Origin of the sequence: Anaerococcus sp. HMSC068A02 (assembly GCF_001811125.1) — a bacterium.
Classification (GTDB): Bacteria; Bacillota; Clostridia; order Tissierellales; family Peptoniphilaceae; genus Anaerococcus; species Anaerococcus vaginalis_C.
Map to the genome: position 1 here is coordinate 4,663 of NZ_KV803757.1, position 115,343 is coordinate 120,005.

Annotated in this window: 107 protein-coding genes, 1 tRNA gene and 1 pseudogene (1 of these 109 running past the window's edge); 16 read left to right on the forward strand and 93 right to left on the reverse strand. The window is 28.0% G+C overall.

Annotated elements, in window-relative coordinates; translation table 11 throughout:
• The 9 genes from lysS to HMPREF2782_RS04740 form a co-directional block, all read right to left on the reverse strand.
• On the reverse strand, positions 1 to 1,480 hold a 1,480-nt coding region (gene lysS / locus HMPREF2782_RS04700), incomplete at its 3' end, for a lysine--tRNA ligase (RefSeq protein ID WP_070641242.1).
• 8 nt (positions 1,481 to 1,488) lie between these two features.
• Positions 1,489 to 1,962 carry a transcription elongation factor GreA gene (gene greA, locus HMPREF2782_RS04705; RefSeq protein ID WP_004838392.1) on the reverse strand — a complete coding sequence of 158 codons (474 nt, stop codon included), beginning with the start codon at positions 1,960 to 1,962 and terminating at the stop codon, positions 1,489 to 1,491.
• Between the two features lie 4 nt (positions 1,963 to 1,966).
• The gene (gene dusB, locus HMPREF2782_RS04710; protein WP_070641244.1) at positions 1,967 to 2,932 is read right to left on the reverse strand and encodes a tRNA dihydrouridine synthase DusB; all 966 of its coding nucleotides are present in this window, start codon (positions 2,930 to 2,932) and stop codon (positions 1,967 to 1,969) included.
• On the reverse strand, positions 2,910 to 3,701 hold the full coding sequence (locus HMPREF2782_RS04715; protein WP_070641246.1) for a type III pantothenate kinase: 792 nt from the start codon (positions 3,699 to 3,701) through the stop codon (positions 2,910 to 2,912). The genes dusB and HMPREF2782_RS04715 overlap by 23 nt, the downstream gene beginning before the upstream one ends.
• A 72-nt stretch (positions 3,702 to 3,773) precedes the next feature.
• A complete protein-coding gene (locus HMPREF2782_RS04720; protein WP_004838389.1) occupies positions 3,774 to 4,265 on the reverse strand; it encodes a DUF5673 domain-containing protein in 492 nt (163 codons plus the stop codon).
• A gap of 100 nt (positions 4,266 to 4,365) precedes the next feature.
• Positions 4,366 to 4,917 (reverse strand): hypoxanthine phosphoribosyltransferase, encoded by a 552-nt coding sequence (gene hpt, locus HMPREF2782_RS04725; RefSeq protein WP_019118025.1) that lies wholly within the window; start codon positions 4,915 to 4,917, stop codon positions 4,366 to 4,368.
• On the reverse strand, positions 4,914 to 6,302 hold the full coding sequence (gene tilS / locus HMPREF2782_RS04730) for a tRNA lysidine(34) synthetase TilS (protein ID WP_070641248.1): 1,389 nt from the start codon (positions 6,300 to 6,302) through the stop codon (positions 4,914 to 4,916). Before tilS ends, hpt begins: the two co-directional genes overlap by 4 nt.
• Complete coding sequence (locus tag HMPREF2782_RS04735; RefSeq protein ID WP_004838386.1) at positions 6,274 to 6,591, reverse strand: FtsB family cell division protein; 318 nt, start codon at positions 6,589 to 6,591, stop codon at positions 6,274 to 6,276. The genes tilS and HMPREF2782_RS04735 overlap by 29 nt, the downstream gene beginning before the upstream one ends.
• Entirely contained in the window at positions 6,584 to 6,829 is a 246-nt protein-coding gene (locus tag HMPREF2782_RS04740) for an RNA-binding S4 domain-containing protein (protein WP_004838385.1), read from the reverse strand. Before HMPREF2782_RS04740 ends, HMPREF2782_RS04735 begins: the two co-directional genes overlap by 8 nt.
• A gap of 101 nt (positions 6,830 to 6,930) precedes the next feature.
• Here HMPREF2782_RS04740 and HMPREF2782_RS04745 point away from each other — a divergent pair, with 101 nt between their 5' ends.
• Positions 6,931 to 7,974: a DNA polymerase IV gene (locus HMPREF2782_RS04745; protein ID WP_070641250.1), complete on the forward strand. Its 1,044-nt coding sequence runs from the start codon at positions 6,931 to 6,933 to the stop codon at positions 7,972 to 7,974.
• A 66-nt stretch (positions 7,975 to 8,040) separates the two neighbouring features.
• On the opposite strand, the gene recA is transcribed toward HMPREF2782_RS04745, so the two are convergent.
• The 20 genes from recA to HMPREF2782_RS04845 all read right to left on the reverse strand — a co-directional run bounded on the left by recA (position 8,041) and on the right by HMPREF2782_RS04845 (position 31,885).
• Positions 8,041 to 9,111, reverse strand: a complete 1,071-nt coding sequence (gene recA / locus HMPREF2782_RS04750) for a recombinase RecA (RefSeq protein ID WP_070641252.1) — start codon at positions 9,109 to 9,111, stop codon at positions 8,041 to 8,043.
• Positions 9,112 to 9,184: 73 nt separating this feature from the next.
• Positions 9,185 to 9,715, reverse strand: a complete 531-nt coding sequence (gene pgsA, locus HMPREF2782_RS04755) for a CDP-diacylglycerol--glycerol-3-phosphate 3-phosphatidyltransferase (protein WP_004838382.1) — start codon at positions 9,713 to 9,715, stop codon at positions 9,185 to 9,187.
• Between the two features lies 1 nt (position 9,716).
• Complete coding sequence (locus tag HMPREF2782_RS04760) at positions 9,717 to 11,978, reverse strand: DNA translocase FtsK (protein WP_070641254.1); 2,262 nt, start codon at positions 11,976 to 11,978, stop codon at positions 9,717 to 9,719.
• A 188-nt stretch (positions 11,979 to 12,166) separates the two neighbouring features.
• Positions 12,167 to 14,275, reverse strand: coding sequence for a polyribonucleotide nucleotidyltransferase (locus HMPREF2782_RS04765; protein ID WP_070641255.1), 2,109 nt, complete (start codon positions 14,273 to 14,275; stop codon positions 12,167 to 12,169).
• A gap of 48 nt (positions 14,276 to 14,323) precedes the next feature.
• Complete coding sequence (rpsO, locus tag HMPREF2782_RS04770) at positions 14,324 to 14,590, reverse strand: 30S ribosomal protein S15 (RefSeq protein WP_004838379.1); 267 nt, start codon at positions 14,588 to 14,590, stop codon at positions 14,324 to 14,326.
• 161 nt (positions 14,591 to 14,751) lie between these two features.
• Entirely contained in the window at positions 14,752 to 15,267 is a 516-nt protein-coding gene (locus HMPREF2782_RS04775; RefSeq protein WP_070641257.1) for a YbaK/EbsC family protein, read from the reverse strand.
• Positions 15,268 to 15,591: 324 nt separating this feature from the next.
• A complete protein-coding gene (locus HMPREF2782_RS04780) occupies positions 15,592 to 16,533 on the reverse strand; it encodes a bifunctional riboflavin kinase/FAD synthetase (protein ID WP_070641260.1) in 942 nt (313 codons plus the stop codon).
• Complete coding sequence (truB, locus tag HMPREF2782_RS04785; RefSeq protein WP_070641262.1) at positions 16,523 to 17,407, reverse strand: tRNA pseudouridine(55) synthase TruB; 885 nt, start codon at positions 17,405 to 17,407, stop codon at positions 16,523 to 16,525. Before truB ends, HMPREF2782_RS04780 begins: the two co-directional genes overlap by 11 nt.
• The gene (locus HMPREF2782_RS04790) at positions 17,400 to 18,380 is read right to left on the reverse strand and encodes a DHH family phosphoesterase (protein ID WP_070641264.1); all 981 of its coding nucleotides are present in this window, start codon (positions 18,378 to 18,380) and stop codon (positions 17,400 to 17,402) included. The genes truB and HMPREF2782_RS04790 overlap by 8 nt, the downstream gene beginning before the upstream one ends.
• A complete protein-coding gene (gene rbfA, locus HMPREF2782_RS04795) occupies positions 18,358 to 18,741 on the reverse strand; it encodes a 30S ribosome-binding factor RbfA (RefSeq protein WP_004838374.1) in 384 nt (127 codons plus the stop codon). Before rbfA ends, HMPREF2782_RS04790 begins: the two co-directional genes overlap by 23 nt.
• A 1-nt stretch (position 18,742) precedes the next feature.
• On the reverse strand, positions 18,743 to 20,863 hold the full coding sequence (gene infB / locus HMPREF2782_RS04800; protein ID WP_070641266.1) for a translation initiation factor IF-2: 2,121 nt from the start codon (positions 20,861 to 20,863) through the stop codon (positions 18,743 to 18,745).
• Between the two features lie 13 nt (positions 20,864 to 20,876).
• Entirely contained in the window at positions 20,877 to 21,134 is a 258-nt protein-coding gene (gene rnpM, locus HMPREF2782_RS04805; RefSeq protein WP_004838372.1) for an RNase P modulator RnpM, read from the reverse strand.
• A gap of 24 nt (positions 21,135 to 21,158) precedes the next feature.
• Positions 21,159 to 22,406, reverse strand: a complete 1,248-nt coding sequence (nusA, locus tag HMPREF2782_RS04810; RefSeq protein WP_070641268.1) for a transcription termination factor NusA — start codon at positions 22,404 to 22,406, stop codon at positions 21,159 to 21,161.
• Positions 22,407 to 22,414: 8 nt separating this feature from the next.
• A complete protein-coding gene (gene rimP, locus HMPREF2782_RS04815; RefSeq protein WP_019118039.1) occupies positions 22,415 to 22,855 on the reverse strand; it encodes a ribosome maturation factor RimP in 441 nt (146 codons plus the stop codon).
• 171 nt (positions 22,856 to 23,026) lie between these two features.
• A complete protein-coding gene (locus tag HMPREF2782_RS04820; RefSeq protein ID WP_070641270.1) occupies positions 23,027 to 23,929 on the reverse strand; it encodes a DMT family transporter in 903 nt (300 codons plus the stop codon).
• Between the two features lie 215 nt (positions 23,930 to 24,144).
• The gene (locus HMPREF2782_RS04825; protein ID WP_070641272.1) at positions 24,145 to 28,341 is read right to left on the reverse strand and encodes a PolC-type DNA polymerase III; all 4,197 of its coding nucleotides are present in this window, start codon (positions 28,339 to 28,341) and stop codon (positions 24,145 to 24,147) included.
• A complete protein-coding gene (gene ispG / locus HMPREF2782_RS04830; protein WP_070641274.1) occupies positions 28,322 to 29,380 on the reverse strand; it encodes a flavodoxin-dependent (E)-4-hydroxy-3-methylbut-2-enyl-diphosphate synthase in 1,059 nt (352 codons plus the stop codon). The genes HMPREF2782_RS04825 and ispG overlap by 20 nt, the downstream gene beginning before the upstream one ends.
• Positions 29,381 to 29,391: 11 nt before the next feature.
• Positions 29,392 to 30,405: a M50 family metallopeptidase gene (locus HMPREF2782_RS04835; RefSeq protein ID WP_070641276.1), complete on the reverse strand. Its 1,014-nt coding sequence runs from the start codon at positions 30,403 to 30,405 to the stop codon at positions 29,392 to 29,394.
• A 12-nt stretch (positions 30,406 to 30,417) separates the two neighbouring features.
• On the reverse strand, positions 30,418 to 31,194 hold the full coding sequence (locus tag HMPREF2782_RS04840) for a phosphatidate cytidylyltransferase (RefSeq protein WP_070641278.1): 777 nt from the start codon (positions 31,192 to 31,194) through the stop codon (positions 30,418 to 30,420).
• Positions 31,181 to 31,885, reverse strand: coding sequence for an isoprenyl transferase (locus HMPREF2782_RS04845; protein WP_004838360.1), 705 nt, complete (start codon positions 31,883 to 31,885; stop codon positions 31,181 to 31,183). The genes HMPREF2782_RS04840 and HMPREF2782_RS04845 overlap by 14 nt, the downstream gene beginning before the upstream one ends.
• 137 nt (positions 31,886 to 32,022) lie before the next feature.
• Here HMPREF2782_RS04845 and HMPREF2782_RS04850 point away from each other — a divergent pair, with 137 nt between their 5' ends.
• The 3 genes from HMPREF2782_RS04850 to HMPREF2782_RS04860 are packed head-to-tail and all read left to right on the forward strand — an operon-like array spanning position 32,023 to position 35,637.
• Positions 32,023 to 32,922, forward strand: coding sequence for an RluA family pseudouridine synthase (locus HMPREF2782_RS04850; protein ID WP_070641280.1), 900 nt, complete (start codon positions 32,023 to 32,025; stop codon positions 32,920 to 32,922).
• A 1-nt stretch (position 32,923) separates the two neighbouring features.
• Entirely contained in the window at positions 32,924 to 34,453 is a 1,530-nt protein-coding gene (locus tag HMPREF2782_RS04855) for a YifB family Mg chelatase-like AAA ATPase (RefSeq protein WP_070641282.1), read from the forward strand.
• Positions 34,453 to 35,637, forward strand: a complete 1,185-nt coding sequence (locus tag HMPREF2782_RS04860; RefSeq protein ID WP_070641284.1) for a GspE/PulE family protein — start codon at positions 34,453 to 34,455, stop codon at positions 35,635 to 35,637. Before HMPREF2782_RS04855 ends, HMPREF2782_RS04860 begins: the two co-directional genes overlap by 1 nt.
• A 235-nt stretch (positions 35,638 to 35,872) precedes the next feature.
• Here the strand turns inward: HMPREF2782_RS04860 and HMPREF2782_RS04865 are convergent, their stop codons facing one another.
• The 14 genes and pseudogenes from HMPREF2782_RS04865 to HMPREF2782_RS04930 form a co-directional block, all read right to left on the reverse strand.
• Positions 35,873 to 36,193 (reverse strand): TfoX/Sxy family protein, encoded by a 321-nt coding sequence (locus tag HMPREF2782_RS04865; RefSeq protein ID WP_070641287.1) that lies wholly within the window; start codon positions 36,191 to 36,193, stop codon positions 35,873 to 35,875.
• Between the two features lie 26 nt (positions 36,194 to 36,219).
• Positions 36,220 to 36,615, reverse strand: coding sequence for an SRPBCC family protein (locus HMPREF2782_RS04870; RefSeq protein WP_070641289.1), 396 nt, complete (start codon positions 36,613 to 36,615; stop codon positions 36,220 to 36,222).
• A gap of 242 nt (positions 36,616 to 36,857) precedes the next feature.
• On the reverse strand, positions 36,858 to 37,274 hold the full coding sequence (locus HMPREF2782_RS04875; protein ID WP_070641291.1) for a YjdF family protein: 417 nt from the start codon (positions 37,272 to 37,274) through the stop codon (positions 36,858 to 36,860).
• Positions 37,275 to 37,625: 351 nt separating this feature from the next.
• Positions 37,626 to 38,105: an MGMT family protein gene (locus tag HMPREF2782_RS04880; RefSeq protein WP_070641293.1), complete on the reverse strand. Its 480-nt coding sequence runs from the start codon at positions 38,103 to 38,105 to the stop codon at positions 37,626 to 37,628.
• Positions 38,106 to 38,415: 310 nt separating this feature from the next.
• Positions 38,416 to 38,673: pseudogene (locus HMPREF2782_RS09685) on the reverse strand (transcriptional regulator); the annotation flags it as partial.
• A gap of 194 nt (positions 38,674 to 38,867) precedes the next feature.
• Positions 38,868 to 39,977: a tRNA 2-thiouridine(34) synthase MnmA gene (gene mnmA, locus HMPREF2782_RS04890; protein WP_070641298.1), complete on the reverse strand. Its 1,110-nt coding sequence runs from the start codon at positions 39,975 to 39,977 to the stop codon at positions 38,868 to 38,870.
• Positions 39,961 to 41,046: a cysteine desulfurase family protein gene (locus HMPREF2782_RS04895; RefSeq protein WP_070641300.1), complete on the reverse strand. Its 1,086-nt coding sequence runs from the start codon at positions 41,044 to 41,046 to the stop codon at positions 39,961 to 39,963. Before HMPREF2782_RS04895 ends, mnmA begins: the two co-directional genes overlap by 17 nt.
• A gap of 43 nt (positions 41,047 to 41,089) precedes the next feature.
• Positions 41,090 to 41,311, reverse strand: a complete 222-nt coding sequence (locus tag HMPREF2782_RS04900; RefSeq protein ID WP_004838352.1) for a YdbC family protein — start codon at positions 41,309 to 41,311, stop codon at positions 41,090 to 41,092.
• Between the two features lie 8 nt (positions 41,312 to 41,319).
• Positions 41,320 to 41,751, reverse strand: a complete 432-nt coding sequence (locus tag HMPREF2782_RS04905) for a hypothetical protein (protein WP_070641301.1) — start codon at positions 41,749 to 41,751, stop codon at positions 41,320 to 41,322.
• 132 nt (positions 41,752 to 41,883) lie between these two features.
• The gene (msrA, locus tag HMPREF2782_RS04910) at positions 41,884 to 42,369 is read right to left on the reverse strand and encodes a peptide-methionine (S)-S-oxide reductase MsrA (RefSeq protein WP_070641304.1); all 486 of its coding nucleotides are present in this window, start codon (positions 42,367 to 42,369) and stop codon (positions 41,884 to 41,886) included.
• Positions 42,366 to 42,836 carry a threonine/serine exporter family protein gene (locus HMPREF2782_RS04915; RefSeq protein ID WP_019118054.1) on the reverse strand — a complete coding sequence of 157 codons (471 nt, stop codon included), beginning with the start codon at positions 42,834 to 42,836 and terminating at the stop codon, positions 42,366 to 42,368. The genes msrA and HMPREF2782_RS04915 overlap by 4 nt, the downstream gene beginning before the upstream one ends.
• Positions 42,837 to 42,845: 9 nt before the next feature.
• Positions 42,846 to 43,613, reverse strand: a complete 768-nt coding sequence (locus HMPREF2782_RS04920) for a threonine/serine exporter family protein (RefSeq protein WP_070641306.1) — start codon at positions 43,611 to 43,613, stop codon at positions 42,846 to 42,848.
• A gap of 64 nt (positions 43,614 to 43,677) precedes the next feature.
• Complete coding sequence (locus HMPREF2782_RS04925; RefSeq protein WP_070641307.1) at positions 43,678 to 44,442, reverse strand: J domain-containing protein; 765 nt, start codon at positions 44,440 to 44,442, stop codon at positions 43,678 to 43,680.
• 51 nt (positions 44,443 to 44,493) lie between these two features.
• The gene (locus HMPREF2782_RS04930; protein ID WP_070641309.1) at positions 44,494 to 46,263 is read right to left on the reverse strand and encodes an ABC transporter ATP-binding protein; all 1,770 of its coding nucleotides are present in this window, start codon (positions 46,261 to 46,263) and stop codon (positions 44,494 to 44,496) included.
• 116 nt (positions 46,264 to 46,379) lie between these two features.
• Here HMPREF2782_RS04930 and HMPREF2782_RS04935 point away from each other — a divergent pair, with 116 nt between their 5' ends.
• Together HMPREF2782_RS04935 and gltA are read left to right on the forward strand one after the other, a co-directional pair.
• Positions 46,380 to 47,222 carry a sulfide/dihydroorotate dehydrogenase-like FAD/NAD-binding protein gene (locus HMPREF2782_RS04935; protein WP_070641311.1) on the forward strand — a complete coding sequence of 281 codons (843 nt, stop codon included), beginning with the start codon at positions 46,380 to 46,382 and terminating at the stop codon, positions 47,220 to 47,222.
• Complete coding sequence (gene gltA, locus HMPREF2782_RS04940; RefSeq protein WP_070641313.1) at positions 47,209 to 48,600, forward strand: NADPH-dependent glutamate synthase; 1,392 nt, start codon at positions 47,209 to 47,211, stop codon at positions 48,598 to 48,600. The genes HMPREF2782_RS04935 and gltA overlap by 14 nt, the downstream gene beginning before the upstream one ends.
• A 162-nt stretch (positions 48,601 to 48,762) precedes the next feature.
• Here the strand turns inward: gltA and HMPREF2782_RS04945 are convergent, their stop codons facing one another.
• From HMPREF2782_RS04945 to HMPREF2782_RS04960, 4 genes are all read right to left on the reverse strand, one after another.
• The gene (locus tag HMPREF2782_RS04945; RefSeq protein WP_070641315.1) at positions 48,763 to 51,069 is read right to left on the reverse strand and encodes a YhgE/Pip domain-containing protein; all 2,307 of its coding nucleotides are present in this window, start codon (positions 51,067 to 51,069) and stop codon (positions 48,763 to 48,765) included.
• Positions 51,070 to 51,078: 9 nt separating this feature from the next.
• Positions 51,079 to 53,133 carry an efflux RND transporter permease subunit gene (locus HMPREF2782_RS04950; RefSeq protein WP_070641318.1) on the reverse strand — a complete coding sequence of 685 codons (2,055 nt, stop codon included), beginning with the start codon at positions 53,131 to 53,133 and terminating at the stop codon, positions 51,079 to 51,081.
• Positions 53,130 to 53,723 carry a TetR/AcrR family transcriptional regulator gene (locus HMPREF2782_RS04955; RefSeq protein ID WP_070641320.1) on the reverse strand — a complete coding sequence of 198 codons (594 nt, stop codon included), beginning with the start codon at positions 53,721 to 53,723 and terminating at the stop codon, positions 53,130 to 53,132. The genes HMPREF2782_RS04950 and HMPREF2782_RS04955 overlap by 4 nt, the downstream gene beginning before the upstream one ends.
• Before the next feature lie 156 nt (positions 53,724 to 53,879).
• Entirely contained in the window at positions 53,880 to 55,265 is a 1,386-nt protein-coding gene (locus tag HMPREF2782_RS04960) for a MocR-like pyridoxine biosynthesis transcription factor PdxR (RefSeq protein WP_070641322.1), read from the reverse strand.
• Between the two features lie 88 nt (positions 55,266 to 55,353).
• Here HMPREF2782_RS04960 and pdxS point away from each other — a divergent pair, with 88 nt between their 5' ends.
• A complete protein-coding gene (gene pdxS / locus HMPREF2782_RS04965; RefSeq protein ID WP_070641323.1) occupies positions 55,354 to 56,205 on the forward strand; it encodes a pyridoxal 5'-phosphate synthase lyase subunit PdxS in 852 nt (283 codons plus the stop codon).
• A 61-nt stretch (positions 56,206 to 56,266) separates the two neighbouring features.
• Here the strand turns inward: pdxS and HMPREF2782_RS04970 are convergent, their stop codons facing one another.
• Complete coding sequence (locus HMPREF2782_RS04970) at positions 56,267 to 57,106, reverse strand: aldo/keto reductase (protein ID WP_070641325.1); 840 nt, start codon at positions 57,104 to 57,106, stop codon at positions 56,267 to 56,269.
• Positions 57,107 to 57,157: 51 nt separating this feature from the next.
• On the opposite strand from HMPREF2782_RS04970, the gene ymfI reads away from it, so the two are divergent.
• Complete coding sequence (ymfI, locus tag HMPREF2782_RS04975) at positions 57,158 to 57,886, forward strand: elongation factor P 5-aminopentanone reductase (protein WP_070641326.1); 729 nt, start codon at positions 57,158 to 57,160, stop codon at positions 57,884 to 57,886.
• Here ymfI and addA read toward each other — a convergent pair.
• From addA to HMPREF2782_RS05015, 8 genes are all read right to left on the reverse strand, one after another.
• Positions 57,867 to 61,262: a helicase-exonuclease AddAB subunit AddA gene (gene addA / locus HMPREF2782_RS04980; protein WP_070641327.1), complete on the reverse strand. Its 3,396-nt coding sequence runs from the start codon at positions 61,260 to 61,262 to the stop codon at positions 57,867 to 57,869. The genes ymfI and addA overlap by 20 nt on opposite strands.
• Positions 61,255 to 64,614, reverse strand: coding sequence for a PD-(D/E)XK nuclease family protein (locus HMPREF2782_RS04985; RefSeq protein WP_070641328.1), 3,360 nt, complete (start codon positions 64,612 to 64,614; stop codon positions 61,255 to 61,257). Before HMPREF2782_RS04985 ends, addA begins: the two co-directional genes overlap by 8 nt.
• Entirely contained in the window at positions 64,611 to 67,673 is a 3,063-nt protein-coding gene (locus tag HMPREF2782_RS04990) for an AAA family ATPase (protein ID WP_070641329.1), read from the reverse strand. Before HMPREF2782_RS04990 ends, HMPREF2782_RS04985 begins: the two co-directional genes overlap by 4 nt.
• On the reverse strand, positions 67,670 to 68,764 hold the full coding sequence (locus tag HMPREF2782_RS04995) for an exonuclease SbcCD subunit D (protein ID WP_070641331.1): 1,095 nt from the start codon (positions 68,762 to 68,764) through the stop codon (positions 67,670 to 67,672). The genes HMPREF2782_RS04990 and HMPREF2782_RS04995 overlap by 4 nt, the downstream gene beginning before the upstream one ends.
• Complete coding sequence (locus HMPREF2782_RS05000; protein ID WP_004838317.1) at positions 68,761 to 69,483, reverse strand: YaaA family protein; 723 nt, start codon at positions 69,481 to 69,483, stop codon at positions 68,761 to 68,763. The genes HMPREF2782_RS04995 and HMPREF2782_RS05000 overlap by 4 nt, the downstream gene beginning before the upstream one ends.
• Before the next feature lie 90 nt (positions 69,484 to 69,573).
• Positions 69,574 to 70,368, reverse strand: coding sequence for a metal ABC transporter permease (locus tag HMPREF2782_RS05005; RefSeq protein ID WP_070641333.1), 795 nt, complete (start codon positions 70,366 to 70,368; stop codon positions 69,574 to 69,576).
• A complete protein-coding gene (locus HMPREF2782_RS05010) occupies positions 70,361 to 71,026 on the reverse strand; it encodes a metal ABC transporter ATP-binding protein (RefSeq protein ID WP_004838312.1) in 666 nt (221 codons plus the stop codon). Before HMPREF2782_RS05010 ends, HMPREF2782_RS05005 begins: the two co-directional genes overlap by 8 nt.
• Complete coding sequence (locus HMPREF2782_RS05015) at positions 71,027 to 72,139, reverse strand: metal ABC transporter substrate-binding protein (protein ID WP_070641335.1); 1,113 nt, start codon at positions 72,137 to 72,139, stop codon at positions 71,027 to 71,029.
• A 92-nt stretch (positions 72,140 to 72,231) separates the two neighbouring features.
• Here HMPREF2782_RS05015 and HMPREF2782_RS05020 point away from each other — a divergent pair, with 92 nt between their 5' ends.
• The gene (locus HMPREF2782_RS05020; RefSeq protein WP_070641337.1) at positions 72,232 to 72,648 is read left to right on the forward strand and encodes a Fur family transcriptional regulator; all 417 of its coding nucleotides are present in this window, start codon (positions 72,232 to 72,234) and stop codon (positions 72,646 to 72,648) included.
• Between the two features lie 47 nt (positions 72,649 to 72,695).
• Here the strand turns inward: HMPREF2782_RS05020 and HMPREF2782_RS05025 are convergent, their stop codons facing one another.
• The 8 genes from HMPREF2782_RS05025 to HMPREF2782_RS05060 form a co-directional block, all read right to left on the reverse strand.
• Positions 72,696 to 73,967 (reverse strand): dicarboxylate/amino acid:cation symporter, encoded by a 1,272-nt coding sequence (locus tag HMPREF2782_RS05025; protein ID WP_070641394.1) that lies wholly within the window; start codon positions 73,965 to 73,967, stop codon positions 72,696 to 72,698.
• A complete protein-coding gene (locus tag HMPREF2782_RS05030; RefSeq protein WP_070641339.1) occupies positions 73,957 to 74,808 on the reverse strand; it encodes an SDR family oxidoreductase in 852 nt (283 codons plus the stop codon). Before HMPREF2782_RS05030 ends, HMPREF2782_RS05025 begins: the two co-directional genes overlap by 11 nt.
• Before the next feature lie 146 nt (positions 74,809 to 74,954).
• On the reverse strand, positions 74,955 to 76,199 hold the full coding sequence (purD, locus tag HMPREF2782_RS05035) for a phosphoribosylamine--glycine ligase (protein ID WP_070641341.1): 1,245 nt from the start codon (positions 76,197 to 76,199) through the stop codon (positions 74,955 to 74,957).
• Positions 76,200 to 76,208: 9 nt separating this feature from the next.
• A complete protein-coding gene (gene purN / locus HMPREF2782_RS05040) occupies positions 76,209 to 76,826 on the reverse strand; it encodes a phosphoribosylglycinamide formyltransferase (protein ID WP_070641343.1) in 618 nt (205 codons plus the stop codon).
• The gene (gene purM / locus HMPREF2782_RS05045) at positions 76,798 to 77,823 is read right to left on the reverse strand and encodes a phosphoribosylformylglycinamidine cyclo-ligase (RefSeq protein WP_070641345.1); all 1,026 of its coding nucleotides are present in this window, start codon (positions 77,821 to 77,823) and stop codon (positions 76,798 to 76,800) included. Before purM ends, purN begins: the two co-directional genes overlap by 29 nt.
• 1 nt (position 77,824) lies before the next feature.
• Entirely contained in the window at positions 77,825 to 79,108 is a 1,284-nt protein-coding gene (locus HMPREF2782_RS05050; protein WP_070641346.1) for an amidophosphoribosyltransferase, read from the reverse strand.
• Complete coding sequence (purE, locus tag HMPREF2782_RS05055) at positions 79,105 to 79,587, reverse strand: 5-(carboxyamino)imidazole ribonucleotide mutase (protein WP_070641347.1); 483 nt, start codon at positions 79,585 to 79,587, stop codon at positions 79,105 to 79,107. Before purE ends, HMPREF2782_RS05050 begins: the two co-directional genes overlap by 4 nt.
• Positions 79,588 to 79,599: 12 nt before the next feature.
• Positions 79,600 to 80,280, reverse strand: a complete 681-nt coding sequence (locus HMPREF2782_RS05060; protein ID WP_070641348.1) for a phosphoribosylaminoimidazolesuccinocarboxamide synthase — start codon at positions 80,278 to 80,280, stop codon at positions 79,600 to 79,602.
• 309 nt (positions 80,281 to 80,589) lie between these two features.
• On the opposite strand from HMPREF2782_RS05060, the gene HMPREF2782_RS05065 reads away from it, so the two are divergent.
• Both HMPREF2782_RS05065 and HMPREF2782_RS05070 read left to right on the forward strand, forming a co-directional pair.
• Positions 80,590 to 81,171 carry a DUF4230 domain-containing protein gene (locus tag HMPREF2782_RS05065; protein ID WP_373880583.1) on the forward strand — a complete coding sequence of 194 codons (582 nt, stop codon included), beginning with the start codon at positions 80,590 to 80,592 and terminating at the stop codon, positions 81,169 to 81,171.
• A gap of 51 nt (positions 81,172 to 81,222) precedes the next feature.
• The gene (locus HMPREF2782_RS05070) at positions 81,223 to 81,732 is read left to right on the forward strand and encodes a nucleoside 2-deoxyribosyltransferase (protein ID WP_070641350.1); all 510 of its coding nucleotides are present in this window, start codon (positions 81,223 to 81,225) and stop codon (positions 81,730 to 81,732) included.
• Between the two features lie 37 nt (positions 81,733 to 81,769).
• Here HMPREF2782_RS05070 and HMPREF2782_RS05075 read toward each other — a convergent pair.
• From HMPREF2782_RS05075 to HMPREF2782_RS09335, 5 genes are all read right to left on the reverse strand, one after another.
• A tRNA-Arg gene (locus HMPREF2782_RS05075) sits at positions 81,770 to 81,843 on the reverse strand.
• The gene (locus tag HMPREF2782_RS05080) at positions 81,834 to 82,625 is read right to left on the reverse strand and encodes a metallophosphoesterase (protein ID WP_070641351.1); all 792 of its coding nucleotides are present in this window, start codon (positions 82,623 to 82,625) and stop codon (positions 81,834 to 81,836) included. Before HMPREF2782_RS05080 ends, HMPREF2782_RS05075 begins: the two co-directional genes overlap by 10 nt.
• Entirely contained in the window at positions 82,618 to 84,432 is a 1,815-nt protein-coding gene (nadE, locus tag HMPREF2782_RS05085; protein ID WP_070641352.1) for an NAD(+) synthase, read from the reverse strand. Before nadE ends, HMPREF2782_RS05080 begins: the two co-directional genes overlap by 8 nt.
• Before the next feature lie 93 nt (positions 84,433 to 84,525).
• A complete protein-coding gene (locus HMPREF2782_RS05090) occupies positions 84,526 to 85,764 on the reverse strand; it encodes an FprA family A-type flavoprotein (RefSeq protein ID WP_004838286.1) in 1,239 nt (412 codons plus the stop codon).
• Positions 85,765 to 85,776: 12 nt separating this feature from the next.
• Positions 85,777 to 87,708 (reverse strand): acyl-CoA dehydrogenase family protein, encoded by a 1,932-nt coding sequence (locus HMPREF2782_RS09335; protein WP_004838285.1) that lies wholly within the window; start codon positions 87,706 to 87,708, stop codon positions 85,777 to 85,779.
• A 366-nt stretch (positions 87,709 to 88,074) separates the two neighbouring features.
• On the opposite strand from HMPREF2782_RS09335, the gene HMPREF2782_RS05100 reads away from it, so the two are divergent.
• Positions 88,075 to 89,292: an FprA family A-type flavoprotein gene (locus HMPREF2782_RS05100; RefSeq protein ID WP_070641353.1), complete on the forward strand. Its 1,218-nt coding sequence runs from the start codon at positions 88,075 to 88,077 to the stop codon at positions 89,290 to 89,292.
• 84 nt (positions 89,293 to 89,376) lie between these two features.
• Here the strand turns inward: HMPREF2782_RS05100 and HMPREF2782_RS05105 are convergent, their stop codons facing one another.
• From HMPREF2782_RS05105 to HMPREF2782_RS05150, 10 genes are all read right to left on the reverse strand, one after another.
• Positions 89,377 to 90,885, reverse strand: a complete 1,509-nt coding sequence (locus HMPREF2782_RS05105) for a 4Fe-4S dicluster domain-containing protein (RefSeq protein WP_070641354.1) — start codon at positions 90,883 to 90,885, stop codon at positions 89,377 to 89,379.
• Positions 90,886 to 90,908: 23 nt separating this feature from the next.
• Positions 90,909 to 91,199, reverse strand: a complete 291-nt coding sequence (locus HMPREF2782_RS05110; RefSeq protein WP_070607851.1) for a (2Fe-2S) ferredoxin domain-containing protein — start codon at positions 91,197 to 91,199, stop codon at positions 90,909 to 90,911.
• 65 nt (positions 91,200 to 91,264) lie between these two features.
• A complete protein-coding gene (locus HMPREF2782_RS05115; protein ID WP_070641355.1) occupies positions 91,265 to 92,884 on the reverse strand; it encodes a sensor histidine kinase in 1,620 nt (539 codons plus the stop codon).
• The gene (locus HMPREF2782_RS05120) at positions 92,881 to 93,540 is read right to left on the reverse strand and encodes a response regulator transcription factor (RefSeq protein WP_070641356.1); all 660 of its coding nucleotides are present in this window, start codon (positions 93,538 to 93,540) and stop codon (positions 92,881 to 92,883) included. The genes HMPREF2782_RS05115 and HMPREF2782_RS05120 overlap by 4 nt, the downstream gene beginning before the upstream one ends.
• Complete coding sequence (locus HMPREF2782_RS05125) at positions 93,537 to 94,154, reverse strand: phosphate signaling complex PhoU family protein (RefSeq protein WP_070641357.1); 618 nt, start codon at positions 94,152 to 94,154, stop codon at positions 93,537 to 93,539. Before HMPREF2782_RS05125 ends, HMPREF2782_RS05120 begins: the two co-directional genes overlap by 4 nt.
• A 1-nt stretch (position 94,155) precedes the next feature.
• On the reverse strand, positions 94,156 to 95,013 hold the full coding sequence (gene pstB, locus HMPREF2782_RS05130) for a phosphate ABC transporter ATP-binding protein PstB (protein ID WP_070641358.1): 858 nt from the start codon (positions 95,011 to 95,013) through the stop codon (positions 94,156 to 94,158).
• Between the two features lie 10 nt (positions 95,014 to 95,023).
• The gene (gene pstA, locus HMPREF2782_RS05135) at positions 95,024 to 95,824 is read right to left on the reverse strand and encodes a phosphate ABC transporter permease PstA (RefSeq protein WP_070607858.1); all 801 of its coding nucleotides are present in this window, start codon (positions 95,822 to 95,824) and stop codon (positions 95,024 to 95,026) included.
• A gap of 9 nt (positions 95,825 to 95,833) precedes the next feature.
• Entirely contained in the window at positions 95,834 to 96,694 is an 861-nt protein-coding gene (pstC, locus tag HMPREF2782_RS05140; protein WP_070641359.1) for a phosphate ABC transporter permease subunit PstC, read from the reverse strand.
• Positions 96,695 to 97,555, reverse strand: coding sequence for a substrate-binding domain-containing protein (locus HMPREF2782_RS05145; RefSeq protein WP_070641360.1), 861 nt, complete (start codon positions 97,553 to 97,555; stop codon positions 96,695 to 96,697).
• A 144-nt stretch (positions 97,556 to 97,699) separates the two neighbouring features.
• Positions 97,700 to 98,653 (reverse strand): substrate-binding domain-containing protein, encoded by a 954-nt coding sequence (locus tag HMPREF2782_RS05150; protein ID WP_070641361.1) that lies wholly within the window; start codon positions 98,651 to 98,653, stop codon positions 97,700 to 97,702.
• Between the two features lie 166 nt (positions 98,654 to 98,819).
• Between HMPREF2782_RS05150 and asnA the strand changes: the two genes are divergently transcribed.
• Positions 98,820 to 99,833: an aspartate--ammonia ligase gene (asnA, locus tag HMPREF2782_RS05155; protein WP_019118093.1), complete on the forward strand. Its 1,014-nt coding sequence runs from the start codon at positions 98,820 to 98,822 to the stop codon at positions 99,831 to 99,833.
• A gap of 63 nt (positions 99,834 to 99,896) precedes the next feature.
• On the opposite strand, the gene recQ is transcribed toward asnA, so the two are convergent.
• The 8 genes from recQ to HMPREF2782_RS05195 form a co-directional block, all read right to left on the reverse strand.
• On the reverse strand, positions 99,897 to 101,684 hold the full coding sequence (recQ, locus tag HMPREF2782_RS05160) for a DNA helicase RecQ (RefSeq protein ID WP_070641362.1): 1,788 nt from the start codon (positions 101,682 to 101,684) through the stop codon (positions 99,897 to 99,899).
• A 40-nt stretch (positions 101,685 to 101,724) separates the two neighbouring features.
• The gene (locus tag HMPREF2782_RS05165; protein WP_070641363.1) at positions 101,725 to 102,714 is read right to left on the reverse strand and encodes a DUF4097 family beta strand repeat-containing protein; all 990 of its coding nucleotides are present in this window, start codon (positions 102,712 to 102,714) and stop codon (positions 101,725 to 101,727) included.
• Between the two features lie 21 nt (positions 102,715 to 102,735).
• On the reverse strand, positions 102,736 to 103,494 hold the full coding sequence (gene truA / locus HMPREF2782_RS05170) for a tRNA pseudouridine(38-40) synthase TruA (RefSeq protein WP_070641364.1): 759 nt from the start codon (positions 103,492 to 103,494) through the stop codon (positions 102,736 to 102,738).
• Positions 103,491 to 104,285 carry an energy-coupling factor transporter transmembrane component T family protein gene (locus HMPREF2782_RS05175; RefSeq protein WP_070641365.1) on the reverse strand — a complete coding sequence of 265 codons (795 nt, stop codon included), beginning with the start codon at positions 104,283 to 104,285 and terminating at the stop codon, positions 103,491 to 103,493. Before HMPREF2782_RS05175 ends, truA begins: the two co-directional genes overlap by 4 nt.
• Positions 104,278 to 105,135, reverse strand: a complete 858-nt coding sequence (locus HMPREF2782_RS05180) for an energy-coupling factor transporter ATPase (RefSeq protein WP_070641366.1) — start codon at positions 105,133 to 105,135, stop codon at positions 104,278 to 104,280. Before HMPREF2782_RS05180 ends, HMPREF2782_RS05175 begins: the two co-directional genes overlap by 8 nt.
• Positions 105,132 to 105,965 (reverse strand): energy-coupling factor transporter ATPase, encoded by an 834-nt coding sequence (locus HMPREF2782_RS05185; protein ID WP_070641367.1) that lies wholly within the window; start codon positions 105,963 to 105,965, stop codon positions 105,132 to 105,134. Before HMPREF2782_RS05185 ends, HMPREF2782_RS05180 begins: the two co-directional genes overlap by 4 nt.
• 72 nt (positions 105,966 to 106,037) lie before the next feature.
• Positions 106,038 to 107,456 (reverse strand): L,D-transpeptidase family protein, encoded by a 1,419-nt coding sequence (locus tag HMPREF2782_RS05190; RefSeq protein WP_070641368.1) that lies wholly within the window; start codon positions 107,454 to 107,456, stop codon positions 106,038 to 106,040.
• A gap of 41 nt (positions 107,457 to 107,497) precedes the next feature.
• Complete coding sequence (locus HMPREF2782_RS05195) at positions 107,498 to 108,628, reverse strand: THUMP domain-containing class I SAM-dependent RNA methyltransferase (protein ID WP_070641369.1); 1,131 nt, start codon at positions 108,626 to 108,628, stop codon at positions 107,498 to 107,500.
• Positions 108,629 to 108,738: 110 nt separating this feature from the next.
• Between HMPREF2782_RS05195 and HMPREF2782_RS05200 the strand changes: the two genes are divergently transcribed.
• A complete protein-coding gene (locus tag HMPREF2782_RS05200; RefSeq protein WP_004838249.1) occupies positions 108,739 to 109,098 on the forward strand; it encodes a desulfoferrodoxin family protein in 360 nt (119 codons plus the stop codon).
• Positions 109,099 to 109,169: 71 nt separating this feature from the next.
• Here the strand turns inward: HMPREF2782_RS05200 and HMPREF2782_RS05205 are convergent, their stop codons facing one another.
• Positions 109,170 to 110,024, reverse strand: a complete 855-nt coding sequence (locus HMPREF2782_RS05205; protein WP_070641370.1) for a DegV family protein — start codon at positions 110,022 to 110,024, stop codon at positions 109,170 to 109,172.
• Between the two features lie 4 nt (positions 110,025 to 110,028).
• On the reverse strand, positions 110,029 to 110,802 hold the full coding sequence (locus HMPREF2782_RS05210) for an MBL fold metallo-hydrolase (protein ID WP_019118107.1): 774 nt from the start codon (positions 110,800 to 110,802) through the stop codon (positions 110,029 to 110,031).
• Between the two features lie 102 nt (positions 110,803 to 110,904).
• Here HMPREF2782_RS05210 and HMPREF2782_RS05215 point away from each other — a divergent pair, with 102 nt between their 5' ends.
• Entirely contained in the window at positions 110,905 to 111,381 is a 477-nt protein-coding gene (locus HMPREF2782_RS05215) for a YbaK/EbsC family protein (RefSeq protein ID WP_070607887.1), read from the forward strand.
• A complete protein-coding gene (locus HMPREF2782_RS05220) occupies positions 111,378 to 112,076 on the forward strand; it encodes a hypothetical protein (RefSeq protein ID WP_070641371.1) in 699 nt (232 codons plus the stop codon). The genes HMPREF2782_RS05215 and HMPREF2782_RS05220 overlap by 4 nt, the downstream gene beginning before the upstream one ends.
• Positions 112,077 to 112,078: 2 nt before the next feature.
• On the opposite strand, the gene HMPREF2782_RS05225 is transcribed toward HMPREF2782_RS05220, so the two are convergent.
• The 4 genes in view from HMPREF2782_RS05225 to HMPREF2782_RS05240 are tightly spaced (at most 13 nt apart) and all read right to left on the reverse strand, a layout consistent with a single transcriptional unit that may run on beyond the window.
• Positions 112,079 to 112,996, reverse strand: coding sequence for a DMT family transporter (locus tag HMPREF2782_RS05225; RefSeq protein ID WP_070641372.1), 918 nt, complete (start codon positions 112,994 to 112,996; stop codon positions 112,079 to 112,081).
• Between the two features lie 7 nt (positions 112,997 to 113,003).
• A complete protein-coding gene (locus HMPREF2782_RS05230; protein WP_070641373.1) occupies positions 113,004 to 113,870 on the reverse strand; it encodes a DegV family protein in 867 nt (288 codons plus the stop codon).
• Between the two features lie 8 nt (positions 113,871 to 113,878).
• Positions 113,879 to 115,177 carry a histidine--tRNA ligase gene (hisS, locus tag HMPREF2782_RS05235; protein ID WP_070641374.1) on the reverse strand — a complete coding sequence of 433 codons (1,299 nt, stop codon included), beginning with the start codon at positions 115,175 to 115,177 and terminating at the stop codon, positions 113,879 to 113,881.
• A gap of 13 nt (positions 115,178 to 115,190) precedes the next feature.
• Positions 115,191 to 115,343, reverse strand: the 3' end of a protein-coding gene (locus tag HMPREF2782_RS05240; protein ID WP_070641375.1) for a DUF6873 family GME fold protein. It continues 525 nt past the right edge of the window; only the last 153 of its 678 coding nucleotides appear in the window; its start codon lies beyond the right edge, outside the window; it ends in the stop codon at positions 115,191 to 115,193.

A 115,343-nucleotide genomic window follows, 5' to 3' on the forward strand; every position in this document is an offset into this window, starting at 1 on the left:
TTTCTGCCTTTTCTAAGCCTATTGGCTTCATTGTTGGGAAAAGTAATACGTCTCTTATTGAACGTTGACCTGTTAATATCATTATTAATCTGTCAATTCCAATTCCAAGTCCACCTGTTGGAGGCATTCCTACTTCAAGAGCATTTACAAAATCGTAATCCATCATGTGAGCTTCATCATCGCCTGCTTCTCTTTTTGCAACTTGGTCTAAAAATCTTTGTTTTTGATCAACTGCATCGTTTAATTCTGAGAAGGCATTTGCAATTTCTGCTCCGTTTACAAAAGCTTCAAACCTATATGTTAGGCTTTCGTCATCATTTTTTCTTTTTGCAAGCGGAGATATTTCTACTGGATAATCAATTACAAATGTAGGTTGAATTAATTTATCTTCAACAAATTCATCAAAAAATTCTGCAATTATTTCTCCTCTTGTTGATTTTACTTCTACATTTTTCTCTTTAGCAATTTTTACTGCATCTTCATATTCTGTAATTTCGTTAAAATCCACTCCAGAATATTCTTTTACAGCATCAATCATAGAAATTCTTCTCCAAGGAGTTTTTAATTCGATTTCTTTTCCATCAAACTCTACAAGGGTAGTTCCTTTTACTTTGTTTGCTACTTCTTCTACCATTGTTTCTGTAATTTCCATCATATCTTCAAAATCGCCATAGGCTTGATATAATTCCATTGTTGTAAATTCTGGATTATGAGTTGCATCCATGCCTTCGTTTCTAAACATTCTGCCTATTTCATAAACCTTATCGAATCCACCAACAATTAATCTTTTTAAATAAAGCTCTGATGCAATTCTTAAATACATTCCAATATCCAAACTGTTGTGGTGGGTTATAAATGGTCTTGCACTTGCTCCACCTGCAATTGTATTTAATATTGGTGTTTCAACTTCCAAAAATCCTCTATTTTCTAAAAATTTTCTAATTTCAGAAATTATTTTACTTCTAAGTACAAAAACATCTTTTACTTCTGGATTTACAATTAAATCTACATATCTTTGTCTGTATCTAATATCTGTATCTTTTAGTCCGTGCCATTTTTCTGGTAAAATTTGCAAAGATTTTGTCAAAAGATCTGCGTGTTCTGTTTCTATAGAAATTTCGCCTTGATTTGTTTTGAAAACTTTTCCTTCTATTCCAATTATATCTCCAATATCATAGCCTTTTGTTTCTTTGAAATTATCTCCCATGATATTTTTACGATTTACAACTTGAATTTGTCCAAGAGAATCTTGAACATCCATAAAGCTCATATTGCCATGGCCACGTCTTGCCATAATTCTTCCAGCAACTCTTACGATTTTTCCTTCAAATTCTTCAAAATTATCTTTTATATCTTTGGATAGGCTTCTATTTCTAAAATTTACAATTTCATGTGGGTTTTTGCCGTCAGCTTTTAATTTTTCAAGCTTTTCCCTCCTAATTTGAAGCATTTCATTAAGGTCTTGATTTTTATTATCCATATTTACTCCTATCTTATTTCTTTAATAGTATAGTAGCATTTTCCATTTGGTGTAACAACTTCTACTTTATCGCCTTTTTTCTTTCCAAGTAAAGCTTCCCCAACAGGAGATTCATTTGAAATAAATCCTTCAAGTGGATTTGATTCAGCTGTTCCTACTATTTTATATTCCAAATCTTCATCAAATTCTTCATCGTGAATTAAAACTTTACTTCCTACGCTAACTTCATCTTTATTTGTAGAATCTTCAAAAGTTTTGGCATGTCTTATCATATCTTCAACTTTTGCAATTCTTGATTCGACTTCGCCTTGTTCGTTTTTAGCTTCATCGTAATCAGCATTTTCTGAAAGATCTCCAAAAGATCTTGCTTCTTTAATTTTTTCTGCTATTTCTGGTCTTCTTTTTGTCTTTAAATATTCTAGTTCGTCTTGTAATTTTTGTAGGTATTCTTTTGATAGAATTACTTCTTTTTGTTCTGTCATTTTATCATCCTTTCAGTGTGGATTTATATTTTTCTAAGGCATCCATCACTTCTTCAATTGTATTTAATTTATTAACCAAATCACGGATCTTGCTTGAGTTTTCAAGTCCTTTTATATACCATGATAGGTGTTTTCTCATCTGCGTTACTACCAATTTTTCTTTTTTATATTTTAATTCTAATTTGTATTGTTCTATAAGTTGGTCAATTATTTGTGTGGAAGATGGCTTTTCATAAAATCCCTTATTTATATAATCTTTTATTTCTTTAAATAAAAAAGGATTGCCCATTGCTCCTCTTGCAAGCATTACCCCATCGGCTTTTGTTTTATCAATTACTTTTACAAAATCTTCTACACAAAATATATCTCCATTTGCTATAACTGGAATTGAGAGATTTTCTTTTAATATTTTTATATGATTCCAATCAGCTTTTCCTGAATACATCTGTTCTTTTGTTCTTGCATGCAAAATCACATAATCTATTCCAGTATCTTGGGCAATTTTTCCTATTTCTAAATAATTTAAATTTTTTCCATCAATTCCTAATCTAAATTTGATATTTATTTTTTTGTCAGTAGATTTTCTCAAAGTCTTACAAATTTCTTCAACTAATTTTGGCTTTGCCATAAGGGCACTTCCTTCGCCGTTTTTTGTAATTTTTGCTACGGGACAGCCCATATTAAAAGAAATTTCTTTTGACTTTTCAATTGGATTTATTTTATCTTTTACTACTTTTTCAATTATGTCAGGTTTTGAACCAAAAATTTGTATGTTACAATTTTTTTCATTTTCAGAAATAAACAACAAATCGTCAGTTTTTTTATTGTCATAATAAAGAGCATTTACTGAAACCATTTCTGTAAAGGTTTTGTCTGCTCCGTATTTTTCTGCAATCAACCTAAAACCAACATCACTCACCCCAGCCAAGGGTGCCAACATTATTTGTTTATTTTTTAATTGTTCTCTCATAAATCAATCTTAAACCTTCTAAGGTTAGGTCATTTTCTACAATTTCGATGTATCTGGACTCTGATGCCAATAATTCAGAATATCCTCCAGTTGAAACTATATTTATTTCTTCTTTTGTTATTTTTTCTTTTTTTATAATTTCTTTTATCAACTGTTCTATTATTCCATCAATCAAACCAATATATCCAAAAACCATTCCAGCATTTATTGATTCTGATGTATTTTTTGCAATCGCTGATGATGGATCATGCAATTCGATTCTTGGAAGTTGAGCTGTTCTATCTATCAAAGCATCAAGACTTGTTTTGAGTCCTGGTGCAATAGATCCTCCCAAATATTGTCCATGTTTATTTACAACATCGAATGTTGATGCAGTTCCAAGATCAACTACTATAGTAGGTCCTCCATACATTTCGTAAGCTGCTACAGCATCTACTACCCTGTCAGCACCAACTTCTCTTGGATTATCATATTTTATATCAATTCCAGTTTTTGTGCCTATTCCTACAATCATAGCTTCTCTTCCAAAAAATTTTCTATTTGCAGATTGCCATGAATATAAAACATCGGGTGCTACTGATGATATTATTGTATCTTCTATATTATCTTTATCAATTTTATGAATTGCCAAAAAATTATATAGAATTTGAACTATTTCATCGCTTGTTACAATTTGATTTGTTGTAATTCTAAATTTTGTTTTTAATTTCTTTTTATTGTAAACGCCAATCACAGTGTTTGTATTGCCGACATCTACTACAAGTAGCATATATTCTCCTAAATTTTTATAATCTCAACATTAACTCTAATATGATACATCATCTTGTTTGATTTTTCAAGATTATTTACCTAATTTATATTTTCTTATTAGGGTATTTATTTGTTCAATATCTTCAAATTTAACTTGGACTGATTCTTGATTATCTTGATGGTCTTTTCTAGTAATTACTACCAAATTCCCACGTTCTTTATCAAAGCCCCATTTTTTTAATTCTTTGTAAGTATAAAATGAATCGTTTAATAAAATTCCATTTTCTCCAATATAAATTTTTGTTTTTGTATTTAGGAAAAATACTAAGCCCATAACTATCATTACAGATGCTGTCATAAGACCTGTTTGATTCTTCATTCTGATTCCTTGAAATAAATTTATAGCTCCTGTTACAATTAAAAGCCCAAACAAAATATATTCCATAGTTGATGATCTTTTTCCAAAACTTTTTACATCGCCTTGTAAATTTTTAACTGATTTTTTGCTTTTAAATAATTTAAATCCAAGCCATGCTATAAGTCCTACATAAATTAATATAATAAATTTGTCAAATTGTTTCATATTACCTCCTATTTTTATTTAAACTCAAAAAATAAGGCTTTTTTCAAAAAATGAAATAAAGCCAAATTTAATAAGATTTTAACATTTTTCTATCTTTATTTTACTCATAAACTTCTCTTTTTAAAACCCCAATAAAGGGTAGGTTTCTATACATTTGCATATAATCAAGTCCGTAGCCAACTACAAACTCATTTGGAATTTTAAAGCCAGACCAATCTGGTTTTATTTCTATTTCTCTTCTTTCTGGTTTATCAAGTAAGGTTATAATTTTTACAGAATTTGCTCCTCTTTTTATTAAAGACTCTTTCAAGGCATCTAATGTTCTTCCTGTATCAATTATATCTTCAACTAATAAAACTTCTTTTCCAGTAATATCTGTATCCAAATCTTTTATTATTTTTACATTTCCTGAAGATTGTGTGCCATTTTCGTAAGATGAAACATCCATAAATTCTAAAGTACAATCTAATTTAATATTTTTGGCAAGTTCAGCCATAAACATAATTGAACCTTTTAGAATTCCCACAAGTACAAGCTCATTTTTGTCTAAATAATATTCGTTTATTTGACCTGCAAGCTGTTTTATTCTTTTATTTAAACTTTCTTCATCAATTAGTACTTGGTCTATTACATCTTCTAAATCAATTTTCATAACTCCTCCACACTTACCATTAAAATATTCGTATCGTCATATTTTACTTTAAAATCCTCACTTCTTCTTTTTCCAACAATCCATGCTAGCTTGTTGTTTAAAAATAAAAGTGGAATTTTGTCCCTATCTTTTCTATCAATTTTTTCATCAATAAAGAAATCTTTGAGTTTTTTTCTTTTTCCATTTTTCATTGCTGTAAAATAATCGCCATTTACTCTATACCTGATTTTTATTGAAATATCATCTAAATTTTCCAAACTATAAAAAACTCTATTTTTTTTGCTAGAATTTTTATAAAAATCATAAGAAACAAGAGCTGTTTTAAATTTATAATTTCCAAAAATTTTCTTATCATTTAAATTCATATAGATTTCTTTTAAATTTTTTTCAATAGTTTTTCTTTTTATGTAAAAATCATAAGACCTATAATTTTTTTCAAAAATTAAATCATCTTTAATAATTTTTTTCCCATTTTCCAATGACCTTATTTTTATAAAATCGTCTATATTTGTTTTTGAAAAATCATTGATATTTCCATACAAAAATTCTACAGCCCTTCTTATAAGCCTTGCCTTCAACGCATCTGAAATTTCCTCAAATTCATTTTTATCAAAAGAAATATGGTTTTTATCTTTTTTTATAAGAATTTTTTCTAGCTTTTTGTCTTCAACTTTTCTTATAATTTTATAATCACTTTTTGCAATTTCTGATAAGGAAATTAAAGAATTTTTGAAATTCGGATTTATTTTTTCAATTTCTGGTATTATTTCTAGTCTAATTTTATTTCTGGTATAATCAGTTTCCAAATTTGTATAGTCTATGTGATAGGAAATTTTTTCTTCATCTAAAAATTCCAAAATTTCACTTTTAGTAAAGTCCATTATTGGTCTAATTATATCTTTGTTCTTATAATCCATTGCCCTAAGTCCATCAAGACCTGATCCTCTTATTATTCTCATAAGAACCGTTTCTGCCTGATCGTCTTTGTTGTGGGCAACTGCTATATTTGCATTTTTGTATTTATTTTTTATTGACCTAAAAAAATCATACCTTAAAATTCTTCCAGCATTTTCTGCTGAAATTTTTTCTTTTTTTGCGTAATCATCCATAGACTTATGGTCTATAAATGTTTTAAATCCCAATTTTTCTCCTGTTTTTTCAACTAATTTTTCATCCTCATTTGCATCAAGCCTATGCAGATGATTTAGGTGGGCAAGAACTATATTTATTTTGTAGTAATCTTTTACTTCATTTAACAAATAAATTAAAAATTGACTATCAGGGCCACCGCTTGCTCCAACAATTATGGTATCATTTTTTTCTATTAGATTATTTTTTTCTATTTTGGACTTAAACTTATTTATTATTTTCGTCTTTGTACACATATTCGTCTTTCTTAAGCATACCTAATTTTTCTCTAGCTATTTTTTCCTTGTACTCATCTGTATTTCTATTTTCATAGTCTTCTTTTATAGAGTCAATTTCTCCTCTTATGCTAGAAATTTTGCTGTTTGTTGTTTTAATATTAGCATTTAAATCCACAATTTGTGCATTTACTTTGCTATTAAATGATTTTGACAAAACAAATACTAATACAAAAACAAGGATACTTCCCATCAAAAATCTTTTATTCTTTTTTGACCTATTTTTAAGGTATTTTTCACATTTATTCATCTATAACCTCATACATTTCACTTGCATCATTTTTTTTAGCACCATCAATCAAGTCAAGAACTTTTACTTTTAAATTGCTTTTTCCAAAGCAAATTTCAACTATATCTCCACATTCTACATCACTTCCTGCCTTGGCAATATTACCATTTATTTTTACTCTTTCATTTAGGCAAGCGTCTTTTGCAACCTGCCTTCTTTTAATTATTCTTGAATTTTTTAAAAATTTATCTATTCTCATTAAATCACCTTAATTAATTATAACAAATAAAGACCCATTTAGTCCATAATAAAACAATTTCATTTATTTTTTATTATGAGTATAATTGTAATGGTGATATTATGAATAAAATTTTTCATATAGACTGCGACGCCTTTTACGCATCATGCGAAGAGCTTAGAAATCCAAATTTAAAAAAATTCCCAATGGCTGTCGGCGGTCTTTCAAATAAATCAATAATTACAACAGCAAATTATAAGGCAAGAGAATATGGAATCCATTCTGCCATGCCAGTTTTTATTGCCAAACAACTTTGTCCAGATTTAATTATGGTAAAAGTCGACAGAAAATATTACAAGAAAAAATCCATAGAGGTTTTTGATATTATAGAATCTTATTCTCATACAATAGAACAAGTTTCAATTGATGAGGCATATATTTTTATAGACAATAATGAAGATAAAAATATTTTAGCTCAAAAAATTCAAAATCAAGTTTTAAAAAAAACGGGAATTGGAGTATCAATTGGAATTTCTTACAATAAATTTTTGGCAAAACTTGCAAGCGACTGGAATAAACCAATGGGCATAAAAGAAATAAGCAAAGAAGAAGTGCCTGAAATTTTAAAAAATTTAGATATTAAAAAAGTTCATGGACTTGGAAATAAGTCTGTTCAAAAATTAAAAGATATTGGAGTTTATAAAATTGCAGATTTGTTAAAACTTGACCAAGAATTTTTACAATCACTTTTTGGCAAGCAAGGAAGATATGTTTATAAGGTTATTAGAGGCGAAGATAATAGGAAAGTTCAAACAAATACAAAAAGAAAATCAATAGGCAGAGAATTTACCTTTAGGAAAAATACAAAAGATTTAAAAATTTTATACGCTTATATAGACGAAATTTCCCAAAAAATCGAAGAAGATTTGAAAGCAAAAGACATAAAAGCCTACACTATAAATTTAAAAATAAAAACAGAATATTTCAAAACTCATACAAAATCCTACACCCTACTTTCTCCAATATCAAAAAAAGAAGATATTACAGAAATTGCCAAGGACTTGTTAGACCAAATTATTTCAAACGAAAATTTAAGGCTTATAGGAATTTCCCTATCAAATTTATCAAAAAAGAATCATACTCAATTAAGCTTATTCGATAAATAATTTTTTAAAATTTCATAAATAAAAAAACGCAAGATAATAGAATTTTCTACTAGCTTGCGATTTTTTTTATTCTTCTTCGTTTTCAGAATCTTCTTCAACATTTCCAGATTCTTTTGAATCTTTTTTGTCAGAATTTATATTCTCTCTTAATTTTTCTTCAATTTCGTGGAGAATGTCTTCGTTTTCTTCAAGATATGTTTTTACATTTTCCCTACCTTGGCCAAGTTTTTCTCCATTATAAGAATACCAGCTTCCTGCTTTTTCTACTATGTCTTCATCAACGGCAGAATCCAAAATTACTCCAGATTTTGAAATTCCTTGTCCATACATAATATCAAATTCTACAACTTTAAAAGGAGGAGCCACTTTATTTTTTACAACCTTTACCCTAGTTCTATTTCCTATATAATCATCGCCTTGTTGGATTCCTTTAATTCTTCTAATATCAAGTCTTACTGAAGAATAAAATTTAAGAGCCTTACCTCCAGTTGTTGTTTCAGGATTACCGAACATAACTCCAATTTTTTCTCTCAATTGATTTATAAAAATAACTGTGGTATTTGTTTTTGAAATAATTCCAGTTAACCTTCTCAAAGCTTGGCTCATAAGTCTTGCTTGAAGACCCATGTGGCTATCTCCCATTTGTCCTTCAATTTCTGCTTTTGGAACAAGAGCTGCAACTGAATCGACAACAATCAAATCGACTGCACCAGATCTTACCAAAGATTCTGCAATGTCTAGCGCTTGTTCTCCTGTATCTGGTTGAGATAAAATTAATTCGTCAATATTTACTCCCAATTTTTTTGCATATTCTGCATCCATAGCATGCTCAGCATCAATAAAGGCACAAGTATTTCCCAATTTTTGATCTTCAGCAATGCAGTGAAGAGTAAGAGTTGTTTTACCAGAAGATTCTGGTCCAAATATTTCTATAACTCTTCCTCTAGGAAGTCCACCAACTCCAAGAGCAATATCAAGATTTATTGCGCCAGTTGGAATTACAGTTACATCAACCTTTGGAGCTTCGCCCATTTTCATAATAGCACCCTTACCATATTTTTTTTCAATATTTTTAAAAGCTTGGCTTAGGGCTTTTTCTTTATCATTATCTGTGTTTTTTTCTTTTTCTTTAGCCATATATTTTCCTTCCTATTTTATAAATTTAAAAATAAAATTTGTCTTCAAAAATCTAAAAAATTTTCTTTAAAATTTATATATCGTCTAAATTTAAAACTTTTTTATTTTTAACTAAATAATCAATTCCTGAAAGCACTGTCAATACAACTGCTACATAAAATAAAACAAGACCTATTGAATTTAATGTAGGATTATTTAATAATAGCATTACAGTAGATACGCATTGGCTCATTGTTTTTGCTTTTCCGCCCTTGCTTGCTGCAATTGTTATATTATTGCTTGCTGCAAGTGTTCTAAGCCCTGTAATAATTAGCTCTCTTGAAATTATTAAAATAACTGCCCAGCTTGGGATTATATTTGTTGCTGTCAATAAAACAAATCCTGCCATAGTCAAAATTTTATCTACTAATGGATCCATAAATTTCCCAAAAGTTGTAACCAAATTTCTACTTCTTGCAAGATGTCCATCAAGAGCATCTGTCAAAGATGCAACTGCATATAAAATTGCAGCAACATTATACATTCTACCAAAAATTAAATATAATACCACAAATACTGGCACCAAAATCATTCTTACGGTTGTAACTTTATTTGCTATATTCATATTACTCTCCTTCTAAATAGCTATGATCTACCAAAACTTTTCTAGGCTTACTGCCCTCGTAACCACCGATTACGCCACGAGCTTCCAATTGGTCAATTATTCTCCCAGCTCTAGCATATCCTACTTTTAATTTTCTTTGCAAAAGAGAAACTGAAGCAGTGTTTTCATTTATAATAATTTCTATTGCCTCATCAATTAATTCATCTTCATCATCATTTTCAACAATTTTTGTTTTTTCCTCAACAGTTTCCATAGCTTTTTTATCGTATTCTTCTTCGCGAGTTTGTTTTATATAATTTACAACTCTCAAAACTTCAGAATCCGATACAAAAGCTCCCTGAATTCTCATAGGCTTCATTGCATCTGATGGAGAAAATAACATATCTCCTTTTCCAAGCAAAGTTTCTGCTCCGCTCATATCAAGAATTGTTCTTGAATCAATTTGACTTGTAACTGCAAAAGCAATTCTTGATGGAATATTTGCCTTGATTGTTCCAGTTATAACATCAACTGTTGGCCTTTGAGTTGCAATTATCAAATGAATTCCACAAGCTCTAGATTTTTGAGCAAGTCTTGTAATATAATCTTCAACTTCACTTGCTGCTGTCATCATTAAATCTGATAACTCATCTATTATTATAACAACATAAGGAAGTTTTTCTATATTTTCATCAATTTCTGATAAATCTCTGTATGATGAAATATCTCTTACGTGATTTTCTTCAAATAATTTATAACGTCTTTCCATTTCCCTAATTGCCCAAAATAATGAAGACGATGCTTTTTTTGGATCAGTTATAACTGGCATAATTAAATGAGGAATTCCATTATAAATTGAAAGCTCTACGATTTTCGGATCTATCAAAAGTAATTTAACTTCATCTGGCGAATGCTTATATAAAATTGACATTATAATCGTATTTATACAAACACTTTTTCCAGATCCTGTCGCACCAGATACAAGAAGATGGGGCATTTTTTCTATTGCAGAAACTTTTGGCAATCCTGATATAGATTTTCCCAAAACAAAAGGAAGTTCCTTAGTGCTTTTCATAAACTCTTCGCTTGCAATCATTTCTTTTAAGCCAACAACTTCTTTTTGTGAATTTGGAACTTCTATTCCAACGTGACTTTTGCCTGGAATTGGTGCTTCAATTCTTATATCGCTTGTCGCAAGTGCAAGGGATAAATCATCAGATAAATTTAAAATTTTTGAAACTTTTACACCTCTTTGAGGTTTTAATTCAAAACAGGTTACGCTTGGTCCGATATTAATTTGAACAACTTTTGATTTTATACCAAAAGAATCCAAGCACTCCTCAATCCTTCTCGCCTTATCTTTTATATCATTTTGGTCAAGCTCGCTATCATCATCTCTATCATCAAGAAGATCTAGTTTTGGAAATTTATAATTTAAAGTATATTCTTCCTTAAAAGTTTGGTCAAAATCTGATAAATCGACTTGTTTTGATTTGTAGGAATTTATTTTTGCCTTTTCAAATCTTTGGTCAAAATCATCCTTATTTTCTTTTTCTACTTCTTCTTCAATCTTTATAACTTTATTTTTGCTTAAATCTTCTTTTTTATCTATATCTTCTCTTTTTTTGTTTTCTCTATTATTTCTAATTTTTTTAAGCTTTTTTTCTCTAAAGTAGGTTTTTATTTTGTTGGAAATTTTCATATAGTTTTTTCCAATAAAATTTCCAAAAATTACAGTTTTTTCTTTGGTCTTTGTAATTAAGTCCTTATAAGATATGCCTAATAAATTTTTAATTAAAGAAATCCAAAAAATAATATATAAAATTATTATTCCTGCACTACCTATAAGCCTTTCTAGATAAAAACTAATATTTACTCCCAAAATGCCACCAGATTCTCTTATCATTCTTTCAGCATTTTTAATTGATAGGGACAAAGTTTTATCCAAAAATTTCATAGATAAAATTGCCATAGTTAATAAAATCAGGATAAATAAAATATTAAATATCCTAAAATTTTTTTTTAACTTATCCATAAATACAAATAAAAAACTTATAAAAACAAAAATAAAAACAAAGTAAGACATAAATCCAAAAATTCTAAAATTTGTATATGTAATAAAATCTCCCAATCTTCCAGTATTTGGAAGTATTAAAAATATTAATCCTATTAGAGAGATAAACATAAAAAATATAGAAAATGATTTCTTATTAAATTTTCTATTTGCAGATTTTTTTGAATATTTAGATTTTTTTCTTTTTCTATTTGAATTTGTATTTGCCATATTCACCTCACATAGATTATATAACAAAGGAGAAAATAAATAAACTGCCTAATAAATGGCAGCCTTCTTTTAACTTCTACAAAATTTTATTTATGGTGCAAAATGAATTAAAAATTTTCGCACAAGAAAAATAATTAATTCATTTTAACCATAATTTTTTGTAGTTAGTTTATAAAATCTTTTAAGACTTAGTCTTCTTTAGATTGTTTTTTTTCTTCTTCAATTAATAGGGCTTTTCTTGAAAGATTGATTCTTCCTTGCCTATCAATTTCTGTAACTTTTACTCTTACCTTATCTCCAATTTTTAAAACATCTTCAACTTTTTCAGTTCTTTTTGTATCAATTTGAGATATGTGTAAAAGTCCTTCTTTGCCAATTGCAATTTCTACAAAGGCACCAAAGTTCATTATTCTTTTTACTTCGCCTTCATAAATATCGCCAGCTTTTGGATCAGTTACAATTGATTTAATCATTTGGATAGCTTTTTTTCCGCTTTCTCCATCATTGCTTGCAACTGTTATGTGTCCATTGTCTTCAGTTTCAATTTTTACACCAGTTGCATCAATTATTTTGTTGATTGTTTTTCCGCCGGCACCAATTACATCTCTAACTTTTTCTGGATCAATATCTATTGAAAAAATTCTTGGGGCATATTTTGATAAGTCCTCTCTTGGCTTGTCAATTGCTGATGTTATTACATCAAGAATTTTAAGTCTTGCCTTATGAGCATCAGCCAAGGCTTCTTCTAAAACTCCTTTATTTATTCCAGAAATTTTCATATCCATTTGAAGAGCAGTAATTCCATCTTTTGTTCCAGCAACTTTAAAGTCCATATCTCCAAGATGATCTTCAAGTCCTTGAATGTCTGTAAGAATTGAAATTGAATTTTCTTCTTTGATTAAGCCCATAGCAATTCCTGCAACAGGTTTTTTAATTGGAACTCCTGCATCCATAAGTGATAAAGTCGAACCGCAAATTGATGCTTGTGATGATGAACCGTTTGATGATAAAACTTCACTTACTACTCTTATTGTGTAAGGAAAATCATTTGTATCAGGCAAAACTGGAATTAAAGCTCTCTCAGCCAAATGTCCATGTCCAACTTCACGTCTTCCAGGTCCTCTTAGTGGTCTAATATCTCCAACGCAAAATGGTGGGAAATTATATTGATGAATATATCTTTTTGTAATTTCTTCTCTGTTCATTGAATCAATTACTTGTTCTTCCCCAGGAGATCCTAATGTTAGAACTGATAAAACTTGAGTTTGACCTCTTTGGAATAATCCAGAACCGTGAGCTCTTGGCAAAAGCCCAGCTTCTGCAGATAAAGGACGAATTTCATCCATCTTACGTCCATCAGGTCTTATTTTATCAATTGAAATCATTCTTCTAACTTCTTTTTTCATAATAGAATCTACAGTTTTGTGAATTTCATCTTCACTTTCTGGAAATTCCTCTAAGAAATCTTCCCTACATTTTTCTTCTATTTCGTTAATATCATCTTCTCTTTGAACCTTATCAGTTGTTCTTATAGAATTTTTAATATCTTGTGTGTATTTATCTTTAATTTTTCTTTGAAGTTCAGTTTCAACTTCTTCACAAACTTCCATTTTTTCCTTGCCAATATCATCAATAATTGTTTGGATAAAAGCGCAAATTTCTTTAATTTCTGCATGAGCTACCATCATAGCTTCAAGCATTTCATCTTCTGATAATTCATTTGCACCAGCTTCAACCATGTTAATTGCATCAGCAGTACCTGCAACTGTTAAATCAAGAGATGATTTTTCTCTTTGGTCTTTATTTGGATTCACAATAAATTTTCCATCAACATATCCAACAGAAACAGCAGCAACTGGTCCATAAAAAGGAATATCAGAAATTCCAAGAGCAATAGATGCACCGATTGTTGTCATACAATCAGGTTCATTATCTTCATCTACTGAAAATGGGGTTGCAATTACTTGTACATCATTGTAAAAATTTTCTGGAAACAAAGGTCTTAAAGGTCTATCCATTTGACGAGAAATTAGAATAGCATTGTCTGATGCCTTACCTTCTCTTTTTATAAATCCACCAGGAATTTTCCCAACTGCATAAAGTTTTTCTTGATAATCACAAATAAGTGGGAAAAAATCAATTCCCTCTCTTGGCTTGTCACTTGCAACAGCAGTAACTAATAAAATTGTATCGCCTGTTCTAATTAAACATTCGCCATTAGTTTGCTCAGCAACTTTTCCGATTGTTATAGAAAGATCGGAACCATTTTGTGACTTATATTCATAAGTTTTTTCCATTTTTTCTCCTAACTACAAAAAAGACGGGATAAGTCCCGTCATATTTAACTATTTTCTTAATCCAAGTTTTTCAATAACTTCACGATATCTTTCAATATCATTTTCCATTAAGTAATTTAAAAGACCTTTTCTACGTCTAATCATTTTGAAAAGTCCTCTTCTTGATGAGTGGTCTTTTTTGTTTGCCTTTAAATGTTCAGTAAGTTCTTTGATTCTTTGAGTAAGAATAGCAATTTGAACTTCTGGTGAACCAGTATCTTTTTCGTCTTTTTGAAATTGTTTAATAATTTCTGTTTTTTGATCTTTATTTAACATAAAATCCTCCTAAAATTTATTCGCCATAACCATGAAATAGTCCGAGGAAACTTAGTCCATAGTTAAGGTATCTTTGATATTATACCAAATATCTTTATTTTTGCAAAGAAAAAATTGCATATTAATTTTATTTATTTAAAAATAAAATTAATCCCAATTTTTTAAAAATCTAATTCATTAATTCCTGCTTTAAAATCAAAAATTTCATAATCATATCCACAGTCTTTTACTAATTTGAAAATATCTTCGTTTTTTATAAAAAGAGTTTTAGTGTTGTCGTCTGGATGAAAGGTCATAAGATCATTTTCTTCTATCATATCTTTATCAAAGAACACTTTTATATTTTCATTTGTATTCATCAAACCAAAAACTGATATAATTCCTACTTCTTGCTCCATTATTTCATAAACTTTTTTCGGATCAAGAAAGTGCATTCCTTTTTCATTTAATAATTTATTATAATCTTTTAAGCTAATCATTTTTTTATCATCCATAACTATCAAATAATATTGTCTATTTTTTCTATTAGCCAAAAAAAGATTTTTTGTCCTTGCACCTTTTTTTCCTTCAATATATTTATCAGCTTCTTCTGTAGTTTCAGCTGGAGGATGTTCTACCATATCATATTTTATATTTAATTTATTAAGTCTATCAAATACTTTTTTTGAACTACTCATAATAATCTCCTTTTTTTAAAATTTTCCAAATAACAATTTTAAATTCTATATTATAAATACCCAATAGTATTAAAAATAAATTTGGGCACAAAAAAAAGAGCAGTTACCTCTCTTTAGATTGCTTTCAATGTATTCAAATCCTCACGCTAAGAATATCATACGGAAAAAATTGATTTGATTTCAAATTTGAAAATTCGTCAAAAATCGCACTGTTTGAGCGTTAGCGAGTTTGCGATTTTAGAATTTTAAAATTTAGAAATCAACAATTTTTGGAGTCAGATGTTCGTGCTTGAGGATTTGTTTACATTATTAAAGAGCAGTTTCCTACTCTTTTCTATATTTTTCTATTAATTTTCTTCCTATTTTTTTATCTTTTTCCATTTGTGCGATTAATTCTTCAGGAGAATTAAATTTATAATCAGGTCTTAGATATTCTAAAAATTCTATGCTTATATTTTTTCCATATATATCTTTTGAAAAATCCATTATATAAGTTTCAATTTTCATTTTTTTATTTTCAAAGGTTGGATTTGTTCCTATATCTGTTAGGGCATAATAAATATTTCTGTCTATATTTACTCTGGTAAAATAAACTCCAGATTTTGCTGTAACGTATTTGAATGATGGCTTTAGATTTGCTGTTGGGAAATTTAAAAGTCTTCCTCTTTGGGCACCTTTTATAACTTTTCCTTGCATTTTAAAAGGATGTCCCAAGTCTTTGTTGGCTTTTTCAATTTTTCCTTCTCTTACCATTTGTCTTATGTCTGTGGAATTTATAATTTTTCCTTCATCAAGCTCAAAATCTACTACTTTTGTTTTGTAGGCAAAATCTTCCTCATATTTTTTTAAAGTTTTTATATCTCCTTTTGCCATTTTTCCAAACCTATAATTATCTCCAACTATTACATATTTGGTATTTAATTTTTTATATAAAATTTCTTCAATAAATTCGTAAGGAGATAGATCTTTAAATTTGTCTGAAAATTCCAAAAGGCAAAAACATTCTATGCCCAAATTTTTCAAAATTTCTATTTTATCTTCAAGACTTGTAAGATATTCTCTTTCTCCATTTAGGATATTTTTGGTGTTTTCTTTAAATAATAATACAGATGGGGTAAGATTTTTTGCTTTTGAAATTTTTATATTTTCTTTCATAAGTTTTTGATGACCCTTGTGGACTCCGTCAAAATTTCCAAGGCTTACTGCCTTTGGCGATAAGTCAAATTCATTAAAATCTAGGTCAAATATTTTTATATTATCCTTCATAAAACACCTTCTTTAACTTCAAAGTCTTGTTTTTATTTTTATATTCTCCAAGCCCAATGAATAAATCTTCTACATAAACTCTAATAAGTCCATCAAAATTTTTTCCAAGATCAATTTTCATAGTCATCCCATTTGTAGCTTGTTTGTAATAAGACTTATCCAAAATTATTTTTTCATATTGATTTAGGGCATCATCAATTGGAATAAGCTTTTTTAAAAGCTTATCAAGATCTTTTTTTTCAAAATCTTCAATTTTTATGGCATCTTTTACATCAAAATTTCCAACTTTAAGCCTTCTAAGTTCTTTTACTGTGGCAAATGATTTTAAAACTTCTCCCAAATCATTTACAAGACTTCTTATATAGGTTCCTTTTGAACAAGTTATTTTAAATCTTGCATAAGGAAAATCAAAATCTAGGATTTCAAAATCATAAACTTTAATTCTTCTTTGTTTTCTTTCTACAATTTTTCCTTCTCTTGCAAGCTCATATAATTTTTTGCCATTTTGTTTTAAAGCTGAATACATAGGAGGAGTTTGGAAAATTTCTCCCAAAAAATTTTCTTTTATTGCCTTTTCCAAATCTTTTTTTTCAAAAGTTTTTGAAGATTTTTCTAAAATTTCCCCTGTAATATCTTGGGTATCTGTTTTTTGCCCAAAAAATGCAAGAGTTTCATAGATTTTAACCTCATCCATTAAAAAATCTGAAACTCTTGTTGCTTTGTTAATTAAAAGTGGCAAAAGACCAGTTGCAAGAGGATCAAGAGTTCCTGCATGGCCTATTTTTTTTATGCCTAGTTTTTTTCTTGCTTGATATACACATTTTCCTGATGACATTCCTGTACTTTTATCAATTAACAAAATTCCACTAGTCATTTATTGCCTCTTCTAAAATTTTTTTCATTATATTTAAAGCCTTATCCATTGAATCTGTATTTATTGTAAATCCAGAAGCTCTAATGTGGCCACCACCACCATTATCTCTTGCAATTTTAGAAACATCAAGATAATCTTTGCTCCTTAAAGAAATTTTAAATTCATTTTCTCCATATTCTTTTACAAGACAAGCTACTTCTATTCCCTTTAAATCTCTAAGCATATTTACAACCGATTCACTATCGCCCATTTGTACGCCAAAATCTTTACAAGTTTTTTGACTTACTCCAACAAGAGCATAAGGCTTTTTAAATTCTACTTTGTTTAAAAGATGATTTTCAAATTGTAATTTTGAAATTTCTTTATTTTGGTAGAGATTTTTATAAATCGTTTCAAAATCTGCCCCAATCTTATAAAGCTCTGCTGCAGTATAAAAAGTTAGTTCACTTATATTTGAATATAAAAATCTACCAGTATCCGTAACCAAGCCAGCATACAAAAGTGTAGCAATTTCTTTATCAATCGGAAGCTTTAATCTTTTTATAATTTCATAAACAAGCTCACAACTTGCAGGAGAATCTGAATGAATTATATTTAAATCTGTTTTGATAGAGCCACCTTCATGATGGTCAATTACAAGAACTTTTTTAGATTTTTTACAAATTTCTATTGCCTTATCAATCCTATCAAATTCTGAACAATCAACAATAATAAACAAATCATATTCTTTTTTGCTAGGATTTTTATAAAAATCAATTTGTGGTAAAAATTTTAAATAATCATCTACTTCGCTAATTTTTATAACATCAGATTTTTTTCCATAAAGCTCAAGAGATTTCCTAAGACCAAGAGCTGATCCTAGGGCATCTCCATCTGGATTTATATGAGCTGAAATCGCAATTGTGTCAGCCTCATCAATAAATTTTTTAAAATTTTCTAATTCTTTTTGGCTAATCTTCTCGATTTTTGGCATTTTTTTCATCCCTTTTTATGGTTTCAGCAATTAGCTTATCCATATACACGCCATGTTCGATAGAATTGTCATATTTAAACCTAAATTCTGGCATAGATCTTAATCTCATTCTCTCGCCAATTAATTTTTTCATATATCCTTTTGCTTGATCGAGAGCTTCTATTACAGATTCTTTTTTGTTTTCATCTCCCAAAACTGAAACAAAAATATCAGCATAGGATAAGTCATTTGTAACTTCTACTTCAGTTATAGAAACTATTACATTATCTGATAATCTTGGATCATTAATATCTTCTGCCAAAATTTTTGATAATTCTTTTTGCATTTGTGAAGATATTTTTAAGGTTCTTCTTTTATCCATTCTATTCTCTTTCTTTTTCTATCATTTCGTAGGCTTCAAGCTCGTCGCCTTCTTTGATGTCGTTGAATTTTTCAAGGCCAATTCCACCTTCGTAGCCATTATTTAATTCTTTGGCATCATCTTTAAATCTTTTCATAGATTCAATTTCTCCATCAAAGATAACAACATTGTCCCTTAATAATCTTATTTTTGCTCTTCTTGGAATTGAACCACTTGTTACAAGAACACCTGCAACCATTCCTGCATTTGGAATTTTGAAAGTTTCTTGAACTTTTGCACGACCTAAAACTTTTTCTTCAAATTCTGGATCAAGCATTCCTTTTAGAGCTTTTTCTACATCTTCTATCGCTTCATAAATTACAGAATAAGTTCTTATTTCTATATTATTTTCTTCTGCCATTTGAAGAGCACCTTGAGTTGGACGAACATTAAATCCAATTATTATAGCATTTGATGCTTGAGCAAGAAGAACATCTGATTCTGAAATTCCTCCAACAGCTCCTGCAATTACATTTACAAAAACTTCTTCGTTTGAAAGTTTTGAAAATGAACTTGAAACTGCATCTACTGTTCCTTTTACATCAGTTTTTACTATAATATTTAATTCTTTTAATTCTCCATCTTCGATGCCTTCGTACATATCTTCAAGGTTTGTATTAGATTTTTGAATTAGTCTTTCTTCTCTTTTTTGCTCTTTTGCACGATCTGCATAAGCTCTTGCAGTTTTTTCATCTTCTACAGCAAAAATTTTATCTCCTGCTTCTGCCACATCGCTTAGTCCTAAAATTTGGGCTGGCATTGATGGACCTGCTTGTGAGATTGGCTCTCCTTTTGAATTAAACATAGCTCTAATTCTTCCTGATGATGAACCAGTAACTACATAATCTTTGTCGTGAAGAGTTCCTTTTTGAACAAGAACAGTTGCTACAGAACCTCTTGCCTTATCAAGTTGAGCTTCAATGATAATTCCAACTGCAGCTCTGTCTGGATTTGCTTTTAATTCTCTCATTTCTGCAACAAGCAAAACCATCTCCAACAAATCTTTAATTCCATCGCCAGTTCTTGCAGATACTTCTACCATTATTGTATCTCCACCCCAGTCTTCAGAAACTAAACCATATTCTGTTAATTCTTGTTTTACTCTATTTGGATCACTTTCTTCTTTATCCATCTTATTAATGGCAACAATTATTGGAATTTCTGCAGCTTTTGCGTGGTTAATTGCCTCAATTGTTTGTGGCATTACTCCATCGTCACCTGCAACAACCAAAATTGCTATATCAGTTGATTGAGCTCCTCTCATTCTCATTTGAGTGAAAGCTTCGTGGCCTGGTGTATCCAAAAATACAATTTCTTTATCATTAATTTTTACAGTTGAAGCACCAATGTGTTGAGTAATTCCCCCAGCTTCTCCAGATGCAAATTGTGTATCTCTAATCGCATCTAGAATTGAAGTTTTTCCGTGGTCAACGTGTCCCATTACTGAAACTACTGGCGGACGAGTTTGTAAATCTTTTTCGTCATCTTCGAAATCTAAATCTTTTTCTTGAATTTCAATTTCATCAAGCTTAACTTCTTTTGCAATTTCCTTATTAAATTCAAGAGCAACAAGCTCTGCTTGTTCAAATTCTATTTGATCATTTAAACCAGCCATTACTCCAAGTCCCATAAGTTTCATAATAACTTGGTTGGCATTTTCATCGATTTTTTCCGCAAAAGATTTTACTGAAATTGATTCTGGAATATAAATATTTCCATCATCATTATTTTCTGCTTTTACTTCTCTTTTGGTTGATTTTTTTGATCTTTTATTTTGCTTTTTATTTTTGTTTTTCTTTTTTTCTTTTTTCTTTGATGACTTCTTTTCTTTTTTATTTTTTGAATTTTTATCTTCCAAAGATTTTTCTTCTGATTTTTTTTCTGCTTTTATTTCTTTTTTCTCTTCTTTTATTTTTTTATCTTCACTAAAATATTCTTCAACTATTGCAAGTTCATCTCCACTTAAAACTGACATGTGGGATTTTATTTTTAGTCCAAATTCGTCTTTTAGTAGACTGAGCATTTCTTTCGTACTTTTTTTGTGTTCTTTTGCTAATTCATAAATTCTTAATTTTTTAGCCATCTAATCACCTCTTTTATTTCATAGCAATTATCTCCTCATAAAGATCATCACTAATTTCAGTTTTAAAAACTTTTTCTAATTTTCTTTTCTTCTTGGCTTCGTTTATGCAAGTTTCATTTTTACAAATATAAGCTCCCCTACCATTTTTTTTGCCGGTAGGATCTAGGATAATTCCTTCTTCTTTATTTTTTACTATCCTAATTAATTCGTGTTTGTCTTTGTTTTCTCCACAAACTATACATTTTCTTTGTGGTATTTTTCTTTGTTTCATTTTTTCACCATTATTAATAAGTTATTATTCATCACTTTCTTCAATATCTTCTTTAATAATTTGGTCAAGGTCGTTTGATAAATCTTCTATATTTTCTTTATCTATATCTAAATTTTCGCCTTGTTGTGCATTTTCATCTTCTAAAATATCTTCTTTTGAATTTTCTTCAATATTTTCTAAATCTTTGTCTGTTTGTTCGTTAAGTCCAAGTATCTCATCAATTTCTTCTTGGCTTAATTGGTCGAATTCTTCTTGACTTTTTATATCAATTTTCCAGCCTGTAAGTCTTGCTGCAAGTCTTGCGTTTTGTCCTTCTTTTCCAATAGCAAGAGATAATTGATCTTCTCTTACAACAACCAAGGATTGTTTTTTCTTATCGTTTATATAAACTTCGTTAATTTCTGCTGGAGATAAGGAATTTTTTATAAATACTTTTATATCTTTATCGTAATTTATAATATCAATTTTTTCTCCTTGCAATTCTTCTACTATTGAATTTACACGACTTCCTTTAAAGCCAATACAAGCTCCAATAGAATCAATTTCTGGATCATTTGAGAAAACTGCAATTTTTGTTCTTGAACCTGCTTCTCTATCTATTCCATAAATTTCAATTATTCCATTTGTAATTTCTGGAACTTCAAGCTCAAATAATCTTACAACCAAGGCCTTATCTTTTCTTGATAAAATAATTTGCGGCTCTTTTGTTGTATTTTTTACTTCTTTAATTAAAACTTTTATTCTTTGGTTTGGAGTATAAGTTTCATTTTCTACTTGCTCTTTTATCGGAATAATTCCTTCAATTTTATCAAGATTTATGTAGACATTAAACTTATCTTCTCTTTGTACAACGCCTGTTATAATTTCATTTGCCCTATCCAAATATTCAGAATAAACTGAATCTCTTTGGGCATCTCTAATTTTTTGGATTACAATATTTCTTGCAGTTTGAGCTGCAACTCTTCCAAAATTTTTCGGTGCAATTTTAACCCTACAAATATCGCCCAAATCAAGTTTAGGGTCAATTTCTTTTGCTTTTGTCTTAGAAATTTCAGCTATTGGTTCATTTACTTCTTCAACTACATTTTTTAGAGAATACACTTCGATTTCTCCAGTTTCATCATCAATGCTTACATCAACATTTTCATTATTATCGTAGTTTTTTTGGTAAGATTTTACCAAAGCTTTTTCCAATGCTTCAAGGATTATTCTCTTGTCAACATTTTTAGTTTTTTCAAGCTCCTCTAAGGCAATTATAAATTCTTTATTCATTTGTCCCCCTAGAAGACTATCTCAATTTTAATAGTCTTAATTTCACTCTTTTCAATTTCTTTTTCTTCATTTTCAAGTGTAAAAATTAAGGAATTTTCTTTTATTTCTTTAATTTTTCCTATAAACTTCTCGCCATTTTTAAGCTTTATTTCTAAAAGCTCATCTTTGTTTCTTTCAAGATCTCTGTCAGTCTTTAATGGTCTTGAAAGATCAGGAGAAGATACTTCCAAATAATAAAAAGATTTTATAAGATCAATTTCATCTAATCTTTCGCTTAAAAAATTAGAAGTCTTTTCACAATCATCAATTGTGATTCCTCCATCTTTGTAAATAAAAAACCTTAATATTTTATTTTTACCCTCATTAACAAATTCAATATCAACAAGCTCGTAACCAAGCCCATTAATATCACTTTCTAAATTTTCTTTTAATTTGCGTATTATATCCATAACTTCCCCTTTACATATTAAAAGAGTGGATTTGTCCACTCTTCGCTTAAAATTATTATACTATAAAAGACTTAACTTTCAATTTTAAAATAAATTTAACAAAATAAAATTTAATAAAATATAAAATTAAAATCTCTAGCATTTTATTTTAAATAACTAGAAATTTGTGCTTTACTTTTTAAAAAATTTTTTTATTTTTTGTTCGGGAATTTGAGATAAAATTATTGCAATAAACATAATTATTCCTCCAATAATTTCCCTATCTACTGGTCTTTCTTTCAAAAATAAAAATCCAAAAAATGCAGCGAAAACTGATTCCAAGGATAAAATCAAACTAGCAATTGTAGGATCAGTATCTTTTTGGGCGACAATTTGGAGAGTATAACCCAAACCTGATGAAAATATACCCAGATACAAAATAGCAAGCATGCCTTTCATTAATAAATCAAAATTTGGTTTTTCAAATAAAATCATAAGAAGCAAAGATACTAAACTTGCTACAAAAAATTGAATCATAGACATTTTTACACTATCAGCTCTTATAGAAAATTTATCAATAAATAAAATATGAAAAGCAAAAAATAAGGATCCTATAAAAATTAAAATATCTCCCTTATTTATAGAAAATCCGTCATCAACTCTTACAGTTAATAAGTATAAACCCACTAGAGCAAGTATTATAGAAATTGCAGTTTTTTTGGAAACTTTTTTTCCCATAAAAATTGCAAAAATCGGAACTATGACAACGTAAAGTGATGTAATAAAACCTGCCTTACCGCTTGTCGTAAAATAAACTCCAGTTTGTTGAAAGCTAACTGCAACTGCCATAACAAGACCTGTGGCAATTCCACCTCTGATTGTTGCAGTTTTTGTAATACTATCTACTTTTTTTCTCGATTTATTTTTTCTAAAAAATGAATAAGCCAATAAAAAAATTCCAGCTGTCAAATTTCTAAAAAAATTAAAGGTAAATGGTTCTATGTAATCACTTCCTAATTTTTGGGCAATGAAAGCAAATCCCCAAATAAAGGAAGTCAATAGTAAAAGTAATTCTCCCCTATGTTTATTTTTCATACTTACTCCTAATAGATTTTTTTCCGCTTGCTTGTATTATATCAAAAATTTTAAATTTTGTAAGATTTTTTAATAAAAATAATAAAAATCCTACACAAGTCGCTTAACTTTGATAATTAATTAATTTTTATTGTTATATATATGCATAAATTGTTATTTAAAAAAATATAATAAAAAAACTCTAATAAAGATTTAATCTCTATTAGAGTTTTAATTTACAAATCAAATAAAGACATTTGATTTTCTTCTTGCAATCCATCAATTATTTCTAAATTTTTTAAAGAATTCAAAGCATTTTTGTTTAGTGAAGTTCTTTTTTTCAAATCTTCAATCGAAATAAATTTGGCTTTTTCTCTTTCAATAACTATATCTTTTGCCATGGCTTCTGAAACATCATCAACTGCTGAAAGCGGAGGCAAAATTTCTCCATCCTCATCCAAAATAAATTTAACAGCTTCAGATTTGTATAAGTCTGCTTTTTTAATTTTTATATCTCTTGCTGCCATTTCCTCAGCAACTTCCAACAAAGATCTTAGATTTTTTTCTCTTTGCGTTGGTTTTTCTAATTGATTAATTTCATTTAAAGCATATTGGATTGATTTTAATCCTTTTACAATTACTGAATATTGAAAATCATTTAATTTTGTAGAAAAATATGTTGCATAAAATGCCTTAGGATAATAAACTTTGTAATATGCAATCCTATAACTCATCAAACAATAAGCAACTGCATGAGCTTTTGGGAATAGATATTTTATTTTTAAACAAGAATCAATGTACCAATCAGGAACATTATTTTCTTTCATATAAGCCAAAGTTTCTTCTGAAAGAGTTTTTCCCTTTCTTACTTTTTCCATTATTTGGAAAGATTTTTTCTTATCAAGTCCAAGATTAATCAAAGAATTCATTATGTCATCACGAGTTGAAATTATTTGATCAAAACCTGCAGTTTTTGATTTAACTAAATCTTGGGCATTATTTAGCCACACATCAGTTCCATGAGAAAGTCCAGAAATTCTTGTCATTTCAGAAAATTTGGTTGGGAAAGTATCTTTTAACATTCCCCTTACAAAAGAAGTTCCGAATTCAGGAATTCCTAAAGTCCCAATTTCGTTATTTGAAAAATCATATTTTATATTTAATGGTTTTGTTGAAGAGAAAATATTCATTACATTTTCATCATCCATTTGAAGCTTCAAAGGATCTGTATTTGTTAAATCTTGAAGACTTCTAATAATTGTAGGAACATCGTGGCCCAATAAATCCAGTTTTAAAATTACTCCATGCATCATATTGTAGGTAAAATGTGTTGTTTTTATATCGTCTTTTCCATCATCTGCCGGATATTGAACAGGAGAAAAATCGTAAATATTTTTATCATTTGGCACAATCATAAGACCACCTGGGTGTTGACCTGTTGTTCTTTTTACATCAAAAAGTCCTCTTTGATATTTTCTAATTTGTGCATTAGAAAGATTTAGGTCATTATCTTCCATATATTTTTTGATATAACCAAAAGCAGTATTATCTTTTATAGTTCCAATTGTTCCTGCCCTAAAAACTTTTCCTTCTCCAAATAATTCTTCAGTATATTTGTGAATAGTTGGTTGATATTCTCCAGCAAAATTCAAATCAATATCTGGCTCCTTATCTCCTTCAAATCCCAAGAAAACTTCAAAAGGAATATCGTGGCCGTCTTTGTTCATCTCTGCTCCACATTTTGGACAAGTTTTCTCTGGCAAATCTATTCCAGCTCCAACGCTACCATCAGTTATAAATTCTGAATGCTTGCATGATGGGCAAACATAATGAGGAGCAAGCGGATTTACTTCTGTAATATTTGCCATGGTTGCTGCAAAAGATGAACCAACAGAACCTCTTGATCCAACCAAATATCCATCCTCATTTGATTTTTCTACGAGCTCTTTTGCAATTATATATAAAACTGCATATCCATTTGAAATTATAGAATCAAGCTCCTTATCAAGTCTTGTTTTTACAAGATCAGGAAGAGGATCTCCATAAATTGAGATTGCTTTTTCATAAGTTGTATCTTTTAATTTTTTATCAGAGCCTTCAATTTTTGGTGGAAAAGTTTCGTGAGGAATTGGCATAATGCTTTCCAAACTATCAGCAATTTTAATTGTATTATCAATTACTACTTCCATTTTTGTTTGATCATCTAAATAATAAAATTCATCAAGCATTTCATTAGTTGTTTTTAAATAATAAAGAGGATTATTTTCCTTGTAATGGAAAAATTGTCCCTTGTGAAGAATATTTCTAAGAACATAATCTTTCTTTTCCATATATCTTACAGAGCCTGTTGCAACAACCAACTTTTTATATTTTTTACCAAGCTCGATTATTTTTTTATTTATTTCTATAATTTGATTTTTATCTCTTATAGATCCATTTTCTAAATCATCAGCAAAAACTCCCATTGCCTCTATTTGGAAAAAATCAAAAAATTCGCAAATTTTTTCTATTTTTTCTTCAGAAAAATCATCTCTTATAGCCTTAAACAAAAGACCATCTTTGCCGCCAGAGCCTATTATCAAACCTTCTTTATTTTCTTTTACCAAATCAAAAGGCGTTTTTGCTTCTAAATTAAAATATTTCATCCTAGATTCTGAAATTATTTTATAAAGATTTTTAAGTCCATGATAATTTTTGGCAAAAATAATTGATGAGAAATTTTCGTGACGAGCTATAGGCCATTTTGTTTTTATTGAATTAATTTTTTCAAGACTAAGGTCTTTATTTTTATCCTTAATTTTTTCAAATAATTTAATAAAAATTTTGGCAGTTGTCATTGCATCATCGCTTGCTCTGTGATGGTTAAAAGGTCCAACTCCTAATTTTTTTGCAAGTTTATCAAGAGAAAATCTTCCCATATATGGGAAAACTGCTCTTGCCATTGGCAAAGTATCCAAATAAACCGGCTCAAATTTATAAGATAATTTTTGACAAGCTTCTGTTATAAAACCAATATCAAAATCTGTATTTTGTCCTACAAAATATGAATCTTTTGAAAATTCTAAAAATTTCGGCAAAACTTCATCAATTTTCGGCTTATCCATTACCATTTCGTTTGTAATTCCTGTAAGCTCTACAACCTTTTGAGGAATCATTTTTTCTGGATTTACAAGCTCATTAAAAACTTCAATTATTTCTCCATTTTCAATTTTTACCGAACCAATTTCTGTGATTTTATCTATATATTTTGAAAGTCCTGTCGTCTCCAAGTCAAATACAATAAATCTTTGATTTTTTAAATCGCTTATATCATTTATTTTTTTATTGTAGTTGTTAGTTAAAATCCTTAAATTTTTATCAACCAACAAAAGCTCTGCACCTGCTAGCATTTTTATATCATTTTTTCCAAGTTTGTCATACATATCTGGAAGAGCCTGTAGGGTTTCTGTATCTGTAATTCCACAAGCGCTATGTCCCCAAGCTTTTAATTTTTTTGCTAGCTCATCCATATCAACAAATCCATCAAGGTTTGTCATTTTCGTATGAATTTCAAGCTCAACTCTTTTTTTAGGATAAGTGTCAAGTCTTTCTTTTTTTTCACATTCCACCATAGAATTTACAGTAAAAACATCTTCATGTGAAAAGCTATCATAGTTTAAAACTCCTTGAACTTGAACTATCATATTTTCTTTTAAATTTTCAAGTTTTGATTTATTTCTTGGTTGAACAAACATCTTGCAAGCTATGGCATCAGATTCATCTTCAAGGTCAAAAGAATAAATAAAGTTTCCTCTTTTTGATTCAAAAACATCAATGCCAAATATTTCTCCCTTTATAGAAAGATTCATGCCTTTTTTGTCATAAATTTCTTCAATTTTAAAAAAATCTTCATTTATATTTCTGCCGTATTTTAAAATTTCTGCTTGCTTTATTTCTTTTTTTTCAGAATTTTTCTTATTGTTTCTAGCATTTTCAATCATATTTTCAAGCTCGATTTTTTTCAAATCTCTAAGGCTTGATGTTTTTTCTTCTTCTTGGCTTTTTGAAGATTCTTTCTTGTCTTTTTCAATTTTTGGCAAATCAAATATATCTTGATTGTTTAATGAAGCCTCTTTACTTTCTTGATTTTTTTCTTCAATATTTTCGCCCAAATTTTCTGGATTTTCATAACCTGTTTCATAATAATCTGGAAGAGGTTGGCTTTCATAAAAATCATCTATGGAATTTGTTTCTTTTTTATTTTCCTTTTCAAATTGCAATGACAAATTAACATAAGAAAAATATGATTCAAGTTTTTTTTCAATATTTTCATCATATTCTCCTATAATATTTAATTTCAATTTATTTAATTTTTTTGAATAAATCGCCTTGTTTATATAATAATCTTTGTCAATTTCAATAATAGATTTTAGATTAATTTTCATTTCTTTCATCTTTCAAAATTTCTTCAATCAAACTGTCAACTATTTCTTCTTGTTTTACTTTCTTTATTGTAATTCCCTTTTTAAATAAAAATCCATAGCCTTTTGCACAAGCTATTCCATAATCTGCTTCTTTTGCCTCTCCTGGACCGTTTACAGGACAGCCCATTATGGCAACTTTTAAATTTAAATTCAATTTATCAAGTCTTTCACTTGCCTCATTTACAATTTCATCTAAATTTACACTTGTTCTTGAACAAGTTGGGCAAGAAACCAAATCAATTCCATCTCGTCTAAGTCCCAAAGATTTTAAAATTGTTTTTCCTGCCTTTACTTCTTGGAGAGGATCTCCAGTTATTGAAACCCTAATTGTATCTCCAATTCCATCTTTTAAAAGTGAGCCCATTCCAATTGATGATTTAACCAAAGCTTGATAAAGAGGACCTGCTTCTGTAACTCCCAAATGAAGTGGGTAATCGCAAAGAGAAGAAATTTTTCTATTTACATCAATCATTGTATTTACATCTGATGATTTTATAGAAATAACTATGTCGTGAAAGTCTAAATCTTCTAAAACTTTTACTTCATCAAGGGCAGAATAAACAAGGCTATCAACATTTACTCCCTTATATTTTTCAATCATATCCTTATGCACAGAACCAGAATTTACACCAATTCTTATAGGAATATTTTTTTCCTTACATTTTTCAACTAAAATTTTTACCTTGTCACTTCCACCAATGTTTCCAGGATTTATTCTTAGACAATCACAGCCGTTTTCGACAGCTGCAAGAGCAAGTTTATAATCAAATTGTATGTCTGCCACAAAAGGAAGATTGGTTTTCTTTTTAATTTCAGAAATTGCCCTTGCATCTTCAAGTGAATTTATAGCAGATCTTGAAATATCACAACCTGCCTTTTCAAAATCATTAATTTGTTTTACGACTTCTTTAATATTTTTTGTCTCTTTTGTTGTCATTGATTGGATAGAAATAGGAGATCCTCCTCCTATGGCAACATCTCCTACATAAACTTTTCTAGTTTTTTTCAATTTTTACTCCTTTAAAATAAGCTAATTAAATCCTTAATCGTAACCAAAAGAATTAGTCCTAACAAGAGAACAAATCCTCCAATTGTAAATTTTTCTTCAATTTTTTTATTTACTGTCTTTTTTGTAATCATTTCAAATAAGGAAGTAAATATTTTTGACCCATCAAGAGCTGGTATTGGAAGCAAATTAAAAAATCCCAAATTTACACTTATATATCCCAAAAAGAATAATAAATTCATGATTCCAAGATTTGCTTGTCTTCCCATTTCTTTTACAACACCAACAGGCCCTGACAAAGCAGAAAATCCTAATTTTCCTGTAAATAAACTTTTAAGAACATTTATCATCAAAACAATCATTGAACCAACTTCTTTAAAACCAATTTTAATTGATTCAAAAAATCCTACGTCTTTATTTTTTGGAATAAAACCAAGAAGAGGTCTTTTGTTTTCAAATTTTACTTTGACATTTTTTTCTATATATTTATTATCTCTTTTGACTTTTAATGATATTTTGTCATTTTTCCCATGTTTTTGATAATAATTTTCTAAATTTTTTGAAATATCATTAAAATTATTTATTTTATTTCCGTCAATTTCTACAATTTCGTCATTGACTTTAAAGCCTTGAGCTTCTATTGGCGAATTTTTTGTAAAATTTCCAATGCTTGTTGATGCAGTTCCTGTGTTAAAAGATACAAAAGCAAATATTAATCCTGCAAAAATCAAATTTGTCAATGGTCCTGCAAGAATTGTAAAAAATCTTTTGTAGGCTGGTGCCTTGTCAAATGATCTTTCATCATCACTTTCGCTATCTTCTCCTTCCATAGCACAATATCCACCAATTGGAAAAAGATTTACAGAATAAAGAGTTTCTCCTTTTTGTTTTGAAAAAATTTTAGGGCCCATTCCAATAGCAAATTCATTAACCCTAATTCCACTTTTTTTTGCTATAATAAAATGTCCAAATTCATGAATTAAAATCAAAAATAAGAACATTATAATCGATATAATAACTGATTTCATTTTTCTCCTAACTTATATTAATGTAAATAAATAAAGGCAAGGGCTGATAAATAAGATTGAATCAAACCTATCCAAAATTCCTCCATGACCTGGAATTAAATTTCCATAATCTTTTATTTTACATTTTCTTTTTATAAACGATGCTACTAAATCTCCAATTTCTGACAAAAATGCAGCAATTATTGTAAAAATAATTACTAATAATATATTTTTGTCAAGCTTTACATAATTTACATAAATCAAATTTAAAATCACAGCTCCACAAACTCCGCCAATAAATCCTTCTATGGTTTTGTGAGGAGAAATAGATTCTAATGATTTGATTTTGTGTTTGCCAATAGTTGAGCCTGTAAGATAAGCAAAAGTATCTGAGCCCCAAGCAATAATATAAAGCATATAAAGATATATTTTATTATTAATTCTTATCGCACTTGACATAAAAATAGAAACATAGGTTACTACAAATAAAAGTGCAAAAAAGTCTTCCATCCTATATTTTTTATTAAAAATCATATATACAAAAATTGCTATGAGTATAGATGTAAAACCAAACATAAATAAATTTTGATGATTGCTAAAGGCATTTACAACAAAAAATAAATTTATTAACATAGCAAATTTTAAAGGAACATTGTATGACAAATTTTTTAGTGCATTTACCAATTCTTTTACAGCAATACACGAAAATATTCCAAAACCAATTGCAAAATAAATTCCACCAAGATAAGTAATTGCAATTAATATAAAAAGAATTATTCCTCCACCAAATAATCTTTTAGCTAAGTTCATTTAATCCACCGTACCTTCTATCTCTTCCAAAATATGAATCAACTGCCACATCCAAATCATTTTTTGAAAAATCTGGCCACAAAATATCTGTAAAATAATATTCTGTGTAAGCCATTTGATAAATTAAAAAATTTGAAATCCTAAGATCTCCACCTGTCCTAATCAAAAGATCAGGATCTGGCATATTTGCTGTATATAAATAATTTGAAATATCTTCCTCATTTATATTTTCAAAATCTATTCCATCTTTTGCCATATCTTTGAAGGCTTTTACAATTTCCATTCTGCCCCCATAATTTATAGCCATATTTAAAACGAGCTTGTCATTATTTTTTGTAAGCTCACAAACATCAAGACAAGCCTTGATGGTTTTTTCTGGAAGTTTTGATATATCTCCAATTATATTTAATTTTACTTCATTTTCCATGAGTAATTTTGTCTTATCTTTTATAAATTTTGCCAATAATTTCATTAAATAATTGACTTCTACTTGTGGTCTTTTCCAATTTTCTGTAGAAAAAGCATAAAGAGTTAGATATTTTATGCCTTTTTCTTTAGCATAGAGCGCAATATCCACAACATTTTCAGAACCTTCCTTGTGGCCCATAGATCTTGGCAAATTTCTTTTTTTAGCCCATCTACCATTTCCATCAAGAATAATGGCAAGATGATTAAGTTCTTTCTCTTTCATAGATCCTTCTTTCTAATTTTATCTCTATATGATTATACCATAAGAATTATTCTTAAATATAAAAAGCTAAAATGATTTTTTCTTTGTAAATAAATTAGGATTTTGTATATATTTTTTCATAATGCTATAATTTAATTATGAAAATTAAAGCAAATAAAGAAATTAGAATTGATAAATATCTTTCTGATCTTTTTGAAGAAATTCCAAGAGAAAAGGTAAAAGATTTTATCAAAGACGAAAAAATAAAAATAAATAACAAAAAAATAAAACCTTCCTACAAATTGATTTTAGAAGATGAAATAGAAATTTCTGACAAATTATTTGAAAAAGAAAAAATCGAAGCTGAAAAAATGAATTTAAAAATCATTTATGAAAATGAAGACTATGCAATTATTGATAAGGATGAAAATGTAATTGTCCATCCAGCAGGATCAATTGTAAGTGGAACTTTGGTTAATGGTCTTTTGGATTATTTTGGCTATAATAATTTATCACATATCGGAGGCGATGACAGACCAGGAATTGTTCACAGACTTGATAAGGATACAACAGGTCTTATGGTAATTGCAAAAAATAATTCATCTTACAAATATTTGAAAAATCTTTTTGAAACAAGAAAAATTGACAAGGAATATTTGGCAATTTGCAATGGGATTTTTCAAAAAAAATCTGGAACTATTCAAACTTTTATGGATCGTGATCCAAATAATCGCAGAAAAATGGCAGTAACAAATTCTGGCCGTGATGCAATTAGTAAGTATGAAGTTATTTCAGAAAATAATGGATATTCCTTGGTAAAAATAAAAATCTTAACAGGAAGAACTCACCAAATTAGGGTTCACATGACCTATATTAATCATCCACTTTTGGGAGATCCTGTTTATGGAAATGTAAAACACAAATTTAATTTAGACCATCAACTACTTCATTGTCACAAATTAGGATTTACTGATAAAAATGGAATTTACAAAGAATTTTGTGCAGAAGTTCATGAAGATTTTAAAAAATATCAAAAAATTTTGGGTTTAGGAGAATAAAATGTATTCAAAAACAAATACAGTAAGTCTATTGGGACTTGATGGAAAGGCAATTGAAGTTGAATCTGATATAACTAGTGGAATGCCAGCTTTTAATATTGTCGGTCTTCCAGATTCATCTATAAAAGAATCCAAAGACAGAATTAGGGTTGCTCTGATAAATTCTGGTTTTAAATTTCCCCAAGGAAGAATAACCATAAATTTATCGCCTGCAGATATAAAAAAAGAAGGAACTCAACTAGACTTGCCAATTGCAATTTCTCTTTTAAAAAGTATGGGAGTAATTGAAAATGCAAAAGATGATTTTATTTTTATAGGAGAGCTTTCTCTTGATGGAAGAATTGTTCCTATAAAAGGCGCTCTTGCAATGGTAATTTCTATGAGAGAAAAAGGATTTAAAAATTTTATAATTTCAAATGAAAATAAGGACGAATGTGCAATAATAAAAGATTGCAATATTTTTCCATTCTTAAATTTAGAAGAATTAGTTTCATACCTTAACGAAAATACAAAAAAATCTCCTTACAAAATAAAATTATCAAATACAAATGAAAAAATTACATATCCTTTTGATTTTTCTGATATAAAAGGTCAAGATTCATTAAAAAGAGCTCTACAAATTGCAGCAGCTGGTGGTCATAATTTATTGATGATTGGACCTCCTGGAAGCGGAAAAACTTTTTCTGCCAAACATTTACCATCGATCTTGCCTGATATGGATTTTGAAGAAAAAATTGAAGTTACAAAAATTTATTCGGTGATGGGACTTCTTGAAAGTGGAAAATTAATAAATAATAGACCATTTAGATCTCCCCACCACTCAGCAAGCGAGGTTTCTTTGATTGGAGGAGGGGCAAATATTCCAAAAGCAGGAGAAATAACTCTCGCCCACAAAGGAGTTTTGTTTTTGGATGAATTTCCAGAATTTTCCAAAAAAACCATAGAAGCTTTGAGAGAGCCTTTGGAAAATAAGGAAATAAATATTTCAAGATCAATGGCAAGTATAAAATATCCAGCAGATTTTATTTTAATTGCTGCCATGAATCCATGTCCTTGTGGAAATTTTGGAAATCCTTTAAAAGAATGTACTTGCACTCAAAATGAAATAAGAAAATATTTGTCAAAATTATCTTCGCCAATTCTTGATAGGATTGATATTCATATAGAAATAAAACCCGTAAAGTACAAAGATTTGGATGATAATATAAAAACAAAATCTTCAAAACAAATGAAAGATGAAGTTCAAAGGGCAAGAGAAATTCAAATAAAAAGATATGAAAATGAAAAAATTTCAACAAACGGATCTTTGTCTACAAGACTTATGAAAAAATATATAAAACTTGATAAAAATGTAAAGGAAATCGGACAAAAAGCTTTTGAAAAATATAATTTTTCTGTAAGATCCTACAATAAAATTATAAAAATGAGTAGGACGATTGCAGATCTAGATGGTAGCGAAAAAATCGAGGCAAAACATCTCCTTGAAGCTGTAAGATATAGGTCTTTGGATGATAAATATTGGAGCGTGTGATGGATAATAATTTGATAAATTCAAATATAGATTTGTATATAAATGAGCTTGTAGAAAAAGCTTTAAAATTAAATGCAAGTGATATACACATAGAGCCAATGGATGAAAAATTTTCAAGAATAAGATTTAGAATTGACGGCAAACTTAGAGTTATAAGTGAGATGGATTATTCCTCTTATATTAAACTTTTAACTAGAATTAAATTATCTTCCAAATTAGATATTTCAGAAAAAAGAAGACCTCAAGACGGTTATTTAAAATTAGAAAAATTCCCAGAAATCGATTTTAGAATTTCAACTTTAAACACAATTGTCGGGGAAAAATTAGTTCTTAGGATTTTATCAATTGAAAATTTTAAAAAATCTCAAAATTTATTGGGTTTTTCTGATGATTCAAAAAAAATTTTGGAAAATGCAATCAAAAATAAATCAGGCATGATAATTTTTTCTGGACCAACTGGTTCTGGAAAATCTACTTCCCTTTATTCTTTATTAAATAAATTAAATGATGAAAAAAGAAATATTATCAGCATTGAAAATCCAGTTGAAATAAATATTTTTGGAATTAATCAAATTTCAATCAATGAAAAAATCGGACTAACTTTTCAAAATGCTCTCAGGTCAATTTTAAGGCAAGATCCAGATATTATTATGCTTGGAGAAATTAGGGATAAGGAAACTGCAAAAATGGCAGTAAGGGCTGCCATAACCGGACATTTAGTTTTAACAACTCTTCACACAAACAATAGTTTTGCATCAATAAATAGACTTCGTGATTTGGGAGTTGAAGATTATCTAATAAAACAATCTGTAAATACCCTTGCAAGCCAAAGGCTTGTTAGAAAACTTTGTTCATGCAAGAAAAAAAGAAAAATATCAAAAGAAGAATACAATTTTGTAAAAAATTATTTTGATATAGATGAAAACACTTATATTTATGAAGCGTCATCTTGTGATAAATGTCACGATGGCTACCTAGGAAGAGAAGCCGTTGAAGAAATTGTAGATTTTGATGATGATTACAAAAATCTTTTCTTTGAAAATAAAAATTTCAGCAAAAATGATTTGGATTTATTAAATAAAGAGAAAAATTTCAAGTCCATGACCTACAATGGAATAAAAAAAGTTCTAGAAGGAGTCACAAGCTTTGAAGAAATTTTAGATTCAATTTATTATTTTAATTAAAATTTTATATTTAATTTTCGATTATCCGCATAAACACTATACTTTCAAGTATTTTGAAGTATAGAAAAAACTCATTTTACCACGAATTTACCACGATTGAATGAGCCTTGATATGACCTATAAAATAACACCCAAAAGACATCATTACACCTAAATGGTGTCTTTTTAAAAAGCAGTCAATCCTAAAACTAACTGCTTTGTGTATATGGATATGAAATTGTAAACTAGAAGCTGTTTATTTTTTCTTTTTAGGTTTTGGCGTTGGTAGTTCATCATACATCACATCAAATAACCCCGTCAGAAAATCTTTATTATCAACTTCTTCCACCAATAACATTTCTTTGGCGTTTTCGTATGGAATTTCATAAGTAACTGTTGGCATATAAGAAATTGCAGACTTTGTTGGTTTTACCAGTAACCTATCATCATATATACCGCCAACGATTTTTCCACGATAATAGATAATAAATTCTCCCATCATTGCACGATATGTTATTCCTTGTAATTCTGATAATTGTTCTAAAACAAATTGTAAATAATCTTTACTTGAAGCCATTTCTAAATCTCCAATCTTGAATTTTATTATTCCAATGCTTTCTTTAAGTCCAGAACAAATTGCTTTTGTTGTTTTTTCAAATAGGTTTTTACAAAAGGTTTCATAAACCACTTTTTAGGTATCACATTTTCTGTAAAGTCTATTTGTGTTTCATTCCCTTTGTCTGTAAAAATACCAATCCAGTGACCTTTCATGTTGCTATTATCCATATCAAATTCCCAGCGTTTATATGGTTCTACAACGGTAACGGTAAATGTAGTAGCATATCCATTTTTTGTGTATTCAATAAATTGTTTGTCATTTATTATTTCTGTTTTGCTCAAATCACTTCGCCATGAGTTATATTTATCAACAGCTAAAACAATGTTCCAAACTTTTTGAATATCATTACTATTAATTGTATTTATATTTGAAATTGCCACTTTTTCATTTCCCCTTTTTAAATTACCGTTTATCGTTTTTTCATATCCACATTATAACATTCTCATATCAGCACTACAATAAAATTTTATGCTCCGATAATCTTATTGAACAGCTCTAACAGACACCATGTCATCACTCCAATCTGAAATTTTGGCAAGAAAAAAGCAGTCAATCATAAGACTAACTGCTTTGTGTAGATATGAACTTATAAAATATTTAGTTTATGATATTGCAACATCATTTAATGTCCTCTGTGTTTTGCTTTTTTCTTTTGTTGCTTCAACTTAAACTTTTGTTCTGCGTCCATTTGCTTTTTATGTTTGGAATTAGATTTATATTCTTCTTTTTTTAATTCATGTTGTAATTTTAAAGCTTGTTGCGATTTTGTCCCAATTCCATTGTTCTGTAATTGTTTCTTTACATCTCTAAGAACTCTTTTAGGATTTTTCTTATCCTTTTTTACAATCGTTTCAACTTCTGGACTAAATTGTAAATCATAATAATGTTTCAACACAAATTCTTGAATATCGTAATCTTTTGGCTCTGCACCAAATGTTACCTTTGCTACGGAAAGTTTTCCATCACAAATTCTTTCAAAAACTCCAACCCAAAAAGGTTCTGCAAAATACACAGTCAATTTACATTTTATTGTCTTCATATCAATCCCTCCTTGTTTATTTCCAAACAAAGAACGGACAACCCGGAGGGGCAGGTTACTTACCCTATAAACATAGGACGGCTGGGCTACCTACCAGCTCTCACATAATAAAATGCTTTGCGTTTTTATCTTTGTCATTTTAGATAATCATTATTTGATTACCTTTCTTGAAAATTATACCATTCCTATATCAGCACTACAATAAAATTTTATGCACCGATAATCTTATTGAACAGCTCTAACAAACACCGTTTCATCACTCCAATCTGAAATTTAGGTATGAAAAAAGCAGTCAATCCTAAGACTAACTGCTTTGTTTATAGAGATATGAAATTGTGAAATAGAATTTGCCTATTTCAAATCAAAAAGAGAATTTTCATAGTCCTTTACATAGTATCGTATATTTTTACGCCCCTTTTGAATAATGGTATGTCCCTCTGCTTCTAATTTTTCTTTCTGTGCTTCAATACCATTTGGATATTTAGCATTTAATTCTCCGTTTGCTTTTAATGTTCTCCAATAGGGTGTTTCATCTTCGGAACGCTGATAACTCGCCCACGCTACAATAGAAACAAATATACCCGCTGTAATCGGCTCTGTAAAATCTGCACCACTCAATTTTGCAAAGTATTCTCGTATTTTTCCAACCGTAATCACTTTCCCATACGGAACTTTTTTAATTACTTTGTCATAGTCAATCGGGGGAGCAAAATACATTTTGTTTCCACCATATTTCTCAATACTTTTCTGGTCTATGATAATTTGAAATTTTGGCATATCCTTACTATCATGCAACATAGCATTAAAATCTTTTTTATCTTCATTTGCCATTTGTGCCACCTCCTACTTTAAGGATAGTCTGTTTCTTATTTCCATGCAATGAGGCTGTTTGAAAATTATTAACACTTTCAAATTTGTCGCTTTCTTCATATCCATATTATAACAGTTCCATATATCCGCCACAATAAAAATCAGCATACCCTTAGCATTTATGGAACAAAAATGCACACTTTTTCTCTCTTCCTCTTGATTACCCCACAACAGAAAAGAAAAAGCACTGTCAAGAGCATTGCCACCATTGGTGGTGCTTTGCACTCTTTACTGGGCTTTTTGTTTGCTGTATCTTCCATGCAAGAGGAAATTAAAGACCTCTGTTCCATTTCGCCTTTAGATAATCTTCATAGTCTGCTTCATTGAAGTCTACTTGTGGAGAAGTGTCGGGAATGTTGTTTCTGTTGTCTATATCCGCAAGCTAACGAAATATCCAATCATCATAAGGGTCATGGTATTTATACTCTTTGGGCTGTTCTCTGTATCGGTCTAACCCTCGCATTTCCTTATGTACTTTTATCATGCCTTCCAGTTTTTGACGCTGTATCAACTGCTTGATAGTGAAAATATAAGAAGATAGACCTAGATATGTGAGGTTTACCACAAAAGCAAAATGCCCGTAGAGCTGATAAAATAAGGCTTTGCGGACATTTAAGAAGATATAAAAAGATAGTCAAAAAGACATATATAATTTAAATTTAAATTTTTAAAAATATTTTTAAATACAAACTAAAAAATTGGAGATTTTTTACTCCGATTTTTTTATACTTTTAATTTTTTTTCTCCATTATAAACTTCATCTATAATGCAAGATCCCAAGCAAACTTCTCCATCATAAAAAACTGCAGCTTGACCTGGGGTTACAGCTTTTGTTTTGTCGTAGGTTATTTCTACTTTCCCATCATCTAAAATTTTCACATGAGATTTTATATCTTTTTGCCTGTACCTGAATTTACAGGTGCAATCAAATTCTTTTTTTAGTCCCTTTTTTGAAATTGATGATAAATTTGATCCTATTAATCTATTTGAAAATAATTTTTCGTTATTTTTTCCTTGGCAAACTATTAGTTCGTTTTTTTCTAAATCTTTTCCACAAACAAACCAAGCTTCTCCTTCTCCACCAATTCCAAGTCCTCTTCTTTGTCCAATTGTGTGATACATTAAACCATAGTGTTTTCCCATAATATTTCCATCAGTATCGACAATATTTCCTTCTTTTGCTGGAAGATAGTGGGATAAAAATTCATTAAAATTTCTTTCTCCTATAAAACAAATTCCAGTTGAATCTTTTTTATCAGCTGTTGCCAAATTATTTTCTTTAGCAATTTTTCTAACTTCTTTTTTATCAAGATCTCCTACTGGAAATAAAACATCTTTTATTTGATCTTGAGATAATTGTGAAAGAAAATATGTTTGGTCCTTGTTTGAATCAAGACCTCTTAGCATTTTGGTTTCATCATCTTCCCTATCAACTCTTGCATAATGACCTGTTGCAAGATAGTCTGCTCCCAAATCTTTTGCATAATCCAAAAAGGCCTTAAATTTTATTTCCTTATTACACATTATATCAGGATTTGGAGTTCTGCCCTTTTTATATTCATCGAGAAAATATGAAAACACCCTGTCATAATATTCTTTTTCAAAATTTATTGAATAATATGGAATTCCAATTTGATTGCAAACTTTAACTGCATCTTCGTAATCGACTTCTGCAGTACAAACTCCATTTTCATCTTCCTCGTCCCAATTTTTCATAAAAATTCCGCTTACATCATAACCTTCATTTTTTAATAAAAGGGCAGCAACAGATGAATCGACTCCACCACTTACACCAACGATAACTTTTATATCTTTTTTATCTTTCTTTTCCATCTATCCCCCTCAATTTTTTCAAAACTTCAAATGTATAGTCAATATCTTCTTTTGTATTTGTAAATCCAAAAGAAAATCTTACGGAATGTCTTGCTCTTTTTTCATCATACATATTTTTTATAACATTACTTGCTTCCACACTTCCTGCCCTACAAGCAGAACCAACAGAAATGCAAATTCCATTCATGTCCAAATATGTAAGAAGAAGTTCATTTTTAACTTTTGGAAAATATAAATTTAATATATGGTCAGTTGAATTTTCTAAACTCCCATTTATTTCATATAAGAAATTTGACTCTTTTAATTTTTCAACAAAATAAGATTTTAATTCTTTAATTTTTTCTCTTTCACCAATAGCTTTTGGGAAAGATTTTGCCATTGAATAAGCGCCCATTGTAAAAGAAGTTCCAGCACGCCTATCTTTTTCTTGCTCTCCTCCTTTAATAAAAGGCTTGATTTTTTTATTGCAATAAAGAACCCCAAAAGAATTTATCCCACCAATTTTGTGCCCTGAAAGAGAAAGAGAATTGCAATGAAGTTTTTCTACGTCAATATCAATATGGGAATAAGCTTGAACGCAATCTACATGAAAAAATACATTTTTGTCTTTTAAAAATTCTCCAATTTCATAAACTGGCTCAATTGCCCCTATTTCATTATTTACAAACATCAAAGAAACCAATTTTACATCATCTGTAAGTTTTTCTTTCAATTCATCAAGGGAAAAATATCCACTCTCATCAACATCAAGAAAAATTGTTTTTTCCTTATTTACAGTATTTAAAATAGAATCATGTTCAATTTTTGAAGTTATTACAAAATCATCCTTAAAATTTGACAAAATTGTATTATTTGCCTCACTTGCAGATGAAGTAAAAATTATATGGTTTGGATTTGCATTAATAGATTTTGCAATTTCCACCCTAGAATCTTCCAAAACTTTTTTTCCAGCCCTTCCCAAAGCGTGCAAAGAATCAGGATTTCCATCAAAATCATCCATATTTTCAAAAATATCTTTCAAGATTTCTTTTCTTTTTATTGATGTAGCTGCATAATCAAAATATATCATCAAAATTTCCTTATAATTTATAAAAGACCTAAAAATTTAGGTCTTAGTCGTCAAATTCTTCTTTTAAAATTTCTTTTAAAACTTCAGCTTCTTCCTTTGTAAAAGTAATTCCCTTGCTCATTCTTGTGTGATCTTCATTCCAATCTCTCAAATCATATTTAGGATCTCTATCGTTCCAAGAAACAAGATTCAATTCCTTTGTCCATCCTTTTGCATTTGTTGAAAGAACTCCCAAATTTTCTACTATATCATATTTTATTGCCATATAAACTCCTAACTATAATAATTTCTTGGCAAAAATCCAAGCAAAACATATTCAATCTCACTTGTCGCCATTTCCATTTTACGAATTCTGTTTTTTATTCTACCCTTTTGTTTTATAATCTCATCATCATCTAAATTTTTAATATCTTCTAAACTTTTAAGAAAATTTTGAATTTTCCTATCGTCAGTTTTATAGAAAAAATCACTTTCTTTAATTCTATCAATTTTTTCAACAAAATCATAGAGATTATGATCTCTCAATGAAACATAAGAATCAACAAAAATCCTATCAAGTTTTTCCTTATCATCATAGAATTGACTAAGATTTTCATATCCGGTCAAATAAAAATTTAATTCATACTCAGCCTTGATAAGACGAATTTTTAAATCCAACAAATTTTTTTGATTTTTAGTTAAATTATTTTCATCAATAAGATCCATATTATCCTCTCCTTTGAGTATAATATCATAGAATATTTTCTTCTACAAGGATTGTATTATAAAGTTTTTAAAAATCAATTCATAATTTTTATTATATCTTTTTATAAATTTTTCCAAAAGAAAAAACCTAGTTTAATCTAGGTTTGGTTTATCTAATAAATCAATGTGGCAATAACCGTTTGGATTTTTTTCTAAATAATCTTGATGGTAATCTTCGGCTTTTACGAAATTTTCTAATTTTTCGACTTGTATTTGGATTTTTCTTTCTTCATTTTTTTGTTTTTCTTGTAAAAATTTTTTTGCAAATTCTAAATCTTTTTCATCTTTTGAAAAGATTCCACTCCTATATTGACGTCCTATATCATTTCCTTGTTTATTTATTGAAAATGGATCGATTATATAATAAAAATATTCCAAAATTCTTTCTAATGATTCTTCTTTCCCATCGTAGCTTATTTCTACAGTTTCAGCATGGTCTGTTTGGTATAAATTTTCGTAAGTTGTTTTTTCACTATTTCCGTTTGCATATCCTACAAGGGTATCTTCTACTCCTTTTATGTCTTTAAAATATGCCTCAACTCCCCAAAAACATCCGCCTGCTAAATAAATTTTTTTCATTTTTTCTTTCTCCAATCATATCTTCTACTTGGCTTTCTAAATTTAAATCCTCTAAGTGATTTTGATAAAACTGATGCCAACAAAATTCCAAATGAAATTGCTGATGCAACTGCAAGGGTATCAAATAAATTTACAATGGCAAGTGATTTTTTTCCATCTACAAAATAAAAAAGTGTATTGTAAATCCCTTTTCCTGGTACTAAATTTATAATTCCTGGTACTATAAATAAAATTGCCGGCATGTGACATTTTCTTGCAAAAACTTCTCCAGAAATTCCTGTAAAATATGCTCCTGCAAGTGCTGGTAAAAATACTCCTTCAAAAAAATCTCCAACTATCATATAAATCAAAAATCCTATTGCTCCTGCAAGTGAGGACAATCCAATTGATCTTTTTGGGCAAGAAAAAAACATAGCAAAGCCTACGGCTGATAAATATGAAGATATAAAACCTATTATTAAATGCATATTTCCTCCTTAAAATAAAGTCATTGGGAAGGCAACGCCAATTGCTAGGGCAAGGGATACAAAAAATGACATGGCAAGTCCTGTTAGTCCACTTGTTGCATCGCCACTCATAAGATCTCTTATAGAATTTGTTAGCAAAAATCCTGGAACATAAGGCATCATCGATGAAACAATTACATTTGCCATATTAAATCCAAAAACAAATTTTCCTATAATATGGGCAAAAAGTGAAACCATAATTCCTGCTAAAAAATTTTCAATAAAATATCCGTACATTTTCTTTTCTATTTTTATAAAAAGAAGATATGTTAGTAAGGAAACAACAAAGGTTACTGGCAAATCCAAAAAATTTGGAGCTTTCGAATTTACTAACAAAGGAAAGGCTGTTGATGCAAGGGTTGCTCCTATTATTTTTAATTTTATGTCTGCTTTTGTAGTATTTTTTATATTATCAAGTTCCATCAAAGCCTGATCAAGATTTAATTCGTGATTACAAAATTTTCTAGAAAATGAATTAACCCTATCTACAACTATTAAATTATTTCCCCTATTTTTTACTCTTTTAACATTTGCATAAGTTTTGCCATCAACATTAAAGGAATACATTAAAGCATTAAATGTTGCAAAAACATCTATGTCGCTTGCTTCATAAATTGATCTTATTATTCTTTCGACTGTGTCTTCAACCCTATAAATTTCTGCTCCATTTTTTAACATCATAGCTCCCGCCCTTGATGTTATTTCAAGTAATTTATTTATATCATCTTCTTTATACATTTTATTATCCTTTTCAATGCAAAAGTAACTTTCCAAAATTGAAGGAAAGTTACTTAAAAAAATTTTACATATTTTTGTATTTATTTATATTATCTGATGAAAGAAAATCATAAGCATCGTTTATTTTTTGAAATTTTTCAGTTGCATTTGGATCTTGGCTTATGTCTGGATGATATTTTTTTGCAAGTTTCCTGTAGGCAAGTTTTATTTCATATTGGTCGCTTGTATATGGTACACCCAAAGTATCACAAGCTTTTTGATATTTTTCTTTAAAACCAAGGTCATTTACAAAGCTACCATTTTGATAAGAACCTGTATTGTATCCTCCGTTATAATTTCTTTCGTCAAAATCAAATCCCGAAAAATTAAAACCTTGAAAAAATTCCTCAAATCTTTGATTCATTTCTTCTTGTCTTCTTTGTCTTTCTTCTTCAGCTTGTCTTCTTCTTTCTCTTTCTTGGTCTAGCTTATATTTTTTTGCATAATCTGATAAATTATCAAATCCTTTTTTCTTTCCAGAAATTAAAGTATCAGCCTTATCGTACATCCATTCTATCAAAGTATAATTTCCATATCTCAAAAGAGAAATGAAAGATTTTCCTAGAAATGGAACTACTGCTATTATCAAAAAAATAGTAAAAAGTTCAGGCGGTATAGCTATAAAAAACAAAGGAAGTACAAATATTACTGAACATCCAATTAGCATTATAACTTGGCTTAAACCTTCAAAGACTGTAACTATTGCATTTAAAATATTTATTAAAAAATTAAATATTGAATTTAATACGCTTGCTAGTCCGTGGATAAATTTTCCAAATATTTTTTTCACGTTTTTTCTCCAATCTATCTTGATTATACCCAAGTTATTTTTATCTGTCTACTAGCCAAAAAGCTCCTCATTATTAGAATTATAAAGCTTATAATAAATTCCTTTTTTATCAAGCAAGTCTTTGTGATTTCCTCTTTCAACAATCCCATCTTCTGTTAAAACTAAAATTGAATCTGCATTTATAATTGTAGAAAGCCTGTGGGCAATTGTTAAAGTTGTTCTTCCCTTTGATAATTTTTCCAAAGAATCTTGAACTATAGCCTCACTTGTATTATCCAAAGATGAAGTCGCCTCATCCAAAATTAAAATTGGAGGATTTTTCAAAAATACTCTTGCAATAGAAATTCTTTGTTTTTGACCTCCAGAAAGTTTTACTCCTCTTTCTCCAACATAGGTGTCAAAGCCATCTGAAAGTTCCATAATAAAATCATAAGCTCCTGCAAGCTTACTTGCTCTTATTATTTCTTCATCACTGGCATCTTTTTTACCATAAGAAATATTTTCTTTAATTGTAGCTCCAAACAAATACACATCTTGTTGGACAATTCCAATATTATCTCTCAAAGAATCAAGAGTTAAATCATTTATATCTTTGCCATCGATTAATATTTTTCCCTTATTAATTTCATAAAATCTTGGAATAAGTTTTGTAATAGTAGTCTTGCCTGCTCCAGATGGTCCAACAAGAGCTACATTTTCTCCAACATTTATGTTAAAATTAATATCTTCCAAAATCCAAGAATCTTTTTCATCTTGGTCTGGATATTTAAAATAAGCGTGGTCAAAGGAAATTTCTCCCTTAACATCTGTAAGTTCTTTCGCATTTTCTTTATCAAAAATATCAGATTTCAAATTAATCACTTCATAAAATCTTTCAATTCCTGTAATTCCTTTTTGATATTGGTCTGTAAATTCTACAAGCCTGTTTACAGTTGCAATTATTGTATTTAAATATAAAACGAAAGCAACAAGATCTCCTGGACTCATTAAATTTTTTATTACAAAATTTCCTCCAATAATAATTAAAACCGCATACATACTTCCCGCAAATAATTGGTTAATCATATTATAAGATGCCATATTGTAATATTTTACTTTTTTAATATCTACAAACTTGTCGTTTCCCTTTTTAAATTTTTCTTTTTCTAAATTTTCATTTGCAAAAGATTTTACAACGTCTATTCCCAAAAGAGAATCCTCAATGCTTGCATTAATTTCTCCAATTTGTTTTTTCTCACTTTTAACAGATTTTGAAAAAGCTCTTCTTTTAATTCTTGCAGCATAAACCATAAGTGGAATTATTATATACAAAACTAAAGTCAAAGGAATATTTATAGTCATCAAAACTACAAAAGAAATCGTAAGTTTTATAAAACCGATAAAAAATTCTTCAGGGCAATGATGAGAAAATTCTGTAATATCAAATAAATCTGTTGTCATCCTACTCATAAGTTGCCCAATTTTTGTTTCATTGAAAAAAGCTGTTGACATTGTCAAAAAATGTTTGAAAATATCACGTCGCATATCTTTTTCAATGTGAGCTCCCATTATGTGTCCATAAGATTGCATAAAATATCTTCCACAAACTTCTACAAGTTTTGTAAGAGTATATATTAAAGTTAATTTTAAAATAATTGAATATGTTAGGCTAGAATTTGATGCGTGATCTGTAAGTGATGATAAAATAATTGGTAAAATCAATTCACAAACAGTTGTTAAAAATGCAGAAAATAAATCAATAGCCAAAATATTTTTGTAATCCTTGTAATAAGGAATAAATTTTTTAATTAATTCTTTATCAGAATAAGTTCTTTTTTCCATTTCTCCTCCTTATTAAAATTTTTATACTATAGTATTTTACTATTAATTTAAACTTATTCACTTGATTTTTTTAGATTAATTGTTAAAATATTAATAAAGACACATAAGGAGGAATAATGGCAAGAATAATTGAAAAAACAAATCTTAATGACTCAACCATTAAATTTGTTGTAAATTCTCCAGATATTGCAAAAAGAGCAAAACCTGGTCAATTTATAATTTTAAGGATAGATGAAAAAGGCGAAAGAGTTCCTTTTACAATTTCTGAAACTGATGATGAAAATGTAACAATAATTGTTCAAATTGTTGGTGGAACAACAATTAGAATGAACGAATTAAAAGCAGGCGATGGATTTTTAGATTTTGTTGGTCCTTTAGGAAAACCAACTGAACTTGACCAATATAAAGGAAAAAATGTTTGTGTAATTGGTGGAGGTTTGGGAACAGCTATTGCCTATCCTCAAGCAAAATATTTACATAAAATTGGAGCTCACACTGATGTAATAATGGGCTTCAAAAATAAAGACATAATAATTTTAGAAGATGAATTAAAAGAAGCTTCTGACAATTTATACATTACAACTGACGATGGATCTTATGGAAAACAAGGATTTGTTACTGAAGTTTTAAAAGAAAATATTGAAAATGGAAAAAAATATGACCTAGTTTTAGCCATAGGTCCAATGATTATGATGAAAAATACTGCCCTTGTAACAAAAGAATATGACATACCAACTATTGTTTCATTAAACTCAATTATGGTTGATGGAACTGGCATGTGCGGATGTTGTAGAATTACAGTTGGTGGCGAAATGAAATTTGCTTGTGTTGATGGTCCAGATTTTGATGCTTTTGAAGTTGATTTTGATGAAGCCATGAACAGAGGAAGAAATTACCAACAAGAAGAAAGAGAACACATTTGTAGACTAACAGGAGATATGAGAAATGGCAAAATTTAATATGAATAAACAAAAGGTTTCTATGCCTGAACAAGATCCAAATGTTAGAAACAAAAATTTTGAGGAAGTAGCTCTTGGTTATGATTTAGAAATGGCTCAAGAAGAAGCACTTAGATGTGTTCAATGTAAAAATAAACCTTGTATGGAAGGCTGTCCAGTTTCTGTAAGAATTCCAGAATTTATTCATCAAGTAGTTGAAGGAGATTTGGATAAAGCTTACGAAATTATTTCATCAACAAATAACCTTCCAGCAATTTGTGGTAGAGTTTGTCCACAAGAAAATCAATGTGAAGGAGTTTGTACAAGAGGAAAAAATGGAGAGCCTGTTGGAATTGGTCGTCTTGAAAGATTTGTAGCAGACTATCACATGAATAAAGAATATAATAAACCAACAGAAGTTACAGGACAAAATAAAAAAGTTGCCATTGTTGGATCTGGTCCTTCTGGACTTTCCTGTGCGGCTGACCTTGCAAAATTAGGTTATGAAGTTGTAATGTTTGAAGCTTTCCATACAGCAGGTGGAGTTTTGATGTATGGAATTCCAGAATTTAGGTTACCAAAAACTTTGGTTCAAAAAGAATTGAAAAATGTAATTGGTCTTGGTGTAAAACTTCAAAGAAATACAATAATTGGAAGAACAAAAACAATTAATGAATTATTTGAAGAAGGATTTGAAGCAGTTTATGTTTCAACCGGAGCAGGTCTTCCAAAATTTTTAGGAATTGAAGGAGAAAATTTAAACGGAGTTTATTCAGCAAATGAATTTTTAACAAGAATGAATTTGATGAAAGCTTATAAATTCCCAGAATATGATACACCAGTTCATATAGGAAAAAAAGTTTGTGTAGTTGGTGGTGGAAACGTAGCAATGGATGCGGCAAGAAGTGCTAAAAGAATGGGCGCTGATGTAACTGTTGTTTATAGAAGAAGTTTTGAAGAAATGCCAGCAAGAGCTGAAGAAAGTCACCACGCAAAAGAAGAAGGAATTAACTTTATGAACCTCCATAATCCTGTAGAAATTGAAGGAGAAAATGGTTGGGTTAAAAAAGTTAAATTAGAAGTAATGGAATTGGGAGAAGAAGATAAATCTGGAAGAAGACGTCCTGTTCCAACTGGAAAATATGAAGAAGTTGATTTTGATTCTGTAATTGTTTCAATAGGACAATCTCCAAATCCACTTATTAAACAAACAAATGATGATATAAATACTGAATCTTGGGGTGGAATTATAATTGACGATTCTACAATGACAAGTAAGGATGGAGTTTTTGCAGGAGGAGATGCCGTAAGTGGTGCTGCAACTGTAATTCTTGCAATGGGAGCTGGTAAAAAAGCAGCTGAAAATATTGATAAATATATAAAAAATAAAGCAAAATAAATTTAAACCTAGCTTATGATGAAATCTTAAAATCCAAATTAAATTTTTAATTTTACATCATCTCTAGATATTTTAATTTTAAAATTTTTTAAGATATTTTAGAAAAAATAAAAATCCGATTCACAGATTATTTATCGTGTAATCGGATTTTTATTTTATATTTTATTTGATTTTTTCGATTATTCTTGATTTTGTTTCGAAATTATCACTTGTTCCTGTTATTGATTTATTTTCTTTTGCTATTTTTGACATTTGGTCTAGAATTTCGCTAATTTCTGTTACATCTTCTGATTTATCAGCTAATTTATCTATTCCTTTTGTCTTGTAATCGCTAAGTCCTTCTTTGAATTTTCCAAATGATGAAACATATTCGTCACTTCCATTTTTAAGTTGACCTGTGGAATTGCTCAATTTGTTAATTCCATTATCTAATTGTTTGATTCCATTTGCCATTGGATTTATTGCTGTTTCATTTATATTTGCAAGTTGTGAAAGAGCTTTTGATCTTTCTTGGAATTGTTTTAATCCACTAGAAAGAGATGCTGATCCATTTCTTAATTCTTCTGAATTTGAATCTAGCTTACTAATTGCATTAGAAAGTTTATTAACTCCATCTTGGTTTTGTTGGGTGCCATTTTTTAATTTTTCTGATCCAGCTTTAATTTGTTTTGTTGACTCATCAAGCATTACTACTGATTCTTGTAATTTTTTAATATTACTCTTTGACAAAGCTTCGCCTATTTTTTTGCTTCCTTGTGCAAGCTTTTGTGATGATGTTTGTATTTTTGTTTTTGAATCATTTAATTTAGTGTTTACTTGGGATAATCCATCATTTACTTGTCCAATTGATGTTGTAAGCTCTGATGAGCCATTAGCAACTTGTCCAAGTCCAGCTTTTATTGCAGCATTTGCTTGGCTATTTGCACTTAATGAGGCTATATCATTATTTAGCCCTTGTTTTACTGCTTTTAAATTTTCAATCTCTGCTGATAGTGAGCCATCTTCATTTTTTGCTTGTAAATTTGCTATAACTTGGTCAATTGAACTTGCTTGAGCATTTATATTTTGAATAGATGAATCAACACTTGGCACATTTTGAGCACTGTTATTTAAATTATTTATTCCTTGATTTAATGTTTTTGAAGATTCTTCAATTTTTAAAAGTCCCCCACTTAATTGATTAACGCTATCTGCAAACGGACTAATTCCTTTTGACAATTCTTCAAGTCCATTTGATAATTGATTCATTGAATCTGTCAATTTTCCTATGTCATCTCCGTTTGTTGCTTGTAACAAACTATTTCTTAGGCTTGTTGTTCCTTTATTTAATTTTAAAAGTGATGAATCTAATTCGCTTGCTCCATTATTTAAACTTACAGAGCCTTCTTGTAATTTTGCCATATTATTATTTATTTGTCCAACAGCCATTGTGTATTGGTTTACTCCTGTATAAAGTTTTGAGCCACCGTTATTTAGTTGGTTTACTGCTGAATTTACTGTTTGAATTTTGCCTGGCAAACTTGAAAAAGCATTTGATAATTGGTCAAATGAGCTTACTATTTTGTTTGAGCCTTGGGATAACTTTTCTGCTCCTTCATTTAATTTTCCAATTCCATCATTTAATTTTTTGCTTCCTTCATCTAATTTGTTTGAACCATCAACAAGTTTTGCTGCATTTTCTTCTAATTCATTTATTCCATTTTTCAATTCATCTAAAGAATCAAGTTTTGCATCTTCTTGGAAAAATTCATTAGTTATAAGTGCATACACCTCTGTTGGTTCATAATCTTTAACATCCATTTCCATTTCTACTTTATCTTTAAAATTATCAAGTTTATCTGCCTCAATAATTCCTTGGAAATTTTCTTTAAGTCCTGGTGTCAAAATTGCTGCAACTATTTCATTTTTTCCATCTTTTACAAGTTTTCCATCTTTTGTTGTAAGATTTTTTACCTTATCTGAATTGAAATTTATTTCTGCAAGGGCAAGATATGGAGAATATATCTCTTTATTTTCCCCATCAATTTTTGCCTTTGTTTTTTTCTTGTTTACAGCTTCAATTTGGATTTTTAAATGTCCAGATTTTCCTTTTAATTTATCAAAAGTCATTTCCTTTCCATCTAAAAAATATTTTACATTTATATCAACTGGCAAATCTTCATTTGTTTTTCCTTGATAGTAAATATCTTTGCTGTCTTCATTCCAATTTATATATCCATTATCTAAATTTACTTTTTTGTCTGTTTTTAAATTTTTAATTTCTTTTAAATTGGTTTTATCTTTTACTTTGATATTATTATCGGAATTTATCCAAATTGAACCAGTTTTATCTTTTATTTTATCAGCTTCTTTTGTAACATATATTGTCTCATTTTTTCTAACGTTTAAATCTTTGGCATAAGCCACATTTGTCATCAATAATGAACTTGCTAGAACTAATGAGAATCCTTTCATTAATTTATTTTTCATATTTTCCTCCTAATTTAATCCTTTTGTTGTCTTTTTAATAAATGGAAATGCTATTTTTATTATGGCTGGAAGGAATAATATTATTGCAAGCATACTTATTATTGCTCCTCTTGCCAAAAACATACAAATCGTTGAAACAATTTCCATTTTTGAATATAAACCAACTCCAACAGTTGCTGCCATAAATGACAAAGCAGATGTTACAATTGATTTTGATGTTTCTTTTACTGTCAATTTTAAAGACATATCCACATCTTTAGTTTCTTTATATTCTCCAATAAACCTATCCATCATAAGAATTGAATAATCTATGGTTGATCCTAATTGAACTACTCCAATAATTATTGATGTTACGAAAGGAATAGTTTGACCTAAATAAAATGGAATTCCCATATTTATTTGAATAGCAAGCTCAATTACTGCAATTAAAACCACAGGAATAGCAAATGATTTAAACACTATTGCAATTATTAGAAAAACTATAATAATTGATGCAATATTTACCATTTTAAAATCCCTATCTGATAAAATAGTAAGGTCTTTTGTTAAAACAGCTTCTCCTGTTAAATATCCATTTTTATCATGTTCTTTTACAATTTTATTTATTTTATCTACTTGATTATTTACCTTGTCAGATGCTGTTTGATATTTTGAATTTATCATAATCATTTGATAGCCATTTTTATTAAAATTATCTTTTATTTTATCTGGCAATACGCTATCTGGTAAGGTAAGTCCTGTAAATGAATTCAAACTTAAAACACTATTTACTCCGTCAACATCTTTTAATTCATCAACAAGTCCATTTACATTTTTTTTGCTTAATTTATCATCAACAACTACAAAATGTGTAGAAGCCATATTAAAATCTTTTTTCATTTTATTTAAAGCAACAATTGAATCCAAATCTTGTGGCAAAGACCTATCAAGATTGTAATAAAGATCTGCGTTTCTTGCCCCATATATAGCAGGAATAAACAAAATCAAAAATGCAATAAATAATCCATTTTTATGACCTAGTACAAAATTTGATGTCTTGTCGAATGATGGTAAAAATATTCTATGATTAAATCTTGCAACTATTTTTTCTGCAATCAAAATCATTGGTGGTAGAACTACAACAGTTGAAATTAGTCCCAATAAAACACCCTTACTCATAACAAGACCTATATCTTTTCCAAGTCCTAAACGCATTATAATTAATACAATAAATCCTGCAAAAGTTGTAAGCGATGATGCAAAAATTGATGATACAGTTTTTTGAATAGCTATATCCATTGCGTCATTTTTATCTTCATTGCTCTTTTTTTCTTCGACATATCTATGATATAAAAATATAGAATAGTCTGTAGTTACAGCAAGTTGTAAAACAGCTGCAATAGCTTTTGTTATATAAGAAATTTCTCCCAAAAATAAATTTGTACCAAAGTTATATAAAATTGCATATCCAATATTCAAAATAAATAAAAATGGTATGATAGTTGATTCATTTGTAAGAGATAAAATAATCAAAGCCAAAGCTACTGCCAAGGCAACATAAATTGGCGTTTCGTGATCTATTAAATCTTTTGTATCCTTTACAAGTGAACTCATACCACTTAAAAATTTCTCCTTGGATTCTATTTTTTTAATATTTTCAATAGCTTTCATAGTCTTAAAAGATGATGAGCTTTCTTTAAATTTAACCATAAGCAAAGTACAATCCTTAGAATAAAAAATATCTTTTATCTCATCAGGTAAAAACTCATTTGGAATGCTATCTCCAACAATTGATGATTTTGAAATTACATCTTCTACACCATCAACCTTTAAAATTTCATTTTTAACTTTATCAGCATCATAATCATCGCCTTTCAAAAGAAGCATGCCCGTGGCAGCATTTTTAAAATCTTTATCAAGAATTTCTTGCCCTTGAGTTGATTCTAAGTCAGCAGGCAAATATGACAAAATATCATAATTTACACCAGTATTCTTGTATCCAAACCAAGCAGGTATTAATAATAAAGTCATTATTAATAAAACAAGTCTAGGATGATGCGAAATAAATTTCGTTATTTTTTTCATTTATTCTCTCCTATTCTATCGAAAATTTTTCTAATAATAGCAAATAAAACTGGTTTCATTTCATCAATTGATAAAATTGATTCTTCTAATACAGCACTTTTACAAGTAGACATCATAATTTCAAGAGTTAGAGAAAGTATATAAAGTTTTTGCGACTCCGTATGATTTGTTAAAAATAGATTATCATATTTATTTAAAATATATTTTAAAGTCGAATCTGCCTCGCTAAGCCCATAATCATTTTCAATTTTTGTATAAAGAGTCCAAGTAATATTTTTGCTCAAAAGATCTAGCTCAAAAGGATGAGCAATCAAATAATCAATTATATAGTTTACAAAAGAAATATATCTTTCAATTGGATCAGTTTCCTTGCACATTTTTTCAGCATTTAAAATAATCTGTGTACCAATATTTAAAACCATTTTTTCTTCCAAATCATTTTTATCTGTGTAATACAAATAAAAAGTACCCAAACCATATCCAGCTTCTGTCATAATATCTCTAACAGAAGTTTTTTCAGCACCTTTTTCTTGAAAAATTTTCAGGGCTGCATTCATAATTTTTTCTTTTTTATTTTCTACATCACTCATAAATTAATCTACTCCTATATAATAATATAAAATGAACACCGTTCATTCGTTGCTACATTTATATGATACAACTTCCTGAACGATGTTCAACTTTTTTTGTAAAAAATTTTAAAATTTTTTTATTATTACATAAAACATTATAAAATCAAGCTTTCATTAGGAATTTTTTGAATTTTTTATTGCAAATTTAATAATTTCTATTCCTTCATCAATTTCTTTTTTGCTTAAATTTGCAAATCCTAAAATAAAATAATTCTCTTTTCCAGCCTTTCTAAAAGAAAATCTATTCAAATTAATTAGTCTTAAAGATTTCTCATTTAAAACTTCATTAAATTTTTTTATATCTACAGACTTATCAATTTTTATAAGTAAATTTAAGGAATTTGCCTTTGTTGGAAAAGAAATTTCTTCAATTTCTTCTAATTTTTTTACTATAAAATCAAATTTTTTATAATAAATATTTTTCATCCTGTTTATATGCTTTTCAAATTCCCCGCTTTCTATAAAGGCTGCCAAAGCTTTTTGCAAAAAATTTGAAACTGTATTCGATAAATCTTTAAAATTATTTTCATATTTTTTTAATAAATCATCTGGCAAAACCATATAAGAAATTTTCATTGATGGAGCAATTAATTTTGAAAAAGATCCAAAATAAATTACATCAGAATTTTTATCCATTGCTTTTAAACTTTCTATTGGATAACCCTTAAATTTAAATTCACTATCATAATCATCTTCAATTATATACCTATCTTTTGAAAGAGATGCCCAATTTAGTAATTCAATTCTTCTTTGAATAGACATAACTGTACCCATCGGAAATTGATGAAAAGGGGTTACAAATAAACACAAAGCATTTAGGTCTGTGAGCTTATCAATTTTTACACCCTCATCATCTAAATCTAAAGGAATTGGATTTTTCAAATCATAAGTATAAAATTTATTTCCAAAAGCATAACCAGGATTTTCAAAAGCAAAAAGAGTCTGGTCTGTGAGAAGTTTTTTTATCATAGAAAATAAATGCTCAGTTGATGATGAAATAATTATATTTCTAGAATTTGTATTTATATTTCTAGAATTTTTCAAATAAGTCTTTATAGCCTTTCTCAAAGGCTCGTATCCCTTATAAGAGCCTTTGTCCAAAATTTTTATATCATCCTTATCTATTGCCTCTTTCATATATTTTTGCATAACTTTATAAGGAAAATTATCATAATCTACGCCACTAATTGAAAAATCATATTTTATTTTTTCATCATCTATTTTATTATTTTTCAATTCCTTCTTGTTCAAAATAATTAAATCATCAATTTTTCGACAATAAAATCCACTTTTATCTTTTGCATAAACGTAGCCTTCTTCTTCAAGTTTATAGTAAACTTTTTTTATTGTATTTTTTGAAACATTAATATCTTTTGATAAATTTCTAATTGATGGGAGCTTTTCGTCTTCTTTTATTTCTCCATTAATTATTTTATTTTTTATAATTTCATATATTTGTTCATATAAATATTTTTTGTCATTTGGTAAATTTAAATACATCTGTAACCCTCATTTTTTATTTTTTGTCACTTTTATTAGTTACAGTTTATCATATAATAGAATCAAGATAAATATTAAGGAGAAAAAAATGATTGAAAAAAATATAAATGCTCAATTTGAAAAAAAAGTTATTATGGATGTAATGAACGTTGAACAAGCAAAAATTGCAGAGGCAGCTGGTGCAAGTGCTGTTATGGCTCTTGAAAGAGTTCCTGCAGATATTAGAGCTGCTGGTGGCGTTTCAAGAATGAGCGATCCAAAAATGATTGAAGAAATAATGAATGCTGTAAAAATTCCTGTAATGGCTAAGGTAAGAATTGGACATTTCGTTGAAGCACAAATTCTTGAAGCTTTGGGAGTTGATTACATAGATGAATCTGAAGTTTTGACTGTGGCTGATGATTACAATCACATCGACAAAAAGAAATTTAAAACACCTTTTGTATGTGGAGCAAGAAACATTTCTGAAGCTTTGAGAAGAATTTCTGAAGGAGCTTCAATGATTAGAACAAAAGGAGAGGCTGGAACAGGAAATATTGTCCAAGCTGTAAGACACATGAGAGAAATTAACAGGGAAATCCAAAGAATTTCTGTTTTAACTGATGATGAAATTTTTTCATACGCAAAAGAATTAGCTGTTGATGTAAATCTTTTAAAATATGTAAGAGATAATAAAAAACTTCCTGTAGCAAATCTTTCTGCTGGTGGAGTTGCAACTCCTGCCGATGCTGCTTTGATGATGCAACTTGGAGCTTACGGTGTGTTTGTAGGAAGTGGAATTTTTAAATCTGGAGATCCAGAAAAAAGAGCAAATGCAATTGTAAAAGCCGTAGAAAATTTTGATAAACCAGAAATTATTTTAGAAGTTTCAAAAGATCTTGGCGAAGCTATGGTTGGAATAAATGAAGACGAAATAAAAGAAATTTTTGAAAATAGATAAAATAAAAATCAAACAATATGCCCCATAAAAAAATTCTGCATTAAACTGCAGAATTTTTTCTTTATATTCTTTTTAATAATTCTTTTAACCAATTTTCATCTTCAGGATCTGATGAATATCTTTTTTTAAGATCAATTGATTTTATTGCTTTCAAATCTTTTTCGTCAAGTGAAAAATCAAATATTTCTATATTTTCTTTTATTCTTTTTGGATTTGTTGATTTTGGAATTGGCATTGAGCCTCTTTCAATGTGCCAACGCAAAACTATTTGAGCTGGAGTTTTATTGTATTTATTTGCAAGTTTTTTTATTACAAATTCTTCTAATAATTCACTTCTTCCCCTAGCAATTGGCGACCAAGATTGATGAAGAATATTATTTTCTTTTAAAAATCTAACCGTTTCGTCATTTTGAAAATGTGGACTTGATTCTAATTGATCGATTGCTGGTTTTTCTCCAACTTCTAAAAGTTTTTTTAATTGAGAAATTTCAAAATTTGAAACTCCTATTGTTTTTATAATCCCTTGTCTTTTATAATCTTCAAAAACTTTCCAAGATTTTTCAAAATCTTTTCCAAACCAATGGAGTAAAACCACATCCAAATAATCTGTTTGTAATTTTTCCAAAGATTCATCAAGAGATTTTTTTGTTTTGTCATAGCCAAAATCACTTGGCCAAACCTTGGTTGCTATTTTGTATTCATTTCTTTTTTTACCAGAATTTTTAAGTTCTTCTCCTATCATTTTTTCATTATTATAAATTTTTGCTGTATCTAAATATTCATAAGAATTTTCAAAAAATGCCTCAATTGCATTTGCCATGTCATTTCTGTCAGTAATTTTATAAGTACCAAAACCCAAAGCTGGTATTTCATTTCCGTCATTTAGTTTGTAATATTTCATATCATCCTCCTGTTTTAAGTTTTACCCTTAAATATATGATATAATCATTTTATGAAAACTGTATTAATAACGGGCGCATCAAGAGGAATTGGTGCTGCCATTGCAAAAAAATTAAATAAATCCTACAATTTAATCTTAACTTATAAGGAAAATAAGGATAAAGCTTTAAATTTATTAGAAGATTTGAGAAAAGAAAATCCAAATGTAATTGCTGTAAAATGTGATGTTAAAAATGAAGATGAAATAAATAATTTATTTGATCTTGCTGAGAAAAATTTTTCTCATGTTGATATTTTAATAAATAATGCAGGCATTTCTTATTTTGGTTTAATTCAAGATATGACTTTGTCCGATTGGAATGAAATTTTACAGACAAATTTATCCTCAATTTTTTTAACTTCAAAAAGAGCAATTCCAAATATGGTTGGTCAAAAATCTGGAGTTATTATAAATATTTCATCAATTTGGGGAAGTTTAGGAGCAAGTTTTGAAGTTGCTTATTCTGCGACTAAGGGTGGAGTGAATTCTTTTACAAAGGCTCTATCAAAAGAACTTTTGCCATCAAATATTAGGGTAAATGCGATTGCGCCAGGAATTGTAGATACCGATATGACAAAATTTGATTTATCTGAAGATGATAAAAAATCTTTGAAAGAAGATTTAATAGAAAAAAGATTTGCAAAATCCGAAGAAATTGCAAATCTCGTTGAATTTTTAATATCTGAAAAAAGCTCTTATATTACAGGTTCCATTTTTGATATTAACGGTGGTTTTTATTAACTTGTTCAAATTCTTTAAAATTGTACCAATAAATATAAGATGATATAACTTTTTTTCCAAGGGCTTCTTCTATGGAGTCCTTGTAAATTTCAAGTTGCTTATCATAAAATCCTTCTCTTTTTAAAGAATCTGTTTTAAAATCCATAAGTACAACTTCATTTTGGGATTCAAACATTATATCAATCTGACCATTTACATAAAAATCATCAATTTTTCTAAGGAATGATTCTTCCTTTCGAATTTTTGGTGATTTTTTCATTAAATCTTGGATGATTCTTGAATTAAAAAATCCTAAAATATTTTCAAAATTTATATATGGTATATATTCTTTTTTTATTTTTCCTAAATCGACTAATTTATTTATTTCTTTTTCTAATGAATTTAAATCATAAGATTTTACTTCTAATTCTTGGAAAATTTTGTGGATTAAAGTTCCCTTATCAGTTGCTGATAATTTTATTTCTTCAAAATTTGGTTTTCTAAATTCATAAAAATCTTCATTTTCTTCAAAAGGAGATTTTTCGTAGCCATCTTTTGATAAATCATAATTTTTTGCAATTTCTGTTACAGATTTTTTCAAAGATTTATTTATATTTTCCTTATTTTTGTAAGAAAAATTAAAAACTTCTTCTATATCTTTATAAATTTTTTGATTATACTCATCTGCCCCAATAAGTTTTTCAACATCTGTATAATCTTTTTTATAATCTTCTATGAAATCTTCAATATATTTTATTTCCAAAAATCCTTTATTAAAAGCATCTGTCTTATAATCTATATCGACAAAGTCACTCATTATTTTATCATCGCACAAAATTTTAAAAATCCAATCCATATAAGATGATAAATCCAAAACTGAGTTTGCATTTAAAATTTTTTCAAGTCCTTTTTCATTTAAATCTTTTTTTCCAATTATAGAAATTTTTCTTTCAGCACGAGTTAACGCAACATATAAAACTCTCATTTCTTCTTTTTTATCATTAAGATTAGATTTTTCTAAAATCAAATCTCTTTTTATGGACGAAATTTTTATTTTATTTTCCCAATCGGCAATATTAATCCCAATTCCCAAATCCTTATCCAAAACCATATCTTTTGAATTATCACGAGTATTAAATCTTTTAGAAAAATCTGGTAAAATTACAGCCTTAAATTCAAGACCTTTTGACTTGTGAATTGTCATAATTCTCACTAAATTTTCATCATCAGATAAATTTCTTGAAGCTTTTAAATTATCTTTTTTTTGGTTTTTTAAATTATCAATGTAGGCTAAAAATCCAAATAAAGAATTTTCATTATTTTTATCATAATCATCCATCAATTCAATAAAAGCCTCAATGTTTTTTACTCTTTCTTCTCCCCTGTCTCTTGCTTTCAAAAAATCATAAAGACCAGATTTTTCAAAAATAATATTTGCAAAGTCATACATGGTTGAAAAATTTAAAATATAAGAAAAATCTGTAAAAATCGTATTAAAATCAGAAATTTTTTGAGAAAGATTATTTTCATTTTCTTTTTCATATTCCTTAAATTTTTTGTAAAAATGAGATTTTTCAGATGATAAACTAATTTCTGCCAAATCATCTTCAGAAAAATTAAATATTTCACTCCTAAGAACTGAAAGAAGGCTAATGTCATCGTTTGGATTGGCTATATATTTTAAAATATTTATGAAAAATTCTACTTCAACTGTTTCAAATGAAATTTTTGAAATATCAGATGAAAATGGAATTCCTGCTTTTTTTAATTCATTTTCAAATAAATATGCTTTTGATGATGATCTAAGTAAAATTGCAATATCCTTATATTCCACACCCGAATTTATTAAATTATTTATTTCTTTTGTCAAATAAGCCTCTTCACTTACATTTTTTGCAAGAGCCTTGATTGAAACTTTTGGATATTTTTCATCAAATTCAAAATGATAATTTAATCTATGATTGTCATCTTTATAAGCTATGTCAGAATTTTTTCTTGTCATAAGCCTATCAAAAATATAATTATTAAAATCAATCAAGTCCTTATCGGTTCTAAAATTTTTGGACAAATCAATTCTTAGGCAATTTGAATCTGTGTCATAATCTTCAAGCTTTTTTAAAAATAATTCTGGTCTTGCATTTCTAAAACCATAAATTGATTGTTTAACATCTCCTACAAAAAATAAATTATTTTCATTTTTTAATTTTTCTACTATATAATTTTGAATGTCGTTTGAGTCTTGATATTCATCAAAGAAAATATATTTAAATTGCTTTTTTAATTTGCTTTGTAATTTCTCATTGTCCAATAATTTGATAAATTCATGTTCCATATCAGAAAAATCCAAATAATTTTCTTCTCTTTTTTTATTTGTATAAATTTTTTCAAAAGAAAACACAAGATTTTTTAATTCATTTAAAATTTTATCTTCCAAAGGATTAAAAAATCCCCTAGTAATAGAATCTGTATTTTTTACAAAATCTTTTACAATATTAAATTCTTCTTTGTAGGCATTTTTCTTTGCTTTTACATAGGAATTTTCATTTGGATCATCTAATTTTTTTGAAATTGTAACCATATTAGCTAATCCATTTTCAAAAATTTCTATGACCTCATCCCAAGATTTTTCTTCTATGGCATTTTTTATTTTTTCTAAATAGGATAAATCTTTTTCAATCATTATAAAATACTTATCCCTCATGGATTTTTCTTTTATATAATTTTCCAAATCTCTTGCATTTAAAATAATTGTTTCGATTCTTTCTTTTATATAAAATTTAAATTTTTCAAAATCAAAATTATTATTTGTGTTATCACAAAGCCATTGGTGTGGATTTATTTGACTTTTTGAAAAATCATATAAGTCCAAAATTATATTTTTTGCATCCTTATCATCTTTTGATGAAGCAAAATTATGCAAAAAATTTATAAAATTTGGATCATTTTTTTCGTATTCATCTTCAAAAAGCTCATCAATAGCATCTTTTCTCAAAAGTGCTTGTTTAGAATCAGCAGCAATTTTAAAAGAAGGAGAAAGATTATCAGACAAATAAAAATTTTCCCTTAGCATATCTGCACAAAATGAATGGAGGGTTTTTATAAAAGCATCATTTATAGATTTGATTTGATTTTTTATGAAAATTTTATCAGAGTTTTCCTCTTTTAATAAATCATTTAATTTTTGTCTTATCCTATCTTTCATTTCAACAGATGCCTTGTTTGTGAAAGTTACGATAATCATATTTTTTATGGGAATTTTTTCTTCAAGCATAATTGAAACAAGCCTATCAACCAAAACTCTAGTTTTTCCACTTCCTGCCGCAGCAGAAACAATAATATTTTTTCCTCTTGTTTCTATTGCTTTTTTTTGATCATCAGTTGGCTTAAATTTACTCATCTGCTTGCTCCTTTTTAATATCATTTATGGAAATATTTTTATTTATATCATGAAATTTGTCTTGATCTCTTGTGTAATCAAATTTGCAAATTGATTTATAAGGACAATTTATGCATTCATAAGAATTTTTATTTATTCTAAGTGGATTTAATTTAATATTTCCATTTTTAATTTCACTTATATAAGAAGAAATTAATTTTTTAATAAATTTTTCCACTATTTTTTCTTCTTCAAGAGAAAAAATATTATCCTTACTTCTTGTAATTTTAAAAATATCAGATTTTTTGCCGTCAAAATTCTTATCCAAAAGATTTAAAATTTCCTCATCAATTTTTATAATAAGTCCATTCATTTTTGTTTTGTCATCATAAATTTTTTTAATCTCATCCTTATCATAATTTTTTTCAAGTTTTTTAACCTCATCTTTTAAAGGAAAATAAAAACTTGCAACTGGAAACAAATTTTCAGATTTTTTTTCTTTTGCAGCCAACATATATACAAACAATTGAAGGTCTAAGCCATTTAATAAATTATAAATTTTAATTTCTTTTGAGCCCGTTTTGTAATCAATAATTCTTAGTAAATTATCGCACTTATCAATCCTGTCAATTCGTCCCTCAAGATAATTTTTGTCATCCACATAAACTTCTGGATATTTTTGTCCCTTTCCATATTTTTCTTCTACACTATCAATTTTAAAATTTCCTTCTTTGATTTGATTGATTATTTTTTTAGATGATTTTTGAGTTGACTCATAAATATTTGATAAAATAAATTTATTTTTATTATCATTTGCCCTTCCCAAATCAAGAGAATTTTCAATTGCTTTTTTGAAACTTTCTTTTACTAGATTTTCTATTTTTTCATCATCAACTTCTTTAAGATCCTTATCTATCAATTTCTTTGAAATATTTTCCATATTATAGTGAACAATATTTCCAATTTCTAAATTATCAACATCCAACTTTTTATTTTCTTTTGCCCTAAGCCCATAATTTATGAAATGTTTGTAAGGACATTTTGCATAAGTTTCAATTTCTGAAACTGAAAATTTATTTTTATCATAAAGTTTTTTTGAAATTTCAGGAGCCAATAAATTTTTATCATTAGAATAAGTAAATCCCTTTATAAATAAGTCATAAGATGAATTTTTTGAATAATTGTAATTTTCTATATTATCTTTTTTAAATTTAAGATATGATTTTACAAATTCTTTTTCTGATTTTTTTGTATCTTCTTTGTTTTTTATATTCCATAAAATTTGATATGCCTTTAAGTCCAAAAGATCTGTGGAATATTTTATAAAATCAAATTTACTTTGGGCAATTTTTTTGTAAGAAATATTTGGAAAAATATTTATAATATCAGAAATACTTGTTGCCATATTCATTGGGTCATTTTCTTTATTTATTAAAGAATATGAAAAAATAATTTTTTGCGATGATGTAAACATCCTAAGTAAATTTAAAAGAATTTTATCATCCTTTTTTTCTCTATAAATTTTAAGGTCAATGCCTTCGTTTTCTAAAGCAGTTTTTTCATTTTCTGATATTAACATCTCACTATTGTTATTTCCTGGAAAATAAATATCTGTCATTCCAACAAAAATTTTTATTTTTCTATCATTTATCCTATCTCTTGAAAAATCTCCAATTAAGACTTGGTCGATTGCAGGAGGAATTATTCCGATTGAAGTTGCCTTACAAGAATTTTCAATTAATTTGTAAATTTTTTTAAGCTTTGTAGGACTATCATTCAAAATTGTTGCTATTTGTTCTAAATTCGTCAAAAATTTATCCCAAACTTGTTTGTTTTCTTCAAAAATTTCAAGCCTATTTTCCCTTATATTTTCTTGATAATGATTAAAACCTGATTTTATTATTTTTTTATCAAAACTCTTATAAATTTCTTTTACAAGATCATTTGCCTTAATCTTTTCATTTCTAATTTTATATAGGTCATACAATAAGTCGATTAAAATTTTTCTTATTGAATTTACATTTTTAAGCTCATCTTCTTTTTCTTTTTTTAATTTCTCATCATTTTCATAAAATTTTTCATCTAAAACAAAATACTTATCATCAAAAATCATCGCCCCTTTGATTTTTCTATTTTCAATATAATTTTGAAAATCTAAAATCCTTTCGTAGGCATTTTCTCCAAAATCAATTACATTTGATCTTATAAAAGCCTCAAGATCTGTTTTTCTAAAATTAAAAACAACAAGTCTAATCATAGAAAGCCATGTTTTTAAAATATGATTGTCGGATAATTTTTTTGTTTTATCTACAAAAATAGGAATCTCGCTCCTTGCAAAAATTCTTTTTACAAGATTTTCATACTCATCGCTATTTGCCAAAACCAAAGAAATTTCTGAATATCTATGACCTTCTCTAATCAATTTTTCTATAATTAGGCTACTATTTTCAATTTCATTTGTTGAAGAAATTGATTCAACAAGATTTATATTTTTAGTTTTTTCTTGATAAATTTGGGGATTATATTTTTCAAAATTTTCATAGAGGTGCTTAATATCTAAAAGCTCATTTTCTTTTTCTAAATTTATAATTTTGATTTTGTCTATATTTTTTAAGCTTTCGACAAAGCGAATTGCTTGATCAAATATATCCATATCGCCTGCCATATTATTTTCATAATATTTCCAATCAAGGCAAATTGAAATCGTAACTTTTGCTCCGATTTTTATTAACTCTTTTATAAAATCTATTTTAAGGTCAGACAAAAAATCAAATTTATCAAAATAAAAATTAACATTTTTAAAAAAATCGCAATATTTAATATTATCTTTTATAATTTCAAGCTCATCTTCTTTGTCAATATAAGAATTTTCAAGCTTTTTTATATAAGAATCATAAATCAATTTAATTTCTTCAAATTTTAATTTTGTCATTGGATCTAAATTTTCATTTTTATTAATTTTTCCAAAAAATTCATCATCAAAATAATATTCCTTAATATTTGAGAAAAAATCAGAAAGATTATTTACAAAATCTATATCAAATGATTTGTTTGAAAAAAGTTTTAATTTATTATCTATTTCATCAAGTACGCTTGTAAGTAAAATCGCCTTAGAAACTTGATTTAAATTTTCATTTTTTTTAAGACTTAGTCTTTGAGAAATATATGAAATTAAAGATGAAAATGATAAAACTTTTGCATCCATAACCGACTTATATTTTATTGAATCAATAAAATCCATATCACTTTCAAGTGTATATTGTTCTGGAACTATAAGAAATGCTTTTTCTTTTTTATCCAAATTTTTTTCAATGTCTTTGTAAATATAAAATGAATTTTCTTTAGGAAATTTGCTCATAATTATTTTTATCATACAACCACCTTCAAACTTGACCCTTCTGTTTTTGAATATGAAACTTCAATTTTTGCATCAATAGCATCTTTTAATTCCTTTACATGAGAAATTAAACCAATAAATTTATTATCATAGGATAATTTTTCAATTGTTCTTATTGCTTTTTCCAAATAATCATCTGATAAAGTTCCAAAACCTTCATCAATAAAAAGCGTGTCGATTTTTATTCCACCATTTTCCATACTTATTTCATCAGAAAGTCCAAGAGCCAAAGCAAGTGATGCAATAAAACTTTCTCCACCAGAAAGAGAAGCCTCACTCCTTATCTTTCCTGTATTCGCATCCAAAATTTCTATATCAAGCCCATAATTTTTTCTCTTATCGTTAGTTTGTTTTTTTCTAATCATTGTAAATTGACCATCAGTCATTTCTTTAAGCCTTATATTTGCAAGAGCTAATATTTTTCTAAAATAATAAGAAAGAACAAAAGTTTCAAAATTTAATTTTTCCCTTCCAGAAACATTTGACAAAGAACCATCAGCTATTCTTGAAAGTTTATATAAAATTCCATCCTCGTTTTTTAATTTATTGAAGTTTTTTTCTATCGAATATATTTCATTTTTGCTATCTTTTAATCTTGTTTCGTTTAATTTTAGAGAAAAAATTGAATCATTTGTTTCTTCCAAAATATTTTTTAAATTTTTAATTTTTTCTTTTATTTTATCCGTTTCAAATTTTTCTTTGTTTGCGTAATCTTTAAGACTTGTTAGCCTTATAGAAATATTGTTTAAGTTTTCAAAATATTTTCGAATTTCTTCTTTTCTATCAATTAAGTCCTTGGATTTTTCTAAGTATTTCAAAAATTCATCTATACACTTAAAATTTTCCCTAATCTTATTTTCAAAAATATTTTCAGCCTTTAAAATTTTTTCTTGATTTATTTTTATATAAGAGCTAAGTGATTCCACCTTTGAATTTGATGAAGATTTTTCTTTTTCTAAGTTTTTTATTTTCTCATCAATTTTTTTAATTCTTCCTTCTTCATTTTCGACAAATTTTTTGTCAAAATTTACATTTTCAATAACTTTTTTTTCATCAAAATCATCAAGCTCTTCTTTTTTTACTTTAAATTTATTTTCAAGCTCTTCTATATTATTCAAATTACCTAAATTATCTAATTTATTCTCTAAATCTCCAATTATTTTTTCAATCTCAAAAGCTTCTTTTTCCAAATCTTTTTTGTAGCTTATTTCTTTTTTATATTCTTGATTGGATTTGTCGTAAGATTTTTTCAATTTTTCATGTTCATTTTTATAATTTTGAAGATTTTTTTCAATATCTTCCGCCTTTTCCATATTAAAATCTATTGATTTTTCCAAATCTGAAATTTTATCTTTTGAAAGATTAATTTTTAATTCCAAATCAAAAAAATCTTTCTCAATTTTTTCTATATCAAGGTCAAAAGATTCTAAAAACTCAATTTCTCCCTTATAAATCCTTCCACAAATCGGACAAATTCCTCTTTCTTTTAAATCTTTCCTAAATTCATTTATTTGTATAGATTTTTTGTTCTCTTTTGCCTTACCTAATAAGATTTTTGCCTTTTCATAAGCTTTATTTGCCTTATCAAATTGAATTTTTTCATCATTTAAATTTTTAATTTTTTCATCATTAATTAGCGCTTTTTCATAAAAATTTTGAATTTCAAAAACTTTTTGATATGCATTGTGGCTTTCATTTGTAATTTTTTCAAGATTTCTAGAAAAATCTAGCAATTCATCTGATTTTTTTCTTATTTTTTCATTTATTTTTTCTTTTTCTTTTAAATTATCCTCTATGGATTTTTTATAATTTTTTCCATCTTCAAATGCTTTTTTATTTTTATCTAATTCATCTTTAATTTTTTGTAAATTTTCAAATTTATTTAATATTTCAAGATTTTTTACTATATTTTCTTTCTTTTGGTCTATAATTTTTAAAAGCTCATCCTTATTTCCAAGATAAGTTTTATTTTCTTTCAATTCTTCTTCAATAAAATTCAAATTTTCATTTTCAAAATCTAATTTTATTTTCAAATCTTTTTGGCTTTTATTTAAATCAAGAAAAGATTCGTAATATGGTTTTATTGCTATAGATTTTTCTGCGTAAGCCAAATCTTTCTTTAAATTTTTATAAAAAGATTCATCTTCTAAAAGCTTTTCTTTTTCTTTAAGTAAATCTTTGTAGTTTTCTATTTGTTCATTTTCTTTTTCGTAGAAATTTAGCTTGGAATTTTCATTTTCTAGATTTTTGTTTAAAGATAATTTCTCATCATTTTTTATTTGAATATTTTTTTCACTTTCTAAAAGCAAATCTTCTATAATATCTATAATTTTTTGAAAATCTTTAAGCTTTATTAACTCATCATCAACTTTATCGCCTAAGAGTTCATTTTTTACAATTTCATTTTCTAAGCTATTAGAAATCATATCCAAATTTCTCTTTGAATTTTTGCTTGCTTCTTTCAATTTTTCTTCTATTTCCTTGTAAAGGTAAGACGAAAAAATTTTTGACAAAAGCTCAGCTTTTTCATCTGAATTTGATTTTAAAAATTTTGAAAATTCTCCTTGCGCAAGAATCATAACCCTATTTAATTGATTATAATCAAGTCCGATTACTTCAATTATTTTTTTATCTGTTTTTTGTGGCCCATCAGATATTAAAATTTCCTTTTCATTTTCAATTTTATAAAATTCTACGCTGTGAGAAACATTGACATTGGCTCTTGTTTTTTTTGCTTTTTGATTTGGAATTCTTTTTATCCTATAATTTTTTCCATCAATTTCAAAATAAAAATCTACATAAGTTATAGGATCATCTCCACCTAGAAAATCACTTCTAATATCGTTCGAATTAAATCCTTCTCTTTGAATTTCTCCAAAAAGCGCAAAGCTTATAGCATCAAAAATTGTAGTTTTTCCACTTCCAGTATCTCCTGAAATTATGAAAATTTTAGAATCATATATTTTTGTAAAATCTATAAAAGTTTTATTTTTGTAGGTCATAAATCCATACATTTCAAGTTTTACTGGCTTCATTGTATCACCTTTTTAAGTATTTCTTTTTCTAAATCTGTCATTTTTTCATTCATTTTAAACTTATAAAATTCTTCAAATATTTCCAAGCTTGATAATTTTTCAAAATCAATATCAATATCCTCATCCTTTTCAATATTTATTGATTTTTCGTACTTTATTGAAACTGCATGAGGAAATTTCATTTTTAATTTCGCCATCGGAGAATCTATTGGCTTATCATCTTTTAAAGTAAATTCTATATAAGCATTTGAATTTTTCATTTTTAAAATATTTTCAAAATAATCACAAATTTTTTCAAAATCATTTAAAGGTTTAATATCAATTTCTTTTATTGAAATTTTTTCTTTTAAATCTATAAGTGTAACTGATTTTTTTTGATTTATTTCAGAAAATGAATATTTCATAAAAGTCCCACAATACCTAATTTTTTCATCAAGAACAAAGTGTTTTCTGTGAAGATGACCTAAAGCTACATAATCAAATTTTTTAAATAAGTGGGCATCCATAGCGTCATTTCCACCAATTGTAAGAGGTTTTTCTCCTTCTATTTTTTCATCTTCATACGGCTTTTCATTTGCATAACAATGACTTATCAAAACATTTCTATCCTTATAATCTATATTTTTTAATAAAACTTTATAAAGGTCAGTAAAATTTTCTATATTTGAATCAATTTCATTTTTTGCCCTTGCAAGGGAAATGTAAGGAATCGGATAAAAATTAACTTTACCATATTCATCATCAAAAGAAATTTTTCCATCATAAGAATTTCCATAAATATAATAAGAATTTTTTTCAAAAAAACTTTTAGAAATTTCAAGCCTTTTTCCCGAATCGTGATTTCCAGAAATTGCTATAATTTTTTTCTTCAAATTAAAAATAATTTCATCCACAAAATCAGAATAGACTTTCATAGCTTCATTATTTGGAATAGCTGTATCAAAAATATCCCCTGCAATCAAAACAATATCTATTTTTTCATCTTCAATAATTTTTAAAATTTGGTTAAGACAAAATTTTTGATCTTCAAGCAAAGAATATGAGCCTATTGATTTTCCTATATGAAGATCTGATAAATGTAATAATTTCATTTATTTTCCCTCACAAAAACATACTCATCTTTTGTTGAATTAATTGGATCATAAATATAATCACAAAGATTTATTTTTTTAATTTCTTCAATATCTGAAATTTTATTATTAATTAGATATTTTAACATTCTCCCACGCATTTGTTTTGTATATGAAACAATTGAACGGATTTTTCCATTTCTATTTTCTTTAAAAGTCAAGGTCAAAAATTTCTGATTTTTTTTCAAATATTTTTTTATGAGCTTAGCGTATTCAGCACTTGCCAAATTTATAATAAAATTTTCATTTTCAAAAGCTTTTTTGTAAATTTTGTCAGCCCAAAATCCATACATATCGACTCCTTTTGAATCCATATAAAGTCTATAATCAGAAATTCCTGTAAAAGGCTTGCACAAACCATATAAGGCAGAAATAATATAAACATGATCATTCAAATAAGCCAAGTCATTAAAATCTTCTTTTTTAAATTGCTTAAAAACAAGTCCATCATAAGAAAAAATCGCTGGATTTTTTAAATTTTCAAAATCGAAATCCTTGTAATCATAATAAGCTTTTATAGCAAGATCATCATTGCAAAAAAACATATTTGCTAAATCATTTATTGAATATTTTTTTAAATTTTCAACTAATTCTTTTGTTTCGTCTTCAAACAAAAGCCCTTCTGTTTTTTCATTTTCAAAATGTTTAAACCTTTTTGCAGGCGAAATTATAATTTTCATATCAAACCTTTCTATTTTTCATTCTAAATTAATTATATCATAGAAAAAACCCCTCAATCCGTATTCCGGATTTTGGGGTTCAATTCAAACCTATCTTTTTAAAATTTTTTGAATTATTAGAGAAATTATCATTCCAAAAACTGCAATAACCACTATGGCTCCACCTGGTTTTATTCCAAGATAAAAACTTGCACTAATTCCTGTCATCATATAAATAATTGCAATTATAATTGATTTTATAAAAGTTTCTTTATAAGATTTTGAAATCAAAAGCCCACTTGCAACTGGCAAAACCATTAATGAGGAAATCATCAAAGCTCCTACAGTTTTTGTAGAAATTGCCACGGTAATGGCTGTCAAAAATGTAAAAATGCTAGAAATTAATTTTGAATTAATTCCCGCAAGATTTGCCATCAAAGGGCTAATTGAATTATACAAAAGCGGATAATATAAATAAAGGCTAAAAAATAGAACAAGAATGAAAATTACACTTACAATAATTACATCGACTCTTGTAACACTTGTGATTGAACCAAATAAAAATGATTCAAAACTTGTTCCGCCCGGTGTGAAATCTGATAAAATTCCTGCAAGTCCAATTCCAAGACTCATAATGATAGCCGTTGCCATATCGCCAAAACTTTTAAATTTTTTCCTAATTATTTCTATTGCAAAACTTGCAACAATACAAATTATTATTGAAGTAAAAACAGGATTTATTCCAATAATTAAACCTAGAGCAACTCCAGAAAGAGCTGTGTGAGATAAGGCATCTCCAATCATAGAAGTTCTCCTGTTTACCATAACAATTCCAATCATAGGAATTATTATTGCAAGCATAAGGCCAACTAAAATTGCCCTTTGCATAAATTCATAACTAAGCATCAACTATCCTTCCATTTTTTATCCTTATTTCTCTTTTAGAAAATTCCCTAACAACATCCATTTCATGACTTATCATCAAAATTGAAATTTTGTGTTTATCATTTAAGTGAGCTAGAAGTTTAAGAAAGTCTCTTTTTGATTTTTCATCAACACCAACAGTTGGCTCATCCAAAAGCAAAACCTCTGGATTATTTACCATTGCCCTTGCTATCATAACTTTTTGAGCCTGCCCTCCTGAAAGTTGATTGAAAGGAATATGCAAAAGATTTTCAATATTTAAAATTTCAAAAATATCACGAACCTTTTGATAGCATTTTTTGCTTGGTCTGTTAAAAATATTAAATTTCTTATACAAATTTAAAATTACAAATTCTTCTCCTGTTACTGGAAAGGCAAGTTTATTTGAATCATTTACTTGAGGTACATAGCCAATTTTTGAATATGCATTAAAATTTTCTATATTTGTCCCAAATAATTTAATCTCTCCCGAATTTTTTTTCAAATCCTTTAAAATTAATTTTATTAGAGTTGATTTGCCGGAGCCATTTTCTCCTTGAATAGTCAAAAAATCGCCCTTATTTAAATCAAAACTAACTTTATTTAATACTTCATCCTTGCCATAAGAAAAGACTACATCTTTAACTTCTATATCTTTCATTTATTTTAAACTACTTTCCATTATTTCAAAATTTTCTCTTATCAATTCTTGATAAGTTTTTTCATTTTTTAAATCATCATCACTTGCATATTCTATAGTATTTATAGCTTTTGCGTCAAGAGATAATTCATCTGCCAAAGTCTTTACATTTTTATCTGATCCACCTTTTTCATAAAAAATTGCAGTAATTTTTTCTTTTTTTACATAATCAATCGCATTTTTCATAGTTTTTGCATCAGTTTCACTTGTTGAAGTTATTGATGTAAGCGGAACTTGAATTAAACCATAATCACGAGCAAGATAAGAAAATGCCTCGTGGTCTACTAAGAATTTTTTATTTTCTTTATTTTCTAATTTTTTTTCATATTCTTTATCAATTTCTTCAAGCTCTTTTTTTATTTTTTCAAAATTTCCCATATAATAATCTTTATTTTCTGGATCAATTTCTGAAAGTTTTTCTGCAATATTTTTTGCTTGAATTATTCCATTTTTTGGAGATAACCAAACGTGAGGATCATATGCTCCATGATGGTGATCTTCTTCTCCATCTTCATGTTCGTGTTCTTCTTTTTCGCTATCTTCATGTTTTTCATTATCTTCATGATTATCATTATCCTCTTTTTCATCTTCATCTAAAGATTCGTGATAATGAGGAGCATCACAACAAGATTTAGGTCTATCTTCACGTTTTTTATCATGTTCTTTTTCATCTTCATGCGTATTTTCTATTAAATTAATTCCTTTAGAAGTATCAACAATTTCAACTTTTGAAGATTCTGCTATTTTTTCTTGCCAAGATTCAAGCCCTGCTCCATTTAAAAATAAAACTTTTGCTTTTGATAAATCCGCCATATCTTTTGCAGATGGTTCAAAATCATGAACTTCTGTATTCAAATTTGTAAAAGATTTTACATTAAATTTATCTCCTGCAATTTGTTTTGTTAAATTATAAATTGGATAAAAAGAAGCATAAATTGTTTCTTTATCTTTATCTTCACTTTGACTTGTTTCATTTGAATTATTTGAATTTGTATTTGATTTTTCATTATTTTTTGCACATCCTGTAACAAAAATTCCGAAAACCAAAATCATTGCTAAAATTTTCTTTTTCATTTTTCCTCCTTAATTGCAAATCATTTGCAAAGAATATTATATAGCTGTTTCATTTTTTGTCAATATGGTAATATATTTATAGAGGTGAGATTGTGAAAGCAGAAGATTTACTAAAGCAAAATGAGATTCGTGTTACTGAAAAAAGAAAAATAATTTTAGAAAAAATAATTGAAAATGATGATCCAATTTCTGCAGAAGAAATTTTAGACAAATTAAAAGAAGAAAATATCAATATGGATCTTTCAACAATTTATAGAAATTTAAATACCTTGGAAGAGATAAATCTCCTTTTAAAAAATACAAATACAGATGGTATTTCTTATTTTCAATTAAATTCTAACAATCACAAACATTTTATAAGGTGTATTTCTTGTAATAAAAAATTTATAATAGAAAATTGCCCAATCCATGAAATTGAAGAAGAGATAGAAAAAGATACTGGCTTTGTAATCAAAGGACACAGTTTTGAATTTACAGGAATTTGCCCACAGTGTCAAAAAAAAAATTAAATAAATAAAAAAGTTGATAAAGAAAATTCTTTACCAACTTTTTTATTTTAAACTCTTTTATTAAATTTTTCTTTATTAAATGCATTTACAGAGTTTGCAACTATAATTGTTCCCGATGCATCTCCTGTTGTGTTTATTGCTGTTCTTGCCATATCCAAAATTCTATCTATTCCCATTATCATAGCAATTCCTTCTACTGGAAGTCCAACTGATGACAAGACCATTGACAAAGTAACAAGTCCTACTGATGGAATTCCTGCTGTACCGACTGATGCAATCGTCGCTGTTAATATTACAGTTAAATAATCATTCAACGTTAAATCAATTCCGTAAGCATTTGCAATAAATACTACAGCTACTCCTTGCATTATTGCAGTTCCATCCATATTTATTGTCGCTCCCAAAGGGATTGTAAATGAAGAAATTTTTTTATCAACCCCAATATCTTCTAGAGTTTGAATATTTAATGGAACTGTTGCATTTGATGATGCGGTTGAAAATGCAAAAGTCATAACTGGAAAATATTTTTTTAGAAAAGCAAATGGATTTACTCTTACAAAAATCGTTAAAAGTAGCATATAAACTATCAGAAGTTGGAAAGCAAGTCCCAAAATTACAGAAATCATATATGAAAGCATAGATAAAATTACATCGTAACCAAGATTTGAAAATGTTCTTACTATTAAGAAAAATACTCCAATTGGTGCAAGTTTCATTACAGCCATTGTCATACTCATCATCAAATCATTCATTTCTGTAATTATATTTCCTAAAGTTTCCATCCTATCTTCCATAGATGCAATTAAGAGTCCAACTATAACTGCAAAAATAATTATTTGTAGCATATCGCCTTTTGCCAAAGCTTCAATAGGATTTGTTGGAATCATATTTAAAAGCGTATCTTTCATTGAAGTTTTTTCTCCAGCATCCATATTAAATTCATTTGAACCCAATTTCATATTCATACCTTTTCCAGGATTTATAATTGACGCCAAAGAAAGAGCAATAATTATTGCAAGGGCTGTTGTCAAAAGATAAAATAATACAATTCTTATTCCAACTTTTCCAAGAGTTTTTGTATCTCCCATATTTCTGCAGCCATCAGCGATTGAAAAAAATACCAATGGCACAACTAGCATTTGCATAGCTCTTATAAACATTTGACCTAATAAATAAAAAATTCCATCAATTATAATATCATCTTTAATATGACCTTTTGGAACAAAATAATGCATTACAATTCCAAGAATCATTCCACAAATTAGGGCAATAAAAATTTTAGAAGTTAAGCCTAATTTTTTATTAGATTTAGCTTTCATAACCATACTCCCTTCTCAGGTAATCTTTTAAGGCATCTTCCCAAGTTGAAAAAGTATTTTTGTCCAAAAGATTTAAAAAATAATTATCTATTCCCCTAAAGGCTGGTTCAAAATCAATTCTATCAGAATCTCTAACTTCTTCTACCTTTGCATCGATTTTTGTAATATCAATAATTTTTTGAGCAAAAGCTCTAAAGGAACAAGTTCCCTCACATGAAGCATGATAAATTCCATAGGCATTAGTTCCCATTATTGAAATCAAAAATTTTGAAAGCTCATAGGCTGATGTTGGCGAACCATATCTTGATTTTGGCACTTTAACAATACCATTTTTTGCTTGTTCAATAATTGATTCAACCAAATTATTTTCTTTTGAATAAAGTCTTGATACCCTAACTATAAAATATCTATTAGCAAAATTTTTTACAAATTCTTCTCCCAAAAATTTACTTTTTCCATAAACTGTATTTGGATTTGCCTTATCAATTTCTTTGTATGGATGAATTGTTTGTCCATCAAAAACATCTGCTGTTGATAATTGAACAAGTTTTGCTCTAACCCTATTTGACGCAATAGCAATATTTTTTGCTCCCAAAGCATTTAACAAATATGCTTTGTCAGGATCATTTTCGCATTTTAATCTATTGGTAATGCCCGAACAATTGATAATTATTTTTGGTCTATTTCTATCTACAAACAAATTTACTTCTTCTTGTTTTGTAATATCAACTTCATCTTTGTCAGTTGCAATTATTTCAGCTTCCAAAGGATCTAAATATCTTACAAGAGTCGAGCCAAGTCTTCCATGAGCTCCTGTAATCCAAATTGTATTAATTCTCATAAATTTTCCTTTCTATATTTTTTTAAAAAAACAATTATATGTTTTATTATAACATATTGCAAATTATTTTTCATTTTTGTTTGTTCTTTATCTTACATAAAAATTAATAAATAAATTAAGCAAATAAAAAAAGCTAGTTAAACTAGCTAATTTAATCCAATATCTTTTCTATAATATTTATTTTCGTATTTTATTTTTTCGCAATCATCATAGGCAATTTTTCTTGCAAGCTCTAAAGTTTTTGCTTTTGCGTTTATTGTAAGAACTCGTCCGCCATTTGTTAAAATTTTTCCATCTTCTAATTTTGTTCCATTGTGGAAAATAATTGAATCTTTTACATCTTCAAGTCCACTTATTTCTTTATTTTTTTCATATTTTAATGGATAACCATCTGAAACAAGAATTAATGATAGAGAATAATCATCTGACCATTTTATGTCTTCTTTTTTTAGATTTTTATCAAGAGTTTTTTCTATAATTTCTACAAGGTCTGATTCAAGTCTTGGCATTAGGGTTTCTGTTTCTGGATCTCCAAATCTTACGTTAAATTCTAATATTTTTGGTTTATCTTTATCAATCATAAATCCAATAAACAAAATTCCATTGTAAGAAAGTTTTGAATCATCCAGTCCTTTTTCAATTTGCTTTAAAATTATTTCTATATTTTCCCCTGTTTTTTGCGAAAATTTACTTGGAGAATATGTGCCAACTCCTCCAGTATTTGGACCTTTGTTTCCATCGTAAATTTGCTTGTGGTCTTTGCAAGTTTCTAATGGAAATAATTTATTGTTTGACACCAAACACAAAAGTGAAGCTTCTTCGCCTTTCAAAAATTCTTCGATTACAACAGTTTTTCCCTCATCGCCAAATATTTTTTTATTAAAAATATCATCAAGACTTTCTTTAGCTTTTTTTTCGTCTTCGCAAATTATAACGCCTTTTCCAAGACAAAGCCCATCAGCTTTTATTACTAAAGGATAGGAAAAATCTTTTAGGGAATTTAAGGCATTGTCAAAATTTTCAAAAGATTTATATTTTGCTGTCGGTATCTTATATTTTTCTAGGAAATTTTTGGTAAATTTTTTTGATTTTTCAAATTTTGCACATTCTTTGTTTGGACCAAAAATTTTAAGATTATTTTTTTCAAATTCATCAACAATTCCCATACACAAAGGATCTTCTGGTCCTACAATTGTAAGATCAATTTTTTCTTTTTTAGAAAAATCAACCAAGGATTTTATATCTGTTGGTTCGATATTTATATTTTTGCAAAAAGAATTAGTGCCAGCATTTCCTTTTGCCATAAATATTTGGTCTACTTTTTTTGATTGTGAAATTTTCCAAGCAAGTGCATGTTCTCTTCCACCATTTCCAATTATTAAAACTTTCATCAAAAACTCCTATTTTTTTACGAAAACCTTATTATTTTTTATGTAAAATAAATCATCACAAAAATCTTTTACTGATTTTATCAAAATCTCGTGTTCTTTTTCCAAAACATTTTTTGCTATATCATCGATTGTATCTTCTTGGTCAATTTTTACAATTTCTTGATAAATTATTGGACCATCATCTGCATCTTTTGTAACAAAATGGGTAGTTGCTCCAGTAAATTTTACTCCTTTTTCATAGACTTTTTCATGAACCTTTCTTCCATAAAATCCCATCCCACAAAATGATGGTATAAGGGATGGGTGGATATTAATAATTCTTGACTCGAACTTGTCAATTATTTTTTGAGGTAAAATTTTAAGGTAGCCTGCAAGAACAACAAGATCGATTTTTTCTTTTATTAAAGTATCAAGCAAAATATCATTATCTTTGCAAACCAATGTTTTAATTGAGGCATTTTTTGCTCTTGTAAGTCCATAGGCATTTTCTTTATTTGAAATTACTACAGATATTTTTCCATTAATAATTTTATTTTGACAAGAATCAATTATAGCTTGAAGATTTGTTCCTGAGCCTGAGATCAAAACTGCAATTTTTTTAGAATTTGAGGTCGATTTTTTCATCATTTTCTATAACCTCTCCAAGATCTAAAAGCTCATCTTCATCAATTATTTCTTTAACTTTTTCAATATCATTTTTATCGACTGCAAAAACAAGTCCAACGCCCATGTTGAAGGTTTCGTACATATCTTTTTTGTCAAGCTCTCCCCATTTTTCTAATAGTGAAAATATTTTTGGAAGAGGAATATTTCTCACATCAATTTTTGCACAAAGTCCATCTGGAATCATTCTTGGAATATTTTCATAAAATCCACCACCAGTAATATGGCTTAGGCCATTTATTTCAATTTTTTCAAGAAGATCTAAAATTTCTTTCACATAAATTTTGGTTGGTTTTAATAATTCTTCTCCAAGACTTGTATCAAGTCCTTCAATTTTTTCATCCAAAGATAATTTTTCTTTTTCTAAAACAATTTTTCTTACAAGAGAATATCCATTTGAATGAATTCCTGAAGATTTTAAACCAAAAATATGATCGCCTTTTTTAATTTTTTGTCCAGTAATTATTTTTTCTTTATCAACTATTCCCACACAAAATCCTGCAAGGTCATAGTCATTTTCCTTATAAAGACCTGGCATTTCTGCAGTTTCTCCGCCAATCAAAGAAGAATTAGCTTGAAGACAGCCATCAGCTACTCCTTTTACAATTTTTTCCATTTTTTCTGGAACAAGTTTGCCACACGCTATATAATCTAGAAAAAATAAAGGCTTTGCTCCTTGGCAAAGAATATCATTTACGCACATTGCCACGCAATCAATTCCAATTGTATCGTGCTTGTCCATCATCTGAGCAAGCATAACTTTAGTTCCAACTCCATCTGTCCCTGAAACCAAAACTGGATTTTTTATATTTAAATTTTCCAAACTAAATAGACCAGAAAATCCTCCAAGTTTGCTCAAAACATTTTCTGATTGAGTTTTTTCTACTAATTTTTTTATAAGTTCGACTTCTTTTTGACCGTTAGCTACATCAACTCCAGCGTCTTTATAATTTATTGGCATTTTATATCCTTTCTAAAGGGTTATATCCATTAAAACAATTTTCGTAATATGTTTTATTTCCACAAGCTTGTCTTAATCCTTCTAGGGAAATAAATCCCAAAGAATCTGCTCCTATAATTTTTCTAACTTCTTCTACACTTCTGTTGTTGCTAATTAAATGATCTTTGTCTGGCACATCAAAGGTAAAAGTTTCTTCTTTTGTCACTTGAGGAGATGCAATCCTAATGTGGACTTCCTTTGCTCCTGACTCTCTCAAAATTTCTATTACTCTTTTTATAGTATTTCCTCTTACAATAGAATCATCCACAAGAACAACTCTTTTTCCTTCAATAAGATGTTTTATTGGATTTAATTTAATTCTTATTCCTTTTTTTCTCATTGAATTTGTTGGAAGAATAAATGTTCTATTTATATATCTATTTCTTACGATTGCTCTTTCGTATTTTATATTTGATGCACGCGAAAATCCAACAGCTGAAATCAATCCACTATCAGGACTTCCAACAACAATATCCGCATCAACAGGATGTTCTTTGTAAAGAATTTCTCCCATTTTAATTCTTGCATCATAGACGCTAACACCATTTATTGAAGAATCTGGTCTTGCAGTATAAACAAAATCAAAAATGCAAGGAGAATTAGAAAGCTCTTTTGCAAAATAGGATTCTTCTGCCTTATCATCAACTATATAAATTTCTCCTGGTTTTAATTCATGACAAAGTTGCCCATCAATTGATTCAATCACACAAGATTCGCTTGCAACTATATAAGAATCTTCTTTTTTACCAACGCAAAGATTTTTAATTCCATAAGGATCTCTAATCGCAATCATCCTATTTCCATTTACTAGAATAATAGAATAAGCTCCCTTTAAATTGTTTATAAATTGTATAATTTCATCTATATTATTCGAATTTAATTTATTTACAACATCTTCAGGACTTGTTTCATCAAGAAATTTTCCATCAATTGCAATCAAATTTTTAAAATTTGAATTTTTAGGATAAAATAACCATGGCATGGGCATAAGAGACTTATCATCTTCAGCAAATCTATATTTTACATATCCAAGACCAACATTTCCTGCAAGAGTTGAAATATTATCTAGGCTAATATTGTTGGCAATTTCTCCCTTACCTCTAATTTCTGATAATTTTTCATGAGCAAGAAGTGATATTCCCATTGACTCTTGGCCTCTATGTTGGATTGCATAGAGGCCAGAGTATAATTCGGGAAAAACATTTTTATATTTCTTTTTTGAAAATATTCCTACAATTCCACTCATTTATTTGCCTTATATTCATATTCAGAATTATCTATAGTTTCTTTCATTTTTATTCTCATATCCTTTAATTTTTCTCTTAAAGAATCATATTTTATTGCAAGAATTTCTGTAGCCAAAATTGCAGCATTTTCTCCTCCTCCGATTGCAACAGTTGCAACAGGAACGCCACTTGGCATCTCAACTGTAGAAAGTAAAGCTTCAAGTCCACCAAGATGAGATGATTTTGCAGGAATTCCAATTACAGGTCTTATTGTCAAAGCTGCAATTACTCCAGATAAATGAGCAGCCTTTCCAGCAATTCCAATATAAACTTCACTTTCATCTTCGCTTTCTTTTACATATTTTTCTAAACTTTTTAAAGCTCTGTGAGCAGAAATTACTTTGACTTCATAATCAATTCCAAATTCAATTAATTTTGAAACAACCTTATCAGCAATTGGACTATCAGACAAAGATCCCATAATTATAGAAACTTTCATATAAACTCCTTATTAAAGTCCCAAATATTTTGACAATTCCATAGGTTCAATATAAGTTCCATCTTTGTAAGCTCTCATATTTCCACCAGAAACTTCATCAATCAAAACAACTTCTCCGCTTGAAGCAAGTCTTCCCCATTCAAATTTTATATCATACAAATCAAGTCCATATTCAGCCAAAATATCTTTTACAAGTCTTGCAACTTTTTTATTTTCTTCAATTATTTTTTTGTATTCATCATGAGATAAAATATTTAATTCAACCAATCCATCTTCAGTTATAAGTGGATCTTCGCGATCATCATCTTTTAAAGTAATTTCAGAATAAGCATCAAGATCTTGTCCTTCACTTGCATAAAGACCATATCTTCTCATAAAAGATCCAACAGCTTTAAATCTTGTAATAACTTCTAAACCTTTTCCAAAAACTGTACATTTTTCAATTTCCATAAGATTTTTATCAAGGTCCGCTCCAAGATAATGAGTTTTTACACCAGCCTCATTTATTTTTTCAAAGAAAAATTTAGAAACTTTTAGACACTCTTGACCAGCGCCTTCTTTTTCTCCAGCAACTTGATTTCCACCAGTATCAAATACTCCATCAGTACCAGTCATAGTATCCTTAAATAAACAAAAATATTTTCCATCATTTTCAACCAAATTTTTTGTCTTACCTTCGTAGATTGTATGCATTTTTTTCTCCTTAAAAATTTTTACAAAAAATAAGCCCAGAAGGACAGGCTACGAAACCTATCCTCCTGGGCTTTTGTCCCTCTGGTGTAATACTAAAAAATATCCGTACCGCTCGGTCTTGAAAAAAACAGATCCCTAGGTACACTTTCGCCCATTTCAATGAGCCTATTCTTCGTTCAAATTCATAATACCAAGGTAAATTTTAATTGTCAAGAAAGTTTTTTGATAAATTTTAATATTTTTCATTTACGACTTGTAATTCATTATATTTATAATAAGATAATATTAATTATGAATAAAGGAGCAAAAATGTCAAAAATAAAAAATATTATTATAGCAATTCTTTTAGCCGTTTGTTTATTGTTTTCATTCAATTATTTTTCTTCAAAAAATGAAAATAAAATAGACAACAAATTAATAGAAAATAGAATAGAAAATGCAAAAGAGCTAACAAGTTTAAAATATTCCTACACAAATATGGGACAATTTGAAAATTCAAATAAATTTTATGGCTACGATATACCATTTACCCAAAAGAAATTTATAGTTTCTTATGATGGAATGATTTCTTGTGGAGTAGATCTTGAAAAAATGGATGTAAGAGTTTCAGGAAAAACTATAAACATAAAATTACCAAAATCAAAAATTTTATCGCACGAAATTTATGAAGATTCCCTAAAAATTTTCGACCAAAAAACTTCAATTTTTAATCCAATTAAAGTTGAAGACTACAATGACTTTGCCAAAAATCAAAAAAAATCAGTAGAAAAAAGAGCAATAGACAAAGGAATCTTGATAGAAGCCAACAAAAAATGTGAAAAAGCAATAAAAGATATAATCAACATAGACAATAGTCTTGAAGATTATACAATAAATATACAATTTAAATAAGGGTTCGCCCTTATTTTTTTGTGCTATAATATACTTATGAAAGGTGGTAATATGAAAATATATTTAGGTTGTGATTTATTTACAGAAGGACAAAGATGGCAAGCACTAGAAATTCAAAAGGCACTTGAAAATGAATTTTCAGATATAGAAATTTATAATCCCGCACAAAATTTAGAAATAAATGATAAAGATGCAGGCTTTACATCAAATTACGATATACTATTAGCAGACTACGAAAGACTTAAAAATGCAGATATATTAGTAGGATTGATGGACACACAAGATTTAGGCCTTGCAGCAGAGATGGGAATAGCATTTGAAAAAGGTCTTCAAATTTTTCAACTCTACACAGATATAAGACTTGGAGGAAATGACAAAGAAGATAAATTTCCACCAATGAAAAAAGACATATTTCAAAATGATTTTTTATATATAAACAAACTTGTAACAGGACTTTCTTACGTAGATAAAAATGGAAATAAATTCAAAAAACCAAGAATTTATAAGAAAAAAGAAGAATTGATTGAAGATTTAATTACTTATATAAAAGAAAATAAATAAAAAATAGGCTGAAGTAAATTTACTTCAGTCTATTTTTTGGCACGCCAAAGAGGAATTGAACCCCTATCTTAAGCTTCGGACACTTTTGTTTTACCATTAAACTATTGGCGCATGATAGTGATATTGGAAAACTGTATCCTATTTAAAAATCTCAAATCCATAAAGGTATTTCCTAGTCCTGAATCTATATAAATTTGTGAATTTTTATATTTAAATAATCCTTTATCAAATTTTGGAAAATATCCTTCCCCAGGTGCTAGCAAAGCTCCCAAAAATGGAAATCTAACTTGTCCTCCGTGGGTATGACCTGAAAAAATTATATCCATAGTATCGTCTAAATTATCTCTTATGTTTTTAGAAAAATGACTTAATATTATATTTAAATTTTCATCTTTTGTTTGGTAATTTTTTAATGAAAAATTATTATAGCTTACTCCATAAATATAAATATTTTCGTCCCTAATTTTTAAATATTCTCCCTCATTTTTTAAATATTTTATACCAAGTCTTTTGATTTTTTCTATAAATTCATCAAGCATAGGGCCTGCTTCTTCGTGATTTCCTGTTATATAATAGGTTTTTATTTCTAATTTTGAAAGCTTCTCTAGAAAGTCTATTGCCCTATTAAATTTCTTTTCTTCTCCGTAATCGTTTATATCTCCTGTCAAAATTATAAAATCCGGATTAAATTCTAGGATTTTTTCCTTAAAATATTCCATATTTTTTAATTTATTCGAATGAAAATCACTAATTTGTGTTATTTTTATTTTATTTTTTATTTTTTTGCTGTATATATCTTGCTTTACTTCTTTTGCCCACTTGCATTGATAGTAAATGTATGAGAAAAGAAGTAAAATTAGGCAAAATATTATAAAAATCATTATTTTATTCATCTAATTTTTCTATTCTTTCTAGAAAAACTTCTGCAGACATATCTGAGGCTAACAAGTATCCTCTTCTTGGGGAGAATGATTTTTGTGATAAGGCTGGGCCGTCTACTGAAACTGATCTTTTAAATTGACTTGTAATTAGTCTTTTATAAAATGATTTGAGCCATTTTTTTATGGTTTTTTTGTCATAGTCGTCTTTGAAGGCAACTTTTGCTTTTTCATATATTTCTTCTACTGATGAATTTTCCAAAAATTCAAATGTGAAAAAGTCTATTAATTCATAAGGGCCTATTATATCTTCAGTTTTTTGGCTGATTTTTTCTTCATTTTCATTTTTTAGCTCTGGAGAAATTGGAGTTTTTAATATATCGTCCAAAACTTCTTTTAATTTTTGATTTTTTGTATTTTCTACAAGATAGGAAACAATGTATCTTAATTCTGTCTTTGTCAAAGAGGCATTAACTGCATAGGATGACATGTGATCGCCGTTGTAGGTTGCAAAGCCTTGGGAAATTTCTGACTTATCTCCAGTTCCTATTACTAGAGCATTTTCCATATTTCCTATATCAAATAAAATTTGGGTTCTTTCTCTTGCTTGAGCATTTTCGTAGGCTATATCTTGAGTTTTTCCGTCATGACCAATATCTTTTAGATGAATATTTACTGCATCTTTTATTACAATTTCATTTAATTTTATTTCAAAAGCTTCTGCTAGCTTAAAAGCATTTGATTTTGTTCTTTTGCTTGTTCCAAAGGCTGGCATTGTGTATAAAAGAATTTTTTCTTTTGGCAAATTCATCTTTTCGAATGCTTTTACTATAAATAAAAGTGCCATGGTTGAATCAAGTCCACCACTTAGTCCCAAGATAACTTTTTTGCAAGAAATTGCCTCCATTCTTTGAATTAAAGCTCTTGTTAATATATCAAAAGCATCTTCTACATAGATTTTTTTATCATCAAGCAAATAAGGAAATTTATCCCAATATGAAAGACTTGGCTTATTTTTAAAATCAAAAAATTCTTCTATAGTATTTTGACTTATATCAAAATATGAACATAAATCAACAAATTCATCTCTCTTACTTTCTTTAATTTTTCCATTTTCTCCAATAATATTTAAGCCTTCATAAACAAAATCGGTTGAACTTTCTCCAAGTCCTGTGCTTGAATATAGGTAAATTGTATCTTTTGACAAAAATTTAATTTTATCTTCTATATCTTTTTTTGATCCTATATATCTAGTTTTTGCTGACGGATTTAAAATTATATCTATGTTATTTTTCGACTTAGAAATTAATGAATCGGGAATATTTTTCTCCTCATTTTCTCCTATGCTTACAGTTATTTTTATATCGTTAATTTCTATATATGATTTATTATAGAGATGAACATATTCATCTTTTATCTTAATAAATTCATCTTCTTCTGGAGTGTCAAAAACATATTTTTCGTGGTCTTTAAAATTATCTTTAAAAAATCCTCCAATAATATCGCCTTCTTTTAATAAAAATACCATATCAATTATTTTTCTTCCCTCTTTTACAGGAAGTCCAACAGAAAACAAAGTATCAATATTTTTTGAAAATTTTTTCAAATCAAATAAAGCATCAAGGCATTCTTCTAAAATATCATCATTCGCAAATCCATCATACAAACTTGCTCCAGTAATACAAAGTTCTGGCAAAAGCAAAATATTTACTAAATCATCATTTGCTTTTTTTATCGTTTCTTTTATTTTTTTCTTGTTGTAAGATATATTTCCAATTTTAATTTTAAAATTTTCTGCTCTTAATTTTAAATTTTTTTTCATATAAACCTCAAATCTTTTTAAACTATAAAATTATTATATAAGATTTACAAAAAAACTGCCACAGTTTCCTGTGACAGTTTTGAATTTATTTTTTTATTTTTGATCTTTAGCTTTTTGAACTTCTTCTCTTCTTTTCTTCATTGATTCAAAAATTCCGTCAACTAAAGCATCCATATCTGGTTCTTTTGCAGATTTTAATGATGAAACTATATTTACTTGTTCTGGTAGAACGTCTATTAATTTCATTTCATTATCTAAGAATTCTTCCATTTTATCTGCAGCTGTTGGAGCCCAAGTACCATTATCCATTAATGATACTGCTCTATTTTGTACGTTAAGTGCTGCCATATCATGGATGAAGTCTTTCATTTTTGGATATATTCCAAGGTTGTATGTTACTGATGCAAGAACGATATTTGAATATTTAAATGCATCTGCAATTAGGTAAGATACATCTGTGCTTGAGACATCTCTTAGAGAAATATTTGTCATTCCTCTTTCAGCAAGTTTTGATGCTAGAGCTTGAGCTGCATATTCTGTATTTCCATACATTGATGCATAAGCTATCAATACACCTTCTTCTTCTGGTTCATAGCTTGACCATTTGTTATATTTATCTAAGATATAACCGAAGTCTTTTCTCCAAACAAGTCCGTGAAGTGGGCAGATATATTTAATATCAAGTCCTGCTGCTTTTTTAAGAACTGCTTGTACAAATGTACCATATTTACCAACTATATTTGTGAAATATCTTCTTCCTTCATCTAGCCAATCTCTATCCCAATTTACTTCATCGGCAAAAAGTCTTCCGTCATTAGATTTAAATGAACCAAAAGCATCTGCTGAGAATAAAACTTTATCTGTTAAATCATAGGTCATTAAAACTTCTGGCCAGTGAACCATTGGAGCTTCTACGAATGTAAATTCGTGTTTACCAAATGAGATTGAATCTCCTTCTTTTACTTCAATGTATCTATCATCTACGTGATAACCGAATTGTCTCATAAATAATATAGCTTTTTCACTTGCTATAATTTTTACGTTTGGATAGTAATGTAACATTAATTCGATTGCAGAACAGTGGTCTGGTTCCATGTGTTGAATTAACATATAATCAAGATCACGATCTCCAAGAACTCTAGATACGTTTAATATATATTCTCTAGTAATAGACCAGTCAACTGAATCTATTAAAACTGTTTTTTCATCCATTAAAAGGTATGAGTTGTATGAAACTCCGTCTATAGGAAAAATATTTTCAAATAGAGCAAGTCTTCTGTCATCTCCACCTACATAAAATAAGTCGTCTGTAACTTTTCTAACTGTATACATATATTCCTCCTACTACTTTCTGTCTTCTGGTACATCCATTTTAATGAATTGATCTTTTGCTTCGCCTGATACTGGTGATACCCAAGAATCTGGTAATTTATCGAATGGTGTTCCTGGTTCAATTCCATTTTCTGGATCTCCAAGTTCAGGATTGTATTCATATCCAGAACCTAAATCTACATAAATTGGATTTGTAGGAGCCATTTTTCTTGGTTTAGATCTTTTTATTTTCTTCATTGGTGGTGCTGGTTTCTTAGCTTCTCCATTGTCTAATTCTTTGATTAGAAGTGGAAGAATTACCATAGCATCTCCAACTATACCATAATCACAGTTGTTGAAAATTGGTGCATTTTTAGAATTGTTAATTGCAACTATTGTTGATGCGTTTTTGATTCCCTTTAAGTGTTGTCCTGCTCCAGATACACCTACACCTATATAAAGATTTCCTTTGAATGTTTGACCACTCATACCAACGTATCTATTGATGTCTACATATTTAAGTGTTTCTGCAACTGGTCTTGATGATGAAATAGATGCTCCAGCTTGATAAGCTAAATCTTCAATCAATTTCATATTTTTCTTTTCGCCTATACCACGGCCTGCTACAACAATTCTTTGAGAATCTGCAATTGGTGTGTAAGGATCAATTCCTACAGTAAAGTCATATCCGTCTTTTTTAAGTGCTGCTACAAGATTTTTAACTGCTTCTTTTGGATCTCCTTCATAGATTTCGCCTTTTCTAACTCCTGCAATAGGGCCAGATTTTTTATTTGATCCAACAGCTTTAACCTTTGGAGCTCTACCTACTGTATTAGCTCCAACAACAACTCTCATAATTTCATTTGTACCTTCATAGATTTGTGTAATCTTAGAATCTCTATAGAATCTTTCAACATCGATACCTTTAATAAATCCAGATCCACCGTACAATTGTAAAGCTTCATTAGTTATCTTTGATGCAAGATCAGATGCAAATTGTTTTGCCATAGCTGCATCTGCTGAATATCTTTCGTGATTTTCTTTTAATTCTGCTGCAGAATAAATCATAAGTCTTGCAGCTTTTAAATTTGTTGCCATGTCAGCAAGTTTAAATGTATTTGCTTGAAGATGAGCAATTGGCATACCAAATTGTTCTCTTTCTTTAGCATAAGCAAGAGCTGATTCATAAGCACCTTGTCCAATACCTAAAGCTTGAGATGCAATACCAATTCTACCACCGTCAAGAGTTGCCATAGCAATCTTAAATCCTTGACCTTCTTTTCCCAAAAGATTTTCTTTAGGAACTTTTACATTATCAAAATGTAATTCAGCAGTACATGAAGATCTAATACCTAATTTGTCATAGTGATCAGAACATGTGAATCCTTCCATTCCTTTTTCAACTATGAATGCTGAAATACCATGAGTTCCAATTCCTGGAGTTGTTACCGCAAATACTACGTATGTATCTGCTTTTGGTGCGTTAGTAATAAAGATTTTTTTACCATTTAAAATATATCTTTTTCCATCCAAATCTAATTCAGCTGTTGTTTCTGTTCCACCTGCATCAGATCCAGCATTTTCTTCTGTAAGACCAAATGCACCAATTTTTTCACCTTTAGCTAATGGTGTTAAATATTTTTTCTTTTGTTCTTCTGTACCAAAAGCATAAATAGGCCATGAACCCAAAGATGTATGTGCAGAACAAATAACTCCAACACCACCATCAACTCTTGATAATTCTTCAACTGTGATCGCATAGCTCATTACGTCTAAACCTTGACCACCGTATTTCTTAGGATAAGGAATTCCTAAAAATCCTAATTCTCCCATTTCCTTTACAATTTCGTCAGGAAATTCGTTGTTTTGATCAAGCTCAAAAGCAATTGGTTTTACTTTTTCTTCAGCAAATTCTCTGACTTTTTTACGTAAAGCTTCATGCTCATCTGTTGTTTTAAAAAGCATATATTCCTCCTAAAAAATATAATATCCATTTTTGTTTTACAATATAATTCTATACTGAAAATGTTTTTTTGTCAACACAATTTATTTTTATAAAGATTAAAAATAATGATAAAATTAAATTGCAATATATGAATATGTAAAACATCTACACTTATTATATATCCTAAAATTCTTTATTTAATCAAATTTTTTAAAATTTTTCCAAATATTTTTTCATAATAAATATATATATTTAAAAACTTTGATTATGAAAAAGTTTTCTGAATGAAATATTAAAATTTAAATAAGGACAGCTTTATTTTTTATTTAATTTTATACTTATTAAGGTATAATAGATTTTAAGAAAAATAAAACTTTGGAGGTTATATGCAATTTATAAAAAAAGTTTATGACAATATATATTGGGTGGGCGCCAATGATAGGGACTTAAAAAGATTTGAAAATATGTTTACCCTTCCAAATGGCGTAACTTACAATTCATATATTATAAAAGATGAAAAAAATGTTTTGATGGACGGCTCTGATTCTTCTGTAATAAGAACTTATCTTGATAATGTTGAAAAAGCTCTTGACGGAGAAGATTTAGATTATATTATCGTTCAACACATGGAACCTGACCATTGTGGATCAATTGATTTTATTTTGGACAAATATCCAAATTGTAAATTTGTAGGAAATCAAAAAACCATAAAATTTTTCCATCAATTTTATCCAAATGACAAATACAATGAAGATAGATTTTTAGAAATCAAAGATGGCGATGAATTAAATATCGGTAAAAGAAATTTAAAATTTGTTTTTGCTCCAATGGTTCACTGGCCAGAAGTTTTTATGACTTACGAAACAACAGAAGGTTTATTCTTCTCAGCTGATGCTTTTGGCTCTTTTAATGTTCTTGAAGGACATGTTTCCGCAAAACATTACATCAAAAAAGATTCTTGGGTAGATGAAAATAGAAGATATTATATAAATATAGTTGGAAAACAAGGAAAAATGGTTACGAATCTTCTAAAAAAAGTTTCAGATTTTGAAATTAATGGAATTTTACCTCTTCACGGACCAATTTATGATGACAAAAAATCTATAGAATTTATTTTAGATAAATATGATAAGTGGGCAAATTTTAAACCAGAAGTTAAGGGTGTAAATATTGTATTTTCTTCAATGTACGGAAACACAGAACTTTGCGCTGATGTTTTGGCTTCAAAACTTGATGAGCTTGGAGTTGAAGAAATAAAATTATATGATGTTTCTGACAATGATTTTTCATATATTATTGCTGATAGCCACAAATATTCAAACCAAGTTTTTGTAGCTATGAATTATAATGCAGGTTTATACCATAAGATGGATGCTCTTTTAAGAGAATTAGTTGGAACAGGCTACCAAAACAGACACATCTCATTCATTCATAATTATTCATGGGGTGGAAAATCTCTTGAACAAGCAAAAGAAATTCTTGAAAAAGGAAAACACGAATATGTTGGAGAAGATTTTATAATAAATTCTTCAATGAAAGATGACCAAGAAAAAACTCTTGAAAATTTAGCTAAGGCTATTAAGGAAGATTTAGATAAAGAATAATAATTAATTTTAAAAAGATGCAAATTTTTGCATCTTTTTTTGTACTCAAAAAGAGCACATTACTGTGCTCTTGCTCTTATTTTTTCAGTCTTTTGGTTTATCTTCTTCTGGGATGTTTTTGTTGTCGTATGGGGATTTGTAGATTGATTCTTTGGCAAATTGTTTTACTGCTTTGCCTGTTTTTAATTCTGAAATTAAGGTTCCAGGGCCTCCTACGCATCCTCCTACGCATGCCATTCCTTCTAATAATAGTCCGTCTTTTCTTCCTAGTTTTGCCATTTGGGCAAGTTTTACGCAGTCGGCAAGTCCTTCTGCTTTTTCTACATTAACTTCTAAATCAGGATTTATTTCTGCAATTCTTCTTTTTACAGCTTCAGCTACTCCTCCGCTTACTGCATAATTTCTTCCTGTTTCTGATGCATCTTGCCAATCTTCTTCAATTTTTATTTCTGCAGGGTCTATATCTTTTGCCAAGAACATTCCCATTAGCTCTTCATAAGTTATTACATAATCAATTGTTTCTGCAACTTCTGGTCTTCTTGCTTCAAGTTTTTTGGAAATACACGGCCCAATAAATGCTACTTGGGCTTTTTCATCCATTTTTTTGATGTGTTTTCCTGAATAAATCATTGGTGTTGATGATTCTGAAATTTTGTCATTTATTTCTGGGAATTTTTTCTTTACCATTAATTTCCAAGAATAACAGCATGATGTTCCCATAAACGGAATTTTTTCTGGCACGCTTTCTACGTATTCGTGGGCTTCATTTAATGTTGTAAGGTCTGCTCCAAGTCCTACTTCTATTACATCTCTAAAACCTAATTTTCTAATTGCTTCTTTTATTTGAACAGGAGATGCCATTTGACCAAATTGTCTTACAAATGATGGGGCAACAATTGCGTAAACGTGTTTATCTGTATTTAATGCTTTTGCCAATTGGTAAATTTCTGTTTTATCTGAAATTGCTCCAAATGGACAAGCTGTTATACATCTTCCACAAGCTACACATTTGTCATCGTCAATTTCTGCTCTTCCTAATTTATCGCTTTTTATCGCCTTAACTCCACAAGATTCTGCGCATGGTCTTTTTGTATGGGCAATGGCATTGTATGGACAAGCTTCTACGCATTTTCCACATTTTATACATTTATCTTGGTCAATTATTGAACCTTTTGATGTGTAGGTGATAGCATTTTTTGGACAAACATTTACGCATGGGTGGGCAATACATGCTCTACAAGTATTTGTAACTTCAACCCTATTTTCAGGACATGCTTCGCAAGCTATTTTTATTACTGAAACGAGTGGTGGTTCATATTTTTTTATATCAAAATCTTCGTCATCCAAACCATCAGTAATAGCCCCAGTATTATCGGCTGTTCTTGCGTGAAGACCAACTCCCATTCTTAGTCTTTCGCCCATTACTGCTCTTTCTCTAAAAATATTTTCCCTATAAGATGCTTCTTCTCCTGGAAGTATATCAAATACTTCTGTAGCTATGTCATATATTGGCCTATTTTCAAAAGCAATTTTTGCAATGTGTTCAAAGGCCATTCTTCTAATATTTAATATGTTTATGTATGTTTCTTTCATTATTTATTCTTTCCTTAAATATTTTATTTAAAATTTTCTTCAAAAGCCTTATCTAATATGTACTCCATGATAACTTGTGTTTTTGCATTTGTAAAAATTTTTCCGTCAACAATAACAACTGGGGAATTTTTTTTATTTTTTTTGCAAACATCATTGCAAGTTACCATTTCTATTTCAAGTTCGATTTCTTGTACATCTAAATCTCCCTTATATATTCTATTATTAAATTCTTCTACAAAATCTGACAATCTATTGTAAATTATGTCAGATCCTAGCATAGTACATCTTGCGCCTGCACAAACTTGTATTTTCATATCTACTCCTTAAAATTTTAATAATTACTCATAATAATTATATCAAATAAAATTAAAAAATAAAATTACAAAGCTGGAATTGAAATTATAAATTTACTACCATATCCATATTTGCTTTCTACTTTTATATCGTAATTTAAATAATCACAAATATGTTTTACGATTGATAAGCCAAGTCCTGTTGATTTTAATATTCTCGTTCTTTGTTTGTCAGCTACATAAAATCTTTCAAAAATTCTTGGCAAATCTTCTTTTTTTATGCCAATTCCCCTATCTTCAATTATTAATTTTATATTTTTTTTATTTTTTTCACATTTTATTATAATTTGTCCGTTTGTTTTGTTGTACTTTATTGCATTTTCATAAATATTTGTAACTAAGTCTGTAAAAAGTGATTCGTGAGTTTTTATATTTATATCACAAACTTTGTTTTCGACTTTGATATTTTTCATTTCAGAAATTCTTTTGAATCTATTTATACTTTCATCGACGACATTTTTTATATTTATTATGGTTTTTCCTTCTTGTAAATTTTCTTCATCAAGTTTTGAAAGTTTTAATATATCGTCAATAATATTTAAAAGTCTATTTCCTTCTTCATTTATAATTTGTCCAAATTTTTTTATATCGTCATCTTTTGCAAGGCCTGTGGCTATTAGCTCTGCATAACCATTTATGCTTGTTAGAGGAGATTTTAATTCATGGCTTACATTTGAGCTAAATTCTCTTCGCATTGCTTCTGCTTTTTTGTTTTTTGAATTGTCAATTACAATTACAATATAAGAAACAATCTCTTCATCTATTACAGGATCCAAAAATATTTTTACTGAAATTTCATCAAGATCCAAGTCTAAATTTTTTCCTTTTTTTAGAAGTCTTGTTTGTCTTAGGGCAAGTTTAAAGTCTTCATTGTCAATTAAATTATCTAGTTTATTTTCTCTGTTGATATTTAATAAATTTTTTGCAGCATCGTTAATTATTACAATATTTCCATCTTTATCGAAATATATAAATCCTTCTTCCATATTTGATGTTATTTTTTCAATATTGGCTATTCTTGTTTTTAATTTTAAATTTTCATCTTCAATTTTTCCTTTTTCATTTATTAATTTGTCCAAATATTTTTTTGGATTGTCTTTTAAATCTTCAAAATCTTTTTTATCATTTATTTTTTCTTTGAATTGATTTATAAGTTTTTCGTATAGGGAATTTGTGAAAAATTTATTTATTATTAAAGCAAAAATTATTGCAAATATTAACATATAAATTCTTTTAAAAAGATACAAAAGAAAAGACGTATTATAAAATTCTATGGCAAATATTTTTTCATGAGATTTTTTCGCAAAAATTTTTCTTTCATAGCCTAGGTAATTTTTTTTGGATTTTTTTACTATATCAATATCTTCAAACTCATAATTTTTTATTATATTTTTATCTATCCCAGTATTATAGATGACTTTTTCTTTTTCATCTTTTACTAGCAAATCGTATTTGTAGGATTTTTTAAAATTTTCAACTTTATTTTCATCAATTTCTCCAAAAGCAAAAAAGCTCAAGGAATTTTCTACAAATTCATCTTGAGCTTTTGTTTGTCTTTGGTATGAAAATAAAGAGAAAATTATAAAAATAACAATAATTAGTGAACTTGTTATAATATTAATATTTTTCTCAATTATTTTTTTCATATTTCTCCAAGTTTATATCCTAAATTTCTTACAGTTTTTATGTGAACGCCTGCAGATTTTAATTTATTTCTAAGACTTGCTATGTGAACGTCAACTGTTCTTGTTTCGCCCTCATAATCATAGCCCCAAATTTTTAGTAGAAAATCTTCTCTTGTTATAACATTACCAATATTTGACAAAAATAACAAGAGCATTTCAAATTCCTTATAGGTTAAGTCGATTTTTTCTCCATCAATTTTTGCTGTTCTTTTTTTGATATTTACTCTTATGTTTTTATAAGATAAATGCTCACTATCTTTCTTTTCGCTTCTTCTTAAAACAGCCTTAATTCTTGAAATTAATTCTAAAATAGAAAATGGTTTGGTAATATAATCATCCGCTCCGCTTTCAAGTCCCAAAACTTTATCATATTCATCATTTTTTGCTGTAAGCATTATTATAGGAATATCTGAAAATTCTCTAACTTCTTTCAAAATTTCTATTCCGTCTTTTTCTGGCAACATTATATCCAAAATTAACAAATCTACATTTTCATTTTTCAAAGATTCTACAACATTCAGACCATCTTCAAAGCCTCTAACTTGATAATTTTTTTCTTTTAAAGCATATAAAACTAAATTTCTTATTGCCTTGTCATCTTCTACAACATAAATCATAATCTTGTTGAATAATCAGCTATTTTTGCTAGCCTATCTCCTACTCTTTCAAAATATTTATAGAAAAGTACTTTTTCAGACAATTCCATAGGTGTTATTTGGTCTGTTTTTGTAAGTTTTACAAGGTAATGAAGGCAATCTTCAAATAATTTATTATTAATTTGGTCATCTTCTATTGTTCTTAGGGCAAGCTCATTATCATTGTCTTCGAAACTTTGAATGCTATTAATATTCATGTATTTTTGATTTTTTATAAATTCTTTTACAAATTCTCTTTCTTCATCTCTTAATGGAAATTCCAAAATAATTGCAGCGGCTTGTGCCAAATGATTTGAAATTCTTTTGTAGGTTGATGCAAGTTTAATAGACATTTGTAAAAATCTCAAATCTCTTGCAACTGGTTGTTGCAAAGCCAAAAGATCATAGCAAAATCTTTCTATATCTGCGCCATATTGTCTAATATCATGATCAAGGTCAATTATCTCTTCAAGATTATTTTTTTGATTATTTTCAACATATAAAATAAATCTATCGTATGACACCTCGATTAGCTCCGAAACATTTTTTTCCATTTCCCTAATATTATTTAAATCTTCAATATATCTTGTTCTCATATCAACCGAACCTTCCTGTTATATAATCTTCAGTTCTTTTATCTCTTGGATCATTAAATATTTTTTTTGTTTCATCCATTTCAATAACTTCTCCAGTCAAGAAAAATGCCGTTCTATCAGAAATTCTTGCTGCTTGTTGCATATTATGAGTAACTATTACTATAGTATATTTACCCCTTAAATCTTCTAATAACTCTTCAATTGATGCAGTAGAAATTGGATCTAGGGCGCTAGTTGGTTCGTCCATCAAAACTATTTCTGGATTTACAGAAAGAGTTCTTGCTATGCAAATTCTTTGTTGTTGGCCACCAGAAAATGAAAGAGCATTTCTGTCTAATTTATCTTTTACTTCATCCCATACGCTTGCAGCTTTCAAAGATTTTTCCACAATCGCATCAAGCTCATCCTTATCTTTGATACCATCAATTTTTGGACCGTAAGTTATATTGTCATAAACTGATTTTGAAAAAGGATTTGGAGTTTGAAAAACCATGCCTACATTTCTTCTTAGACTAACAACATCAACATTTTTTTTATTAATATCCTTGCCGTCAATTTCTATTAGCCCTTTTATTTTACAATCATCAACCAAATCGTTCATCCTATTAAAACATTTTAAAGTTGTAGATTTACCACAACCACTTGGTCCTATAAAGGCTGTGATTTCATTTTCTTTTATTTCCATATTTATTTTTTTTAAAGCCTGAAAATCTCCATAAAATAAATCTAAATCTTTTACATTGATTATTGTTTTTTTATTTTCTAAATTATTTTCTTCGTTTTTTCCAAAAAAAGTTTTTATCCTATTCTTATCTTCTGATAAAAATTTATTTAAATTTTCATTCTTTGTTTTTTCCATTATTATCTCCTTATTTTACTATTGCTTTTGAAATTTTTGCTGATACAAAATTGAGTAAAATCACAAAAACCAAAAGCAAAACAGCTGTTGCATAAGCTTCTTTTACATGAAAACCTTCAGTCGACAAAACATACATGTGAACTGCCATAGTTCTTGCAGAATCAAAAATTGATGAAGGTGTTTTGGCTACAGTTCCCATTGTATAAATTAGGGCTGCTGATTCTCCTACTATTCTTCCTGTTGATAAAAATATTCCTCCCAAAATTCCATTTATTGCTTCTGGAATTATTATTTTGAAAATTGTTTGAATTTTTGTAGCACCAAGAGCAAGTGATGCATGAGCTTGGAGAGGATTTACATTTAAAATCGCCTCTTCTGTTGTTCTAATTATAGTTGGAAGAATCATAATTGAAACTGTCAAGCAACCAGCGATTAAGGAATATCCCAAATGAAGAGCATCAACAAAAAATAAATATCCAAACAAACCATAAACGATTGATGGAATTGATGATAAAATTTCTGTAGCAAATCTTACAGATTTAATTATAAATTTATTTTTTGCATATTGGGACAAATAAATTGCAGTAAAAATTCCTATTGGCAAAGTTACAAGTAGGGTTATCAAAATTGATAAAAATGTTGTAACAAGAGCTGGAATTATAGAAACATTTTGGGATGAATATTTAAATTCAAAAAGTGACGGCGAAATATTTGGAATTCCATTTAATAAAATATATGCAATAACAATTCCACCTGCAGCAAATCCCAAAAGTGATAAGACATAAATTATTATTTTAAAAGATTTTTTCATCTTCTACCTCTACATTCTTGATTGATCTTTATTTCTTATAAAATTAAATATTATATTTATTAAAAGAATAAATACAAATAAAACCATACCTGTGGCAATGAGGGACTCTCTGTGAAGACCAGATGCATAGCCCATTTCCAAAACTATATTTGTTGTAAGAGTTCTCACTCCATCAAAAAGACTATTAGGCATTCTTGGTTGGTTTCCAATTACCAAATACACTGCCATAGTTTCTCCGATTGATCTTCCAATAGCAAGAATTATTGAAGAATAAATTCCGCTTTTTGCATAAGGCACCATGACTTTTCTAATTGTTTCTTCCTTTGTAGCACCAAGAGCAAGAGAGCCTGTATAAAAAACTTCTGGAACTTGCTCTAAGGAATTTTTTGAAATATTTACCATGGTTGGAAGGATCATAATTGCTAATAAAATCGATGCAGTTAGCATATTCATTCCACCAGTTTTAAAAGTTTTTGAAATAAATGGAACCAAAACCATCATAGCAAAAAATCCATAAATAATTGAAGGAATTGCTGCCATCAAATTAATAAGTCCGTTCAAAAAATTGTAAGATTTTTTTGAATAATAAGCCATAAAAATTGATACAGCAAGTCCAAATGGAATTGCAATTATTGCTGATAAAACTGTTACAATAATTGAGCCGACAATCATTGGTCCTATTCCAAAAAAAGCTGGTTTTGCGGTTGGCGCCCATTTATTTCCTGTAATAAATTTTATAAGTCCATATTTATTAACAAAATCTATTCCTGATCTAAAAATAAAAAAAGTAATAAGAATTATTAATAAAATAGACATAATAGCAGAAATTAAAAATACAATTTCTCCAAATTTTTCCTTAAATGATTTCATTTATTTTAACTCTCCTGTATTTTTTATCTCTCCCCTATAAATATCTCTCAATTGCTCCATTGTCAAATCATTAATTTGAGTGTTGTCTTTATTTACAATTATTGCTATGCCATCAATGGCAAAAATTTCTGAAAAAAGATTTTCATCTTGTAATTTATTTGAAACCATAGCAATATCTACAACATTATCTTTCACATTTTTTAAACCTGTCAAAGATTCGTTGGATAAAACTTCAACTTCAACATCCTTATTTAATTTTTCATAATTTTCAGCAAGTTTTTCTACAATTGAACTTAGTGATGATGAACCTGTAATTGTTAATTTGCCTTTGAGATTTTTTGACTTATATTCTTTTTCATTTGTAATAGCAAGAAGTCCTTCATCTTCAATTAATTTTTTTGCACTTTTGCTTTTAACATATTCCAAAAAATCTTTGGATAAGTCTTTGGCTGAATCTTTTTTGTAGGCAAGTCCAAATGGTCTTTGCAACTTATATTCGCCACTTTCAATTGTATTTTTATTTGGACTTACTCCATCAATTTTAATAGCTTTAACTGAATCATCCAAAGATGTTAAAGATACATAAGCTATTGCAGTTTTGTCAACTCCAACAGCTTTCAAAACTCCACTTGTCGAATTTATTACCATAGAATTATCTGTTGTCAAATCTTTATAATTTCCATTTTTATCTTCCTTTATCAAACCAACTTGTTCGATAAAACTTTTTCTCGTTCCTGAACCATCTTCCCTACTTGTAACAGTAAGGTCAAAATTTTTGCTCTTATTTACATTTGTTTTTTTGCCAGTGCAAGATGTAATTAAAAGCAAAGTAGAAATAAGCAATAATATTTTTTTTGCCATACAATCTCCTTCTCATTTTCTTTACATAATAATATTAAATCCTTGTATTGATTTGATAAATCTTATGTAAAATCTGTGTAAAGTTTATAAAAAATTTCAAAAAAATAAGCTCATAGGAAATCTCCTAGAGCCTATTTAAAATTATTATTTGCTTAAATCAGCTGTATTTTTAATTTTTCCTGAGAAAATTTCTTTTAATTGATCTTTTGTTAAGTCATTTATTTTAGAATCTTCTTTATTAACAATTACTGCAATTCCATCTTTTGCCAAAACTTCTACTTGAAGTTTATCTTTTTCATCATCTTTTAATTCTCTTGATGCCATAGCAATTTGACTAACATCAGAAATTGTTGATTCGATTCCTGAAGATGATCCTGTTGATTGAATTTCTATATTTGCATCTGGATTTACATCTTTATATTTTTCTACAAGTTTTTCCATAAGAGGAGTAACAGATGTAGAACCTGCAATTGTTAAATCTCCTTTGATTTTTTTGCCCTTGTAATCTTTTGCTTCAACTTTTATATATCCTTCTTTTTCAACAATATCTTGAGCGTCTTTGCTCAAAACAAATGCCAAGAAGTCTTTTGCCAAATCGTCAAGTTTATCTTCTTTGAAAGCAAGATTAAATGGTCTTTGTAAAGTATAAGCTCCAGATTCAATATTTTCTTCTGTTGCTTCTGCTCCATCAACTTTTACTTTTTTTACATTATCATTTACACTTCCCAAAGAAACATAACCAATTGCAGATGGATCTTGAGATACAGTTTGCATAACTCCATTTGTAGAATTTTGAACTACAGCCTCATCAGTTGTTAAATCTTTTTTCTCTCCATCTTTTTCTTCTTCAAGACCAACAAGTTCAATAAAAGCTCCCCTTGTTCCTGAACCATCTTCTCTTGATACAACACTTATATCAAAATCTTCTTCATTAGCTTTAGTATTTTCGCCTTCTTTTTTCTCACTTGCAGTACTTGCATTTTCAGTTGGATTTGATCCGTTTGATCCATCATTAGAATTATCCTTATTTCCACAAGCTGATAAAATCATTGATAAGGAAAGTGCCGCAACTATAATTTTTGAATTTTTAATTTTCATTATTTTCTCCTTTAATATTTGTAACTTCATTATGAATAATAAATCCTTTTTGTTTTGAAATGATTAGGCAAATGTAAAATTTATGTTAATTATTTTAAAATCTTGTAATTAATATAAAAAACTATATAATCTAATAGTAAAAATAGAAAAAGAATTAGGAGAGAATATGCAAGAAATAAAAATACCAGAAAATTATCAAAGCGATAAAAATTTATATAAGACACAAATGTTAATAAAAGAAATAAAAGATTTTTTCCAAATAAATTTATCAAATAATTTGAATTTAAAAAGAGTTTCAGCACCTTTATTTGTAGAAAATTCTACTGGTTTAAATGATAACCTATCTGGTGTTGAGGAACCTGTTAAATTCACACTTCCTGAAGCAAATAATGAAAAAATGGAAATTGTTCACTCACTTGCAAAATGGAAAAGATATGCTCTAAAAGAATATAATTTTGCAATGTATGAAGGACTTTACACTGACATGAACGCAATTAGAAGATGTGAAGTGCCAGATAATACTCACTCATTTTATGTTGACCAATGGGATTGGGAAAAAGTAATTGAGCCTAGCGATAGAAATGTAGATTATTTAAAAGCAACAGTTATTACAATTTTTAATACCCTAAGAGCCCTAGACGAATATCTTTGTCATCTAATTCCAAAAAGAGTTAAATTGTTGCCAAATAATATAAAATTTATGACAAGCCAAGAATTAATAGATGAATTTCCAGAATGTAAAGACAGTAAGGAAAGAGAAAAAGCTGCTTGCAAAAAATATAAGGCAATATTTTTAATGCAAATTGGAAAAGTTTTATCAAATGGAGAAGTTCACGATTTAAGATCTCCAGATTATGACGATTGGAATTTAAATGGAGATATTTTAGTTTACAATCCAGTTTTAGATGACCAATTAGAACTATCATCAATGGGAATAAGAGTTGATGCAAAAACACTAAAAGAACAATTAAAAATTTCTGATTGCGAAGAAAGATTAAATTATAAGTATCACAAATTACTTGTAAATAATGAACTTCCACAAACAATAGGAGGTGGAATCGGTCAATCAAGACTTTGTATGTTCTTTTTACAAAAAGCCCACATTGGAGAAGTTCAAGTATCCTATTGGCCAGATGAAATGAGAGAAGAATTAAAGAAAAATTCAGTTATATTATTATAAATTAAAAAAAGGATTTTTATACCTAAGAGTTTTTGAATAGGTATTCTAATCCTTTTTTATTTTTTAATTATCAAATTCTATAATTTTGCCAATAAACAAGTCCCCATATTGGCTTAATTTTTTTTCGCCTACTCCTTTTATTTTCAAAAAATCTCTTTCATTTTTTGGTTTTAATCTTGCCATATCTATTAAAGATGCGTCAGAGAAAACTATAAAAGGCGGAATATTTCTTTTTTTAGAAATTTCTAGCCTTAATTTTTTCAAATTATTAAATAAATCTATGTCATAATCAAAATTTCCATTAAATTTATCAATTTTTTCTTTTTTATTTTCTTCTTTCAAATCCCTAATATAAACTTTCTTTTTAGAAAATAAAACTTCTTTTGATTTTTCATTTAATTTTAAGATTGGATATTTAAAACCAGAAACTTTTATATAACCATCTGCAATCAAAACTCCTATCAAATCCTTTATATATTTTGTATTATTTTCTTTCATCAAAGCAAAAGTTGATATATTTTTCAAATTTTTTTCTTTGGAATTTTTGTTATTTGACCCTTTCAAACAATCGACAATTGTAGAAATCCCATATCTTTGTCCTAATCTATAAATACAAGATAAAATTTTTTGACTATCAAGGCTTACGTCAATTTTTTCATAATCATCTAAGCAATTTGAACAATTATTACATTTTTCTTTTGCATCTTGACCAAAATATTCCAAAATAAATGCTCTCAAACACTTATTTGTATTTACATAATTTATTATTGTTTGAAGTTTTTCTAGTTTTACTAATTGATAAGCTCTGTTAGGAGATTGAGAAATTAAATATTTATTTATAACTATATCTTGAGTTGAATAAAGTAAAATTGCATCAGATTTTTCGCCATCTCTTCCTGCCCTTCCCGCTTCTTGGTAATAAGATTCCATATCTTTTGGCATATTCATGTGAATTACATATCTTACATCAGATTTATCAATTCCCATTCCAAAAGCATTTGTTGCAACAATTATATTTTTTCTATCATAAATAAAATCTTCTTGATTTTTCTTTTTTTCCTTATCGCTTAGTCCCGCATGGTACAAAGTTACATTATAGGATAATTTTTTCAAATATTTATAAGAAGTTTCAACCCTTTTTCTAGTTGAGGCATAAATTATTCCTGATAAATCTTTTTTATCTGATAAATAATTCGAAAGAAATGCCAATTTATCTTTTGGCTTTCTTACTTCAAACAAAAGATTTTCCCTATCAAATCCTGTAACTTTTACAAAAGGATTAGATAATTTTAAATTATTTATTATATCTTCTCTAACTGATTTTGTAGCTGTTGCAGTAAAGGCTGCAATTTGTATTTTTTGGTCGAATAAATCATAAATTTGGGGAATTAATTTATATGATGGTCTAAAATCATGTCCCCATTGAGAAATACAATGTGCCTCATCAACTGCTATAAAAGAAATATTTAAATCTTTAATAAAATCGATGAAAAATTCATTTTCTAATCTTTCTGGAGAAATATATAAAATTTTTATTTCATTTCTTTTTATTTTTCTTAATGTTTGTGTATAAGTTTTAATATCTTGGCTTGAATTTATAAATTCTGCCTTAATTCCATTTTCCTTTAAAGAATCAACTTGATCTTTCATTAAAGAAATTAAGGGAGAAATAACTAGGCAAATTCCATCAAGCATTAATGCCGGAAGTTGATAGCAAATTGATTTTCCCCCACCAGTCGGCAAAACTCCCAAAACGTCATTTCCTTTTAATATATTTTCAACTAATTCATCTTGCCCTTTTCTAAAAGAATCAAAACCAAAATATTTTTTTAAACTTTTTAAAATATCCATATCCTACCTTTTACCTAAAAAAAATAATTAAGCCTAAGACTTAATTATTTTCATCTTTATTATTTATATTGTCGTCATTTGAATTTGAAGATTCATTTGAAGATTGCTCATCTGGCCCATCTATAAAATCTTCTTCATTTATTTGTTCTTTTTCATTTTGATTAAACAAAATATCTCCTATGTTTGTTTTAAGATTTAGGATTTTCTTTTTATTTTTTCCAGTTTGGTATCCATCCAAAATATTTCTATAAGAAACATCTCCCAAAACAAAATTTCCTACATTTAACTTTGCATTAATATTAAAAGAATTTATCGGATCTTTAATTTTTATTTTTATATCTCCATTTTCTGTTTCCATTGATTCATTAGCCATAAGATTGCAATCAGAAACTAAAATATTTCCACTTGTTGTTGTAAAATTAGTATTTTTGATTTCAGATTTTTTTAGCAAAATAGAACCAGTTTTATTTGTAACTGAACCAGAAATTTTTGAATTTTCAAAAGAAATATTTCCACTTTTTAAATCAAGATCCATATCTTTACATGAAAGCCCACTTATTTTTATATCCCCAGCACCAACTCTACCCTTGATACTTTCTAAATTTTTATTTTTTGGCAAAAAAATTCTAACAATTTGAATTTTATTTTTCATATAAAGTTCTTTTCCCTTTATATCAGAAGATAATTTCAAATTACCGTCTTTATATTTAGTTTTTACTTCATAGGAATAATCATCTTTATAAAGATTTGTATATTCTACATAAGGATTTGTAGAAGATTTTTGAATTCTCACATCACAAGTATTCAAATCAAAATCAATTGATTTTAGCTCATCAAGGTCAACTCTCATAATCTTTGATGAATTATAAGAATTTTCATTAATTTCTTTTGAAGACTTGCCTTCTTTACTAGCAAAATCTATATTTCTTGACAAAAAGAAAATTAAAGCCAAAACAATAAGGGCAAAAAAGCCTATAGCTATTTGCTTTTTATCAAGTTTAAAGCTATTATTTTTTTTATTTTTACTCATTTAACTCTCCCATAATAATAACTAACTTTTTAAATTGCTATAGTCTATACTATCAAGATACAGCCCTCCAGCTTTCAAAGTTGGATTTGCTCTTCTTGTATTATTTTCATTAAAGTAATATTTAAATTCATCAAGGCTAATTTTCCCACGACTTAATTCAATCAAAGAGCCAGCCATAATTCTAACTTGATTGTGAAGAAAACTTTCAGCCTTAAAATATAAATACAATCTATTTTCATTCAAAACAAAGTAGCAATCATCAATTTTTCTTATTGTATTAATTATATCATTTTTTTCACTAAGCATAAAGGCACGAAAATCATGTTCGCCCTTTAAAATTTCCATTCCTTGTTCAAGTTTATCAAAATCTAGTTTATAAGTTACCTGCTCCATATAGTTTCTATAAATTGGATGGAGAATTTTATCAAGCGAAATAACATACTTATAGGTTTTTGTTTTTACTGAAAATCTTGCATGAAAATTTTTGTCTACTTTTTTTGATTCAAGAGCTAAAATATCATCAGGTAAATATTTTTTGAGATGAAAATGAAATTTATCAGCCCTAATATTTTTTGCAGTCAAAAAATTTATATACATTTCATTAGCATGGACACCGCTATCTGTTCTGCCACTAGCAATAATTCTATTTTCTTCTCCAGTAACTTTCCTAATAGCATCTTCCAACTCTTTTTGTACTGTTCTTTTGTTTTTTTGAATTTGAAATCCTTCAAATAAAGATCCATCATATTGGACCTTTAATAAAATGTTTTGAATTGTCATATAAAAAATTTAATAATAACCACGCTACAAAATAAAATAAATAAAATCAAAACTAAACTATCAGTTTTTGTCATTTTTATTTCATTTAGCCTTGTTCTTTCTCTACCAATTCTATAAAGTCTTGCCTCCATCGCTGTTGCAAGATCATCACTTCTTTTAAATGAATTTATAAAAAGAGGAACTAATAAGGGAATCATATTTTTTGCCCTGTTAATAATATTTCCAGATTCAAAATCTGCCCCTCTTGCCATTTGCGCCATTTTTATTCTTTGAGCTTCTTCAAATAAAGTCGGAATAAATCTTAGAGAAATTGAAACCATCATAGCAAGCTCTCCTGCCGGAAAACCAAATTTTTTTAAAGGTCCTAATAATTTTTCCAAACCATCTGTTAATTCCATTGGAGAAGTTGTAAAAGTTAAAACTGAAGTTGATACAACTATCATTATAATTCTTACAAACATAAAAATAGTTTTATATAATCCCTCATAAGTTGCCGTTAAGGAAAAAATTGTAAAAAGTGTCCTTCCACTAGTTGTAAATAAATTTATAAGTCCAGTTATTAATAAAATCCAAATCAAAGGCTTAATGCTTTTTATTAGGGATTTTACAGGAATTTTCCCAATGCTTACCATGGCAATTAATAAAATCACAAAAGGAATATATCCTATAAAGCTTTCTACAAAAAATATTGTGATTATAAAAAGCAAAGATGCTATTAATTTTACTCTTGGATCAAGCCTATGAATAAATGTATCGTATGGCAAATATTGACCTATCGCTATGTTACTCATTTTTAGCCTCCAAATACTTTTTCAATTCAATTACTGCATCTTCAACAGTATAAATATCATCTCTTACATTTTCGCCTCTTTCTTTTAAGGCTTTCATAAATTTTGTAACTTGAGGAATATCCAATCCTATCGACAATAAATCTGTTTTTGTAAAGGTATCATAAGTTGATTTGTCAGAAAATATTTCCCCCTTGTTCATAACAATAACCCTATCAACATATTTTGCCACATCTTCCATTGAATGCGAAACTAAAACAATTGTAAGTTCTGGGTCATTGTTATATAATTTTAAAATTTCTCCAAAAATATTATCTCGTCCCCTTGGATCAAGTCCTGCTGTAAGCTCATCTAAAACTAAAACTTTCGGATTCATAGAAATAATTCCGCAAAGAGCAACTCTTCTTTGTTGACCTCCAGATAATTCAAAGGGAGATTTTTCTGCTATAGTTTCATAATCAAGACCAACTGCTTGCATAGAATTTTTTACTCTTTTTTGAATTTCTTCATCAGAAAGCCCCATATTTTTTGGACCAAAGGCAATATCTTTTGCAACAGTTTCTTCAAACAACTGATTTTCTGGATATTGAAAAACAAGACCAACCTTAAATCTTATATCTCTTCTTGTCTTTTTTTCTTTTGTATTAACTCCATCTACAAAAACATCTCCATTTGTAGGAATCAAAAGTCCATTTAAAAGTTGTACTAAAGTAGATTTTCCAGAACCGGTTTGTCCGATTAAACCAATTATTTCATGTTTATTAATCTCTAAATTTATATTTTTTAGAGCATAGCTTTTTTCTTCTCTATCTTCATTATAAATATAATCGACATTTTTTAATTCAATTTTCATACTAGCTCCAAAAATTCTTCTATATTTAAGGGCAATTTATCAAAATTATATCCTTCTTTTTCAAGCTCATAGGCAATTTCTGTAACTTGTGGAACTGTAAGTCCTAATTCTTTCATTTCTTTAACATTTGAAAAAACTTCTCTTGCACTTCCTTCAAGCTCTTTTCTCCCTTTATTTAAAACAATTATCCTATCAGCAAGAGCTGCTTCTTCCATATAATGAGTAATATGGACAACTGTTTTTTTATATTTTTTATTTAAATCGTGTATTATATTCATAACATCGGCTCTGCCTTTGGGATCAAGCATAGCCGTTGGTTCATCAAATATAATACAATCTGATAACATAGCTATAACTCCAGCTATAGAAACTCTTTGTTTTTGACCGCCTGAAAGCTCAGAAGGAGATTTTTTTATATAATCTTGCATACCTACAAGTTTTATTGCCTCATCTACTCTTTGTCTTAACTCAGGATTTTCAATTTGCAAATTTTCAGGACCAAATGCAACTTCATTTTCTACAGTAGTTGCCACCATTTGATTATCAGGATTTTGAAAAACCATAGAACATTTTTCCCTAATTTCCCAAATTTTTTTATCATCCTTTGTATTCATTCCGCAAATTAAAATATCTCCACTTGTAGGAAATATTTGTCCATTCAAAAGCTTTGCCAAAGTTGATTTTCCTGATCCATTATGACCTAAAATAGCTACAAATTCTCCCTTATTAATTGACAAATCTAAATCATTTAAAGCTGCTGTGTATTCTACATTTTCATTTTCGTCTGAATTATTTTTATAAGAAAAATTTAAATTTTCAATTTTAATCAATTTTTCTTCCTTTCAATACTTTTTTAAACATAAAAAGCGACTATCTAAAAAATAGATAGCACTTTTTAAAAATTAATATGACATTGGTGGTGAATAATCTGTTGATGATTCATATATAACTACAGGAGTATTATGCTCAACTAAATTAAATAATTTTTCAGCTTGACTTGGTTGCATATTTAGGCAACCATGAGAACCATTATATAAATAAATATTTCCACCAAAAGAATATCTCCAATTAGCATCATGGAATCCTTCGCCATCCCAGCCTATTGGCATCCAATATTTTACTGGAGTTTTGTAATCACTTCCATCAAAATTTTTTCCTTTTAATGTAGAATTTTTTTCTTTAGAAAGTATAGACCCTACACCTTTATTAGTTAAAGCTCCCTCAGATAATCTTCCTGTAACTATGTCAGTTGACAATAATACTTCTCCATTTTTATAATACCAAAGATGTTGTCTAGATAAATCTACTTCTATATATGTGTCTTTAATATCAGACCCATCCTCATATCTATTTAGACCAGCCTTTAAATAAACCGGCTCAATTTCTGTTGATTTACCTTTTTCGAAAGCATCTAAAAATGATTTAATTGTTTCTTCTTCATTTAGTTTATAACCATAAACTCCAGGATTTACAGTTATTTCTCCAAGATCAGTGGCTTTAAACTTTCTATTTTTACCGTAAGTATTTGTTTCTTCTGCCATTTTACTTACATATTCTGTAACTTTTTCATGATTTAAAGTTAATTTTCCATCTTCAAAATCAACCATTTCAGCTAATTTTTCGCCTTCAATTTTATAATCAAATCCATTAATATTAAATTTAAAGCTCAATTTTAATGCTTCGTTTGCTTGGTTTAATGCTTTTTGTAAATTTTCATCTTTTGCATAAACTTTTGGTTGTTCATAAAAAGATTCATCAAGTTCTATATCAGCATTTCTTGTTTTTATTGCTGATACAAGAGCTTCCTTTAATTTATTGTATTTTACTTTATTTCCCTTTATTTCTTCTTTTATTTTAAATTCTTTTCCATCAAATTCTAATTTTGCATCTTCTGGCTCTACTATTTTATTCATAAACTGAGAATTTTTTAAAATATCTTCAAGTTTATTTTCATCGTAGTTTACTTTATAATCAAATTCAAAACTTTCTTTTGAGAAAAAACTTATAGGCCATTTTAATGGATTTTGGTCAAGGCTAGCTCCTTTTGGAATATTTGCCTTGTAGTCAATATCTTTTGAATTAAAAACTAGCTCTTTATCATCAATTCCTTTGATTTTTATATCAAAATCTCCAACGCTATCTCCAATAACTGATTCTTTTGGAGCAAATGAAACATCCCTACCATTTACATGTGTATTTGGTAAGCTTACAAATGTAAATAAAATAGTACCGATTATATATATTCCTACAACAATACCGCCTATTGTTAAAATAACTTTTTTTGTATTGTTACTTGTTTGTTGATTATCGATAATAAACACCTCCTAAATAACTGTAATTATAGTACCACTTAAAAGTAATTTTATCTATCTTTTTTTGGTTTTTTGCCGAAAAATTGATATAAATCTACTTTTTGTCCTCCATTATATAATTTTCTTTTTTTGGATAATTTTCTTTTTATATTTTTATCAATATTTTCATCTGAAGATATTATAAACATTGACCAAGTATTTAAATTTTTAAATTTTTCATTTATCATTTTTGAAATTTTTGCCTTATCAAATCTTGATAATCTTTCTCCGTATGGTGGATTTGAAATGAAAATTCCAAAATTATCTTTTAAATTTATTTCTTTAAAATCCTTATTTAAAAAAGTAATATCTTCATAAACTCCTGCATTCAAAGCATTATTTTTTGCAAGCTCAATTGCTTTTTTGGATATATCAGAACCTAGAATATTTATTTTTTTCCTATAATCAATTTTTTCATAAGCTTCTTTTTTTATTTTTTCAAATCTTTTTTTGTCATAAAATTTAAAATATGTAAAATCAAAATCTCTATCAAGTCCTGGTGCTATATTTCTTTCTTTTCTTGCAGCCTCAATTAAAATAGTACCTGATCCACAAAATCCATCAAACAAAAACCTATCATCTTTATAAAAAGATAAATCAACAAGCCCTGCTGCCAAATTTTCTCTTATAGGGGCTTTTACACTTCCTTGTCTATAAGCTCTTTTGTGAAGACCATCTCCTGATGTATCAAGGCAAACTGAAACCTTATCTTTTTCAATCATAATTTCAACTTGAACACGAGAGCCTGATTTTTTAAAAGTTGAAATTTTATATTTTCTTTTTAATGAATCAATTATAGCTTTTTCACTTATTGATTGGATTGAAGGAATAGAAAACAATTTTGATTTGTAAGTCCTTGCATTTACAATAAAATTATCGTCGATTTTTAAATAATCAAACCAGTCTATTTTTTTTATATTTTCAAATAATTCTTCAAAGTTTTTTGCAGTAAAAGATTCAATTTCTAAAAATATCCTATCAGCTTCTCTTAAATTTAAATTTAAATAGCCTATATCATCCAAATTTCCATTTAAAATAATTTTTCCATTTAAAACTTCAAAATTTTTGTAATTTTCTTCTTCTAATTGTCTTTTTATTAAGCTTTCCATACCAAAGCTTGTTGTTATTATTATTTTTTCCATAATATATTTATTATATCAAATTCAATGGATTTTAAAAACTTTTATAATTTTGTTATTTTTTATCATGGAAGGGTATTAAATAAGTGTAGATAAAAATTTAGGAGGATTTTATGTTATTAACACAAACAGTTCAATCAGGCGATTGGAAAAATGAAAAACACGTACCAGAATTAGAATATAAAGAACTTGGCGAAGGAAAATATGAAGTTTCTGCTTTTGTCGGAAAAGAAATTGCACACCCAAATACTTTAGAGCATCATATTGTTTGGATTAAAGTTTTCTTTGTTCCTGAAGGTGGCAAATTGCCAGTAGAAATTGCAAATTATAATTTCTCTGCTCATGGCGAAAGTGAAATTTACACTACACCAAAAGCAGTTGGCGAATTTAAATCTGATAAAAAAGGTACATTATTTGCATTATCTTATTGCAATATTCATGGACTTTGGGAAAATTCTTTAGAAATTAAATAAGATTTTATTAAAAAAGGACTGTTGCTAATGAATAAATCATTTTGCAACAGTCCTTTTTAATTTATAAATTTTTAATCAATTGGCAAGAATCCAAAACCAAATAAGCCTGGGCCCGTGTTTGCTCCAAGGCTTGGCGCTATTTGTGAAGTTAAAAATAAAGTGGATTTTTCTTTAAATACTTTTAATTTTTCTTCTAAAATTTCTGATCCTTTTTTATAGCCACCGTTTGAAATTATCATATAATATTTGTCAAATTTTCCCAAATATTCGCTTGCAATTTTTTCCATTTCTTTAAGAACTTTTTTCTCACCTCTGCAAGTTTTTTCTATATGATATTTTCCATCTTCTGGATTACATACAATTATTGGTTTGATATTTAAAAGCTCTCCCACTTTCCCAAATGCTTTTGGCACTCTTCCTCCTGCCACTAGATATTTAAAGCTATCGATTGTAAAAAATATTTTTGATTCTTTTTTCTTATCTTCCAACCTATCTACAATTTCTTTAAATTCATAGCCTTTTTTGATTAAATCTTTTGCATAAATTGCAAGTAAGCCTGTGGTTAGGGCAACTGATTTTGAATCTATTACTTCAATTTCTAAATTGTCGTATTCTATTTGTGAGCACAAATTATAAAAACCTGTGAAATTTTTTGATATAGTTATTATTATTAATTTTTCAAAACCATCATTTTTTATTTCATCAAGTTTTTCTATCAATTCTCCAGGAGATGGCATTGATGTTTTTGGTAATTTTTCGTGCTTTTTAATCCAATTATAAAATTCGTCTGGTTTTAAGTCTACTTGCTCTCTATAAAATTTTCCATCTAAATTTACATAAAATGGCATCATATAAATGCCAAATTCCTTAGCTTTTTCTAAATCTAAATCCGATCCAGAATCTACTAATACTGCTATTTTTCCCATTTTTCTAATCCTTTATATCTACAATAATTTTTTGACCTTTGTCAATAATTGCTCTAAATACAGTTTCTTCTAATTTGATTTCTCTAGCAAATCTTTGGCTTATGCTTTCATGATCTCCACTATGAATTGGAAACATCAATTGGGGCTTTACAGTATCTGCAAATATTTTTGCACCCTTATAATAATTCTCTCCAAGCCTATAATCAACTGGGAAGAAAGCTATATCTATCGAATCTTTTTTGATTTTTTCTACTTGGTCGATAAAAGCATAATACTCTTTTTCTAGTCTTTTGTCATCATAATCTTCCCAAGCCCAATAATTTAAATCGCCCGCATGAAATATTGATAAGGATTCAATATATAAAATTAAAGAAATCCCTTCATCAGTTGAGCCGAAAGTTTTTATAGAAATTTTTCTTCCATTAATATTAATTTCTTTAAATTGATAAGGATCAACAAGATAAACATTTTTAGAATTATACAAAGATTTCAATTGGTCCATGCCAAGTTTATTATCTTTTATATAAATAATATTGTCATCGCTTTCTAAATGTCCAATATCACTTGATAAAATATAAGTATAATTTTTCATATTAGGAATTTTTAAAATTTCCGAAGTATAATGGTCAGAATGTCCATGACTTGCAACAAAAATAACAATTTTATCCTCAGGAATATTTAAAACTCCCTTATAATAATCAAATATAATAAAATAATCCCCTATTTCTACAGTATAACAGGAATGATAAATATAAGTTATTATAATTTTTTCAATCATCAAAATTCTCCTAATTTCTTATAAAATAAATATACCCAAAATCGCCTTGAATTAATGAATTTTTATATTTTTCTGGTAATATAAAAAAAGAAAGGAGCAAGTATGGGAAAAGTTAAGACAAACGCAATGAGAATTTTGGAAAATAATAAGATAGAATACGAAGAAATAGAATATGATTTGGGTGGAGAATTTAAATCAGCCGTAGATGCTGGCAAAAAATCCCACGTAGATTTAAATATAATGTATAAAACCATAGCGACAATATCAAAAGAAAATGAAATAATAATTTATTTACTAAGAAGCTATGATTCAATTGATATGAAAAAAGCTGCAAAAGTTGCAGGCGTTAAAAGCATTTCAATCCTTCCAACCAAAAATTTAAAAGCAAAAGTAGGCTATCAAAGAGGCGAAACCACTCCCCTTGCAATGAAAAAAGATTATCCAGTTTTTATAGATGATAGCGCAAAAGATTTGGATAAAATGATTGTATCAGGTGGAAAATGTGGAGTAAGTTTAAAACTAAATCCATTTGATTTGGCAAAAGTAGTAAATGGAAAATTTGAAAATATAAGACAATGATAATTAAAATATTTAAAAATAAAAAAATATATCAATATAATGCAAAAGACGTATTCGAACTTGATAATAAATTAAAAATTAAAGACTTTTCTAAATTAGAAAAAACAAGTGAAGAAGAAAAAATAATTATAAATTTTAAAAATGACAAAGAAAACGAAAGCTTAAAACTTTTGGTAATCTTGTCTCCAATTTTTATAACAATTTTTGACAATTCCACTTCACTAGATTTTTTTAAGAAAAATTTAGAAAAATCAAATTTTGAATATGGACTCTATCCTAATTTTTTCGAAAATTTTTCTAAAAAAAATTATTTTGAATTTTATAAAAGCCACGACAAAATTGAAGATATTATTTTAAAAGAAGATGAGAGCATAGATTTCAAAATTAATTATCTAGAAAATAAATATCTTTTGGCTTTAGTAGCAATGATAGAAGTAATTTTTTCAAAATACAATAGAAAAAATTTGATAAGATATTTTAAAGAAATTCGAAATGATATAGTAATAAATGGAAGAAGATCAATACTAGCAAATGATATTTACGCTTTTTACTTATCAAAATATTTAGTTAATTGGGCACTAGATTTAATGAAAATTGCAAGATACAAAGATAAAAATAGGTATTTATATATAGATGAAATTTATAAATTAACAAACAATTTAAAAAGACCAATAAAAAAAGATAGTTTAGAATAACTCTACTCTAAACTATCTTTTTTATTTTTACCTCTCATCAAAACCAAAGAGCCTGTTAGAACTAAAATAAGTCCTATAAATAATCTTATTGTGAAATTTTCTCCCAAAATTATTACTGATAAAATTGATCCGAATATTGGGATAAATAATTTGAATACTCCAAATTGGTTTGCGCTATGATTTTGCAAAACTATTGTCCAAATTGTAAATGAAGTTGCTGTGATAAATGCTCCATAAAAAAGCATTAAAAAAGCTTTTAAATTTATAACAACTGGATTTATATATAAAAATCTGCCAAGTATTATTAAAGGAAATGATCCAAATAAAAGCACCATCCCATTTAATATATATGGATCTGAATTTTTTGAATATTTTCTTAATAAAACTGATGCGAAAGCATTAATAAATGTTGATGTAAAAATAAATCCTTCTCCGCTAATTTTAAAGCCACTTCCCATTTTTTGATTTGAATTTACCAAAATAATTCCTGCTGTTCCAATTATTAAGGCTATAATTGTATTTATTGAAATTTTATCTTCTGGAAGTAGAAAAAGTGAAATTATTACAATCATAAATGAATTTGATGTTTGTATGATTGATGATTTTACTCCGCTTGTATTTGAAAGACCTATATAATAGAAAAAATATTGCAAAAAAGTTTGAAGTATTGCAAGAATTATAACTAATTTTATGTTTACTTTAGAAAATGAAATTTTGTTTTTTCCAAAAATTTTGGCATAAAAAAACGCCAAAATCCCTGCCATAAAAAATCTAATTCCAGCTATATAAACTTTTGCAAAGGTGTCGTATGATTCTACCTGCAAAACTTGATAAGTGGATTTAATAAGGGGGATTGCACTCCCCCATAAAAACATTGCTATTAAAGAAAAAATTACTGCATTTTTTTTATTTTTGAGCATATTTCTCCTATCTTTTTTCTCCAAAATATGACAAAGAATACATTCCTGGTCCAACGTGAGATCCAATCAATGAGCCAATTGGTGCAAGGCTTACTTTTGCTTTTGGAAATTTGCTCTCTACCATCTCTTTTAATTTTATAGCATTTTCGTCAAAATAAGCATAGCCTATAAGAACTTCATTAGAAATTTCTGGTTTCCAATTTTTTTTGAAATTATTGAATAATACTTTTATAGCCCTCTTTGTTCCTCTTTCAAGTTTTAAAACTTCAAGAGAACCATCATCTGTAATGTGAATTACTGGCTTTACTTTCAAAAAATCACCTATATCAGCGCTAGTTTTTGAAATTCTTCCGCCCTTATAAAGATATTTAAGACTTTCAACTCCAAATTGTGAAACCATGTATTTTGAATTTTCTTTTATATAAGATGCAACTTGTTCTATATCTTTTCCTTCTTCTTGCATTTTCACAATAATTTGGCACAAAAGTCCTGCACCTGTTGATGCTTGTTTTATATTATAAATATATATTTTTCTATCTGGATATTTTTTATCTAAAATTTCTTTTGCTTTTTGGGCATTTTCAAAAGTTCCTGACAATGCCTCACTTAAACCTATATAAAAAATATCTTCTCCATTTTTTAAAACTTCTTCAAAATATTTTTCAAATGAGGCTAAGTTTACTTGGCTTGTTGATACATTTTTATCTTCTAACATAAATTCATAATATTCATTTAGTTTTTCAATATCTGTACCTATAATTTCATAAATTTCATCTTCCATATTTGATTGCATAGGCACTATGGTAATATTCGATGATTTTATGAAATCAACGTTCATATCGCTAGAACCGTCTGTTATTATTCTAAAATTCATAATTCTCCTTATAGATATTCTCTAATATCTTCAACTTTCACACTAACCTGCTTTCCATCTTCCATATTTTTTACAGAAACCATTTTGTTTTCATATTCTTCTTGTCCAATTATTAAGACTTTTTTTACGCCAATTTTATCTGCATAATTAATTTTTTTCTTAAATTTTCCATCTTCAAGATATATGTCAACCTTTAGACCTTGCTCTTTTAATTTGTTTGCAATATCTATGGCATAAAAATTTAATTTCTCATCCATAGGAATTACAAGACAATCTGTAAATTTAGCTTTATATTTTTCTACAAGACCAAGCTGTTGAAATTGATAAAACAATCTTGTAAGACCAATAGAAAGCCCCACTCCTGGTAAATTTTGTTTTGAGAAATTTCCTGAAAGATTTTCATATCTTCCACCAGAGCATACACTTCCAATTGATTCATAACCATCCAAAAATGTTTCATAAACTGTAGATGTATAGTAATCAAGACCACGAGTAATTGACAAATCAATAATAATTGAATCATCATCAATTCCAAATTTAATCATATAATCATAAACTTCTTTTAATTCATTTAATCCAATTTTATAATTATCATTTAAATTTAGTGATTCAAGATAAGTCAAAAGTTCTTTGTTTTCTCTTTTATTATTTATAAGCTCCATCAATTTATCTGCTTTTTCTTCTCCACAAATTTCTACCAAAAGCTCTTTTGTATTTTCTTCACCGATTTTTGCTTTTTTATCGATTGTTCTTAAAACTTCTTCTTTATCAGAAATTTCAAGCGATTCAAAAAATCCATTCAATAGCTTTCTATTATTAATATGGAACTTTATTCCGTTAAAGTCAAGTTTTTGAAAAATTTCATAAATAACCTTAGGCAAAAGTGCATCATTGTGAATTGACAAAGAATTATTTCCAATAATATCAATATCGCATTGGTAAAATTCCTTGTATCTTCCCTTTTGATTTCTTTCTCCTCTATAAACTTTTGCAATTTGATACCTTTTGAAAGGGAAATTCAAATCAGAAAAATGTTCAGAAACATATCTTGCTAGAGGAACTGTTAAATCAAATCTCAAAGACATATCTTTTTTTGATGAATCAATTCCAAAAATTTGCTTTTCAGTTTCTCCGCCGCCTTTGGCAAATAAAATATCATTTTTTTCTATAGCTGGTGTATCAATTGGTAAAAATTGATAAGACAAAAAAGTTTCTTCAATGATATTTTTTATATAATCAAATGCTAATTGATCTTCTGGTAATAACTCCATCACACCTGCAATAGTTTGTGGTTTTACTATATTCATTTTAATCTCCTAATCATATCCATATTAAAGATCCAGTATCTACTAAATTAGTGTCTGGATATAATAAATTTAATTTTTCCTTATATACTATATTTTTAATTATATCATACGAATTTAATCTTTCTATATTTCCATTAAATAATATAGTATTTTCATCAATTTTTCC

Excerpts from the sequence above, each read along its gene's own strand:
- greA (WP_004838392.1), bottom strand. The coding sequence starts at position 1,962 with ATGACAGAACAAAAAGAAGTAATTCTATCAAAAGAATACCTACAAAAA.
- dusB (WP_070641244.1), bottom strand. The coding sequence starts at position 2,932 with ATGAGAGAACAATTAAAAAATAAACAAATAATGTTGGCACCCTTGGCT.
- HMPREF2782_RS04715 (WP_070641246.1), bottom strand. The coding sequence starts at position 3,701 with ATGCTACTTGTAGTAGATGTCGGCAATACAAACACTGTGATTGGCGTT.
- HMPREF2782_RS04720 (WP_004838389.1), bottom strand. The coding sequence starts at position 4,265 with ATGAAACAATTTGACAAATTTATTATATTAATTTATGTAGGACTTATA.
- hpt (WP_019118025.1), bottom strand. The coding sequence starts at position 4,917 with ATGAAAATTGATTTAGAAGATGTAATAGACCAAGTACTAATTGATGAA.
- tilS (WP_070641248.1), bottom strand. The coding sequence starts at position 6,302 with ATGTGTACAAAGACGAAAATAATAAATAAGTTTAAGTCCAAAATAGAA.
- HMPREF2782_RS04735 (WP_004838386.1), bottom strand. The coding sequence starts at position 6,591 with ATGAATAAATGTGAAAAATACCTTAAAAATAGGTCAAAAAAGAATAAA.
- HMPREF2782_RS04740 (WP_004838385.1), bottom strand. The coding sequence starts at position 6,829 with ATGAGAATAGATAAATTTTTAAAAAATTCAAGAATAATTAAAAGAAGG.
- HMPREF2782_RS04745 (WP_070641250.1), top strand. The coding sequence starts at position 6,931 with ATGAATAAAATTTTTCATATAGACTGCGACGCCTTTTACGCATCATGC.
- recA (WP_070641252.1), bottom strand. The coding sequence starts at position 9,111 with ATGGCTAAAGAAAAAGAAAAAAACACAGATAATGATAAAGAAAAAGCC.
- pgsA (WP_004838382.1), bottom strand. The coding sequence starts at position 9,715 with ATGAATATAGCAAATAAAGTTACAACCGTAAGAATGATTTTGGTGCCA.
- HMPREF2782_RS04760 (WP_070641254.1), bottom strand. The coding sequence starts at position 11,978 with ATGGCAAATACAAATTCAAATAGAAAAAGAAAAAAATCTAAATATTCA.
- HMPREF2782_RS04765 (WP_070641255.1), bottom strand. The coding sequence starts at position 14,275 with ATGGAAAAAACTTATGAATATAAGTCACAAAATGGTTCCGATCTTTCT.
- rpsO (WP_004838379.1), bottom strand. The coding sequence starts at position 14,590 with ATGTTAAATAAAGATCAAAAAACAGAAATTATTAAACAATTTCAAAAA.
- HMPREF2782_RS04775 (WP_070641257.1), bottom strand. The coding sequence starts at position 15,267 with ATGAGTAGTTCAAAAAAAGTATTTGATAGACTTAATAAATTAAATATA.
- HMPREF2782_RS04780 (WP_070641260.1), bottom strand. The coding sequence starts at position 16,533 with ATGAAGGATAATATAAAAATATTTGACCTAGATTTTAATGAATTTGAC.
- truB (WP_070641262.1), bottom strand. The coding sequence starts at position 17,407 with ATGACTAGTGGAATTTTGTTAATTGATAAAAGTACAGGAATGTCATCA.
- HMPREF2782_RS04790 (WP_070641264.1), bottom strand. The coding sequence starts at position 18,380 with ATGCCAAAAATCGAGAAGATTAGCCAAAAAGAATTAGAAAATTTTAAA.
- rbfA (WP_004838374.1), bottom strand. The coding sequence starts at position 18,741 with ATGGATAAAAGAAGAACCTTAAAAATATCTTCACAAATGCAAAAAGAA.
- infB (WP_070641266.1), bottom strand. The coding sequence starts at position 20,863 with ATGGCTAAAAAATTAAGAATTTATGAATTAGCAAAAGAACACAAAAAA.
- rnpM (WP_004838372.1), bottom strand. The coding sequence starts at position 21,134 with ATGAAACAAAGAAAAATACCACAAAGAAAATGTATAGTTTGTGGAGAA.
- nusA (WP_070641268.1), bottom strand. The coding sequence starts at position 22,406 with ATGAATAAAGAATTTATAATTGCCTTAGAGGAGCTTGAAAAAACTAAA.
- rimP (WP_019118039.1), bottom strand. The coding sequence starts at position 22,855 with ATGGATATAATACGCAAATTAAAAGAAAATTTAGAAAGTGATATTAAT.
- HMPREF2782_RS04820 (WP_070641270.1), bottom strand. The coding sequence starts at position 23,929 with ATGAAAAATAAACATAGGGGAGAATTACTTTTACTATTGACTTCCTTT.
- HMPREF2782_RS04825 (WP_070641272.1), bottom strand. The coding sequence starts at position 28,341 with ATGAAAGAAATGAAAATTAATCTAAAATCTATTATTGAAATTGACAAA.
- HMPREF2782_RS04835 (WP_070641276.1), bottom strand. The coding sequence starts at position 30,405 with ATGAAATCAGTTATTATATCGATTATAATGTTCTTATTTTTGATTTTA.
- HMPREF2782_RS04840 (WP_070641278.1), bottom strand. The coding sequence starts at position 31,194 with ATGAACTTAGCTAAAAGATTATTTGGTGGAGGAATAATTCTTTTTATA.
- HMPREF2782_RS04845 (WP_004838360.1), bottom strand. The coding sequence starts at position 31,885 with ATGAAAGAGAAAGAACTTAATCATCTTGCCATTATTCTTGATGGAAAT.
- HMPREF2782_RS04850 (WP_070641280.1), top strand. The coding sequence starts at position 32,023 with ATGAAAATTAAAGCAAATAAAGAAATTAGAATTGATAAATATCTTTCT.
- HMPREF2782_RS04855 (WP_070641282.1), top strand. The coding sequence starts at position 32,924 with ATGTATTCAAAAACAAATACAGTAAGTCTATTGGGACTTGATGGAAAG.
- HMPREF2782_RS04860 (WP_070641284.1), top strand. The coding sequence starts at position 34,453 with ATGGATAATAATTTGATAAATTCAAATATAGATTTGTATATAAATGAG.
- HMPREF2782_RS04865 (WP_070641287.1), bottom strand. The coding sequence starts at position 36,193 with ATGGCTTCAAGTAAAGATTATTTACAATTTGTTTTAGAACAATTATCA.
- HMPREF2782_RS04875 (WP_070641291.1), bottom strand. The coding sequence starts at position 37,274 with ATGAAGACAATAAAATGTAAATTGACTGTGTATTTTGCAGAACCTTTT.
- HMPREF2782_RS04880 (WP_070641293.1), bottom strand. The coding sequence starts at position 38,105 with ATGGCAAATGAAGATAAAAAAGATTTTAATGCTATGTTGCATGATAGT.
- mnmA (WP_070641298.1), bottom strand. The coding sequence starts at position 39,977 with ATGGAAAAGAAAGATAAAAAAGATATAAAAGTTATCGTTGGTGTAAGT.
- HMPREF2782_RS04895 (WP_070641300.1), bottom strand. The coding sequence starts at position 41,046 with ATGATATATTTTGATTATGCAGCTACATCAATAAAAAGAAAAGAAATC.
- HMPREF2782_RS04900 (WP_004838352.1), bottom strand. The coding sequence starts at position 41,311 with ATGGCAATAAAATATGATATAGTAGAAAATTTGGGAGTTCTTTCAACA.
- HMPREF2782_RS04905 (WP_070641301.1), bottom strand. The coding sequence starts at position 41,751 with ATGGATCTTATTGATGAAAATAATTTAACTAAAAATCAAAAAAATTTG.
- msrA (WP_070641304.1), bottom strand. The coding sequence starts at position 42,369 with ATGAAAAAAATTTATTTAGCAGGCGGATGTTTTTGGGGAGTTGAGGCA.
- HMPREF2782_RS04915 (WP_019118054.1), bottom strand. The coding sequence starts at position 42,836 with ATGCATTTAATAATAGGTTTTATATCTTCATATTTATCAGCCGTAGGC.
- HMPREF2782_RS04920 (WP_070641306.1), bottom strand. The coding sequence starts at position 43,613 with ATGTATAAAGAAGATGATATAAATAAATTACTTGAAATAACATCAAGG.
- HMPREF2782_RS04930 (WP_070641309.1), bottom strand. The coding sequence starts at position 46,263 with ATGGAAAAAAGAACTTATTCTGATAAAGAATTAATTAAAAAATTTATT.
- HMPREF2782_RS04935 (WP_070641311.1), top strand. The coding sequence starts at position 46,380 with ATGGCAAGAATAATTGAAAAAACAAATCTTAATGACTCAACCATTAAA.
- gltA (WP_070641313.1), top strand. The coding sequence starts at position 47,209 with ATGGCAAAATTTAATATGAATAAACAAAAGGTTTCTATGCCTGAACAA.
- HMPREF2782_RS04945 (WP_070641315.1), bottom strand. The coding sequence starts at position 51,069 with ATGAAAAATAAATTAATGAAAGGATTCTCATTAGTTCTAGCAAGTTCA.
- HMPREF2782_RS04950 (WP_070641318.1), bottom strand. The coding sequence starts at position 53,133 with ATGAAAAAAATAACGAAATTTATTTCGCATCATCCTAGACTTGTTTTA.
- HMPREF2782_RS04955 (WP_070641320.1), bottom strand. The coding sequence starts at position 53,723 with ATGAGTGATGTAGAAAATAAAAAAGAAAAAATTATGAATGCAGCCCTG.
- HMPREF2782_RS04960 (WP_070641322.1), bottom strand. The coding sequence starts at position 55,265 with ATGTATTTAAATTTACCAAATGACAAAAAATATTTATATGAACAAATA.
- pdxS (WP_070641323.1), top strand. The coding sequence starts at position 55,354 with ATGATTGAAAAAAATATAAATGCTCAATTTGAAAAAAAAGTTATTATG.
- HMPREF2782_RS04970 (WP_070641325.1), bottom strand. The coding sequence starts at position 57,106 with ATGAAATATTACAAACTAAATGACGGAAATGAAATACCAGCTTTGGGT.
- ymfI (WP_070641326.1), top strand. The coding sequence starts at position 57,158 with ATGAAAACTGTATTAATAACGGGCGCATCAAGAGGAATTGGTGCTGCC.
- addA (WP_070641327.1), bottom strand. The coding sequence starts at position 61,262 with ATGAGTAAATTTAAGCCAACTGATGATCAAAAAAAAGCAATAGAAACA.
- HMPREF2782_RS04985 (WP_070641328.1), bottom strand. The coding sequence starts at position 64,614 with ATGATAAAAATAATTATGAGCAAATTTCCTAAAGAAAATTCATTTTAT.
- HMPREF2782_RS04990 (WP_070641329.1), bottom strand. The coding sequence starts at position 67,673 with ATGAAGCCAGTAAAACTTGAAATGTATGGATTTATGACCTACAAAAAT.
- HMPREF2782_RS04995 (WP_070641331.1), bottom strand. The coding sequence starts at position 68,764 with ATGAAATTATTACATTTATCAGATCTTCATATAGGAAAATCAATAGGC.
- HMPREF2782_RS05000 (WP_004838317.1), bottom strand. The coding sequence starts at position 69,483 with ATGAAAATTATAATTTCGCCTGCAAAAAGGTTTAAACATTTTGAAAAT.
- HMPREF2782_RS05005 (WP_070641333.1), bottom strand. The coding sequence starts at position 70,368 with ATGCTTAGTTATGAATTTATGCAAAGGGCAATTTTAGTTGGCCTTATG.
- HMPREF2782_RS05010 (WP_004838312.1), bottom strand. The coding sequence starts at position 71,026 with ATGAAAGATATAGAAGTTAAAGATGTAGTCTTTTCTTATGGCAAGGAT.
- HMPREF2782_RS05015 (WP_070641335.1), bottom strand. The coding sequence starts at position 72,139 with ATGAAAAAGAAAATTTTAGCAATGATTTTGGTTTTCGGAATTTTTGTT.
- HMPREF2782_RS05025 (WP_070641394.1), bottom strand. The coding sequence starts at position 73,967 with ATGAAAGCTAAATCTAATAAAAAATTAGGCTTAACTTCTAAAATTTTT.
- HMPREF2782_RS05030 (WP_070641339.1), bottom strand. The coding sequence starts at position 74,808 with ATGAGAATTAATACAATTTGGATTACAGGAGCTCATGGAAGACTTGGC.
- purD (WP_070641341.1), bottom strand. The coding sequence starts at position 76,199 with ATGAAAGTTTTAATAATTGGAAATGGTGGAAGAGAACATGCACTTGCT.
- purN (WP_070641343.1), bottom strand. The coding sequence starts at position 76,826 with ATGATGAAAAAATCGACCTCAAATTCTAAAAAAATTGCAGTTTTGATC.
- purM (WP_070641345.1), bottom strand. The coding sequence starts at position 77,823 with ATGCCAATAAATTATAAAGACGCTGGAGTTGATGTAGCTAACGGTCAA.
- HMPREF2782_RS05050 (WP_070641346.1), bottom strand. The coding sequence starts at position 79,108 with ATGAGTGGAATTGTAGGAATATTTTCAAAAAAGAAATATAAAAATGTT.
- purE (WP_070641347.1), bottom strand. The coding sequence starts at position 79,587 with ATGAAAGTTTCTATAATTATGGGATCTTTGTCTGATAGTCCAATTGCT.
- HMPREF2782_RS05060 (WP_070641348.1), bottom strand. The coding sequence starts at position 80,280 with ATGCATACAATCTACGAAGGTAAGACAAAAAATTTGGTTGAAAATGAT.
- HMPREF2782_RS05065 (WP_373880583.1), top strand. The coding sequence starts at position 80,590 with ATGTCAAAAATAAAAAATATTATTATAGCAATTCTTTTAGCCGTTTGT.
- HMPREF2782_RS05070 (WP_070641350.1), top strand. The coding sequence starts at position 81,223 with ATGAAAATATATTTAGGTTGTGATTTATTTACAGAAGGACAAAGATGG.
- HMPREF2782_RS05080 (WP_070641351.1), bottom strand. The coding sequence starts at position 82,625 with ATGAATAAAATAATGATTTTTATAATATTTTGCCTAATTTTACTTCTT.
- nadE (WP_070641352.1), bottom strand. The coding sequence starts at position 84,432 with ATGAAAAAAAATTTAAAATTAAGAGCAGAAAATTTTAAAATTAAAATT.
- HMPREF2782_RS05090 (WP_004838286.1), bottom strand. The coding sequence starts at position 85,764 with ATGTATACAGTTAGAAAAGTTACAGACGACTTATTTTATGTAGGTGGA.
- HMPREF2782_RS09335 (WP_004838285.1), bottom strand. The coding sequence starts at position 87,708 with ATGCTTTTTAAAACAACAGATGAGCATGAAGCTTTACGTAAAAAAGTC.
- HMPREF2782_RS05100 (WP_070641353.1), top strand. The coding sequence starts at position 88,075 with ATGCAATTTATAAAAAAAGTTTATGACAATATATATTGGGTGGGCGCC.
- HMPREF2782_RS05105 (WP_070641354.1), bottom strand. The coding sequence starts at position 90,885 with ATGAAAGAAACATACATAAACATATTAAATATTAGAAGAATGGCCTTT.
- HMPREF2782_RS05110 (WP_070607851.1), bottom strand. The coding sequence starts at position 91,199 with ATGAAAATACAAGTTTGTGCAGGCGCAAGATGTACTATGCTAGGATCT.
- HMPREF2782_RS05115 (WP_070641355.1), bottom strand. The coding sequence starts at position 92,884 with ATGAAAAAAATAATTGAGAAAAATATTAATATTATAACAAGTTCACTA.
- HMPREF2782_RS05120 (WP_070641356.1), bottom strand. The coding sequence starts at position 93,540 with ATGATTTATGTTGTAGAAGATGACAAGGCAATAAGAAATTTAGTTTTA.
- HMPREF2782_RS05125 (WP_070641357.1), bottom strand. The coding sequence starts at position 94,154 with ATGAGAACAAGATATATTGAAGATTTAAATAATATTAGGGAAATGGAA.
- pstB (WP_070641358.1), bottom strand. The coding sequence starts at position 95,013 with ATGGAAAAAACAAAGAATGAAAATTTAAATAAATTTTTATCAGAAGAT.
- pstA (WP_070607858.1), bottom strand. The coding sequence starts at position 95,824 with ATGAAAAAATCTTTTAAAATAATAATTTATGTCTTATCACTTTTGGGA.
- pstC (WP_070641359.1), bottom strand. The coding sequence starts at position 96,694 with ATGAAATCATTTAAGGAAAAATTTGGAGAAATTGTATTTTTAATTTCT.
- HMPREF2782_RS05145 (WP_070641360.1), bottom strand. The coding sequence starts at position 97,555 with ATGGCAAAAAAAATATTATTGCTTATTTCTACTTTGCTTTTAATTACA.
- HMPREF2782_RS05150 (WP_070641361.1), bottom strand. The coding sequence starts at position 98,653 with ATGAAAATTAAAAATTCAAAAATTATAGTTGCGGCACTTTCCTTATCA.
- asnA (WP_019118093.1), top strand. The coding sequence starts at position 98,820 with ATGCAAGAAATAAAAATACCAGAAAATTATCAAAGCGATAAAAATTTA.
- recQ (WP_070641362.1), bottom strand. The coding sequence starts at position 101,684 with ATGGATATTTTAAAAAGTTTAAAAAAATATTTTGGTTTTGATTCTTTT.
- HMPREF2782_RS05165 (WP_070641363.1), bottom strand. The coding sequence starts at position 102,714 with ATGAGTAAAAATAAAAAAAATAATAGCTTTAAACTTGATAAAAAGCAA.
- truA (WP_070641364.1), bottom strand. The coding sequence starts at position 103,494 with ATGACAATTCAAAACATTTTATTAAAGGTCCAATATGATGGATCTTTA.
- HMPREF2782_RS05175 (WP_070641365.1), bottom strand. The coding sequence starts at position 104,285 with ATGAGTAACATAGCGATAGGTCAATATTTGCCATACGATACATTTATT.
- HMPREF2782_RS05180 (WP_070641366.1), bottom strand. The coding sequence starts at position 105,135 with ATGAAAATTGAATTAAAAAATGTCGATTATATTTATAATGAAGATAGA.
- HMPREF2782_RS05195 (WP_070641369.1), bottom strand. The coding sequence starts at position 108,628 with ATGGAAAAAATAATAATAACAACAAGCTTTGGTATGGAAAGCTTAATA.
- HMPREF2782_RS05200 (WP_004838249.1), top strand. The coding sequence starts at position 108,739 with ATGTTATTAACACAAACAGTTCAATCAGGCGATTGGAAAAATGAAAAA.
- HMPREF2782_RS05205 (WP_070641370.1), bottom strand. The coding sequence starts at position 110,024 with ATGGGAAAAATAGCAGTATTAGTAGATTCTGGATCGGATTTAGATTTA.
- HMPREF2782_RS05210 (WP_019118107.1), bottom strand. The coding sequence starts at position 110,802 with ATGATTGAAAAAATTATAATAACTTATATTTATCATTCCTGTTATACT.
- HMPREF2782_RS05215 (WP_070607887.1), top strand. The coding sequence starts at position 110,905 with ATGGGAAAAGTTAAGACAAACGCAATGAGAATTTTGGAAAATAATAAG.
- HMPREF2782_RS05220 (WP_070641371.1), top strand. The coding sequence starts at position 111,378 with ATGATAATTAAAATATTTAAAAATAAAAAAATATATCAATATAATGCA.
- HMPREF2782_RS05225 (WP_070641372.1), bottom strand. The coding sequence starts at position 112,996 with ATGCTCAAAAATAAAAAAAATGCAGTAATTTTTTCTTTAATAGCAATG.
- HMPREF2782_RS05230 (WP_070641373.1), bottom strand. The coding sequence starts at position 113,870 with ATGAATTTTAGAATAATAACAGACGGTTCTAGCGATATGAACGTTGAT.
- hisS (WP_070641374.1), bottom strand. The coding sequence starts at position 115,177 with ATGAATATAGTAAAACCACAAACTATTGCAGGTGTGATGGAGTTATTA.